Raw genomic sequence first — 115343 nt, forward strand, 5'->3', positions numbered from 1 at the left:
TCAAACGAAACTAAACAACCAATCACCGATACAATATCGGCAATTGGCTGTTTGAAGGTGTTTTGATCCCTGTCTCAATAACAGGGGTCAGTCCCCATTTTGTCAGTTGGTTTTTTCATATCCATTTTTGACGACGGTCAATTCACCAGTTGCCGGATCGATCACTAAAGCATGCACTGGTACTTGTTTTGGAAGCAATGGATGGTTCGCAATCAAGGAAGCACTGCTTGCTACAGATTCTTCGACACTGTTGAAGCCGTCGAACCATGTATTGGCAATATCTTCACTGGAAGATTGGCGCAAGTATGTCTCGACATCTCCGCCTTGCCTGCCGATTTGTTCGAGCAAGTCTGTACCATGAAGATGGTGCATGCCGCAGTCTTTGTGTCCAATAACAAAGACTTCTTCACCCTTCAAGGCATGGATGGCTACTAAAATACTTTTCATGGCACTATCAGAAGTGTCAACGAGCATTGCACCTGCATTCTGGATCATTTTTGCATCACCATTTTTGAGATTGAGTGCTTTGGGAAGCAGTTCAAGCAAACGGGCATCCATACATGTCAGGATGACAGCTTTCCTGGAAGGGAACTTGTCTGTTTCATATTGTGCATATTCTTTGTCTTCTACGAATTTTTGGTTATGAACCAAGATGTCATCTAATAACATAGACCGTGACACTCCTTTTTTTTGTTATCTTCTTTAGTTTATCATACCAGGGCAATTGTTTATCTATTGCCTATTAATCAAATTATTTGAAAATATCGTTGACCTTTTTTGACCGGTATGTATATACTTATTATGCATAAAATAACAATTGGAAGGAGGAACCCAAAATGAACAAGCGGACAATAGTTTTCAAGGCCAATTTCATAGTGGGCAGCTCCTCCTTTGTTCGGTACTTTTAGAAGTTTGACTTTTTCTGGACGGAGTCTGCCGCATATCGCTTGCTGCATACTTCCAAGAACGTGTACGTCTGCGGGCGTGCGCGTTTTTTTTATGCGCAAAATGAAAGGTTTGTTGATATTAGCCCCTGAATCCCGGGTTTTTATCATAACAAGAAAAAGGAGGAAGGGCTATGCTGAACGTACAGACAAGAAAATGGGAAGAAGATTGGAATGATGATGGTTAGCTGAACCGTATGGACAAATTCGTGAGAGAAGGTTGGGGACAGCATGTTTGATGTGTTAAAGAAATTGGATTGGTTTTTTCTTAAATACTGGAAGCGATATACGATTGCGATTATCGCCCTTATACTAGCCAGCTTGATCGGTCTGATTCCGCCAAAACTGATCGGTCTGACCATTGATGAGATCAATTATAACGCGCTGACTTCGGAAAGAATCTGGCAGGTTATCGGATTGTTCCTGTTGCTGATTGTTTTGCACTATGTCATTTCCTATGTGTGGGATTATACACTGTTCAGCGGATCCGCGATCCTGGAGAGATTAATGCGTTCCAAGCTGATGGGACATTTCTTCCGTATGACTCCTACATTCTTCGATAAGAAAAAAGTAGGGGACTTAATGGCGCAAGGCACAAATGATTTGAGGGCCATCTATCTGACGAGCGGGTTTGGGGTACTGACGTTGGTGGATTCAAGTATTTTTATGCTCATGATCATTGCCATTATGGGATTTTCGATTAGCTGGGAACTGACGCTGGTTGCCCTCATCCCGATGCCTATCATGGCCATTGTGATGCATAAATATGGAGGGGCAATCAATGAACGGTTTACAGAAGCCCAGGAAGCTTTCGGTAACTTGAATAATGAAGTGCTGGAATCCATCCGCGGAATCCGGGTAACACGGGCATTCGTTCAAGAAAAGCAAGATGAACAGCGATTTCAGGATATGACGGAAGATGTTTATCAGAAGAATATCAAGGTAGCGAAGATCGATGCGTTATTCGAACCGACAATGAAAGTGCTTGTCGGGCTTTCTTACACGATTGGAATCGGCTATGGCGCCTTGCTCGTCTTTCAAAATGAAATTACATTAGGGAATCTAGTATCGTTCAATATGTACCTTGGGATGCTTATTTGGCCGATGTTTGCTGTAGGTGAATTGATCAATGTCCTGCAGCGGGGGAATGCATCCTTGGATCGTGTCAATACGACGCTTGATTATCCAGCCGATGTAATCGACCCCAAACAGCCTGTGGATCAACAGCGGCCGGGAGATATTGTGTTTGATAGCGCAAGTTTCTCTTACCCAGGCAATGATACGGAGCGCCTCCATGACATCACCCTTGAAATCAAGCAGGGGACGACGCTTGGTGTCGTCGGGAAAACAGGAGCCGGCAAATCGACATTGTTCAAACAGCTGCTCCGTCAATATCCACCTGGGAAGGGGCGACTACAACTTGGAGGCACTCCGATTGACCGGTTCGCTTTGGAGAAGACGCGCAGCTGGATCGGTTATGTACCACAAGAACAAATTCTCTTTTCGAAAACGATTCGGGAGAACATACGATATGGGAAACAAGATGCATCCGATGAAGAAATTTTCCGTGTCATGGAGCTTGCCCATTTTCTTACGGATATCCAGAGCCTTCCTGAAGGTTTGGATACAAAAGTAGGGGAAAGCGGGGTAACGCTTTCTGGGGGACAAAAACAGCGTGTTGCTCTGGCGCGTGCTTTTATCAAGAACCCGGAAATATTGATTTTGGATGATTCCATGAGTGCAGTCGATGGAAAAACCGAAGCCAATATCATCGAACATTTGAAGCAAGAGCGCCAGGATAAAACGACTATCATCGCAGCCCATCGTCTTTCGGCTGTCAAGCATGCAGAACAAATCATCGTGCTTGAGGCTGGAAGCATCATAGAGCGCGGTACACACGAAGAGCTGCTTGCAGCAAATGGCTGGTATGCAAGCCAGTATCATTTGCAGCAGCTGGAGGATAAGGAGGTTATCTCCTCATGAAGAAAGATACGACGGAACGAAGATTATTCAAATATGCATTAAGTAATAAGAAGACGATCAATATCGGACTCGTCTGCCTGCTCATTGCAGTGGTGCTCGAGCTGGCAGGTCCGTTGATCGCTGCTCGAATAATCGACCATCACATCCTTGGAATCGAGTCCACTTGGTATGAGGTGGAAAACAAGTCCGACCATACAGTTGATTACGCGGGAAAGACTTATATCCGTTCGGATGAGCTTGTCTCGAAAGCAGATGCCATCTCAGAAGTAACCATCATGCAAATCGGCAGGTATTTTTATTTTGCAGATGGCGCTTTACCTTTGGAAGGTTCCAAATCCTATGGAGATGGCATGATAACGGTGGATGGTCCTCAAGGGATAGAAGAAGCAGCGGGAACGAGGCTTTCTGCTGGGGATTTATATGAATTTTTCAGGCCGCAATTCCAGCCGATCATCATCTTGCTGATCGTGTATGCAGCACTTTTGTTCATTGCGGCAATATTTCAGTTTTGGAAGACATTCCTGCTCCAGCAAGCATCCAATAAAATCGTACGAACAATGCGCAATGAAATTTTTGCTCATACGCAGCGTGTCCCGATCAATTATTATGTGGATCGCCCAGCGGGAACGATCGTTGCGAGGATCACCAACGATACAGAAGCAATCCGTGATTTATATGAACGGGTACTGGCAACATTTGTGACAAGTTTCGTTTATATGGGTGGTATCTTTGTCGCGATGTTCGTCCTGAATGCCAAACTCGCTGCCATTTGCTTACTCGTGATTCCGATTTTTTGGGCTTGGATGAAGGTATATAAGTATTTTGGTACGAAATACAATAAAGTCGTCCGGAAAACAGTCAGTGAGATTAACGGAAGTATTAACGAATCTATCCAGGGTATGCCGATCATCCAGGCGTTCAACCGAGAGCAAAAGACAAAAGAAGAATTCGAAGTGCTCAATACGCGGAACTTCATCTATCAGCGTAAGCTGATGAAATTAAGTGCCCTGACGTCCCATAACTTGGTGACAGTGCTGCGTAACCTAGCTTTTGTCGCGTTCATTTGGTATTTCGGAGGTGCTGCCGTGACCGGTGGTTCCATCGTTACCGTAGGTGTGCTTTACGCATTTGTCGATTACTTGAACCGTTTGTTCAATCCGATTACGGATGCAGTGAACCAGCTGCCGCTTCTGGAACAGGCGCGTGTCGCTGCTTCGCGGGTATTCCAGCTGCTCGATGAATCAGGGGAAGATGTGGATTCTCAAGCCAAGCGCGAAAAAAACCGAGGTGAAATAGCTTTCGAGCATGTCAGTTTCGCTTATAATGATAAAGATTATGTGCTGAAAGATTTAAGTTTTCAGGTGAAAAGCGGGCAGACGGCTGCATTCGTTGGTCATACTGGTTCTGGAAAAAGTTCCATCATGAATTTACTATTCCGGTTTTATGATCATCAAGAAGGCAAAATAACGATTGATGGTTTCGATACAAAAGAAATGTCGCGACAGCAAGTCCGCAGTAGTATGGGCATCGTGCTGCAGGATCCATTCCTTTTCACCGGAACGATCTTGACGAATGTGACGATGAACAATCCGGATATTTCTCGGGAAATGGCTATCGAGGCATTGAAAGCGGTCGGTGCGGAGCAATTTATTTCCAAACTGCCGAAACAATACGATGAACCAGTCAAAGAAGGCGGAGCCACGCTATCCATGGGAGAACGGCAGCTTGTATCCTTTGCGAGGGCATTGGCTTTTAATCCGTCCATTTTGATACTGGATGAAGCGACAGCCAATATCGATACGGAAACGGAGGCAATCATCCAGCGTGCATTGGACGTATTGAAACAAGGCAGGACAACATTGGTCATCGCACATCGACTTTCGACTATCATGCACGCTGACCAGATTTTTGTCCTGGATCAAGGGAAGATATTGGAACATGGCAATCATATGTCCCTATTGGAGAAGCAGGGACAATATTATCAGATGCATTTGATGCAGCAGAGCAGTATAAAGCGTTCAGCTGGTTGACGAAAAGCCGTCCTGAATATACAGGATGGCTTTTTCATGCGCTTTATTGTTGCAGAGATTTAATTTTTTTGTAATTATTTTGAGAAGCAGCTTTCTATCCGGGTGTTGTATGATAGGCATATTGGTGAAGTATTGGAGTAAGTCATATGTCATATATAAAAATCACAAATGAACTGATACGAAATTTACAAATGAATTTAACTCGTTACACCCGAAAATTACAATTATGTTACGAAAAATATAGAAGGCTGGAGGTGATAGGTCTTGTATCTACGCCAGTCTAATGATCCTAACCGCGGAAAATTAGAAGAACAGATCAAACAAGTGCAGGCCGGGAATACCGAGATGCAGAATGAGCTGATCGAGAGCTATCAGCCATTTATAGCGAAATCTGTTTCCGAGGTTTGCCGCAGATTTATCGATCCATCCAAGGATGAAGAATTCAGCATCGGCCTTTCTGCTTTCAATGAAGCGATGCTTGCTTATGCCGATGACAAAGGGAGCTCCTTCCTTTCATTTGCCAAGCTCGTAATCAAACGAAAGACGATTGACTATATCAGACGGGAGCAGATCCGTCTTCCCGCTGCTTCTTTGGATGAGTTGTATGAAGATGATAGTGAGAATCCACGTGAAGCGGAAGCAGCACAAACAGCTTATATTCAGGAAACGGAAACATGGTATCGCCGGGCTGAGATAGAGGAATATGATAGGAAATTGAAAGAGTTTAAACTTTCGTTTCAAGAGTTGATCCATGTCGCACCAAAGCACCGTGATGCCAGGGAATCGGCAATCGAAGCAGCAAAGATTCTTCATGCAGATTGTGAGATGCGGGATTATGTGAATAGAAAGAAGAAAATCCCCATTAAACAACTCGTCGAAAAGGTATCAGTAAGCAAGAAGACATTAGAAAGGAATAGGAAGTATATCCTCGCCATTTTCATCATTCTCAGCGAGGACTATATCTACCTGAAGGATTATATGAAGGGGGTGAGTTAGTGAAAAGAGGAGTCGTCGTCAAGCAAAGCCGCCGGAGCACCATCGTGCTTACCAGTGAAGGAACATTCCAGGAAATCAGTATGCAAGAACAGGCAGAGATCGGACAAGAAGTCGAATTCAGTGCACAGGAACTAGTCAGAAGAACAAGAATCAGACATTGGACGCCATCTATGAAGGATTTCATGCGCGTAGCCGTGTTGGTACTTGTATTTGTGCTGGCATTATTCCCTGTTTATTCCTGGTACAATGGCAACAAAGCATACGCATATGTCAGCCTCGATTTCAATCCGAGCATTGAATTGAAGGTCAATAATCGTATGGATGTTGTCTCTGTGGCTGCTTTGAATGAAGATGCGAAAAAGGTACTCGCTGCTCTGAATGATTGGCAGGGTGAACCTGTCGAAAAGGTTGCTGCCAGTATTTTGCGTAAATCGAGTGATTTAGGTCTTTTAACTGACTCGGAAAGTATTATCATAGGTGTCAATTATATAGATACCAAGCAGGAAGATAAGCAGTTGACCAGTATATTGGAAGGTTCGGTCAACACATTCAACAATACATTACATATCGCCTCCTTCCAGGTGCCCGATAAGGTACGCCAAACAGCTCAGGATGAGCATAAATCAATGAATGAAATCATGGCACAGACCATTCTTGAGGGGAATTCATCCCAGTCTGATTCAGCTCTTACACAATCGGATTCAGCCATTATAAAAGATTTCTATAAAGATGATGTGAAAGAACAAGGAGCAGAGCAAGATGAGACTTCCAAAAAGAAGAAGGATGACATGGATGCAAAGCCTGCCTCTGCTGTCGTGAAACAATCCGTGAAAGAGAGAGAAGATACGGATGTCGATTTGGCTGACGAACCTAGCGGAGAGCCTCAGGAGGCCAATCAATCCGAAGCAGCAAAAAAACAACTGAAAGAAGAAAAGAAACAGGCAAAAGAAACGGAAAAGCAGGCGAGAAAAGCGGAAAAAATGCAGGAGAAGGCGAATAGGAAATCAGCGGCCGCTGAAAAAGAAAGAAACGACATGAAGAGTCACAACAATTCGGATGAGAATAAACCTCGTGGTAAGGAAAAAGAGAAAACATATGGCCATGACAAGCAGGAACATAAAAAGAAACCCACGCCTCCCGGACATCAAGACAGAAGAAATGAAGATGATAAAGATAAAAAAGCTGTTTCCGAAAAAAACTGATATGACTGAATAGGCTTTTGTTCATAATAGGACTACTTGCATAATGGGAAGGGTAAGGATAATAAGGAACTTTTCCGATAGAGAGGGTAGCGGTTATGTCTGAACTTGATTTGTCACAGTTTGAGAAAAAAGTGGTTTTACGAAATATCACAGAGTCGGATATCGATCAAATCCTGGATATGCAGAAAGTATGTTTCCCTGGCATGGATCCATGGAAGAAGAGTCATCTGAAAAGCCATATCGATATATTTCCCGAAGGACAGTTCTGCGTGGAATTGGATGGCAAAATCATTGGCAGCTGTTCCAGCTTGATTGTCAATTTTAATGAGTACGATGATCGTCATACGTGGGATGACATTACAGATGAAGGTTATATTACCAACCACAATCCGGAGGGTTTCAATTTGTATGGCATCGAGGTCATGGTGCATCCGGAATACCAAGGAATGAAAATCGGGAAGCGCCTTTATGAAGCGCGTAAGGAATTGGCCGCAGAGATGAATCTGAAAAGCATCATCATTGGTGGAAGGATTCCGAATTATCACAAATACAGCCACGAACTGACACCGCGTCAGTATGTCGAGGAAGTGGAAGCACAGAACATCTATGATCCCGTACTGACCTTCCAAATGATGAATGGTTTCCGTGTTATGCGGATCAACCGCGATTATTTGCCTGATGACAAACAATCAGCAACTTTCGCAACATTGATGGAATGGAATAACATCGAATACCATGCGAAGTCCAAACGCCATTTCAAAACTGCTTATCCCGTTCGAGTCACGGTCATCCAATATATGATGAAGCAAATCGAATCGTTTGAGGAATTCGCGAGGCAAGTGGAGTATTATGTGGATGTTGCCTATGATTTCGGATCGGATTTCGCTGTCTTCCCGGAGATTTTCACGACGCAGCTCATGAGTTTCCTCGAAGAAAAGGTACCATCCAAAGCGGTTCGGAAATTATCTGAATTCACAGAGCAGTATATTGAACTATTCACAGATTTGGCAGTTCGCTACAATGTCAATATTGTCGGCGGCTCGCATTTTGTGGAAGAGGACGATCATATTTATAATATCGCTTATCTATTTCGCCGTGACGGCACGATCGAGAAGCAATATAAAATTCACGTCACACCAAATGAGAAAAAGTGGTGGGGAATTCAGCCTGGTGATACAGTGAAAGTATTTGATACGGATTGCGGGCGAATTGCAATCCAAATTTGTTATGACATCGAATTCCCGGAGCTGGCACGTCATGCTGTGGATCAGGGAGCGAATATCATTTTCGTTCCATTCTGTACAGATGACCGCCAAGGATATTTACGTGTTCGATATTGTGCGCAAGCCCGTGCTGTGGAGAATCAAGTTTATACAGTCATAGCAGGAACAGTCGGTAACTTGACGCAAGTGGAAAATATGGATATTCAATATGCGCAGTCAGGCATATTCACGCCTTCCGATTTTGAATTCGCGCGGGATGGAATTGTCGGGGAGTGTCCGCCGAATATCGAGACGGTCGTCGTCGGTGATGTCGATTTAGAGATTTTACAGCGCCAGAGAAAAACAGGTACGGTTCGACACCTGCACGATCGCCGTAAGGATTTATTCGAACTGCGATTCAAGAATTTAGAAAGTGAAACGCCGGAGGATCACTGAAGAAGACTCGAGCCATTGTGCTCGAGTCTTCTATTATACATCCAAGGCATATAAAGTTGTATGACCCAAGGCATGATCGATATATTGCAGCAGCTCTTCATGTGATTTGACGACTGCATGCTGTTCGGAGGGATAGTGGAATGCGTGCAGGAAAATCTCGATTCGCTTGGAAAGCAAATCATCATTTGTGCGTACCATAAGGACTAGCAGATCATCCCATTGGCCCCAAATTGTAAACAACAATGCTTTTTCATAATCCTGGACTTTCATTACGGTATCCCCTTCCTGTCAGGGTACGTTTAGTATCCCTCTATTCTGTGAGAACATTGCTGGCAGATATAAACACTTCTCCATCAACTTTGAATAGGGTGAAAAAATCCGTACATACTAAGCGCAGAATGGCAAATCAAAGGAGGATACACCAATGAAAAAATGGAAAATGATCAGTATGGCTGCCCTTGCTGCCATCACACTTACAGCTTGTCAGAACGACGATAACAATGATACCGGCATGGGCAGGAATGGCAATGTGGAACCAACACGGTACAATAATACAGATAATAATCTGGTACACCGCAATAGCGATAATACGACGGATGTCGATGATCGCCAGCACAACGGCGACGACCAGCAGCCGCGTTACCAGGTTGCAGATGATGCAGCGAAAAAAGTGGAAGAAGTCAAAGGTGTGGATAATGCTTATGTATTTACAACGGATAACAATGCTTTCGTAGCGGTGGATATGAAAAATGACGATGACAATACGGGCAACAATGGTATGGGTAACACAGCGACTGGCGACAACAACAATAATGATGTAACAGATCAGATGAAACGCGATGTGGAAAAAGCGGTGAAATCAGTCGATGAAGACATCGATAACGTATATGTGTCAGCGGATCCTGATTTTCTGGAAATGGCACAGGACTACAATGATAAAATCGATGAAGGAGAGCCGGTGAAAGGCTTCTTCCTGGAATTCGGCAATATGCTGAATCGCGTGTTCCCGAATAACGAAAGATAAATGAGAGAGGCCCCCTTAAAGGGAGCCTCTCTTTTAATTTGGCTGTTTTGTAAGGGAAGATGCAACAGCTAAAGCTTTTTTGATTGCGCCTTTGCCTACATCATAATGTGTGACAAAACGGACACTGGTTGGACCAAAAGCGTTAGCCAGTACTTGCTGCTCCTTCAGCAGCTGTACATAAGCGTCTGCTGTCATACCAGTACCTTTGACATCAGCCAATACGATATTCGTTTCCACTTTATTGAGGATCTCGATGCCGTCGATCTCGGCAAGCCCTTCAGCCAATAGCTTGGCGTTGTCATGGTCGTCTGCGAGGCGTTCTACATTCTCACGCAAGGCAACAAGGCCAGGCGCCGCTAAAATGCCGGCTTGACGCATGCCGCCTCCAAGGCGTTTTCTCCATTTGCGTGCCTTGTCGATGAATAAACCGGATCCGGCTAGGACAGAGCCTACAGGTGCACCCAATCCTTTGGAAAGACAAATCTGTACGGTATCGGTCAACTGTGCGTATTTCGCTGCGCTGATGTCGGTAGCAACGGAGGCGTTGAACAGTCGCGCACCATCCATGTGAATCGGAATCCGATGTTCGCGCGCTATTTGGGCTGTCACCATCATATTCTCGATCGGGATTGCTGCCCCGCCAGCTTTGTTATGGGTATTTTCCACACAAATCAAGCCTGTTTCGGGAAAATGAATATCATCTTTACGTATAGCCCCAGCCAAATCCTCCGGACAAAATGCACCGCGTTCCCCTTTCAATGTGCGAGTCTGCACGCCTGCAAAAATGGACGTAGCTGCGCCTTCATAAAGGAAGATATGCGATTCTTCTTCCAGGATAATTTCATTACCAGGGTTGCAATGAGAAAGTACTGCGATTTGATTCCCCTGAGTGCCGCTTGGCACGAATAAGGCGGCTTCCTTTCCAAGTAAATCGGCAACCGTTTCCTCTAACTCATTTACAGCTGGGTCCTCTCCATAGACATCATCTCCGACTTCTGCTTCATAAGCAGCCTTACGCATCGCTTCTGATGGCTTGGTGACCGTATCGCTACGCAGATCGATCATGGCGAACACTCCCCTCTCCACCTTATTATATAGTATGAATTTGTAACTTTTCCACTATTTTTATAGTTGTTGATCTGGTATTACTGAAAAGTGGAATTTATGACTGACATCGTATCTTTTCATTGAATAAAGTGAGGTACTATGGTATTCTGTCATAAACATAATAAATCTTATTAGTTTACTTGGATATTCAAGATATAACACTTGAGGTGATGATATGGGCCGCGAATTTATCGATATGTTCGATGAATGGGCAGAGACGTATGATGATACGGTCACTGGTCAGGATCCGCAATATAAAGAAGTATTTGATAAATATAATGAGATACTGCAGGCAGTCGCTGATGCTGCAGATGGATATACATTGGAATTCGGAGTCGGAACAGGCAATCTTTCCGAGAAGCTGTTAGCCAAAGGACTGGATGTGACGGGTATCGAGCCGTCTAAGGAGATGCGCGAGCATGCTTCCCGGAAATTCCCGCAGCTTCAACTGGTGGATGGCGATTTTCTTTCATTCCCAGTCCCTGGGCACGAGGTTTCTGCCATCGTCAGTACGTGGGCTTTCCACCATCTGACTGATGAGGAGAAGGAGCAGGCGATTTCTGCCTATGCGAAGCTTTTGTCCAAAGGTGGAAAGATTATCTTTGCTGATACGGTATTCTCCGGTGCAGAGGGACGCAGCAAGCTGATTCAGGAAGAGCAGGATAAGGGGCATGACAGGCTTGTCAAGGATTTGACGACAGAATATTATACGACGATGCAAGTCCTTCGCAACATTTTCCAAACACACGGATTTCATGTTACATTTAAGCAAATGAATCGCTTTGTCTACTTGATCACAGCAGAAAAAGCGTAAGGGGAGGAACTATGATGACAAAGAAAATGAACGTGGAAAGCTTCAACCTTGACCACACGAAAGTAGCGGCACCATATGTGCGTCTAGTCGGCATTACAGAAGGGACGCACGATAAAGTATACAAATACGATATCCGCTTCAAGCAGCCGAATAAAGAATTTATGGAAATGCCGGGACTGCATTCCTTGGAGCATTTGATGGCTGAAAATATTCGCAATCATATCGATAATATCCTTGATATCGGTCCGATGGGATGTCAAACAGGATTCTACGTATCCATCTTGAATAATGACAGCTATGATGAAATCCTCGAAGCTTTGGAAAAGACATTGCAGGATGTGCTGGATGCCACGGAAGTGCCGGCATGCAATGAAGTGCAATGCGGCTGGGCTGCCAACCACAGCCTTGAGGGTGCACAGGAGATTGCGAAAGAAATGCTTTCCAAAAAAGATGAATGGCGTCAAGTTTTCGCTGAATAGAGGGAGAAAATGGCTGTTTATAATTCAGTGCATGAATTGATAGGGAATACACCGATTGTGCAAATAACGAACTTTTCTCTGCCTGAGGGAGTTCGTTTATTTGCGAAGCTCGAGTTTTATAACCCTGGAGGAAGTGTGAAGGATCGGCTGGGAGTTAATTTGATCGATGAGGCATTCCTCTCAGGAGAGCTGAAGGAAAATGGGACGATCATCGAGCCTACCGCAGGCAATACCGGTATCGGGATTGCGCTGGCAGCCTTGAAGAGGAACGTTTCCGTCATCTTCTGTGTGCCGGAGAAATTCAGCCAGGAAAAACAAGAGCTGATGAGGGCGCTTGGGGCGAAAGTGATCAATACACCGACATCTGAAGGGATGACGGGCGCCATCAAAAAGGCCAAAGAGCTGCTGGATGAAATTCCTGGCAGCTATTGCCCACAGCAATTTGCCAATCCAGCCAATCCTGAAACTTATTATAAAACACTCGGTCCGGAGATCTGGCGCGACTTGGAGGGTAATGTGGATATATTTGTTGCCGGAGGCGGGACAGGTGGCACGTTCATGGGAACCGCACGTTATCTGAAGGATCAAAAGACTGATGTGAAGACGGTTATCGTTGAACCGGAGGGTTCCATCCTTAATGGGGGTGCTCCGGGATCGCATCGGACAGAAGGTATAGGTATGGAGTTTTTGCCTGGATATATGGACACTGCTTATTTTGATGCGATTCATACCATCACGGATGATGATGCATTTCATTACGTGAAAGAACTGGCTGTCAAAGAAGGGCTGCTTGTCGGCAGTTCTTCAGGATCTGCTTTTTGTGCAGCGCTCAAGGAAGCAGAAAAAGCGAAGCCGGGGACGACGATTGTGACCATCTTCCCGGACAGCAGCGAACGCTACCTTAGTCAACAGATCTACCAAGGAGGATTAAGATGAGACGGAAAACAAAAATGATTCACGGTGGAATTACATCGGACGAAAATACGGGCGCAGTCAGTGTGCCAATTTACCAAGTAAGTACGTATAAACAACCAGGACCTGGTGAACATACCGGTTATGAATATTCCCGTACTGGCAATCCGACGCGTCATGCATTGGAAGAAACAATTGCCGCATTGGAAAACGGGAAAAGAGGCTTTGCATTCAGTTCCGGCATGGCAGCCATCACTTCTGTCATGATGCTGTTTGAAGCAGGCAGCCATGTTGTCATGACGGATGATGTATACGGCGGCAGCTACCGTCTTGCGACTAAAGTGTTGACTCGTTATCAACTGGGGCATACATTTGTTGATACGAGTTCACCAGAAGCCGTTGAACAAGCCATTACCCCAGCGACGAAAGCCATTTATGTTGAAACACCGACCAATCCGTTATTGAAAATCACCGATATCAGAAAGATGGCGGAGATTGCCAAAAAGTATGATTTGCTGCTGATTGTCGATAATACTTTTGCAACACCTTATTGGCAAAATCCAATCGATCTAGGTGCGGATATCGTTCTGCACAGTGCGACCAAATATATCGGCGGCCATAGTGACGTCGTATCAGGGCTGGTTGTCGTGAAAGATGAAAAACTCGCTGAAGAGCTGCACTTCATCCAAAATTCAGCTGGTGCCGTACTTGGACCGCAGGACAGCTGGCTGCTTCTCCGCGGAATCAAGACACTTGGTATCCGCATGGAAGCAATCGAGAAGAATAGTGCCAAGCTGGTAGAATTCCTGCAAGCTCATCCAGGAGTGAGCACGATCTATTATCCGGGTCTTTCCGATCATAAGGGACATGATATTGCAGCAAGTCAAGCAGAGGGCTTTGGCGGTATGATCTCCTTCGATGTCGGCAGTGCCGAAAAAGCGGATCAAGTACTGCGCAAAACGAAATATTTCATTTTGGCAGAAAGCCTAGGAGCAGTGGAAAGTCTTATTTCCCTACCTGCGAAGATGACACATGCATCCATTCCGCAGGAGCGGAGAGCGGAATTGGGAATTACGGATGGTTTGATCCGAATCAGTGTCGGTATTGAAGATGGTGATGATTTGATCGAAGATTTGAAACAAGCGATGGAAGAATGATAAAAGCCAGCTCCGTTTTACGGAGCTGGCTTTCTTCTTAAGATCTGTTCTTCTTCGGGAATTCGCAGTACAGCACGGAAGGAGCGTGGATGCTCAGCAAATTCTTTTTGTTCGATTCGATTGATGACTGCTTTTGCAACTCCTTTGACACTTGCTGGATTCTGGCCAGTGATCAATCTGTCATCCGCTTCGACATGTCCTTTGAAGGGCATTTTTGCTTTACGGTACGTTAGAGCACGTATCTTAAGCTTCTCTTCCAAGCTATAAGGGATTTCATGTTTGTTAAGGCTGAATGCTTCTTCACGATCGGAATAACCAGTCACTGTCTTATCTTGTAATAAGTAAGCCCCGTCAGACAGTTTTACATGCAGCAATGCACTCGGACCGTGGCATACTGCGGCAACGATTCCCCTATTCTCATATATATCCCGCGTAAGCCTTTGCAGCTCCTTATTTTCAGGGAAATCCCACATCGTGCCGTGACCTCCGGTGAAATAAATGGCATCATAATCGGCTGCATTTACCTCCTGGGGCGATAGGCTGTTCGCAAGCAATCTCCTGAACCCGGGTGCCCGATAGTATTTCCGCAGCTTATGGCTTTTGAATAACCCAGTGAGACTGCGGTGATCTATCGGTATATTGCCACCCTTTGGACTGATGACTGTCATGACATGGCGTGTTTTTAACTTGTCGTAAAAATTCGTAAGCTCGCTGAACCAGAGTCCTGTTGTATGGGGCGTCTGTTTCAGGCTGTCGTGGTTCGTTGCAACAATCAATACTTTACCCATAGTTCTCCTCCTGATATCACGATGTATTTCTTGTTTAGTTTCCACCTGCAGGTACAACCTAAACAAGAATCAGCCGATTTATGCTACACTAGTAAGAAAAGGAAAGAGTGATGCATATGACGAATCAAGTTGTCGCTTACTTACAGGAGAATCGGGAGAAATTGCTGGAGAGGCTATACACATATCTTCGAATTCCAAGTATCAGCACAGACAGTACATATAAAGAAGACGTTGCAAAGACAGCCGCTTATACAGCTGACTATTTAAAAGAGATTGGATTCGATAAGGTGACAATCCAGGAGACGGAACGCCATCCGATCGTAACCGGTGAATGGCTCGGTGCAGGTCCTGACAAACCGACTGCACTTTTTTATGGTCATTATGATGTACAGCCTGCAGATCCGCTTCCGCTTTGGGATAGTGAACCATTCGAACCGACGGAAAGAAACGGTCGTATTTATGCTCGCGGTGTGAGTGATGACAAAGGTCAGGTATTCATGCATCTGGCAGTATTCGAAGCCTTCATGAAAACAGAAGGAGCTTTGCCGATCAATGTAAAAGTATGCATCGAGGGTGAGGAAGAAATCGGAAGTACGAATTTGCATGCGGTACTGCATGAGCAAACCGAGCAATTCCAGGCAGATTTTGCCATCATCAGCGATTCCGGGATGGTCGAAGCAGGGCAGCCAACCATGCTTTATGGTTTGAAAGGTGCAGCTGCACTTGAGTTCTCTGTGTACGGACCAGATCGCGATTTGCATTCCGGTATGTATGGCGGTGCTGTCCGTAATCCGCTCCAGGCATTGGCTCATATCCTAAGTTCTTTGAAGGATGAGGAAGAAGTTGTCCAAGTAGAAGGCTTCTATGATGGTGTGGAGGAATTGCCTGAAGAAGAACGCAAACTGATGGCCCAAGCACCGGGAGAAGACTTTGTCCAGACAGTCGGTGTACCAGAAGCAGTATCTGAAAAGGGATATACTGCCAAGGAGCATACAATGGCTCGTCCGACTTTGGAGATCAACGGTATGTACGGCGGTTACCAAGGAGAAGGTACGAAAACAATCATCCCGGCCGAGGCGACAGCGAAAATCACCAGCCGCCTTGTACCTGGTCAGGATCCGGTTGATATCGTGGAAAAAATCACGGCTCATATCAAGAAGCATGCCCCCGCTGGCGTGCGTGTCGAGGTAAGACCGGAGCCTTTCAAAGCCAAAGCATATAAAGTCGATCCGAATCACCCGCTGATTCAAAAAGCAGCGGCAAGCTTGACACAAGCCTTTGGCAAGGAGACAGTCTTCGTCCGTATGGGTGGTTCGATTCCAGTGGTGGAATGGATTGATACGGTTTACCAGATGCCAGTGGTTCTGCTTGGGTTTGGGACTCCGGAAGACCGGCTCCATTCCCCGAATGAAAGCTTCCCATTGGAAAGTTTCGATAAAGGGATGGAAACACTTGTCTATTATTATCAGAAAGTAAGTGAATAAAATTTAACGAATTCCAGCAGCGGGCGTAAATGGCGCATACTTTGGTCAGCTTCTTTTGCCCGCTGATTTGAAAAAGCATTAGAAATAAGCAGTCTTCCTTTCAGGAGGGCTGCTTGTTTTTTTTATGCCACCGAATGCCTGCTATTTCCTCCCTCAATCAGCTTTAAAAAGTAACGTAAGGAAGTATTAAGAAATTAGTAAGAGGAAAGAAATCTTTATTTTATAGAATGAAAATATAAAACGAAATCTACAAATTAGGAGGAAGAGGAATGAAAAAGGTTGTAACTACAGGCGTTGCATTTGTTGTAATTGGAGGGCTTGCTTTTGGTGCCTATAGCTATAATGCAGAGGGAAAGAGTTTTGAGAAGAATAAGTCTTATGACATAAATGATATTGAAACCTTAAAAGTAGATAGTGATTCGTGGGAGGTAAGACTTAACAAGAGTGATTCAAATGAATTGACCATTTTCGCTGAGGGAAAACAAATAAATGATGACCCTGTTACATTCAAAAGTGATGGGGAGGAATTAGTGATCAGACAAAACGAACAAGAACAAGGTGATTTTTTTGGAGGATTTACTTTTGGTAAGAAAGGTACTATTCATATTAATGTACCCGAAGCAGGCGTAAATAATATTGATTTGACTAGTAAAGATGGAAATATAGAAATGAGTGACATCTCAGCTGATACTATTGCTGTTGAAAATAATGCGGGTGATGGAAAAATTAAAGATGTTTCCGCTAGTTCAGGGAGGTTTGCATCGAAGGATGGAATGTTAAGTGTTGAAAATAGTTCGATCGAAAAATTACATATAACTTCTACAAGCGGCGACAACTATATGGAAGATGTAATTAGTTCTGAGGCAAAGGTTACCTCTGTAGATGGAGTGATTTCTATCAAGGATACAAAGGAAGGGAAATCTTTAGATGTGAATACGGCAGCGGGCGACATCGAAGTTTCTTATAAAAAGGCTCCAACTTCCTTATCTGTTACTGCCAAGAGTGAATCTTCCGATATAGCCCTGAATCTTAACGGACTTAAAAAAAATGAGGATACTGAAAATCTTAAGACGGGCAAGATAGGGCAGGGAATTAATAAGTTACGTCTATCAAGTGACGATGGGCTGATAAAGGTAACGGATTAATTCATAAGAAATAGCTCTGGAGAACATAAAATCAATCTCAATATCGAGATGATTACAGCACTTTCAGCTTCTGTACCAAAAATAGACCATGCTTTAGCCTTCTTACTGCTGCATTCAATTCAACAAGCGGACATCATATTGATGAATCCGCTTGTTTTTATGTATGTCGCTGCCGCTTGTTCAAGCAGTATTTACAACTTAAGGAAGAATTAAGGATTTAGTAAGGGAAAAGAAAACACTGAATTGTATAATGAATATAGAAACAAAGAGGAGAGATTGAAATGACATACATTTTGCAAACAAGTCAGCTTACCAAGTCTTACAATGGCAAAGAAGTCGCCTCCGGCGTTGATATGCATGTGAAACAAGGGGAAATCTATGGCTTTCTAGGACCGAATGGTGCAGGAAAGACAACAATTATGAAAATGATAACGAATCTTATAAAACCTACAAGCGGGGACATTGAAATCTTCGGAAGCAAGCTGACTGACACTTCGGTAGAAGTATTGAAAAGGATGGGCACTATCATCGAGTACCCTATTTTCTATGAGCGGCTGACTGCCAGGGAAAATCTATCGCTGCATTGTGAATACATGGGATACTACGATGATAAGGCAATTGAACAAGCCTTGGAGCTCGTCAAATTACACAATATCGACAATAAGAAAGTAAAAGAATTTTCGCTGGGAATGAAACAAAGATTAGGAATTGCGAGAGCAATCTCTACAAAACCTGAGCTGCTCGTATTGGATGAGCCGATCAATGGTCTCGACCCTGTAGGTATAAAAGATTTAAGGGAACTATTCAAATTGCTCTGCCGGGAGTATGGCGTCACATTGATTGTATCAAGTCACATCCTGGCTGAAATGGAACAGATGGCGGATACAATAGGTATCATCCAACATGGAAAATTGGTAAAAGAAGTGACGATGAAAAGTATCAATGGCGAACAAACCGAGTACATCGAGGTCATGATACTAGATGTTAAAAAGGCAGTTTATGTGCTTGAAGAAAAGCTGAAGGTTCGTAACTACAAGGTATTTGATGAGCGGACAATCAGGATTTACGATGTTGATTTGACACAGGCAGAACTGTCGAAAGCTTTTGTGATGCATGACATTGGAATAGAAAGTATCAATAAAAAACATAGTTCGCTTGAAGAGTATTTCCTGAACACGATGAATGAAAAGGAAATCCATATTTCATAAATGACATTCCAAGTCATTTACTAAGAACGGAGGAGACTGACCTTGTTTAAACTAATGAAATTAGAGTCTAAAAAACATAAATTAGCTGGTTATCTTCCAGCTGTCATGATTTGTATCGTATTGATATTTGCTGTAGTGGGGCTTATGGGATGGGGCTCAAGGAATGAAGTTGAAACCATGTTTCCGGATTACCAAGCATTCATGTCGTTAGCCGATATTTTCATCAGAACTGTTTTCTTGATTTTTGCAGGAGTAATCTTATCGCGTATTGTAATTGAAGAATATAGATCGGGCACGATTCAATTGTTATTCACTTATCCGATACAACGCAAAAAACTGATGAAAGCAAAGTTGATTATCGTGTTTGCTTTCTGCTTCTCAAGCATTGTATTTGCCACAGTTGTTACAAATATATTGGTTTATCTGGTAAGTCCGCATGTATATCTTTTCGAAGCGCCTGTTACATGGAATGACATGATGTCTGCTTTTCCAATGACGCTCGTAAACGCGTTGATGACCGCAGGGGTCAGCTTGATTCCGCTGTTTTTCGGCATGAGAAAGAAATCGACTGCTGCCACAATTACATGGGCTGTCCTCATAGGTGTCTTGATCAACGGGACAGTATCGAATGGAGACAGTACGACAAGCTTATTCCAATTCATATGGGTACCTATTGCTCTATGTATATTCGGTTTGGCTATTGCTTACTTTTCTTATCATCAAATCGATAAACGAGATATCGCCTGATAGAATCAGAACCAGAGAATGCTGTCCTTAGTTTGGGACGGCATTTTTTCTTGCCATAAATTATTTCTATATTCATATTGCTTCTGACAATAGTTGCAGCAGCCGATCATATGGTATAAAAAATATAGATTTCCTTATTTTTCTTATTTATGAGCTTAGGGGTGTATGTGGTGAATCAGAAAGTACTCATTGTGGAAGATGATATTTACATCAGCAAAATGGTAACAGAGAGTTTAACGAAAGAAGGCTATGAAGTTACAGCAGCATACGACGGAGAGGAAGCCTTGATCCGCTTCAGCATGCATGGATATGATGTTATTCTGCTCGATTTGATGCTGCCGAAAATAGACGGCATCGAATGTTTAAAAAAGATACGTGAGAAAAGCATGGTGCCTGTTTTGATTATGTCGGCTAAAGGCGAGGAAACGGATAAAGTGATCGGTTTGGGATTAGGAGCAGATGATTATATTGCCAAGCCATTCTCCGTCCTGGAGTTGACAGCCAGGGTCAAAGCAATCATACGAAGGGAAAAGCACTATCTAGCCGCGGCAGAGAGTAAAAAGCTGTTGCAGGTTGGTGATTTGACAATCGATGTCGATAACTATGCAATCAGGAAACTTGATAAAGATATCAATCTTACAGCAAAGGAATTCAGCATTCTGAAATTATTCATATTGAATCCTTCCAATGTTTATACGAAATCTCAGCTCTATCATTCCATTTGGCAGGAAGAGTATCATGGAGATGAGAATGTCATTAATGTGCATATCAGGCGTCTCAGGGAGAAGATTGAAGACGATCCTTCCAATCCGAAGTATATCAAAACGTTGTGGGGAATCGGATACAAATTAGGGGAGTTATGAAGATGGCAATTCTTTTTCTATTGTTATTTCTGCTATCGTTATTATGGAATATACTCCTTTTTAAAAATAACAGAAAAGTGCTGACAGATCTGACTTATATAGAAGACAAGCTGCACCATATCACGGATACAGGTGGCCAGGAACGGATATTGCTTCATACCAATACGAAACAAGTTCAAAGTCTTTTGATCAAATTGAATCATTTGCTCGACAGTAAGCATCAAGTGGCTGCTGATCATTCCAACATAGAGCGTTCCATGCGGAAGATGCTATCCAATATATCGCATGATCTGAAAACACCCCTTACGGTTATATTAGGTTATATCGAGATGGCGGAGAATGAAAAGGATCCGAGAAGAGAAAACCTATCAGATATGCTCGATATAGTGAAGCTCAAATCCGCAGAAGTCCTGGATTTGATTGAGCGTTTTTTTGAACTGGCGAAGCTGGAATCAGGAGATAAGGATATAGAACTCGGAAAGCTGGATATTAGTGAATTATGCCGAAAAGTCATCTTGGATTTTTCGAGTATTTTGCAAAAAGAAGAGTTCGATGTTGCGATTGATATACCGGAGTATCCGATCCATGTAATGGGAAATGAACAAGCAATCATCAGGATACTGAATAACCTTGTCTCAAACGCAATTGCCTATGGTTCCGATGGGAAATTCATCGGGCTAAAGCTAAGCAGAAAAGATAATACAGCTTTTATTGAAGTGTACGATAAGGGCAGAGGCATAAGTGAATCGCAGCAGGATCGAGTATTTGAAAGAATGTATACGATGGAGGACTCCAGGAATAAACATTATCAAGGGAGCGGATTAGGCTTGACCATTACTAAAAGATTGGTTGAACAAATGAATGGCTCCATTTCATTGCAAAGCACCCCGTATGTAAAGACAAGTTTCAAAATCGGCTTGAAATGGATAAATTAAGGGCTTTCGGCTTTACAAGGAGAGAGTCTTTTTTTGGCCTTCCCAGCATATATATGAGTACTATTACGTACAAAGGGGAGAAAGCCCGTGCTGCAATCCGAACATATCGAATTGGAAAGGGCTATTGGGGAAATTACGGAAATTGCGAAAGGCTTCGGTCTCGATTTCTACCCGATGCGCTACGAAATCTGTCCAGCTGACATTATTTATACATTCGGCGCTTATGGCATGCCGACGAGATTCACACATTGGAGCTTCGGGAAGCAATTTCATAAAATGAAGCTGCAATATGATCTCGGATTGAGTAAGATTTACGAGCTTGTGATCAATTCCAATCCTTGTTATGCCTTCTTGCTGAATTCGAACAGCCTTGTTCAGAACAAATTGATTGTCGCCCACGTGCTTGCTCACTGTGATTTTTTTAAAAACAATGTTCGCTTCCAAAATACCAATCGGAATATGGTCGATAGTATGGCGGCTACTGCCGAGCGAATTGCAGCATACGAAAAAGAATTCGGCAAGAAGGAAGTGGAGGATTTCCTGGATGCTGTCCTGGCAATTCAGGAGCATATCGACCCGTCATTGCTGCGGCCAAAGCTTGGGTGGGAAGCTGATGATGAAGAAATAGAAGAAAGTGTAGATAAGCGATTCGAATACGATGATTTATGGTTTGTGGATCGGGATGAGTCAAAAGCAAAGAAGGAAAGAAAAAAGAAAGCATTCCCGCCGCGACCTGAAAAGGATATCCTGTTGTTCATTGAAGAGTACAGCAGGACTTTGGAAGACTGGCAGCGTGACATCCTGACTATGATGCGTGAGGAAATGCTGTACTTTTGGCCGCAGCTTGAGACAAAGATCATGAATGAAGGCTGGGCTTCTTACTGGCATGCTCGTATTCTTCGGGAGCTGGATCTGACAAGTGATGAGGCAATCGAATTTGCTAAGCTTAACGCCGGCGTCGTCCAGCCTTCTCCGACACAGATCAATCCATATTATCTAGGCGTCAAGATATTTGAAGATATCGAAGAGCGGTTCGACAATCCGACGGAAGAAATGAAACGCTATGGTGTGAAGCCAGGTTCCGGCCGGGAGAAAATGTTCGAGGTACGGGAAATCGAGTCCGATATTTCGTTCTTGCGCAATTACCTGACAAAGGATCTCGTGCACCGGGAAGATATGTATTTGTTCCAGAAACAAGGAAATGAGTATAAAATCACCGACAAGGACTGGGAAGCAGTCCGTGATCAGTTGATTACGATGCGGGTGAATGGCGGATTCCCTTATTTGACCGTCACAGACGGCGACTATATGTCCAATGGCGAGTTATATTTGAAGCATCATTATGAAGGTGTCGAGCTGGATTTGACATATCTGGAGCGGACGCTGCCTTACCTTTATCAGCTTTGGGGAAGATTCATCCATTTGGAAACGTTTATCGAGGGCAAGAATGTCCTATTCAGCTACGAGGGAAAGCGTGTACTAAAAAAATATCTATAAAAAAACGGGCATTTGCCCGTTTTTATAATGCCTTCAATTCTCTTGTCCCGAACCAGTCATGGCGATTATCCGATACCCATTTGTACAAGGATTCCAAATACGGATCAAGAAATGGCAAATGCAAGATCCAGCCCAATACAGCCGTGATCGGAAGCAGGGTCAATATCTTTTTGACCGTTTCATGCCCTTTGTAGATATCCCCTTTGAAAGACATCATATGGATACGGTCATACACATCCCCTTTGGCAAGGAAACGGAACCGCTCATAATTCTCGATATTCTGTACCGGAATCCATTTCACGTTATCCAGCCAATCTAATTTTTGGATCACTTGCTTTGCAGTGGAACAAAGGGGGCAGCTTGCGTCGAAAAATACAATATGCTTCATCACACATTCTCCTCTCGTTTACTACATAGCCCATCCATCACGATGTTAAACAAAGAAGCACTACTAGACTATTTAGCTAAAGTCTATCATATTACCAAGCGATTATCCTAGCGACAGGAAGTTTGCTATACTGGTTGACAGATACTTCTGAATAAGGAGGGGAAGTGATGGAGCCCTTTACGCAGGAAGTGATACGCATCATCAAATCGATACCAGAAGGAAAAGTCATGACCTATGGCCAAATCGGGAAAGCGGCAGGAAAAGCGCGCGGTGCCAGACAAGTATCGAGGATACTGCATAGCATGAGCAAAAAACATGACCTGCCATGGCATCGTGTCATCAGTGCTGATGGACGGCTGAAGATAAAAGATGAAACGACGTTGCATGAACAGCTGGAAAGACTTTATGAAGAAGGATTGGAAATTTTCGATGGCCGTGTCGATTTGGAGGTATACCGGTATGAGCCGAGGTAATAGAGCCGCCACTTCCGGGGATTTTACCAAGAATGCAGTCAGTAGCTTACCGGAGCAATCAGGTTTGGACAAGCCCTTTTCTGCAAGGAAGCTGGATCGGTGGCTGAATGATTCATTACATAAAACAGCACGGGAATTAACAAAAAGGAAGCAGTAAAAAGCCGGCAGGCAGCAGACGCTGTTTCGATTGATTTCAAATCGGGCGAATATTTGTACAATTCCAAGCTAAGGAACTGCATTTAATAAATGGGGAAGAGAATATATGCTTAAAACAGAAGCCGATATATTAGAAGCGATCAGGCAAGACAAATGGATGATGAAAGTGCTGTGCACAGAGGCCATACTCGGGCTTCCTGATTCCTATATAAGTGCCGGATTTGTGAGGTCGAAGGTATGGGATATCCAGCATCGTTATAAAAATCGGATGCCTCTTGCGGATGTGGATGTCGTATATTTTGATGCATCAGATATAGATGAAGCGACAGAAAAAATGCATGAAAACGCATTGCGTAACATGATGCCCGCCGTGCCATGGTCAGTCAAAAATCAGGCAAGAATGCATAAAGTCAATCGGATGCCAGCTTTCCGGGATACGGAGCATGCGATTGCTTGTTATCCAGAAACAGCGACAAGCATTGGCGTGAAGCTTATAGCAGGCAAACTGTACTTGCTGTCACCACATGGGGTGGCTGATTTGCTCGCTTGCCGACTTGCGCCGACTCCCCTATATGTGAAGGGTACAGACTATCATTCTATCTTTGTGAAAAGAGTTAAGCAGAAGAATTGGCAGCGGCAATGGCCGCTAGTCCACATGGAGGTGGATGCTTTATGAACGATGTGACAATCAGGCCGCCAAGACTAGAAGACGGTCCTATTCTCTGGAAGCTGAAATATGGGGAACAGGAGCCGGAATGGAAGAAGTGGGACGCTCCTTATTTCCCTTTGGTACATCTGCCGGAGGAGGAATTTTTGGCGAGCTTTCGTTTCGGGGACGATTCACCCGAACAATGGGTAGTGGAAACAAATGGAAAGTTCATTGGAACTGTAGGGTATTATTGGGAACACAAGCCCTCCAGGTGGCTGGAAATGGGCATTACCATTTTTGATACAGTCTATTGGAACGGTGGTTATGGAACGGCAGCACTCAAGCAATGGATGGCGCATCTGTTCGACAGCATGCCGTTAGTGCGGGTAGGCTTTACGACTTGGTCCGGGAACAAACGGATGATTCGGCTCGGGGAGAAGCTCGGGATGACCATGGAGGCCAGGATGAGGAAATGCAGATATTATAATGGGGAGTATTATGATTCCATCCGGATGGGACTGCTTCGCGAAGAGTGGGAGCAAGTGAAGGAATGAACAATTTGTAGTAATTATTTCTTTACAATCTTTTTTGTAAATAACCCTTTCATCCTTGTCCAAACATGTTACACTATGCTTAGTAAATTCTTTGTAAATTAATTTACCGAAACTATGTAGAACACTCTATCCTGGGGGAATTGGCGCTGTGAGTATGACGTTACAAACTTATTGGAATAGTCGTTTTGAAGCAGGGGACATTTGGGGAACGGAAGCAACACCATCAGCTGTGATGGCTTATCCTTATTTTGCAGCGTATCAGGCAAAGCAGCTGTTCGTACCAGGCTGCGGATATGGGAGAAACAGTAACTTCTTCGGAGAATATTCCTTTGAAGTGACAGCTTGTGATATTTCAGAAGTTGCAATCGAGCGGGCCAGCAGCCATGCGAAGGCTGTTGGTTTGGCGAATGTGAAGCACTTTGTCGGGGATTATTTGAATTTGCCTTTTTCATCGACAGAGAGATTCGACGGCATTTATCTATCAAATATACTTCATATGTATACGGAAGAAGAAAGAGAACAATTACTTAGCCATTTCACATCATTACTGCGCAAAGATGGATTGCTGATTTTCTCTTGCCTCTCAGCAAGGGATGAAAAACTGTATGGCGCAGGAATCGAAATGGAAAAAGATACATTCCTCGTTCATGACCGGATTGCGCATTTCTTCCAGGAAGAAGAACTATATGCGCTGCTTGAAGAGAAGTTTCAAGTTGTCGAGATTACACTTCATAAACAACGGATAGATATCAAAGCAGGTGCAGAACAGGATGCACAGCTATGGTTCGTCGTGGCAAGAAAAAAATGATAGCACAGCCTCACGCGAGGCTGTGCTTTTTTATATCTTGGTATTTTTTTTCTTGGCACGCTGTTCCAGCTGGCTTTTTGGCTCCTGGTTGGCAGCATCCTCTGTCAATCCTTGTCTGTTTACGCTTACAGCTGCTTTTTCATTACGGCTTTTTTTTCTGCTCATTACCAATCACCTCCTGATTAGTATGGCGATAGTCCTGAATTTTTATTAAAAAATTTGATGTATATTGTCATGGTGAGCTGGGCTACTTTATAATTAGTATCATGAATTCAACTAGTTATCCAACAGGAGAGAAAATAAATGAAAAATAGATATGTCGTCATCGCAGCAAGTTTGGCTGCTTTGTCTCTTGTTTTGGCAATTATGACGTATCAGAATCGTTCCAATGATTTGCATGCGGAATCAGACATTTCAACGAGAAAAGAAGAAATTTCCCAAAAAGAAGGGGTACCTGAAACCTCTTTAGTAGAGGATGGTCCTTTGGATGTACCGCTCCTGAATCAGATGGACGCACCCCAGCTTTATAATGGGTGTGAAGTCACCAGCTTGGCGATGATTTTGCAGTATGCAGGATACGATGTGACGAAGAATGATTTGGCTGATCAGATTGCTTATGTCCCGCTGAATTATAGCAATGGACAGCATGGTGACCCCAATGAGGGATTTGTCGGGGATATGCCGAATGGACCAGGTCTTGGCGTTTATCACGGACCTATCATGGAGATTGCCAAGGAAATTGCAGGGGATAAAACGGTTGATGTGACAGGTAAATCTGTCGAAGAAGCAATCTACAATCCATTGGATGACGGCAAGCCGGTGTGGATCATCACGACGGCGAGTATGTCTCCGGTGAATGATATGGAAACTTGGGATACTCCGAATGGTAAGGTGGACGTAACGTACAGTGTCCATAGTGTGGCAGTAACTGGTTACACCGATGACACTGTCCTTGTCAATAATCCATACGGACAAAAGAATCAGGAAGTGGATCGCGAAAATTTCGAGCAAGCTTGGGAACAGCTTGGCAGCCAGGCGATTTATATAAATGACTGAGAAAAGCACAGTTTGCCTGTGCTTTTTTTGCGTCTTGGCAATGTGCAGGCTACAATGGTAACAGAGTGGAGGTGCAGAAATGGGTCTTGAACCGATACCGGATCATTTGGAAAAAGGACTGCGGCTTTTGTTCATCGGCTTCAATCCGAGTGTGCGTTCAGCCGAAACCGGTCATCACTACGCTAATCGGAATAATCGATTTTGGAATATATTGTATCAGGCAGGTATTACAGAACGGAAATTTGAACCATGTGAAGATCAGGATTTGCTGCAAAGGGGCATAGGTTTCACAAATATCGTAGCCAGACCTACCAAGGCGGCAGCCGATATCACGAAGGAAGAATACATAGAAGGGGCACAGCTGCTCCGTGATAAATTACAATACTATCGACCGAAAGTAGCTTGCTTTGTCGGCAAAGGTGTCTTTCAGCAATACAGCAAAGTGAAACAAACAGGCTGGGGTGTGCAGGCGTCTTCGGTAACGCAGCATGTAACAGAATTTGTAGCGCCTTCCTCAAGCGGGCTTGTACGAATGCCCATGAAGGAAATCGTCGAAATCTATGCAGAAATACCAGCTATCCTAAAGGAATTGGAGGAGAAAAGATGAAAACGGCAGTAGTGACAGGAGCTTCTCGAGGTCTGGGAGAGGCTATCGCGAAACAATTAATGGATAAAGGCATGCAAGTGATCGGAGTGGCAAGGAGAAATAGTGATGAACTTTCTTCCTATGAAGGGAAAGAAAATGCGGGTTATGCTTACCAATATGGTGACTTGCAAGATACCTCTGCCTGTGCGAGAGTTTTTGAGGAGATGGCGGCAAGTATTTTCTCCAAAGCCAGCGACACTGTCTACTTGATCAATAATGCCGGCGTGGTCGGTCCGATTGCTACAGCAGATTCCTATAGTCTGGAGGAGCTGGAAGCGCACATGGCAATCAACTTGACGTCGCCGATCCTTGCTTGTTCGATCTTTCTCAAATATGCCAAAAAATACGAAGTACCTCTCGTGATTGTCAATGTCACTTCAGGTGCTGCGGAACGTTCTGTGCATGGCTGGAGTGCTTACAGTACATCGAAAGCGGGGATCAATCGCTATACGGAAACGGTAGCACTTGAAGAAACAGAAGCTGGTTCTGGCAATATTGTCATTGCTTATAATCCTGGCATTATGGATACAGATATGCAAGCGGATATTCGTTCCAGTGCACCGGAGCAATTCCAGGATGTCCAGAAGTTCCGGGATTATGTGACGAATCAATCACTAAGGAATCCGATGTTTGTGGCAGGCGTGCTGGCTGACATCCTTACTGGAGAAAAAATCGAAAATGGTAAAAGGTATGCCGTGAAAGATTATGTTTAAGCCTGCCTGGATAGGTATTTGCCCTTTCCTTTCTGGGTTCTGTACATACAATGCATTATCCTGTAGGAAAAGGGGGAAGTAAGATGTCTAAAGAAAATGAAGGAGGCTTCGGCTTCGCATTTTTGGTTGTATTGTTCATCCTTTTGATCATTGTGGGTTCATCCTATGTAGGTGGCTACGATTATGGCTACGGCTATGGGCATGGCTACCACTATTAATTCATAAATGAAGAAGCTTTGCACATTCCTGTGCAAAGCTTCTTTTTATCTTGTCAGTGTTGTGCGGTCAGCTGACTTTAGTAATCGGCTGATTATGTATAGTAACAGAGCGATAAGGCCGCACATATACAAAACGGTGACGATTAGTGAAGCTAGCATCTGCAATTTAAGAGCGAATAAAAAAGCGATCAAAAAACTCATGGAGCCAGCGGATATGACAAGGGCGATAAGGCTGGCCAATCTGTTTTGGAATAGCTCGGTTTCTTCTGTCCAGCCAAGCTTCGGATACAAAAGATCGCTCAGCATGCCGACAATAGTCACAGCTGCATTGACTAGTAACGCAAGGAATAACCAAAGCAATGCTTCTCCGACATTCATCTGCAAAACAGGAATCGCTACCAGGAATAACACGATGATAGGCAGCAGATTGATCAAGAATGCAGCCTGTAATTTGGCCAAAACGATTTGCCTCATACGCAAGGGCAGGAACAGATGTGCTTCCCAGCTTTGACCATCTTTTGAGAAGCTGACAATACTTATCGGATTCAGGCCGATGGAAAAAATGTTTGTTGCCAGAATGACGACAAATAACATACTGCCGTCTATGTCCTTTACCAAATCTGCTGCAGTGCTGAAATCTCCCATGAAGAAAATGACAACCAATAATGCCGGCATCACAAGCGCCCCAGCAACACATTGCAAAAAGAACGTCGGCGTCCGGAATATGGTCTGGATTTCTTTCGTGCGATACGCATGGATGATGGACCGCTGTTTTTGGGATACCCCTTTGCCACTGAATATTTTACCGGAGCCCGTGTTCAGTCCTAATGCCCCTTTTAGATAGAATTTTTGGGCAGCCACATAGAAAAGCAGAGTCGCTAGAAACGCTGTCAATAATACAGCGACAAAGTAAAGCAAGGCTTGCCAAGAGGCGGAGAAGGTCAGTAAGTTCGTCATGAGCGCAGCAGGTGGATAATATAATGTCGCTACTTGCAGCAATCCGCCTTTTTCTGAGCTGGAGGCGAGAAGCTGGGCGATTTTCTCTGGATCTTGCTGCATACGCAAGACAACATTCAGTAAGATAAGCAGCAAAAAGCCGACAATCCCGCCGATTACTTTACTTCTATCCTTATTCTTCCCTTTGTTGATGAACTGCATCGCAAACATGACGATTACAGCTGCCAGCGAATAAGGAATGAGCGGAATCAGTAAAAAAAGCAGCAGAGCATAAAGAAAGTACATGGCACCTGCACCTGAAAGCAAGCCATAGTAAATACTGACCGGCAAATAGGCAGCAGCTGAAATCAAATATACATAAAGCAGCGGATTCAATGATTTGGCTACCAGCAGCTGAAAGGATTGCACCGGAAAATGAAGGAATGAAGTGATATCTTCCGTGAAATAAAAGGTGTTCATGATCAGCGCCAATGAAAAGATAAACACAATTAAAAAATGCATGAGGAATAGAGTTCCCAATATGATATTGGTATTCCCCGATGGTTCGAGCAATGTATACATCGCTTCGATGACCTGCAGCATGAATCCGCCGAAAATCAGGCCGAGAAAAAGTAAAGCAAATAACCCGGCTATTAGGCCGATTACGACGCTTGGCTTTTTGAATACATTGGCATATTGCATCTTCAGCTGAATGCGAATAAGGGCGCTGATCGGTTTATGCATCCTGTGTCAACTCCAGGAAAATATGCTCCAAGCTCTCATCGGATTGGAATCTTTCCCGCATCTTTGGCAATGTTCCTTGGAACAGCAGCTCGCCTTTTCGGATAATGGCCACCTCATCACAAAGCTGTTCGACAACCTCCAGTACATGCGAGGAGAAAAAGACGGTATTACCGTTCGCCGCATGCTGACGCATCAGCTCTTTCAACTGATAAGAGGATTTAGGATCCAATCCTGTCATCGGCTCATCTAGAATCCAGACAGAGGGCTGCTGGACGAGCATGCCGGTGATGAACAGCTTCTGTCGCATGCCGTGCGAGTATGTTTTGATTTGATCACCCAATGCTTCATAGATGCTGAACATTTTTGCGTATTGTTCGATTCTCTCTGTCCGGACATCTCGATCGATGCCATAGATATCACCAATAAAGTGGAGATAATCAAGGCCATTGAGACGCAGGAATAGATCTGGACTATCCGGGACATAGCCGAATTCTTGTTTTGCTGCAATGGTGTCCGACGCTATATCCTTACCATTGATGGTGATGGAGCCAGTATCAACCGGCAGGATGCCGGTTACCATTTTAATCGTGGTTGATTTACCAGCGCCATTTGGACCCAGGAATGCAAAAATCTTTCCGCTTGGGACTGTCAGGCTGATATCGTTCACAGCAATTTTATTTCCATATTGTTTATGTACATGGTCTATTTGTATCAATGCATAAACCTCCTTGTATGTTACTTCCATTCTGGTCGTTATTTGCCAAATATTCAAGGGGATTGTGTATAAAAAAAGCCAATATCCTTACCGCATATAACACGGGAACTTCCAATATATTTAAGACAAGCCTGGGAGGGATGCATATGCGTGATTTACAGAGAAAAACAGCGTTTATAGCTGTATTTCTCCAAACAGTACTTAATTTTACATTGACCATACTCGCGATGATACTCGTTGTTTTCCTATTGAAAAAAACAGTATTCATCTTTGATGTACTGTTGATTCAGAATGAAGAGGTTGGTTATTTTTATTTAGCTGAAGGAATCATCGTTTATTTCCTCTATTTTGAATTTATCAGTTTGATCATCAAGTACTTTACCCATAACTATCATTTTCCGCTGCGTTATTTTATCTATATCGGTATAACGGCAATTATTCGACTTATCATAATCGATCACGAACATCCGCACACCATTCTTCTGTATGCATTGGCAATTGTTTTGCTTGTGTTTGCCCTCTTGATAGCGAACCATTCCAATATGAAAGACGACGATCAATTGGATTGAATGAAATAGTCAGCGTAACAATTTAACCGGATTGGCATAATATGATACACTCTATAATGGAAAAGTAAGCTTTGCCGTTAGAAAGGAAGAGAAATGATGATCAATCGCAAAAGCGCGCGTGAAATAGAAATGATGCGAGCTGCTGGTGAGCTGCTCGCCAATATCCATAAAGAAATCCGCGGTATGATCAAGCCGGGCATCACTACAATGGAAATCGACCAGTTTGTGGAGGAGTACTTAGCCAAGCATGGTGCAACAGCAGAGCAGAAGGGTTACAATGGTTATGCTTATGCAACATGTGCCTCTATCAATGATGAAATCTGCCACGGATTCCCAAGAAATGAACCGCTGAAAAATGGAGACATCGTCACAATTGATATGGTTGTGAATCTGAATGGTGGATTAGCTGATTCTGCCTGGACTTATGGAGTGGGTGAAATCAGTGAAGCAGCACAGCGTTTGCTTGATGTAACGAAAGAATCTTTGTACAAAGGGATAGAAAAAGCACAGCCGGGCGCCCGCATAGGTGATATCGGCCATGCAATCCAACAATTCGCAGAAGCAGAAGGTTATTCTGTTGTACGTGATTTCACAGGGCACGGAATCGGCCCAACCATCCATGAGGATCCGCATATTCCTCACTTCGGATTGCCGAATAAAGGCCCTCGTTTGAAAGAGGGTATGGTCATTACAATCGAGCCTATGATCAATATCGGCGAATGGGGCAGTCAGATGGATGATAATAACTGGACAGCCCGCACGGTCGATGGTTCTTTGTCGGCTCAATATGAACATACTATCGTGATTACAAAAGATGGTCCTGTCATCCTGACAAACCAAGACGAAGAATGATGAGAAGCCTATACCATTTCATCGGTATAGGCTTTTTTCTATGGTTCAATATGGATGAGAGTGTGGAAGATATCGTGTTTTTTAATCAGCAGTTTTTCCAATCTTTCCGTGATGGCATGGCTTTCTTTCACATTGAGCGATGCATCGACCCGGATGATGACATCGACTAAGGATTGATTACCATGGAGCCTGGCTTTGATTTCGACGACTTCGAGCACGTCTTTGTCCTGTAAGATACTATGACGGATTTTCAATAGTCTATCTGCATCATACCCATCTGTCAGGGAATAAGTGGCGTCATAGAAAATATCCCATGCCGTTTTACATATCAATATCCCCACAATGAATCCTGCCAGCGGATCCAGCCAGTAATAGCCGAACTGGGCGCCGAAAATGCCGATGAAAGCACCTAAACTGACTATTCCGTCAGAACGATTATCCTGAGCAGCGGCCATCAGTGCCGGACTTTTAATACGATTGGCGAGGGCTGCATTGTAACGGTACACCGCCATCATGACAAAAAAGGCTCCTAAGGCCGTCCAGCCTGTCAGCATATCAGGCTGAACGTAATCTGGCTGCATCAACCGCTCAAATGTATCGAGTAAAACATGAAGTCCAACGGAAATCATGATGAAAGCTGCAACAAGCGATGCGACGGTCTCCGCTCGGAAATGTCCGTATTTATGTTCCAGATCAGGCGGTTTGCGCGATATACGCAGTCCCACCAGTACCGCAACAGAAGCTACAACATCGGTTGTATTATTAAGCCCGTCCGCAAGCAGCGCATCAGAATCCCCGATGTAGGCGACAAGCAGTTTGATAAAGGATAACAGCAAATAAGCTGTGATACTGAGCAAGGCTCCTTTCTCACCAGCTCGCAAATTATCATACTGGCTCATATGTAAAATTTCCTCCGATCTCATTCTGAAGCAGGAACGGTTAATGCATGTCCAGAATGGGTACAAGATAGTACATTATATTCTTCTGCTTGATCAATATACGAAGGGGTTGAAAAAAATGAGCCAGGAAAAGATCATCATTGAAGGCAGTTGTGAGGGGATGCGTTTTTACAAGGAGCTGGATATCGTGATCAGCCCAGAGGCCGAGACACCGGAGCAAGCGATCATCCGATTCTACGGAAGCGAAGCAGAGAATTTCGAGATGCTGGCCAGGGAACAAGGCTGGCGGAATTGTTATTGGACTTATGCAGACGATTCAGTCCTGCTGCCGCAGGCAAATTGATCCCAGATTTAGCTGGGATTTTTTATCTGGATAAAAACCTCGTGCCTTGCAGAAAATGAAAGTAGTTTGCGAAAGGCAGGAGACGACATATGGGTGAAACAAATAAAATAGCAAGTAAATCACCAAAGGATATGCGCTGGGCAATCGTGTCGCTGGCATCCATCCCGTTGATCATGACACTGGGGAATTCGATGCTGCTGCCAGTGCTCCCGTTGATGGAGGATGAACTGGACATAACGAAACTCCAGTCGAGTTTCATCATTACATTTTATTCTATTGTAGCCATCCTATTCATTCCTGTTGCTGGCTTTTTGTCTGATCGTTTCGGGCGAAAAGCAGTAATTCTGCCTTCACTGGTCATTGCCGGGGCAGGTGGACTCATAGCAGGAATCTTTTCCACCGGAAGTGAAAACCCGTATCTTTGGATTTTGATAGGCAGGGTCCTCCAAGGGATAGGCGTAGCCGGAGCAGCGCCAGTGGTCCTTCCGCTTGTCGGGGATATGTTCGAAAAAGAAGAGGATGTCAGCGCTACACTCGGTATTGTCGAAACCGCCAATACTTTCGGGAAAGTATTGAGCCCGGTGCTTGGGGCGTTGCTGGCAGGTTTCCTGTGGTATTTACCGTTTTATGCAATCCCCGTTTTTTGTGCCATTTCCTTTTTGCTGATTCTCTTCCTAATCAAAAAGCCAAAAGAAGATAAGAAAGGCAGTGACTTCAAAACGTTTATGAAGAATGCAAAGGCGACATTCCATGAACATGGCGGCTGGCTGACAGCAACCTTCCTTATCGGTGCCATTCTTATGTTCCTTCTTTTTGGCATCCTTTTTTATTTGAGCACAGTACTGGAAGAGAAGTACGGTATGCAAGGCATACTGAAAGGGGCGGTGTTGGCCATCCCATTGGCAGCTTTGTGCTTGGCTTCCTATTTGACCGGAAAATGGATCAAGAGCAACGGTAAACTGATGAAATGGATCACATTCACAGGTGTAGTCTGTACAGGAGTCGTAACGATTGCGCTCTATTTTTCAAAAGGAATCGTTTTTATGATGGCGGTATTCCTTGTGGCGGGTGTAGGCATCGGAGCGGGACTGCCTTGTTTGGATTCATTGGTTACGAGCAATATGGAAAAGGAAGTACGAGGAACGGTCACATCCTTGCTGAGCGCCATGCGTTATGTGGGTGTGGCAGCTGGTCCGCCGGTGGTTGCTATTTTGCTTAAGGCAGATCTTATCTGGTTGATTGTGACATTTGCCGGTGCAGCTCTCATTGCAGCTTTACTGACATTGAAATTCATCAAGCCGCCCGATCCTGAGGAGCAAAAACATCACCCTGTTCCGCATTTACATTAATTTAACCAACTAATCAGAAAATTGTTGCAAAATTAATGTTAATCCCGCATAATGGAAAAAAGGAACCAGGGGGAATCGTTCCATGAAAAAGCATAAAGTTGTCTATCGTCTGCAAAGAACGAAGAGGAAGCGTCCTTATGTTACGGCAAAACGGGAGATTTCGTTTGAAGTGAAGCTTGCCACGAGACTTATGCTGGATGAATTTTACTTTACCTGGAACAAGAACAGACTGGAAGCCCAAATTAATGCATGCATCGATAATAAAGATGAAGAACGATTTAGGGAATTGAGTGCAGCTTATCGCCCTTATGTTCTGGAATGATATCATATAATTACATGATCTGCGTTGTCATCGGACAAGGCAGGTCTTTTTACGTGCGATAAAATTTGATAGCTATGCTATAATAGCTTCAAAACTAGATGTACGAAGAGGAGATTTTAGAAATGAAGCGTGCGATGCTGTTTGCTGTGCTTAGCGCCGTATTAGTTGCAGCGGGATGTCAAAGCGAGCAAACTAGCCAGGGGCAAGATATGAATGAGAGCAAGACGGCTGAGAAGCAGACGGAAAATCAGCAAGCAGAGCAGGATCGGGAAAAAGACGGAGCCGAGGAGGAACAGGCCGCTATTGCAAAGCCTGATCAGCATCAGGTAGAAGCGGATGATGTTGTCGGGACCATCGAGAACCCAGTGACTGTGGATAATCCTGATAGTATCGAAGTTGTCGTGAATAAAACAAGGAAGTTCCCCGATGGCTGGGAACCGAAGGACTTAGTTGAGCCGGATGTACCGTTTTATTTCGATGAGCATCTGGAAAAACGCAAAATGCGCAAAGAAGCCGCCGAGGCACTGGAAGAGCTGTTTGCCGCTTCCCAGAAAGATGGAATGGAACTGGTAGCAGCAAGCGGTTACCGCTCAGAAGCAAGACAAAAGGAGATATATGAAAATAACGTCGCCACACAAGGGCAGAAAGAAACAGATAAAGTATCCTCCAGACCTGGGCGGAGTGAGCATCAAACAGGACTTGCCATCGATTTGACCTCTGCGGAGATGGCGCTTGCTTTGGAAGAAACATTTATCGACACGGATGAAGGAAAATGGCTCGCCGAGCATGCTCATGAATATGGTTTCATTATCCGCTATCTTCAAGGAAAATCCGATATTACCGGTTACAGCTATGAACCATGGCATATCCGCTATGTCGGGAAGGACCTCGCTAAACAAATATACGAAGAAGGAACCACATTGGAGGAGCATTTCCAAATGGAGTCCGATCTAAAGAGCTGAAAAAGAGCCACTGTCCAAATGGGCGGTGGCTCCAATTTATGTGATGGGAGGTCACATACATTATTAGCGGCATAACAGATATGCCAAAGACTTACTTGTCCAAATGTGCTTACGGTTGCTGCACAAAATATTGATTAATGATTTACTCACCTTGATTCTAACATATTGGAAAGAGGAAAGGTAGCCAAAAATATTAAATTTTTTAAAAAATGAAAACATAACCAACCATCCGAAGATGAGAGCCACAAAAAAGCTGATAATTTGTTACAATATAGGTGCCTTATCAAATGAACAATGAGGAGAGGGGAAGTAAAATGGAATTTCGCATGGAAAAAGATACAATCGGAGAAATCCAAGTACCTGCAGATAAGTTTTGGGGAGCACAAACACAGCGCAGCAAGGAGAATTTTCCGATAGGTACAGAAAGAATGCCGAAGGAAATTGTATACGCTTTCGCTTTGCTGAAAAAAAGTGCTGCAAAAGCAAATCATGACTTAGGTTTGCTTGAGAAAGATAAAAGTGACGCTATTGGCTATGCTGCAGACCGGATTGCAAGCGGTGAGCTGGATGAACATTTTCCGCTAGTTGTGTGGCAGACAGGCAGCGGTACGCAATCCAATATGAATGTGAACGAAGTCATTGCTTTTGTCGGAAACGAGTGGCTGAAAGAACAAGGGAAAGAAGTACGCCTGCATCCGAATGATGACGTCAATAAATCACAAAGCTCAAATGACACTTACCCGACAGCTCTACATATAGCTGCTGTGACACAGCTTGAAGATACAGTACTACCTGCCTTGAGTAAGCTTAAAACAACATTGAAAGGTAAATCAGACGCCTATCAAGATATCGTGAAAATCGGCCGCACCCATTTACAAGATGCAACTCCGCTTACACTTGGCCAGGAAATAAGCGGCTGGCATCGCATGTTGGAAAAATCAGAACAAATGATCAAGACAAGCCTTCCATATGTACAGGAATTGGCAATCGGCGGAACAGCAGTTGGAACAGGTCTGAATGCGCATCCTGATTTTTCCGAAAAGGTTTGCCGGGAATTATCACTTGCAACGGGTAAAGAATTCCGTTCAGCTGCGAATAAATTCCACGCCCTGACAAGTCATGATGAGATCGTGTTTGCACATGGAGCGCTGAAAGGCCTTGCTGCAGATATGATGAAAATTGCCAATGATGTACGCTGGCTCGCTAGCGGACCACGCTGCGGCATTGGTGAAATAGAAATACCTGCCAATGAACCTGGTAGCTCGATCATGCCAGGCAAAGTGAATCCTACTCAGAGCGAAGCCGTAACCATGGTAGCAGTACAGGTAATGGGGAATGATGCAGCCATCGGTTTTGCAGCCAGCCAAGGGAATTTTGAGCTGAATGTGTTCAAACCGGTCATTGCCTATAATTTCATTCAATCTGCCCAGCTTCTGGCGGATAGTATGATTTCTTTTAATGATCGCTGTGCAGTCGGCCTCGAACCAAACCGAGAAAAAATCGCAAAAAACCTTCAGGATTCGCTGATGTTAGTGACTGCTTTGAATCCGCATATCGGTTATGAAAATGCGGCGAAGATTGCCAAGAAAGCATTCGCTGAGAATTCAACCTTGAAAGAAGCTGCGGTTGCAAGCGGATTGCTTACAGAAGAACAGTTCGATTCCTATATCAAGCCGGAGGAAATGACTTATCCGAAATGACTGCCATGATTGACCAGGAGTTCCAATAAGTAATCCTGATAAAAAACACCTTCCTGCCCAAACTAAAGGCATAGGAGGTGAACAAACATGGCGAACAACAACTCTAACCAATTGGTAGTACCAGGCGTACAACAAGCAATCGACCAAATGAAATTCGAAATCGCACAAGAGTTCGGTGTAACTCTAGGCGGTAACGAAACTTCTCGTGCTAACGGTTCTGTTGGCGGAGAGATCACAAAACGTCTTGTAGCTTCTGCTCAGTCTCAGCTTAACGGCGGTCAATTCTAATTTCATATCGATGGCAAGAGAGGCACCCACAAGCGGTGCCTCTTTCTTTTATGGAAGACTATGGATCGCCAAGTATAGGGCAAAGGCATCTTGGAATTTTCGAATGTCCAGCCCTGTTTTTTCTGTCAGCTTATCCAAACGGTAATTCAAGCTATTGCGATGTATGTACAGCTTCTTAGCGGTTAAGGTCAGGTTCTGGTTGCAAGCAAAATACATACGGACAGTCCGCAGCAGTTCATTATCCTCATCCAACCCTTGCAAGATATGCTGTGCGATATGCTGCCGATCACTTTTTGACAGCAGCGAATGCATTAATTGGGGAACCGTATCCTTAAAATAAAGTACATGGTTGGAAGCATGGGATGGAATCCGCTGGTATGCTTTAAGCAGCCATTCATATTGCTTCGCTGCATCTTCCACCGAAGGCAGCCAAGGACTGATGAATAGGCGAATGGAAGCTGATAAATCATACATAAGCATGTCGACGACTTCTTCATAATGAATAGGTTCTTTCTGACGGCTTTCGATAATCAGGCCTGTATGTTTTGTGAACCAGATAAATGCAAGCGGATTTTCGGTCAGATTATCCATCGCCTCCCTGAAGGATTCTGCTTTCGCTTGCCCTTCTATGTCGAAGAAAATGAAGCGGCATCCGTCCGCATAAAGCGGATTTTGGATCAATCCATCTGTCTTGGCTTCTTCATGGAGCAGCTGATACCAAGCTGTATCGGTGCTGTTTCCATTCGGTAAGCTTACTGGTGAGGCGATATGATGGAGCAAAGCGAGCTCGCGTTCGTTCAGCTCATCCGCAGGCAAACCAATAAATTCCCCATCCTCCATGCGGAACCAATGGTATCCATCTGTATCAAAGCCCTCAAAACTGTTTGTCTTCACGATGCTAGAAAATAATTTCTCCAGTTCTTCAAGCATGTATATTTCTCCCATCCGAAAATTCTGTTTCTTTGTGATTGGTGTTATTTGTATTATACTAAAACCGAAGTAAACAGAAAGGTCGATAAAACATGAATAGTGGAGATTTCTGGTTAATTTTATCTATGGCGCTTGTGGGAGCAGTAATAGGCGGAATCACAAATTACTTGGCGATAAAGATGCTGTTCAAGCCTCACCGCGCCATTTATATAGGAAAATGGCGGCTTCCCTTTACGCCAGGGCTGATTCCCAAACGCAGAAATGATTTGGCTCGGTCGCTAGGGAAAACAGTAGTGGATCATTTGCTTACACCTAAAGGGATGCAAGCGAGATTGATTGATGAAGGCTTCCAGATGAAGGTGAATGCCTGGGCCAAGCGGGAAGTGTTTCGATTCATCAGATCCGATCGTACACTCAGGCAGCTGCTGTCTGATTTGAATGTAACTGTCGATGCAGATGTTCTCCATACGAAGGCAGCTGCACGAATGAGCAGGCAAATGGAGAAACAGGCTGATAAAGAAATTGGGAGCTTATTGCCGCTTGAATTGAAGGAAAAGACAGATGATGCAGCTGGGCGGGCAGCTTATCATATTCAGCAGATGCTGCTTGCTTATGTGGACAGCTATGATGGCCGGCGGAAGATACAGGAGCTGGTTCACAGCTTCCTGCAAGGCAGGGGGTTTCTCGGAAGCATGCTATCTTCCTTTATGGACCCTGACAGCGCTGTCGATAAAATCCAGCCGGTGATCATGGAATCTGTCGGTGCTGAGGGCACTCATCGCTGGCTGCATCAGCTGCTCGCTGATGAAATGGATAAACTAATGAAAAAGAAAGTAGGCGAAGTGACTGGAACAATCGGTCAGGATATGGTGGATGACGCAATCCGACAGGTGCTAAGGCAATCGATACCATTTGATGAACTGCTCGACACGCCGATTCACGTGTATATGGAAAATATAGAGGATAAAGTAGTAGAAGAAAAACTGACATTTTTGGTACAGCGGACCCTCCGGCGTCTTGCTGATCAGGTGCCTGTCATTATGGAGCAATTGGAGCTGGCCAAGATGGTCGAAAAAGAAGTGGCCGGTTTTCCGCTCGAACGAGTCGAAGAGCTGGTACTGGCTATTTCCAATAAGGAATTTAAGCTGATTACGTATCTCGGTTTCCTCTTGGGCGGAATCGTTGGTATTTTCCAAGGAATCATTGCACTTTTTATCTGATGGCTTGAACTATACAGCGCTCTATCGGTTTGTTATAGTGGAACTTGAGTAAAAATGAGGAGGTACGTACCCATGGCTAATATGTACGATCATGCGTATGACTTAGAAAAAGCAATTCGTGAAAGTGAAGAATTCAAAGGCTTGAAAGCCGCTTATGATACGGTTATGAACGATGAATCTTCCAAGCAGATGTTCGAGAACTTCCGTAACATCCAGCTTGAATTGCAGCAAAAGCAAATGCAAGGACAGGAAATCACCGAAGAAGAAGTACAAAAAGCACAAAGCGTAGTGCAAGTTGTGCAGCAAAATGAACAGATTGCAAAACTAATGGAGCAGGAACAGCGTCTGAACATTGCAATCAACGATATCAGCCGTATCATCACGAAACCTTTGGAAGAGCTTTACGGACAGTCTGATATGCAGTAAGCATCAACCTCTTTGCCAATTGGCAAAGAGGTTTTCTTTTGTTTCAAACCGAACGTGCATTCGCAAGTCCGGCGTGCTACTATAGAAAGAAAGCACACGAAAGGAAAATACATGCAGACAAAAATAACATTCATCCATGCTGCCGACCTGCATTTGGACAGTCAAATGGAAGGATTGACTGCTGCACATCCCACTATGAAAAGTCGTCTGCAGGAAAGCACATTCCAATCTTTGAAAAAGCTTGTACAAAGTGCAATTGATAATAAAGTTGATTTCATCCTGCTGGCAGGGGATATTTTTGATTCCAACAGACAATCCTTAAAAGCACTCGTTGCTTTGCGTGAAGCCTGTAGGGAGCTGCAAAAGCATCGGATTGAAGTGTATATACAGTATGGTAACCACGATTTTACAGGAAAGCAGCCGATAATGAGCTATCCGGATAATGTACATATTTTCAAGACTGAAAAAGTGGAAACCTTCCTATATAAAAAGAACGGAGAGCCAGCAGCTGCCATTCATGGATTCAGCTATACAACCAGGCATATCAAATCAAGAAAAGTACAGGATTATAAAGCAAAAGGCGCAGGCATATACCAGATTGGAATGCTCCATGGCAGCATTGCCACGGGCGGTGCTGCGGATATCTATGCACCTTTCAGCATTGATGAGCTGAAACGCGCAGGCTTTGATTATTGGGCATTGGGACACATCCACAAGCGCGAAACATTGTCGGAGCAGCCGCCCATTGTCTATCCGGGCAATATTCAAGGCAGACATCGTAAAGAGACAGGGGAGAAGGGCTGTTACTTGGTGGAATTAATGGGGCAATCCTGTTCCTTGACTTTTGTACCTTTACAGGATTTACGATTTGAAGAAGTGGCATTTGACATCGAAGAAGGCTCGGCACTATATGAAGTGGAAAAGACGCTAATGGATCTTTGCCATAAATGGGAGAAAGCGTTCGGAGCGGCAGTTCTGCATGTGACCTTCCAAGGATTGGCGCATCAGTTGATCGGGTGGGAGCAGGAGGATAGGCTGGAAGAGCTGCTTGATATCGTAAATGAGCAGCAGCACAGCCTTGGCAGCCAGCTCGTATTGGCAAGCTATTCTGTCCAATCATCCCTCGAAGTGAAGCCCGAACAACTCGTTGCGCGCAGCGACTTTACAGCTGCATTGCTTACCGCTGCCTATCACCCGGATGAAATGAGAAAAAGTTTGGATGAGCTGATGAGAAATCGTCAGTTCCGCAAAATCAAGCAGTCCTATTCGGATGTCGAATTGCAGGAGATGTTAGAGGAAGCGAAACAACTGCTGCTCCTATCTTTATTGGAGGTCGAGTGAACATGCATATCATCGATGGACATATATATGATTTTGGTAAGCTGCATGACTATACCTTCGATTTCCAAGACAAATCGCTGATCATCATTCAAGGAGAAAATGAAGCTGGTAAATCGACTCTGAAATCATTTATCATTTATATATTATTCGGTATGCGCACACGTGAATTGGAGTCCTTTATACCGAGGACTGGCGGTATGCCGGGCGGAAGGCTCACACTTGGGTTTGCGGATGGAGAGGTCATCGTAGAGCGGATCCAGGATCGGCATAATGGACAGGCAGTATGCTATGTTGGAATGGAACAAAAGGATCAGCAATGGCTGGATGAGCGGCTTGGTGGCATGGATCCTTCGGTATTTCGTCAAGTATTCTTGCTGGATACAGAAATGCTTGTTTCCTTGCAGATGACAGACAAAGAGCAAATCGGTCAAGTTTTGCTCGATGCAGGTCAGACAGGTGCAGCTGCTATCCAAAAGTTAAAGAAGCAGCTGCAGCAGGATTTACAGCAGCTGTTTCGTCCTCAAGGAAGAAAGCCGAAAATAAACAGCATGCTGCATATGCTTCATGAACAAGAGCGTCTGGTACAAGAGCTGCAGCAAAAAGAGGCAGCTTATCTTCCAGATAAAGAAAAATTACAGGAGATACATGAAAAGATTGCTGCCTTGCAAACAAAGAAGGCGGCGCTTCGCGGCAAGATCAGCGTTCAAAACCAGCTACTGCAAGCCATTCCTTGGCAAAAGAAAGCAGCTTTTGCACAGGAGCAACTGCAGCAGATGGAATCTGTGGCAGTCTTCCCTGGCGAAGGTCTTGAACGGATGCAGGAAATCCAGCATCAGCTGCAGCCGCTGGAGGCACAATATCACGTTCACGAAAAGGAAATTGCTTCCATTCGACAAGAGCTGGAATCAACAGAAAAGCAGCTGATGAAAGAAGATGTGTACAAAGAGTTGTATGACCTAACTGTCAGAACGGACTGGACAGGCAGCGAGAAACGAATGCAGCAATTGAAGGAGGAATCCGTAAAACTGCGGAATCAAACAGCCAGCATTCGTTTAAGCTATCCTTATCCAGAAGATTTCTTTTTTGACGCTTATATGTCGGAAGCTGCTGAGGAATGGCGTCCGATGCAGGAAGAGATGATGATACTGCAAGCGGATAGTGAACGGACTCATCAAGCCATTGCTTCTAAGAGACAGGAGATAGAAAAAATCGATCATCTTCAGGAGCGTATCCAGCAGAGCTTGCTGTCAGAAAAAGAGTACCGGGAACTTCATACTCAACAAGATAAAAAGCATACAGCAAACGATTTTCGAATGGGAATTCTATCACCTATCAGCTTCTTGTTTGTTTTTGCATTGCTTTTGGGTGGTATTGGTATTGTAATGCTAAATTGGGTCTTGGTTGGCAGCGGAGTTTTTCTGATAGGTGGAGCGGCATTGTTTTGGATCCTCGGCCATACATCCTCGGGTTCCTCTTCTTACGCAGGGGAGAAGTTGACGGAACAGCAGGATTTAAGGGTCCGATGGCGGCAGTTGGAGGAGCAGCGACATCCATTGGAAATACAGCTTGTGGAAATACAGCAGGAACAGGCAACGCAGCTAAAGCAAAGAGAGAATTTACAGCGGATTGCAAATATATGGATGGAACGATTCCCTTGCTTGCAAGATATTCCGCTCGTCGATTGGCTGAAAGCAACTCAGGAATGGAAAACAAGAGAGCAGCTGGAACGTATGCTTGAAAGGACGGAGCAAGAGCTGGAAGAACAGCGGCATCATGATGAAAATGCTATTCATCAGCTCCAGGGAATCATAGGGCTGCCTTGCGATTTCTCTCAAAAGGAAACGATTGGACGGGCGGAATACGTACTCGAGACACAGCAAAAGCTAAGGCATGTATTGGAGCAGCTGTCAGTTCGGCAACGAGATATCGAGCATCACCTATTTGAACTTGACAAGCAGATAAAACCTTTACAGCAACAGAAGGAGCAATTGTATGCATTTGCGGGGGCCCAGAATGACAGTCAGTTTCTGCAGCTAGCTGAGCTGGACCGAAAAAAGAAGCAGCTTGTAGAAGAATTGGAGCACTATCGAATTCAGATCAAAGCCATTATGCCTGACGGGCGATCATTGGAAGAGGATATCGAATGCGAGCAGGAAATGGTGGAACAGCGGATTGCTAACTTTGAAATGGAGCACGAGAGCGTGGAAGAAGAGCTGGATAGATATCGGCAGCAAGCTGCGACATTGCAGGTCAAGCAGGCTGACCTCGAATCGGATACAGAGGCTTCGATAGCTTATCATGAAATGCAGCGCCAAAAGCAAGTGCTGACAGCTGCTGGACGAAAGTGGGCTGTCCGGAAGCTGGCTTATGACATGCTGCTCCAAACGAAGCGAACCTTTCAGGAAGAGAACTTCCCTAAAGTATTGAGTGAAGCGAGCAGACTTTTCTGTCAAGTGGCAGATACGTACAATGCTCTTACATTGTCTGATGAGGGTAAGCTGATCGTAAAAGACAGTTATAACAGGGAGATCGAGGTCGGGCAACTTTCCAGAGGAACGATCGAACAGCTTTATCTTTGTCTTCGGCTTGCCCTGTCACGGCATCTTGGTGTCCGGGAGAGCTTCCCCTTATTGATTGATGATGCATTCAGTCACACGGATCATACCAGAAGGGGGCGTTTTTTGCCTATACTTCAAGCCGCTGCAAATGTCCAGCAAATCATTTTGTTTACGTGGGAAGAACCGTCGCCTGAATGGTCCCGGGAATTCAAAATGCTCCAACTCGGAAAAACGCAGAAAACTAGTTCCTGATAGCGCTTTTGCATTCGCAAAAAGGTGACAATAATGGTAAACTGATTAAGATAAAATTGGATTATTGTAAGCTGGAGGGTCGGGCAGTGCCGAGTAATGAAGAAAATTGGGCTAAATACGAGGAAACGATCGAAAAGTTCATACAGGTCATTGCCAAGAATATGAATTTATATGGGATCACCTCATCCGTCGGCCGACTATATGGTGCGCTATATTTTGCGGATCGGCCAATGACGCTGGATGATATGAGAGATGCTTTGGAAATGAGTAAAACGAGCATGTCCACGGGTGTCAGGGCGTTAGCGGAAATGAAAATGGTGGAGCCGGCATATAAAAAAGGTATGCGGAAGGATCTATATAAATCGGAGGAAGACTGGTACAAATCTTTTACGTCACTCTTCGGGAATAAATGGGAGAAAAGCACCCAATCGAATTTAGAGGAAGCGGAGGAGACAATTGAAGAGCTAAAGCAACTGAGGGATACAGTAGATGATCCAGCATTGGCCGGGAAGATTGATAAAGATATTGACCGCCTACTATACGCGCGTGATTATTATACATGGCTGCTGCAGTTCATCAATGTGGTCGAATCAGGAGAGATATTCAAATACGTTCCAAAGCCGCCAAAGAGATAATGGGCGTTGGAGCATGATGCCCTTGCTAGCATAGTAAGGGCTGTATTTATGAGGGAGGAGAAAAGCATGAAAAAAGGAATCGGATATTTCCAAGTAGGGGATAAATTTGATGGCTTTCTGCTGATCAAACAAGCAGATAAAGCGATTGCCAGTAATGGAAAAGCTTTTTTGACTTTGATTCTGGGAGATGATACCGGAGATATCGAAGCGAAGTTTTGGGATGCATCACCTGCGGATGAGCAGCGATACCAAGCAGATCAAGTGATCAAAGTCCAAGGGGAGGTAAACGCATTCCGCGGTCGTCTGCAGCTTAAAATTCAAGCTATCCGGCTGACGGAACCAACTGATGGCGTGCATGCGCATGATTTCGTCAAGCGGGCTCCGCTGTCCAAGGAGCAGCTGCTGGAAGAACTGACATCATTCATTTTTGAGATGGAAAATCCGAATCTGCAGCGAATAACGCGGTATTTTTTGTCCAATCATCAAGAACAGCTGCTCGCTTACCCCGCGGCAGTACGCAATCATCACGAGTTCGTCTCCGGTCTTGCTTTCCATGTCGTTTCGATGCTAAGGATAGCCCGGGAATTAAAGAATCTTTACCCCGAGATCAATAAGGATTTGCTATATGCAGGAATCATCCTTCATGATATCGGTAAATTACGGGAATTGTCCGGGGCTACCAATCCTACCTACACGGTGGAAGGGAAACTGCTCGGTCATATTTCCATCATGTCAGATGAAATTGCCCAGGCTGCGAGGGAGCTGCAAATCGAAGCGGAGGAAGTGATGATTCTGCAGCATATGATTCTAAGTCACCATGGCAAAGGGGAATGGGGCAGTCCGAAGCCGCCGCTTGTCCGGGAAGCAGAGCTTCTGCATATGATCGATTTGATCGATGCGAAGATGAATACACTGCAGCGCGTGATGGATAAGGTAGCGCCGGGAGATTTTTCTGAACGTGTCTTTTCCTTAGAAAATCGCAGTTTCTATAAACCTGCATTCGAGCAGGAGTGACTGTTAAAAAGAGAGAAAACAATAGAATAGAGGAAATTAAATGAGATGGAAGGATTGGGATCGCAACCTGAAGATCCGTCTGCTTGGGGAAGCGATGATGCACTTTTTGTTCTGGGCCTACTTCCCGTTCATGACAATTTTCTTTCAGGACGCTTTTGGAAAGGACAGAGCCGGCTGGCTACTAATGCTATCACAAGGGCTATCCGTTCTGGCAAGTCTGGTAGGAGGATATTGTGCTGACCGCTTCGGCAGGAGAAAGATGATGAGTATTGCTGTTGCCGGACAATCCATCACTTTCCTGGTGTTTGCTTTTGCGAATTCACCATGGCTGACATCATCCGTCCTGACATTCGTTGCGTTCAGCTTCCTCGGTATTTGGAGTGCGCTGTATTGGCCGGCATCACATGCAATGGTGGCCGATGTAGTTGAAGAGAAACATCGAGCTTCCGTTTTCGCCGTTTTTTACACAAGTTTGAATATCGCCGTTGTGGTTGGTCCGTTAATCGGAACGGTATTATTTTACTCTTACCGTTTCCAAATGCTGCTGGCTGGTTTCTTGCTTACGGCACTGTTGTTTGCTATCATGCGAATCTTCATTCGGGAAACAGTGCCAGATAAAAGACAAGAAAAAGCCGACCATGCCACATGGTACAAAGCTGTGTGGAAAGAGCTGCAGACGTATCGTGTCATTGCGAGAGACAGGACATTCCTGCTGTTCATCGTCGCCGGCGTATTGATAGCACAAACATTCATGCAGCTGGATATCCTGATTGCTGTGTATACAAGCGAAGTCATCTCGAATCAGACTGTATTTGTGCTGGGTGATTTCCGGATCGAGGTGGATGGCAAACAGGCATTTTCACTTATTCTTGCGTTGAATGGATTATTGGTGGCCATATTTACCGTATTCACGACCAAGTTTGTCACGAAGTTCCGGATAGCCCGTGTATTCGTGGCCTCCAGCATCGCCTATGCTGGGGGGATTTTTTTGTACGGATTGACGGAAAGCTTCTGGGTCTTTATGATTGCCATCACCCTTTTTACAATTGGAGAGCTTATGGTAGTCGGTTTACAGGAAAGTTTTGTAGCATCGCTGGCAGCAGAAGAAAACAGGGGACAATACTTTTCAGCTGCAAGTCTGCGCTTCACGCTTGGGAAGCTGCTTGCACCGCTAAGCCTTGTTCTTGTTAGTTATATGAGTTATCAGTTCACATTCACTATCCTTGCGCTGTTAGCTCTGGTAAGTGCCTTCGTTTATCACGTGATGTTCAAACGTTTTCACAACGAACAGCGACAAGCCTCCTGATCCAAGTCATGAAACCTTGTCCAACGGCATAGATATTACACAACAAGGACAAGGGGGTATTACAATGCCGGACATTCCATTGTGGGTCATGCTTGCGTTCCTCTGCATGATCGGCAGCGGCTTCATGGCATTCCGGACGCAGCGGCATGACTATCAGACAGAGCAGCAATTCATCGAGCGGGAAGGAAATGTATATATGGAGCGTATCGAGGAAGAAAAAGCAAGACGCGCTGATAAAAAATAATGTAAAAGACCGAAACGTTAATCGTTTCGGTCTTTTACCATGATCAGCCGGAAGTTTTTGATGTCGAAGTCATATTATCGACCAAGTCTTTGTATTGGTCGATTTTGATATCAAAGTCTGCATCTTTCAGGATTTTGTTGATTTTTTCTTGCTGTTCAGCGGAGTCAACTTTCTGGATAGCTAGCTCAGTCTTGATTTGGTCGCGTTCATCATCAAGGGAACCGACTTCTTGTTCTGTATCACGAGTATCATCCAAGCGGATAATATGCCAGCCGAAGCTGGATTCTACCGGATCACTGATTTCACCTTTTTTCAAATTGTAAGCTGCATCTTCAAAGGCGGAATCCATTGACCCTGCAGTGAACCAATCCAAGGAGCCTTTATTTTCCACTGTGCCGGTATCTGTGGAATATTCTTCTACAAGATCATCCCATTTTTCACCGTCATCCAGCTTTTTCTTCACTTCTTTAGCCGTATCTTCATCAGCAACAAGGATATGACTTGCATTAAGATCTGTCTTCATATGATCATAACGAGTTTGGATTTCCTCATCGGAAACGTCGACACCGTCTGCAATTGCCTGCTGCTGAAGAAGGCTTGTTTTTACGGATTCACGGAAAGTATCTTCATCCGCGTAACCAGCTTGCTGCAGGACGGATTCGAATGAATCACCGTATTGGTCTTTCAATTTATCGACTTGTTCGTCAATTTGTTCGTCTTTGACATCATATTTATCGTCAAGGGCTTTTTCCAGAAGCATTGTCTGAAGCACTTGGGAACCGTATTTGTCACTCAGCTCCTGATAATAATCTTCTTTGGAAATATCCCCAGCTTTTGATTCTACCACTGTCTCACCGGAACCACATGCTGATAGGGCGACAACGCTTGTCGCGAATACTGCAGCGATAGCCAATTTCTTCATAAAAACAAACACTCCTAATCCACTTGTAATTTGAATGGCGGCTTGTCCGCCGTTTCCCTTAAGACAATATATCACATAATAAAGGGGAAAAGACAATCAATAATTGTAATTCCACAGTTTTTCCATATGTAAAAACGCTCCGAAAATGGAGCGTCATTTAACCAGTATATCATAGCTTTCATCTGTCCCTGCAATGACGCATTTGCGCGGCGCCTGCAGTATATTGCTGAGATAGAAGCCATCAGAGAAGGTCATGGCTGCATTGACACTGATCGGCAGGATAAAATAGATAGGCATTACATCCACGAAAATGGCTGAAATCAGCAAAGGCAATGTAATCAAAATAGTCGGCATGAGCAAGGAAAGGAACGGAACGATCCGGCTTGTTTCGGTCCTGACCTTGAATTGCATGATCGGGATGAATTGTCCAACCCAACGCAGTTTGTATGCACAACGCTTCCCTGTCATCCAGAAAGGAATCAAATGTGTGATGCCATGGATGAATGGAAGCAAGTATACAGAAATCAATGATAGTAATAGACCTGTTTCTTCGATTTTTATTTTAGGGTGGATCAGCGTCAGCATCGGATATAGAATGATGAAAGTCAATAATCCGATCATTGCTGAGATCAGGCAAATACGATTGGTGCCGAGATCTTTCTTCGCATCGACACTTCTCCAGCAATTCATGTCCATAGCTCCCTTCTGTCAACATGAATTTAGGGTGAGCTTTTCTCACTTAAGAGATATTAGTACGTTTGATCGGGAAAATCAATAGCTTTCCTGGAAATTTTACTTTAAAATATAAGAACAAGTTCCGTTCTCATGAAACGGCTATTTTGAGAGACAAAGGAAGCGTTTTTATGGAGGAAGAAAAAAAGAGTACGCTGTCTTTTCATCTGCAATTGATTGCAGAGACTGGAGTGTTGGATAAATATCCTTTCCGTAAGCTCCTCATTGAACGGGATATAAATGAGGAGGAATATGCTGCTGTGCTGGAAATGCTTCAGCGACTTAATCGATCATACAAGGAACAAAAGGAAGAAGGTTTGCTGGATTACACGTCCCTGCTGCTGGAATTCGTCGGTATGCTTCCAGCGAAGCTTTATTATTGGGATGTCCTGCTGGCGCTTCGTGAAGAAAAGCAGGATGATACATATAAAGATCTGGTGAACGAATTGATATTGCTGGATATGAAAAACCGCTATTAGCTGAAGCTGATAGTGGTTATTTTTTTGAGTAGTCCTATCCTTTCAATGGACTTCCGAACTTCATAAGAAGAATGATGTCAAGCATCTTGATGGAGTGCTTGTCCGATATCGTGGACTTCAGCTGTCTAAATCGTCTGGCGGCGCTGCGGGATATCCCAGTTTGGATTTATCAAAAAATCCATTTCCCCTGATTGGAAATGGTGATTTGCAGGGGTGAAGAGATTTTTTGTCCTGATTAGCTTGACTATCTGATTCAGAGTGAGTGGACGATTTTCTACATATAATATGGCCAAGACAATCCTTCGGTTCTACATATAATATGGCCAAGACAATCCTTCGGTTCTGCATATCAATCTATACAATAAGATCCTGTCATCCACTGATCTAACGTCCTTCATTTCTTTCCATTCACCTTCGTATCAAACCTACATGAAAGATGTTTACAAAGGAAATACTCTATGTAATAGCATTTCGGAGTAATTAGGAGGAAATAGAAGTAATGTAAAGGATGGTTTGTACAGTATATTCTGTACGTACTATACATTCAGATATAACGATTCGTTTCGTTTGATTTGTTTTCTGTTTATGTTTAGTATTAATAGGGTCGAAACATCGTGGTAGTAAAATATTCCTGATTATTACAGTCAGGTTACAGAAGACTAGTGAAAAAGAGGTGAATACTGTGCCGATTATTAAAGTAGAAAATCTCTCCAAGGTGTTTGGGAAAAACACGAAAGCTGCACTGCAATTAGCAGAGGCAGGTAAGACAAAAGAGGAGATACTAAAAGAATCAGGAAGCACAGTTGGTGTCAATCGAGCATCATTTGAAGTGGAGGCAGGAGAGATCTTCGTTATCATGGGTCTTTCAGGCAGTGGGAAATCCACATTGGTACGTCTGATCAATCGCCTGATCGAACCGACGACGGGTAATATTTACATTGACGGGGAAAACCTAGCGAAAATGGATAAAAAAGAACTTCGACGGGTACGCCGGGAAAAGCTGAGCATGGTATTCCAGCGATTTGGATTATTCCCGAATAGGACGATTCTGCAGAATACAGAATACGGACTGGAAGTACAAGGAATCAGCAAACAGGAAAGAACGCAAAAAGCGAAGGAAGCCTTGGAACTTGTTGGTTTGGGAAGCTATCTCGATCAATATCCTGGTCAATTGTCTGGTGGTATGCAGCAACGTGTGGGTCTTGCGCGTGCACTTGCAAATGATCCAGAGGTACTACTGATGGATGAAGCTTTCTCGGCTCTTGATCCACTGATTCGTAAAGATATGCAGGACGAATTATTAGATCTGCAGGAAACAATGAAGAAGACTATTCTTTTCATCACACATGACTTGGATGAAGCGCTTCGCATCGGTGACCGAATCGCCTTGATGAAAGACGGAAAAATCGTCCAGATCGGGACACCTGAGGATATCCTTGTGAATCCGGCGAATAAGTTTGTCGAGAAGTTCGTGGAAGATGTCGATCGTGCAAAAGTACTTACTGCACAGCAAATCATGAAACGTCCGGAAACGGTAAACATCGAAAAGCATGGACCGCGTGTGGCCTTGGAACGAATGCGGGAAGCTGGTCTGTCCAGTATCCTGGTCGTGGATGGCAAAAGGACTCTGCAAGGCATCATAACGGCAGATGCAGCGAATGAAGCTAGAAAGAATGAAGTGAAGAACTTATCGGAAATCATACAGCGTGATGTACCGACAGTGGAAAAAGATACACCGCTCCATGACTTGTTTGCTGTCATCCATGATTCGCCGGTTCCGTTGGCAGTTACAGAAAACGGAAAGCTTTTGGGAATTATCGTCAGAGGTGCAGTTATCGGTGCACTTGCTGGTGAGGGTGAGGTGAACGAACATGCTTGATTTCATGGAAAACGTTAAAGAAATTCCAGTTGGGGATTGGATGACTGATTTTGTCGACTGGCTGACGAATACATTCGCTTTCTTGTTCGATCCGATCAAGGATGGGCTTGCTAGCTTTATGAGCATCATTACACAAGGGTTGGCTGCCATACCTCCTGTCATTTTCATTTTACTAGTCGCTATATTGGCCTTTTTCATGACAGGGAAGAAATTCGGTTTAGCGGTATTCAGCATAATCGGGTTACTATTTATCTGGAACCAAGGACTTTGGGATCATTTGATCGAGACATTCACACTCGTGCTGATAGCGAGCATCATTTGTATCATTATCGGTATCCCGATTGGTATCTTGATGGCGAAAAGCAAAGTTGCTGAAACGATCATTACCCCAATTCTAGACTTTATGCAAACGATGCCTGCATTCGTTTATTTGATTCCGGCGGTTGCCTTCTTCAGTATCGGTGTGGTTCCAGGTATCTTTGCATCCCTTATATTTGCTACACCGCCAACAGTCCGCTTTACGAATCTTGGTATTCGTCAAGTATCTGATGAGTTGGTGGAAGCAGCTGATGCATTTGGATCGACAGGACCGCAGAAGCTCTTCAAAGTGGAATTGCCAATGGCGAAATACACAATCATGGCTGGTGTCAATCAAACCGTCATGCTGGCTCTGTCAATGGTCGTCATTGCATCCATGATTGGTGCGCCTGGTCTTGGCCGTGAAGTATTGGCTTCCTTGCAGCGTGCACAAGTTGGCCCAGGTTTCGTTGCCGGGCTCTGTATCTTTGTACTGGCCATCATTATTGACCGTTTTACACAAAACATTTACAAAGATAAGTCCAAGTAATTGATAAAGCCTGTAACAGGCTTTCCGTATCATGCGGAAAAGGAGAGTTTGTTTGCATGAAAAAATGGAAAACAGTGGGTATGACTGCGGGTCTGGTATTGTCACTTGTTGCAGCAGGCTGCAGCAATGACAGTTCCAGCTCAGACAGTGTAAGTGAACAAGTGGATTACACGGTAACAGGTATCGAAGCAGGTGCCGGTGTCATGAAAGCGACGGAAAAAGCTTTTCAAGACTATCAGCTTGATGGCTGGTCAATCACGCCGTCCTCAAGCGGTGTAATGGCGATTGCTTTGGAAGATGCCATCGAGGACAAAGAGCCGATCGTCATCACAGGCTGGACCCCGCATTGGATGTTTGCCAAGTATGATCTTAAATATCTGGATGATCCGAAAAAATCATATGGCGAAGCTGAATCCCTTCATACGCTCACTCGCGAAGGTTTCGCAGATGATGTTCCTGGTGCGAATAAAGTCCTTGATCAGTTTAACTGGCAAGTAGAAGACATGGAGAAAGTCATGCTCGAAATTAATAAGGGCGCTGAACCAGCTGAAGCAGCCCGCACGTGGGTCGATGAGCACGCAGATCAAGTTGCTGAATGGACAAATGGTGCCCAAAAGGGTAATGGACAGGAAGTCAGTCTCGTTTACGTGGAATGGGATTCGGAAGTGGCGTCTACAAATGTCTTGAAAGTCGTTCTAGATGATCTTGGTTATAAAACCGAAATCACCCCGCTTGATAATGCCATCATGTGGCAAGCTGTCGCGCAAGGAGAAGCAGATGCAACAGCATCAGCATGGCTGCCGACGACACACGGGGATCTATATGAGCGATACAAGGATCAAGTTGTCGATTTGGGAGCAAGCCTGGAAGGTGCTAGGACAGGTATGGTCGTACCTAGTTATGTAGATGCAGATTCCATCGAAGATTTGGAGCCTAAAGGCTAATAGGAAAACCTCTTCCTGCGGGAAGGGGTTTTTTCTTTTGGATTAATTCTGCTGAATGAATGAAAAGTGCTGTCCGAGAGGAAAAGGAACGAATCAAAACCGCTATCAACTCTAGCTGATAGCGGTTATTTTTTTGAGTATGGCAGCTGCTTCTTCGTGAATCTGCAGACTGCTGGATAATTTCTCCTCCATGGGCTGCCATTCTGGATCATCTTCCGAGATGGCTTGTTTTAATTGCTCCATTGCCTCGATTTGCCGGATTGTCTGCGAATGCCATTGTTTAACTTGGAGCGCCATCAGCTTTTTATATACGGAGCTGACATTCGTATAGAAATCCTTTCTTGATCCTTTTACCCATACACGATCAACAAGTTCCAGATGGGATAGATTACGGATAGCTATATTGACAGCAGTTTTGCTTTTTCCAATCGATTTTGCCATTTGATCCAGGGTGAGTGAATGCTTTTCTACATATAGCACGGCGAGAAGCCGAGCTTCTGTTGCGGACAAACGGAACATCTCACCTGTCCTCGTCAGTTCCGCTATAAGCGCTTCGTATGATGACATCCTTTCATTCACTATATTTTCGACCTCCCCTTATCTATGCTTCTGTTTCAAGCTTACATGAAACGAAGGGGTAAAGGAACTTCGGTATAGTACAGTATTCGAGAGCATTTAGAAGGAAATAGGAGGAAAAGAGGCGTTATGTCGTGTACAGTATATTCTGTACAAACTTTATGTACAGAAACAACATTTTATGAGGTTTGTGTTGTATGAACTTTTTGTTTAACATAAATTGAGTCGATACATTGTTACGGGAAGTTATCCTGAAGATGACAATAATGTTACAGAAAAAGAGGTGAATGCTGTGCCAATTATAAAAGTGGAAAATCTCTCTAAAGTTTTTGGTAAGAACACGAAAGCTGCGCTGGAATTAGCGGAAGCTGGTAAAACGAAGGAAGAGATTCTGAAAGAAACAGGAAGCACAGTTGGTGTCAATCGTGCATCGTTTGAAGTAGAACCAGGTGAGATATTCGTTATCATGGGTCTCTCAGGAAGTGGTAAATCCACATTGGTACGTCTGATCAACCGCTTGATCGAACCAACGACTGGCGATGTTTACATCGATGGGGAAAACTTGGCAAAGATGGATAAGAAGGAGCTTCGCCGAGTACGCAGGGAAAAACTGAGTATGGTTTTCCAGCGATTCGGGCTGTTCCCGAACAGGACGATTCTGCAAAACGCGGAATATGGACTGGAAGTACAAGGAATCAGCAAAGAGGAAAGAACGAAGAAAGCAACGAAATCGTTGGAACTTGTTGGTTTGGGCAGTTATTTAGATCAATATCCAGGGCAATTGTCTGGTGGTATGCAGCAGCGTGTCGGTTTGGCAAGGGCTCTTGCAAACGATCCGGAAGTCATGCTCATGGATGAAGCTTTTTCAGCACTCGATCCGCTTATCCGGAAAGATATGCAGGATGAATTGTTGGACCTACAGGAAACGATGAAGAAAACAATCTTGTTCATCACCCATGATTTGGACGAAGCATTGCGAATCGGTGACCGTATCGCTTTGATGAAAGACGGGAATATCGTTCAAATCGGTACGCCTGAGGAAATCCTCATGAATCCGGCCAATAGTTATGTCGAGAAATTCGTTGAGGATGTCGATCGAGCAAAAGTACTTACTGCTCAGCAGATTATGAAACGACCGGAAACAATCAACATAGATAAGCACGGTCCTCGTGTGGCATTGGAACGTATGCGGGAAGCGGGTCTGTCCAGTATCCTGGTTGTAGACAGCAAACGTGTACTCCAAGGTATCGTAACGGCAGATGAAGCGAATGAAGCTCGAAAAAATGAAGTGAAGAATCTATCGGAAATCATACAGCGTGATGTACCGACAGTGGAAAAAGATACACCGCTCCATGACTTGTTCGCTGTCATCCATGATTCGCCGGTTCCGTTGGCAGTTACAGAAAACGGAAAACTATTGGGGATTATCGTCAGAGGTGCGGTTATTGGTGCACTTGCTGGTGAGGGTGAGGTGAACGAACATGCTTAATTTCATGGAAAACATAGAAGCACTGCCAGTCGCAGATTGGACATCTAATTTCGTCGATATGCTGACAGATACATTCGCGTTCTTATTCGATCCGATCAAGGATGGTTTAGGTGATGTGATGGACTTGATTACATCAGGTCTTGATGCTATTCCTCCTGTCATTTTTATTTTGCTGGTTGCTATATTAGCTTTCTTCATGACAGGCAAGAAATTCGGTTTGGCAGTATTCAGTATTATTGGTTTACTGTTCATTTGGAACCAAGGTTTATGGGACCAGCTGATTGATACGTTCACACTGGTGCTGACTTCCAGTATTTTGTGTATTATCATCGGTGTCCCTATCGGTATTCTGATGTCCAAAAGTAAAATTGCACAATCCATCATCACGCCCATTCTTGATTTTATGCAGACGATGCCTGCCTTCGTTTATTTGATTCCGGCAGTTGCTTTCTTCAGTATCGGCGTGGTGCCAGGTATTTTCGCATCATTGATTTTTGCGACACCGCCTACTGTACGTTTTACGAATCTGGGTATCCGCCAAGTTTCTGAGGAACTGGTGGAAGCGGCAGATGCCTTCGGTTCTACTGGAGCACAAAAGCTATTCAAAGTGGAGTTGCCAATGGCGAAGTACACTATAATGGCAGGTATTAACCAAACAGTCATGCTCGCGCTTTCCATGGTCGTCATTGCATCCATGATCGGTGCGCCTGGTCTTGGCCGTGAAGTATTGTCTTCCTTGCAGCGAGCACAGGTCGGCCCTGGTTTCGTTGCTGGTCTCAGCATTGTAGTACTTGCAATCATCATTGACCGTTTTACCCAAAATATTTACAAAGATAAATCCAAGTAAATGAATGCAGCCTGAAATAGGCGCTTTCAATAAATAGAAGGGGAGTTCGATTACATGAAAAAGTGGAAAACATTAGGTGTGGCAGCTGGCCTGGCAATGACATTGGTAGCAGCAGGGTGCGGGAATGACAGCTCCAGCTCTGACAGCTTCAGTGAGCAAGTGGATTACAAGATTACTGGTATCGAAGCTGGTGCTGGTGTCATGAGCGCCGCCGAAAAGGCAATTGAAGATTATGATCAGCTGAACGGCTGGACATTGCAACCGTCTTCCAGCGGTGCAATGGCGACAACTCTAGGTGAAGCGATCAAAGACGAAGAGCCAATCATCATCACAGGCTGGACACCTCATTGGATGTTCAGTAAATATGATCTGAAGTATCTGGAAGATCCAAAAGGTTCATTTGGAGAAGAAGAAACGATTAATACCATGACTCGCCAAGGGTTTGCTGACGATGTACCGGGTGCTAATAAAGTACTTGATCAATTCAACTGGACTACAGACGATATGGGAGAAGTCATGTTGGAAGTAAGTGAAGGTGCAGACCCAGCCGAAGCTGCACGCAACTGGGTGGACAGCCACGAGGATCAAGTAGCTGAGTGGACGAAAGGTGCCGAGGAAGGTAACGGTCAGGAAGTCAGCCTGACTTATGTCGAGTGGGATTCCGAAGTTGCTTCTACGAATGTTATGAAAGCTGTACTTGATGACTTGGGATACAATACAAAGATTACACCACTTGATAATGCAGTCATGTGGCAATCAGTTGCCAATGGAGAAGCTGATGCCATGGTAGCAGCTTGGCTGCCGACTACACATGGTGACTTGTATGAGCAATACAAAGATAAGCTTGTGGATTTAGGACCAAACTTGGAAGGTGCGAAAACCGGTCTGGTTGTACCTGACTATGTGGATGCGAATTCCATTGAGGATTTGGAAGCGAAATAATGCTGTAATCGGAAAAACCTCTTCCTGTTGGAAGGGGTTTTTGGTTTGTGATTCTATGAAAGTCAAATGAAAAATGCTCTCCATGACGGAGAGCATTTTTCATTGATTGTTTTTCTGATTCGCTTTTTCTTCCAGTTCTTTCAGGCTTTTCTCGATTTGAGCCAAGCTTTTCTGGATATTTTTCTGATGCGGCTCGACTGTGCGTTTCCAGCTGTCGATGGAAGTTTTGACATCAGCTGATAATTCTTTGAACATAGCAGCGCCTTCTTTGGACGTTCTGGTGATTTGTTCTTTCAGCTGTGTGCCTTCATTTTTCAAGTTGTTGAATGTTACCTTCCACTCATCACTGCGCTGTTTTGCGTCTGCGCGCAGTTCTTTGCCGGAAGATGGCGCTGTCAGCAATGTAATTGCAGCGCTGACTGTGCTGCCTACGAGTATACCTAAAGCGATTGATTTGCTACTTGCCATCATCTTCACTCCTTCCTATTCCATTATACTATTTTCTCTTCTTATGTAGCAGTGAAACATAAGTGGTGAGCTTACTTGATTTTACTGCTGATTGCTTCTGCCAATTCACCAAGATGATCGCTGGCAATATTGTCATGCTGCTTGAAAGTGGCGTGGAAGCCATCATCTTTTCCATACCTAGGTATCAGATGCACATGCAGATGGAAAACCGTCTGTCCTGCGGCAGCTTCTGTGTTGCTCAAGACGTTCAGTCCAGCCGGCTGAAACGCTTCTTTGATCGCATTCGCAATCTGTGGCACACGCGCAAATACTTCCTGTGCCACTTCAGGCGGTGTTTCGTATATATTCTTCGTATGGGTTTTCGGGATGATGAGGGTATGTCCCTTTGTCACCTGGCCGATATCCATAAAAGCAAGTACTTGGTCATCTTCATAAACTTTTGCTGAAGGCAGTTCACCAGCGGCGATTTTACAGAAGATACAATCCTTTTCGTGCATACGATCACTCCTTTGACATGTATACATATTGTATAAAGGAATGGACATGCTTGTAAAGTATGTCGAATAAAATAGGCAGACATCCCGTAACGGCCGGAATGTTGGAATTCTTCGCGTTTTGGGAGTGTCTGCCTCAGAAGCAAGGTTGCCAAGAGTAAAACCATTTCGAACTGTACAGCGGCTTACGGAGTTTGCGCCAGTACACTTTCAGCTTGCTTACAGTTGTAAATCAGCTTACTTTCGGACGTAGCGGTTTGTATCTCCTACCAACACCTCATTTTTTTAGGAATGGGTCCTGCTTTCGGAAACCTCTTGGCAACTTCATTGCTTCGAAAATAGTATGTGCAGGTTGTGTGAGGTTATAACCGTTTTATTTTGGCAAATCCGCCGTGCTTTGGTAAACTTTTAGCAAGAGTGCCTTAGAAAGGGGAAAAGGTAATGCAGCCTTTATTACATATAGATTCACTTACAGGCGGATATACACATAAAAATGTCCTGCATGAAGTATCATTCCAAGTAGATGCGGGGGAAATTGTCGGGCTCATTGGCCTGAACGGAGCTGGTAAGAGTACGACAATCAAGCATATCATCGGACTCATGCAGCCCAAGGGCGGCAGTATCCAGATCAATGGCCATACATTTGCTGCTTCACCGGAGACGTATCGGAGCAATTTCTCGTACATACCGGAAATGCCAGTGCTTTATGATGAACTGACGTTATATGATCACTTGCGTCTCACTGCACAGGCTTATGATTTGTCGAAGGAGGAATTTGATAAACGTCTTCCTCCCTTGCTGAAGGAATTCCGTCTCGAAAAGAAACTGAAGATGTTCCCGGTTCATTTTTCAAAGGGGATGCGCCAAAAAGTGATGATCATGTGCTCTTTCCTTGTGGAACCAGATCTATATATCGTGGATGAACCATTCGTAGGACTTGATCCGCTAGGTATTCAGTCGTATTTGCAGCTGATGAACCAGGCAAAGGAGAATGGAGCTGGCGTACTGATGTCCACACATATTCTTGCTACTGCGGAACGTTACTGTGACCGTATCGTCATCCTGCATGATGGAAAGCTGCGGGCGGCTGGCACCATGGAGGAACTGCGCAATGAATTCGACATGCGGGATGCCACACTGGACGATCTATATGTCCAGCTGACAAAGGAAGAAGACAGCCATGTTTAATGCGGATACGTTTTTCAAACAGCGGCTTTCCGAGCACATGAAGGAAATGAACCGCTATCTGCGTTATATATTCAATCAGCATCTTATGATAGCCATGCTGTTTTTGATTTCGGGGCTTGCCTATTATTATCAGCAGTGGCTTGAGACATTGGATCCGGGTTTTCCTGCACCGCTTTTGATTGGTGTTGTATTTGGTCTTTTGGCAAGCTACAGCCCGGTCCGGACTTTATTGAAGGAAGCCGATATCGTGTTTCTGCTTCCACTTGAGCCAAAGCTGCACCGTTATTTCAAGTTAACGATCGGCTACAGCTTCTTCACACAGCTTTACCTGCTCATTTTGGCGGCAGCGGCGCTTGCGCCTTTGTTTTTCGCAGCGGGGCTGGGGGATGGCTTTGCTTCCTATTTGCTTGTCTTTTTCGTCCTGCTTGTATTTAAGCTGTGGAACCTCCATATGAATTGGTGGATGTTGAAGATTCGGAATGTCAATATAAGAAGAGGCGAGCAGACACTGCGTGTAGTGTTGAATATCGGATGTTTTTGGCTCTTTTTACGCGGTGATCTGATGGCAGCGGCGGTTTTGACAGTTCTATTTGTTGCGCTGCTTATTGCAGACTTCAGCATCAGCAGAAAACAAGGGGGACTTGCATGGGACTTGCTGATTGAAAAGGATCAGGCGCGAATGCAGGCGTTTTACCGGATTGCGAACCAGTTTGCCGATGTACCGCATTTGAAGACGAAAGTCCATAAGCGGCAATCTGTCGTCAATCTATTTACTAGCCGTGTTCCTTTCGAGCAGAAGGATACATATGATTATCTGTTCCGAGTTACCTTTGTCAGAGGCGGGGACTATTTCGGGCTCTTTCTGCGGTTGACGATCTTGGCTGGAGTCATCATCTACTTTATTCCCAATCTTTGGGTCCAGCTGGCATTTGCTTTATTGTTCCTTTATTTGACCGGTTTCCAACTGATCGGTTTATGGAAGCATCATCGAACCATAGCTTGGATGGATCTATATCCGGTTCCAGACGACACCCGCAAACATGCTTTGCTAGCTCTCCTGCAGCAATTAGCTATCATACAGGCGGTATTGCTGAGCCTGGTGTTCCTGTTCCGAGCCGATGTACTAGGTTTCGGTTTGGCGCTAATTGTCGGACTGGTCTTCGGAGTCGGATTCGTCCGTATGTATGTGCCAAAACGGTTGAAATAGGAAGGAGTCGGATGGTGGAAGATTATTATAAGGAAAGAAAACTGAAGGAAGCGATGTTCTATTATCATTCCCTGCAAAGACGCGGCGGCAGGTTCCAGCGGTTTTCCAAAGGTGCCCAGGATACAATCACCGATAAGATTCCAGCAGCAGTGCACAGCGCAATCACGGCAGCGATCCGCCAGATGATCGAGCTGAGCCTGACGTCTTCCAATTATATTTATCCAATTCAAGTCGAAAAGAACTGGAGTTTCGAACAAAGGGAAAAAGAAGTGCGGAAAGTGATCAATCGTTATAAAACGACAGCAAGATTGGAAGGAGCCGGCACTGGAGCTGGAGGCATTCTTTTAGGGATGGCTGATTTCCCGCTACTGCTCAGCATCAAGATGAAATGTCTATTCGATATTGGCAGGATTTATGGCTTCGATGTGACAGCATTCAGTGAAAGAGTATTTCTCCTGCAAATATTCAGTGCCACGTTCTCAAGCGGCGAAACAAGGGTAAAGCTTTGGGAAGCTATCCGTCATTGGAATGAAGTTTCCGGTGCCATCGAGGATGTCAATTGGCGAGTGCTGCAGCAGGAATATCGGGATCATATCGATTTAATCAAGATGGTCCAGCTGTTGCCTGGTGTCGGTGCTTTTGTCGGCGCCGTCATCAATGGCAAATTCCTTGAACAATTAGGCACAGCAGCCATGCATGCTTACCGAATACGCATGTTAACATAAGAAAGGATCAGCGTGAACGTCACGCTGATCCTTTTTGTTTATTGGTATGCAAGACAAGTGCTGAGCAAGGTTTTAGCAGCGATGACCATCGCTCGTTCGTCGAAATCGAATTTCGGATGGTGGTGCGGGTAATAATGATCTTCTTTCTTAGCTCCTGTGAAGAAGAATGCACCTGGTTTGTCGTGCAAATAATAAGAGAAATCCTCGCCAGTCATGGTTGGCAGCACCTTATTGGCTTCTTGCACCTCTGCCACTTCTTTAGAAGCATCCAGAACCAACTGAGCTTCGGCAGGGTGGTTGATGACAGGCGGGTATCCTTCGATATATTCATACGTATAGCTTGCGCCGTTAGCTGTTGTAATACCCTTCAGCACATTTTCTATTTCCATTTTGATCTGTTCCTGTACAGCAGTGTCGAAAGTGCGGACGGTACCAGTCAGCTTGGCGGAGTCGGCAATGACGTTAAAGGCGGCTCCTGCTTCGAATGTACCGACAGTGATGACAGCTGTATGCAGTGGATCCAAGCGGCGGCTGATAATTTGCTGGAGTGCTGTTACGACTTGAGAACCAATCAAGACGGCATCTTTGGTCTGATGCGGTTGGGCACCATGTCCGCCTTTGCCGATGATCTCGATTTCAAAGCGATCTGCTCCGGCCATGAATTCTTTATCCGCCGTCTCGATAGTGCCAAGCGGCGTGTCCGACCATAGATGTGTTCCAAAGACGGCATCTACATCATCCAGGATACCAGTCTCAATGATTGGTTTCGCTCCGCCTGGTGCATATTCTTCTGCGTGCTGGTGAACGAATACCAGTGTGCCTGGTATTTGATCTTGTAAGGATCTTGCTGCTTTGGCAATACCTAGCAATGTAGCTGTATGTCCATCGTGACCGCACGCATGCATGACATTTGGTACTGTCGATTTATAAGGGACATCGTTTTCTTCCTGAATCGGCAAAGCATCGAAATCTGCCCGAAGAGCGATTTTTTTACCGGGCTTACCGCCTTTCAGGGTGGCAACTACACCATTTCCTCCGACATTCTTTTCATAGGGGATGCCAAGCTCCTCGTATGTATTCGCGATATAGGCAGCTGTCTTTTCTTCTTTAAAGGATAGTTCTGGATGCTGATGAAGGTATCTTCTTGTGGCAACCATATCCTCATAAAGCTCATCCATTTTGCTGAATAAATCCGCTAGCATGCTGCACCAGCCTCCTTCATTTGTATGAAATAAGACCAGTATAGCACATTTATTATCAATAATTATTGATTTATTCAGAAAATGCATGAGAAAACCCATAACCAATTGGTTACGGGTTTGGTATATCAGGACAGATGAGAGTCCTTCAAAAGCCGGTTCAGTTCGTCGCGGTGGTTCGTTTCGTCGGCAATCAGATCTTCCAGCTTGGTAACAAGCTCCGTCATGTTAAGATCCTCAGCCTGCTGTTTGCGTTTCTCATAACGTTCGATTGTATCCTGTTCCGAATCACGGGCTTCCGTCAGCATTTTTGTTACATCTGTGTGATAGGGTACTTCTGCCGGAACAGTAGTAGGCGTACCACCGAGGGTGACGATCTTATCTGCCAAATATTTTGCGTGTCCGATTTCATCCGTGATCTCATCCTCGAAGAATGGTTTCAAAAATGCACGGTAAAGGCCGGAAACTGCTGAGCTGTATGTGGTATACATGATGGATGCGGCATATTCATTCGCCAAGTCTACGTTCAAGCCATCGATAAGTTCCTGTAATTGGGAGTTCTCCTTGATTTTTCTCACATTGTCTGCCATGTTTATCATCCTTTCTGATTGGCTATCTGTAGAATATATTCCCCATGCATTTGTTTTCTAAACCAACACCGTAGTACAATCGATCAGAGGTGACGATATGGATCTTCCACACAAAAAAAGGTATATCCTGCTCTTTACGATTTCAATTATCATAGCTGCTGCGTTCACGATCGATGTCGCGTTTCATCCAGATCCGCTGCTGGACCAGTGGACAGCGCCGTTTGCTCAATCCTTGCAGGGAACAATTTGGTTCGATGTCTCCCGCTGGATCACGGAGTTTGGTTCCAGTACCGTTTTATCTATCCTTGCTTTTTTATTCGGTCTTTTCTTGGGTTTGAAAAAAAGGGATTTAATCGGGGCAGGTATTGTATTTACCGCTACCGCTTTAGGCTATCAATTCAATTTTGTCATTAAAAGAATTGTGGAAAGGCAACGCCCGTCTATTCTGGCATTGGTTGATGGCGAAGGTTTCAGTTTCCCATCAGGCCATTCCATGGTGTCTTTCATCACATATGGCATCATCCTTTATTTCCTGTGGCATTATCTGAAAAACAGCCAGCGATATACCGCTGCTTTCCTGGCAGCACTGATCGTCTTGCTGGTTGGCTTCAGCCGGTATGTACTACGGGTGCATTACTTGACGGATGTGCTCGCTGGGTATGCTTATGGAATGGTTTTTCTGCTGATTTGGATTTTATTTTACAAATGGATGCAGCATAAGCTTGGGAGACGGGAAAAAGCTCGATCATATTGAATAACAAAAGCCTGTCCAACTATATGGACAGGCTTTTGTTATGCTTCATTGTCGATAAAATAAGTGGTGACATATGCGGGGCCGGCACTGAATGGCGGACGCTTCGGCTGTCCGGCATCTTTTTTATGGGCATGCTGGAACGATTCGGATGCCTTCCAATCTTCAAAGTGCTGTTTGTCTTCCCAAGCCGTCAGTACAAGATACGTGTTGCCTGATCGCGGTCTGAGCACTCGGAGTGCTTTAAACCCAGGTGTTTGATCGATTTTGCCGGCTCTCTTTTTGAATACATCCTCAAATATCGGACGCCCTTCATCTGTGACGGGGATGTTGTTGATCGCGATATATCCTTCATCGGGGATGTCTCCGGTACCTGTTACACGCTCATATGTACGCGGTGTAGTGAATCTTGCAGCGTTTGGTTCCTCGGTATAGGCAAGAGCACCCTCGGCGCCTTCGAACACCCAAATCTTGGCTTGTTCTTTTTCCTTCAGCTGGCGAAGGAATTCTGTCGTACCATTGGTGAAATGTACCATCATTCGTATTCAACCTCCTGGCAGTATGTTAGAGTCAGTGTAGCAATTTCACAATGCGTAATGCAAGCTAGGACCCCATTCGATAGGAAAGATGGGTAAATGGCATTTTTTGTCGTATAATAAAGGTTATAGAACGATCATGGGGATACGTAAGAGGTGAAGGAACGTTATGAAACGATCAGAACATAAGCAGCATAAACGGATGCGGCGGAAGACTCTATATCTTCTTGGAGCTGGTATCATATTGGCGGGCATTACTGCTGCCTATATCCTGTTATTTTTCGGGGGAAGACTCGTTATTGATAAAGATGATCTGACGTTGAAGGCCGCTTCAACAGTAGAGAACCAGGATGGGGAAGTCATTGCGGAATTCTATGAAGAAAACCGGGAGCCTGTCAAATTCGATGAGATTTCCGAACATGTGAAAAATGCTTTTGTTTCCATAGAAGATGCCAGGTTCTACAAGCATCATGGTATCGATATCCGTGCGACCGCCAGAGCCTTGTACCGCGATATCATCGCGATGAGCAAGGTGGAAGGCGGAAGTACGATCACACAGCAGACAGCGAAGAACCTTTTCTTCAAAAATGATAAGACGTTTACTCGTAAGGCTAAAGAAGCTATGGCGGCTATCTACTTGGAGAGACATTACACGAAGAAGCAGATTCTGGAGTATTATCTGAATGAAATCTATTTTGCGCACGGTCTTTATGGAATCGAGTCAGCTGCCAATTATTATTTCAATAAAAGCGCCAGTGACTTGACTCTTTCGGAGAGTGCGATGCTGGGAGCCTTGTCCAAAGCGCCTAATACGTACTCACCGAATAATAATCCTGATTTAGCGAAGGAAAGACGCAATTTGGTGCTTGATGAGATGGAGGAGCAGGGTTACATCACAACGGAAGAAAAAGAAGCTGCCCAAGCAGAAGACCTCGGCGTGACAGAGCCTGAAGAAGAGAAAGAACGGCCTTGGATTGAGAGCTATATTGATTTGGTGGCGGATGAAGCGCAGGAGAAATATGATTTATCTTTGGAAGACTTGCGTACGGGCGGTTACCGGATTGTCGTGAATGTGGATGAAGATATTCAGCGTACAGCTTATAAGACAATGCAGGACGATACGTATTTTGACGGCTCGACAGATGGCATTGAAGGCGCCTTTGTCATGCTTGACCAAAATTCCGGTAAGATTGTCGCAGCTGTCGGAGCACGTGAGTTCCAATACGGCGACATTAACCGTGTGACCGTGCAGAGACAGCCAGGATCGGTCATGAAGCCTCTCGCAGTCTATGGACCAGCGTTGGATACAGGAGATTATAATGCTTACAGTGAGCTGCCGGATGAGAAAAAGACTTACGACGATGACTACACGGTTTCCAACCACGATGATCAGTATGAGGGCGATATCACGATGTATGAAGCCCTGCAGGAATCCAAGAATACGACGGCTGTTTGGCTGCTTGATCAGATCGGCATCAAAACCAGCAAGTCTTACTTGGAAAAGATGCATATCGATTTGCCGGATAAAGGTCTGTCTATCGCCCTTGGCGGCTTGGAGGAAGGCTTGACACCGCTGCAGATAGCGGAAGGCTTCCGGACATTCGCCCATGAAGGACAGTGGATCGAATCCCAGTCCATCAACGCGATCTATGACAGAAACGGGGAAGCGGCCTTCAAAGCAGAACCGCAAACAGAAGATGTATTCTCCGAACAGACGGCCTGGGATATGACGCGTATGCTGCAAGGTGTCATCACCGGCGGTACCGGAACGGCTGGTACTTATTATGGGGCACTGGCTGGGAAGACAGGTACGACGCAGCACCCGAAAGTGGATGGTGCAGATAAGGATGCTTGGTTTGCCGGTTACACGCCTGAATATGTCGCGGTAAGCTGGATGGGGTATGACAAAACAAACGATGAAAACTATCTGGAGAGCGGCAGTTCGATGCCTACTGCTCTGACGAAATCGATTTTGCGCCAAGTTTCCCAATATCGGACAATGTCCACGAGCTTCGAAAAGCCGGAAAATGCAGAGGATATCGGCGGTCCGGTCGAATTACCGACGATCACGGATGCATCGATTTCCTATGGTTTCGGAGGTCTGAGAATCGTCAATGCCGACTTGACGTGGACAGCGAGCGATGACAAGCGGATCATCTATCACATTTACAAAGAAACCGACGATGGTGCTGAGAAAATAGGGGAAGTACAAGGTAAGGGATCCTTTACAGTAGATAAAGTCAATCTGCTGAAAGATACTTCCTACTATGTGGTTCCATTCAATCCGCTGACGGATGAAAGCGGGGCGGAATCCAACCATACGGTCCTTTCTGGTTTCGGATTCTGATAAATTTCACGAGTCTGACACAAATCATCAAAAAATAGCGTTTTTATGAGTCAAATGGATGCAAACGTACATGAAATTTCGTATAGTTGGAAACGGATAACGAGTAGACGAAGGAGAACAAATATGTCTAAGATCAAAAACGATACAATACTGCGTGCATTCCGGGGAGAAGCAACGGATTACACACCAGTATGGTACATGCGTCAAGCAGGAAGGTCGCAGAAAGAGTACCGCGAGCTGAAAGAGAAGTATTCCTTGTTTGAAATCACGCATCAGCCCGAGCTGGCAGCTTATGTCACAAAACTGCCGGTCGAACAGTATGATGTCGATGCGGCAATTTTATATAAGGATATTATGACGCCACTGCCTGGCATTGGCGTGGATGTCGATATCAAGTCAGGCATCGGTCCGGTGATTGCCAATCCGATCCGCAGCATTCAAGATGTGGAGAAACTTGGCACCTTGAATCCTGAACGGGACATCCCTTACATACTGGATACGATCAAGCTCCTGACAGAAGAGCAGCTGGAAGTGCCGTTGATCGGTTTTTCCGGGGCTCCGTTTACATTGGCAAGCTACATGGTCGAAGGAGGACCGTCAAAAAACTATCATAAGACGAAAACGCTTATGTATAGTGACCCTGCTGCATGGTTCGCCTTGATGGATAAATTGGCGGAGGTGTCCATCACTTATGCGAAAGCACAAGTGAAGGCAGGTGCGTCTGCCATCCAGATTTTTGATTCCTGGGTAGGGGCTTTGAATGCTGCGGATTACCGTATGTATATCAAACCGACAATGGAGCGCATTTTCAGTGAATTGCGTGAAACAAATGTCCCGCTTATCCTATTCGGTGTAGGAGCGAGCCATCTGATATTGGAATGGAACGATCTGCCGGTGAATGTCATAGGTCTTGACTGGAGACTATCCATCAGGGAAGCAAGAGAGAAGGGCATTACGAAGACACTTCAAGGCAATCTCGACCCAGCATTCCTGACAAGCGATTGGAAGGTGCTGGAGGAGCGGGCAAAAGCGATCCTGGATCAAGGCCGAGAGGCTGGTCCGCATGTATTCAACCTTGGCCACGGCGTGACGCCGGAAATACAGCCAAGTGTGCTGAAGAAGCTGACTACCTTCATCCATTCGTATTCCGCAAAACAAAATTCTATACTTTAACCCGAGGTGTAAGACATGACAAAGAAAAAAGTTGGTTTACTCGTAATGGCGTATGGCACGCCTTATAAAGAAGAAGATATCGAGCGTTACTATACAGATATCCGGCATGGACATAAACCGACACCGGAAATGCTGGAAGATCTGACAAGCCGTTATAAAGCGATCGGCGGTATTTCCCCGCTTGCCCGTATCACGCAGGAACAAGCTGATGCACTTGAAACAGCTTTGAACAACGCGCAGGATGCTATCGAATTCAAAGCTTACCTTGGCCTGAAACATATCGAGCCTTGGATCGAAGACGGTGTTGCGGAAATGGCGAAAGATGGCATCACAGAAGCGATTTCCATTGTATTGGCTCCACATTACAGCACATTCAGTGTTAAATCCTATAACGAGCGTGCACAAAAAGCTGCGGCAGAAGCTGGCAACCTTCAGATCACTTCTGTGGAGAGCTGGTACGATGAGCCAGGCTTCATCAAACATTGGTCAGATAAGATTTCTGAAATTTTCAGTGGCATGGACGAGGAAGAGCGTGCCAAGGCCGCACTGATTGTTTCTGCTCACAGCCTTCCGGAGAAAATCCTTCAGCATGGCGATCCATACCCTGATCAATTGAGGCGTACGGCTGAGTTGATCCAGGAGCAGACTGGCATCAAGAATGTGGAGCTTGGCTGGCAGAGTGAAGGAAATACACCTGATCCGTGGCTTGGACCGGATGTGCAGGATCTAACTCGCGAGCTCTACGAGAAAAAAGGCTACCGTTCATTCGTGTATGCTCCAGTTGGATTCATCGCGGATCATTTGGAAGTACTATACGATAATGACTACGAATGTAAGGTCGTGTGTGACGAATTAGGTGCAAAATACTATCGTCCGGCAATGCCGAATACAGACCAGCAATTCATCGATACATTGGCGAAGGTGGTATTGGATCAGCGGGCACGAGTTGAGCGCCATGGCTGAAAAAAAACAGATAGCGATCGTCGGAGGCGGCATTGCCGGTCTGACGACCGCTTACTACCTGCAGAAGCAAATCCGCGCTTATCGTCTGGACTATGAGGTCAAGCTGTTTGAGGCTTCCAGCCACCTTGGCGGGAAGATCGAGACGTTGAAAAAAGATGGGTTCATGATTGAACGTGGTCCGGATTCCTTTTTGGCACGAAAGGAATCAGCATCGCGCTTGATTTACGATATCGGCATGGAGAAAGATCTGGTCCGGAATAATACGGGGCAATCTTATATCCTGGCGGGTAAGAAGCTGCATAAAATGCCGAAACGAGCTTTCATGGGTGTGCCGACAGAATTAAAACCATTCTATCAATCACGGCTGCTCTCTACGAAGGCAAAAGCGCGAATCAGTGTCGAACCGATGCTGCCGAAAGGAAAAGAAGCACAGGATCAATCCATGGGATTGTTTTTCCGCCGCCGCTTTGGCGATGAGCTGGTAGAGAATGTGCTCGAGCCACTGCTATCGGGTGTATATGCGGGGGATATCGATGAACTGAGTCTGATGGCTACCTATCCTAAGTTCTATGAGGTAGAACAGCAATATGGAAGTGTCATCAAAGGACTGCAGGCAACGATGCCAAAGCCTCCGAAACAGAAAAAAGGTGTGAAGCCCCCAGGCGCATTCCTTTCCCTGAAGAATGGGCTTGAGTCCCTGGTGGAGGGTTTGGAAGCGAAGCTAGATCCAGGCACTGTCCAGCTGGAAACAAGTGTAGATCATATCGAGCGCAAAGCAGATCATTATCACTTGCTGCTCGGCAACGGAGAGGTATTCCGAGCGGACGCCGCGGTGCTTGCATCTCCTTTCTTTGCTGTCCAGCGCATGCTGAGTCAGTATGATTTCATGGAACAGTTGAAAGAAATGAAGGCTACCTCCGTTGCTACGGTAGCGATGACATTTGATGCTTCGGCAATCAAGAAGGATATCGATGGCACAGGCTTCGTCATCTCCCGTAACAGTAAATATCGGATTACGGCTTGTACGTGGACGCATAAAAAGTGGGAAGATACTACTCCTGAAGGCAAAGTCATGCTCCGCTGCTACGTTGGCAGACCCGATGACAGCGGTGTGGTGGACTTATCGGATGAGGAAATCGTCCAAATCGCCTTGAAAGATTTGAACAAAATCATGAAAATTAAAAGCAAGCCGCTGTTTTCCGTTGTCAGCCGCTGGAAAAAAGCGATGCCGCAATACGTTGTCGGTCATCTGAAGCGCGTTGCCGACGTACGCGCCAATATGGCCATCCACCTTCCAGGTGTATTCCTTGCCGGTGGTTCTTACGATGGAATCGGTATTCCAGACTGTATCGACAGCGGTGAACAAGCCGTCCAGAACGTACTTGCTTACTTGCGTGAAAAAAGCTTCTCCTGAGAGAGAAGCTTTTTTTGTTATTATGCATGCTAATCTCGACAGCCTTCGGAAAGTTGCCGAAGCATTACGTCGTAACTGTTTTTTGAGTAAGTATCATTTCCAGTTTTGAACATATCGAAGCTGCCATAAATCAACTTTCGCCATCTTCTTCGGTTAGCTTACTTATGGCTTAGCATAACTTCACAGGGTGAAATATCATCATTCAAACATCAATCCTGACCAGGGTGATGCTGTCAGGAACTATGGGAATAAGGCCTGCTTTTTTTCTCATTCCAAGCTTCGATCGCTTCAGCGCGTGTTTTTCCTTTGTTTTTAGGATTTGCGAAAAATTCACGAATGAAACGGTTATACTCGAATTGGGGAGCGATGTCCTTTTTATAAGCATCTTTCTTGCGGGCTTCTTCTTCATGCCATGCTATGATGGCATCTTCATATGTTTTCCCGACGTTTTCCCGGAAATAGTTTTGTATGTAAGTCGAAAAATGAAAATGTTCGCCGATTTCCTTTTTGAAGAATTCACGCACATTCTGGCTGCAACGATGATTTTCTGTGATGATGGTGGCACGACTGAGTGGTTCGGCAGTCTTTTTTCTTTTGCGTGATTTTTTTTGTTCCGGTTTTTCAATGATACCATCCCGCAAGAAGCTTTCGATCCTGGCGGTGATTTCCATTTTGGAACCAGAGGCAGGCAGTCCGTTTTCCTGGCAGAAATGGACGAGCTCATTCTTAAGCCAATAATAATCCAAGAAATCATCTGCTTTTGTCATTCGCGTCAATTCCGGTCTCACCAAATATCCCCCCATATGCGCTTTTTCTGTTTTTGTTATATTATGTCATATAAGTATAATGTAGACCAGCCCCTAAAGGGAGAACTCCTGACAAATGAGGGTTAATATCAAGGGAATTCGGTAATGGTATCAGTAGAAGGAGAGGTGCAGAGAATATGAAATTGACAGTGATAGGATTTTGGGGAGCATACCCTGGCAGGGAGAGTGCCAGCTCTTGTTATTTAGTAGAGAAGGATGGTTATTCCCTGCTTTTGGATTGCGGAAGCGGTGCACTATCCCGAATGCAAGCTATCGTTGATCCGAAGGGATTGGATGCAGTTGTCATCAGCCATTATCATCCTGACCATATTGCGGACATCGGGGCATTGCAGCATGTTTGGCAAGTACAGAACAGCTTGAAAGGAACAGAGGATGTACTGCCGATATATGGTCATGAAGAGGACGAAGCAGGCTTCAAGAACTTGAACCATAAATTCACTGAAGCGATTGCCTATAAGCCGGATGAAATTTTGAGCATCGGTCCCTTTGCCATTACGTTCATGAAAACGAAGCATCCCGTACCTTGCTACGGCATGCGGATATCGGATGGTGTATCGGATATCGTTTATACAGCCGACTCTAGTTATTTGGAGGAATGGGTGGAATTCAGCAAAGATGCGGATCTGCTCATTACCGATTGTAATTTTTATCAGCATCAGGACGGGGAAGCCGCAGGTCATATGAACAGCCTGCAGGTTGGCGGTATTGCGGAACAGGCAGGTGTGAAGACTCTATTCCTGAGTCATCTGCCGCATTTCGGCGAACATCGGCAGCTGCTGGAGGAAGCAAGCAACATATTCAGCGGTGAAGTGAAGCTGGCATATGAAGGATTGAAATGGGAAGGGTGACACCTTCCCATTTTGTCTGGATTGATAATAGGCTTATGATTCGGTAGAATATTACTAGGATAAACAATTTTTGACTGACACTGGGGGTCTTTATTTTGCGTTTTATCGATAATGAAGGAATCACAGATCCAAGGATCAACCTTGCGATTGAGGAATATGTGTTGAAAAACTTCGGCAAGGACGATACATACCTGCTTTTCTATATCAATGAACCGTCCATCATCATCGGCCGTAATCAGAATACAATCGAAGAAATCAATACGAAGTACGTGGATGATAATGGTATCAAGGTCGTGCGCCGTCTTTCTGGCGGAGGAGCTGTATACCATGATTTGGGGAACTTGAATTTCAGCTTCATCACACAGGATGACGGCAATAGCTTCCAGGATTTTGCGAAATTCACAAAGCCTGTGACGGATGCGTTGAATAAGCTGGGCGTGCCTGCCGAATTGAAGGGACGCAATGATTTACTGGTCGGCGAACGAAAAATTTCGGGGAATGCACAATTCTCCACACGCGGGCTGATGTTCAGCCATGGTACCTTGATGTACGATTCGGAAATCGAGCATGTTGTTTCTGCCTTGAAGGTGAAGAAAGAGAAAATCGAATCCAAAGGGATCAAATCCATCCGTAGCCGGGTAGCGAATATCTCTGAGTTCATGGATAACAAGATTCCTATGGACGAATTCAAAGAAATCCTGCTTCGTTATATCTTCGATGTCGAGGATACGAAAGATGTACCGCGTTACAAGCTGACTGAAGAGGATTGGAAAGCAATTCACAAAATCAGTGAAGAGCGCTATCAAAAATGGGAATGGAACTACGGCAAATCGCCAAGCTTCAATATTCAGCAGACACATAAATTCCCATCGGGCAATGTCGATATCCGCTTGAATGTGAAAAACGGCATCATCGAACAAATCCGTATTTTCGGCGATTATTTCGGTGTCGGCGAAGTTGGTGAGCTCGAGGAAAAACTAAAAGGTGTCCGTTATGAACGCGAGTCCATCCAACAGGCACTGACGGATGTGAATGTGAGCCACTATCTAGGTAAGATCGACAAAGACGATTTCATTGATCTTATGTATTGATTATGTAAGAGACGACCAGCGGGGCCGTCTCTTTTTTTTACAGGAGGAATCGGATGAAAAAAGTATTGTTTGCTTATGCCGTCTATCTCTTGGCAATCTGGATGTTTTTTCCGTTCGTCTATCCGAATTTAAATCAAGATGTCAGTACATATGCCAGTATCGGCCATGCAGTTTATTTTTCTCGGCTGCCGTTATTGCCTGTTTTCCTTTTTGCAGTGTGGAAGAACGGCAAGCTGCAGGAAATCGCTGCTTCCACGGAACAGCGGCTGCCTAGATTGTTCGCAACAGCAGTATTCATGCTCCTTTTAGTTGGATTGTATGGTCTTGTGCAGCTGCCATTCCGTTTGGCAGGATTTTGGAATGCCCGGCAAGCACAAATCAGTGTCCAGCCAATTGGAGATTGGGCAGGGGAATACTTGCTGAGCCTGTTTTTCTTTTATTTGGCCGTCACGGTAGTAGTCTTTGTATCGCAGCTCCTGATGAAAAGATTCCATAAAAACTGGTGGATCGTGTTGTGGATCTTGCTCGTCCCTAGTGCGATTTTCGTCGTCTATGTACAGCCACTGTGGATCGACCCGCTCTATGAAGATTTCCATGACCTTCCTGCAGGTGCATTACGAACGGATATAGAGCAGTTGACCGATGCTGCCGGTATTCCCGATGCGACACTCCTGGAGGTCGATAAGAGCGCCAAGACGATAACATATAATGCATATGTGAACGGTTTGTTCGGCAGTGCCCGGGTCGTACTGTATGATACGACGATTGATGGTTTGGCAGAAGATGAGGTGCTGTTCATCGTCGCCCACGAAATCGGTCATTATGTGCTGCACCATATGTATTGGGGGACAGCTGGTTTTCTCGTACTTGGCTTCTTTCTCCTCTGGGTGACCAAAAGGGTTTCAGATAAGTTTTTAGCCAAAAAGCAAATAAATGCATATCAGCTGCGGGCTGTGCCGCTATTTCTCTTGATTTTGAGCTTCCTGCAGTTTGCAAGTTCGCCCGTTTCCCTCTATGTATCACGTGAGATGGAGCGTCAGGCGGATGCTTATGCGCTGGAGTATGCACCTGATACAGAAGCAGGCATCCGCATGTTTGAGAATATGCAGGAGATTTCCAAAAGCGATCCAGATCCTTGGCCGGTTTTTGAATGGCTGCGTTCCACTCATCCTTCCATTCAGGATCGCATTGAAGCAGTTGAAGACTATGAAGAAAACAGGTAGAGATTTTATATCTCTATCTGTTTTTGTAAGGATTCCATTAAGAAAATAAAATTCTCCTGTATTTCTGTCCCGATTTTGCTATTGTAGAGACAACCTTCTTTTCCTGTAATCAGAAAGGATTGTTTAGATGCAGCAAATAGAACAAAGCCCGACTGTGGCTGAACTTACTCCCCTTACAATGGCAATACTGCCGAAGCTCCTCGAAAACGGACAGCCCGGCTGCGAGGTGCTCGAGACAGAAAACAGCTCCACTTTCCGCACTTCCCCAAGCAAATTCATCGATTTGGCCTGCAAGTTCTATGGCAGCAGCTTGAAAGGCAGACAAGCTGGGGTGAAGGAAATCTGCGGCATCACGCATAAAGCTCCGATATCCATCGACCCCGTCAGCGGTATGTACTTCTTTCCTACATCTTCTCCTCTTGCCCATACATGCTCCTGGATTTCACATTCCCACATCAAGCGGATTGAAGCCGCAGCCCATCAGTGCACAAACCTTACCTTCAAAAATGGCGACACACTTACCTTGGACGTGTCGTATGGATCGATGATGAATCAGGTGCAGCGTACTGCGCAATACCGTTTCCTGCTGGATAAGCGGATCAGGCATTTGTGGAAGTATGGCGGGGATCAGATTGCGGAGCCTTTTGTGTGAGCTCCATCAGGATAGCCTCGACTTTCTTCCGTATAGCCGGGTTGAAATAGTTGCGCTTCTCCTCACATTCCTTCGTGATGAACAAAAAGGTAGTGAACGCGTCGTTTTTCTCTGCGGTCACAATCTGCATGTTGCGCCGGCGTAGCTGGTGGCGAAGCTGGCGACGCTCCTCCAGTGCGGCTTTTTCCATTGCTTGTAAGTGATGCAAAAGATACGCTTTTATCTTGTGCTTTCCTTCTTCCACAATTCGGATATCCTGCTGCAGGACAACAATGGCCATGGATAGAAACAGGAACCGGGATCCCAGCTTATATTCCGACTCACTAAGACAACGCATATGCCTTTCCTCCTAATACGAACGTATGTTCCATTATACCCTATTGCTATGCGAAGTGAAAACAGGATAGAACAGGTAATTTATAAATCACTAACCAAATGCAGGAAAAGAAGGGATAATCCTGTCGGACTTTGCAGGCTCGGGCTTTTTTGTTTAAAATGGTAAAAAGATGTTTTAGCTGGGAATAGGAGAATGGTTAGATGGTCTTAGGTTTTGGATGGAACGATTTGCTGGAAATGTTCCGCAATGGAACATGGGACGATTACGTTAAGTCCCTGCTTGATCGATATGAAAATCTGGGTCCTATACCCGGCATATTGCTTCCTTACTTGGAAGCTTTCCTGCCGTTTCTGCCGCTTGTTGTATTCGTACTTACGAATACAGTGGCTTATGGCCTACTATGGGGTTTCCTTTATTCATGGGTGGGTACGTCACTTGGGGCAATCACGGTCTTTTGGCTGATCCGAAGGTACCGCCACACACGCATGATCAATTGGCTGCGTCATAACAAGCAAGTAAAGAGAATAACAGAATGGCTGGATCGTCATGGTTTTGGTCCGCTATTCATTTTGTTATGCTTCCCATTTTCCCCATCGGCTATCATCAACGTCGTCGCTGGGCTATCGAAAATCAGTCTGCAGCAATTTGCGCTCGCTGTTTTCTTAGGGAAGGCACTGATGATTTTCTCGATAGCTTTTGTAGGGGACAGCCTGACATCATTTGCGGAAAACCCGATTAAGACTGTCATTGTGGCTGTGGCAATCATCCTGTTTTGGATGATAGGAAAGTACGTTGAGGGAAGGTTGAAAAAGAAAAACGGGAAGATGGAGCAGTCGGATAAGGATTAGAGCTGTCCAAGCCGGGGTAAAGGTGTTGCTAAACACCTACAACCGGAGGAAAGCACAGATGAAAAACAAAATACGCTGGAAGTTTGTTTTCCTGCTTGTCGGCATCGTACTTGTGCTCTTTTGTTCCAAAGAATTGATTTTTGCGGATTACAGAGTGGAAGGAGAGTCGATGGAGCCAACTTTGCAGGATGGCAATTTTTTGATGGTGAACAAGTTCATGGATGATGCAAGCAGTATGCAGCGTTTCGATGTCATTGTGTTCCACGCTACAGAAGATGAAGATTATGTGAAACGCATCATCGGAATGCCAGGCGATTCACTGGAGGTCAGAAATGACAGGCTGTTTGTAAATGGGGAATACAGGCCGGAACATTATTTGGAAGACTATCGCGATGATGTCGAAGGCCAATTGACATGTGATTTTACATTGGAAGATGTCACCGGCCGGACAACAGTACCGGAAGGAATGCTGTTTGTCATGGGTGATAATCGCAGGGAAAGTCTGGACAGTCGCTCATTTGGTTTCATTCCGATTAAGCGGGTGGTCGGGAAGGTTGGTGCCCGATTCTGGCCGATGTCGGCAACTGGACTTGGTGCTTAGCTCCTTATCTTGGATAAGGGGCTTTTCCAGTATATGCAAGCGAACAAACGTGCGCGTCTGTTTTCCTTTCAACCGCGGAACATGATAAAATAAGATTACTAGTTTGGGAGACAGGAGTGAAGTTTAACATGGGGGTACGTTTTATCATCGGTCGGTCCGGCGCTGGGAAAAGCCGGGCTTGCCTGGATGAGATAGCATCCAAATTGAAGGATGATCCAATGGGACCGAATATTTTTTATCTCGTTCCGGATCAGATGACGTTCCAGCAAGAACAGGCGCTGATCAGGCAAACCGGTGTGGAAGGCAGCATCCGTGCACAGGTTTATAGCCTGTCGCGGCTGGCTTGGTATATTTTGCAGGAGACAGGCGGTGCGACCAAGCAGTTCATTACCTCGACCGGTGTCCAGATGATGCTCCGGAAAATTACCGAGGAACGTAAATCCGACTGGAATGTCTTCCAAAAGGCAATCGAGAAGAATGGTTTTATGGGGCAGCTGGAAAGCATGATAACTGAGCTGAAGCGATATCGTGTTACACCGGAGCTTCTACATGCCCAGATACAGGAAATGGAGCAGTTTCAACAGCAGCATTCCCCTGAACGTACGCTTCGGGATAAGCTGGAGGATATCAGTTATATTTACGATCGCCTGACTGCGCTTTTACGGGACAAATATATTGACAGCGAGGACCAGCTACATGTATTGGCAACCAAAATCCCGCTGTCGCGTTCTGTCAAAGGATCGGAGATCTATCTGGATGGTTTTCATCAATTCACGCCCCAGGAGCTGGAGGTTATCGGTGCACTGATGACAGAAGCGGACCAAGTGACAGTGACGCTTACTTTGGATGGGGCAAACCGCCAGGATGTCGATGAGCTAGATTTGTTTGCACGCACACATGACACCTTTCTTCAAATCAAACAGACAGCACAGGAGCGAAATGTGCCAATCACCTCTATCGAGCAGCTGAGTCCCAAGGATGGGCGTTTCGGTCATAATCCTGCTTTCTTGCATTTGGAGAAGCATTTGGAAACGCGCCCGGCACCATCATTGAAAGGGGACGTGCCGATCACGCTGGCGCAGGCAGTCCACCCAAGGGCGGAGGTTGAAGGTGTGGCACAGGAAATCGTCGCGCTTGTACGGGAGAAAGGCTACCGTTATCAGGACATCGCGCTGCTTTTAAGACAGGCTGATGTGTACCACGAGCTGATCGAAACTGTGTTCGCCGATTATCATATTCCGGTGTTCATCGATCAGAAAAAGCCGATGATCCACCATCCGCTGCTGGAACTCATCCGTTCGGGAATGGAAGTCGTCGATGGGAATTGGCGTTATGAGGCAGTGTTCCGCGTATTGAAAACCGGCTTCATCCCATCAAATGATGAAGTCTATCCGCTGACGGAAGAAGCGATAGATGAATTGGAGAATTATTGCCTGGAATACGGCATCCGCTCCAGGGATCGCTGGCTGCAAAAAGAGGATTGGATCTTCCAGCGGTTCCGCGGCTTTGAATCGACGCGGCAGACGGATAAGGAACTGGAGACGCAAAAACGGATCAATCATTACCGCCGTCAAGTAGCTGAGGCGATGAAGAAATTCGATCGGAAGCTGCGGGAAGGCAAGACATTCCGTGAACGCTCGATTGCAGTCTATGATTGGCTGGAACAGCTGAAAGTTCCGCAGCGACTTGAGGAGATGCAAGTCATTTTCGACGAGCGCGGTGAATTGGAAAGAGCAAGGGAACAAGATCAGGTCTGGGACGCAGTGCTTCAGCTGTTGGATGAAGCCGTGGAGATAGTCGGACAAGAACGCGTCTCCCTGCAAGTTTTCCGTCACACGATGGAGACCGGATTCGAATCGCTGGAATTTGCCCATATTCCGCCAAGTCTGGATCAGGTGATCGTCGGTACAATTGATCACAGCAAGGTAAGCGGGTTGAAATGTGCATTCCTGCTAGGAGTCAATGAAGGTGTGTGGCCGATGAAGCCGAAGCCTGATGGGCTCATCAGTGAAGAAGATCGGGAAGTGCTGGCAGTATATGGCTTGCAGCTTGCAGCTGGGGGAAAACGTCAGCTGCTGGATGAAAGCTTTTATATGTACCTTGCTTTTACGGCGGCAAGTGAGCGGCTTTGGGTAAGCTATCCGATCAGTGATCAGGAAGGAAAGGCGAAAATGGCGTCTTCCCTTGTGCAGCGCATGAAGGATCTATTCGATTGGTGCTGTGACGAGCGTATGCTCCAGGATCCAGAAGATAGTCTAGAAACTGCACGTTTTGTGGCAACGATTGATCAGAGCCGATCGGCGCTTACGACGCAGCTTGCGCGTAAAATGCGCTATCCTGTCCATCCGATTTGGGATAGCGTGCTTAACTGGTTCATTCGCCATGAAAGCAATGAGGAACTGACAGGAAGGATTCTTCAAAGTCTTTTTTATCGAAATGAGACAGAAGACTTGGCGGAAGAGACAAAGGAGCAACTTTTCCCGAAAAAAGTGAAAGCAAGTGTATCTCGCTTGGAAACGTACTACCGATGTTCGTATCAGCATTTTGCCAAATACAGTCTCGGGTTGGAAAACAGGCGGACTTACAAACTGGATGCCCCCGATATCGGGCAGCTCTTCCATGAGGCATTGAAGCAAATCACCGATTGGGTGCAGCTGGAAGGCAGGAATTATGCACAGATCAACCGGGATGACGCGGCAGGTTACGCGAAACGGGCTATGGGAAATCTTGCCCCTGTGCTGCAGAACCAGATTCTCCATAGTTCCAACCGGTTCAAGTATATCCAGCAAAAGCTGCAAGAGATCATCGCTCGTGCTGCCTATACACTGAGTGAGCAAGCAAGGCAAAGCAAGTTCTCCCCGGTCGGACTTGAACTCGATTTCGGTGAGGACAAAACACTTCCTCCGATTGAAATCACACTGCCGAATGGCTACGATGTGCAATTGAGGGGACGGATCGACCGGGTTGACAAGGCGATCAATCAAGAAGAGCTGTTCCTTCGTATAATCGACTATAAATCCAGCAGCAAAGCGCTGAATCTGACAGAGGTTTACTATGGCCTGGCTCTCCAGATGCTCGCTTATCTGGACGTTGTCCTGTCGCATTCGGAAGAGTGGCTTGGTCTCAAGGCTACTCCCGCGGGGGTGCTGTATTTCCATGTGCATAACCCGCTGATCTCTCAATCAAGCAGATCACAAGTGGATATCGAGGAAGAGATTTTCAAGAAATTCAAAATGCAAGGCATGCTTCTCGAACAGGAATCAGTTGCCCGGATGATGGATACGTCACTCGAATCGGGTATGAGCAAAATCATCCCGGCAGGTTTGAAAAAAGACGGAGGCTTCCGGGCAGGTTCCCAGACAGCGGATCAACATACCTTCCGCGCCCTGCAGCAGCATACTAGATTTTTGATGGAACAAGCGGGACTGGATATCACCAATGGCGGTGTGCATTTGAATCCCTATCGGCACCATGATCGAAGTGCTTGCACGTTCTGCGATTTCAAGGCCGTTTGTCAATTCGATGCCTCGCTTGCCGGCAATGAATACCGCGCAATTAAAGATATGAAGGATGAAGAAGTATTGAACAGCATCAAGAAGGAGGTGGAACGACATGGTGAAATGGACTGAGGAACAGCAGCTGGCGATCGATGCCAAAGGACATGATATCTTGGTGGCAGCAGCAGCGGGATCGGGTAAGACGGCTGTCCTCGTTGAACGGATCATCCAGAAGCTTGTGAATCAAGAGGATCCGGTGGACATCGATCAGCTGCTTGTCGTGACGTTTACGAATGCAGCAGCACAGGAGATGCGCAGCAGGATCGGGTCGGCTCTTGAAAAAGCATTGGAGGAAAACCCGTCTTCCCAGCACCTTCGCAAGCAGCTGTCCTTGTTGCAGCATGCATCCATTTCCACGCTGCACTCGTTCTGCCTGGATGTCGTGCGCAAATATGCATATTTACTGGATTTGGATCCTGGTTTCCGAATCGCAGATGATCTGGAAGCAGATTTGATTCGCCAGGAAGTTATAGGCGAACTGCTTGAAGAATGGTATGGCAAGGAAGGTGATGAGCAAGCGGCATTCTTTGGTGTAGTCGATCGCTTCAGCAATGACCGCAATGACTTGGAAGTAGAAGACCTGATTCTGAAATTATATGATTTTGCTACCCAGAATCCCTATCCGGAGACATGGCTGGATGAAATGGCGGAGCTGTATAACGTTTCTGCTGTGAAGGATGAAAATGATCTTCCTTGGCTGCAAGTATTAAAGCGGGAAGCAAACGATCAGCTGCAAGCCATGCTGCAGGAAGCCAATCAGGCACTCGCACTGACACGCGAGCCGGATGGACCGTATCATTATGCAGAAACTTTCGAAGCGGAAAGGAATTTCATTGCTGAAGCACAGAGTCTTGTAGGAGGCAGCTGGAATGAGGCTGTAAATTTCATTAAAGAGCAATCATTCGGCAGACTTTCGGGTAAAAAGATCGAATGTGACGATACGAAAAAGGCACAGGCGAAAGCACTGCGAGATTCCTATAAAAAGAGATGGGGGAAGCTTGCCGGGGACTGGTTTGCCCGGAAGCTGGAGGTCTATTTGGCAGATATGCTCGAGCTTTATCCGTCGATCCAGCAGCTGGCTTTGCTCGTCAAACAATTCCGCAGCCGTTATCAATTGGAAAAACGTGAACGAGCATTGGTTGATTTCTCTGATTTGGAGCATTTTTGTTTGGAAGTATTGATCGATGAGGACAGCACACCAGATAAAATGATTCCGTCAAGCATTGCGGAGAGTTATCAAAGCCGGTTCAAAGAATTGCTTTTGGACGAATACCAGGATACGAACCTTGTGCAGGAAACGCTTGTCACACTGCTTTCCGATCGCAAGGGAAGCGGGAATATGTTCATGGTCGGGGATGTCAAACAAAGTATCTACCGCTTTCGTCATGCTGAACCAACATTGTTTTTGAATAAGTACAAGGCATTTTCCGATCCAGAAAATGCGGGCATGCGCATTGATTTGGCGAGCAACTTCCGCAGCCGCCAGCAAGTGCTGGATGGCGCAAACTATATCTTCCGTCAGCTGTTCTCCGAAGATGTCGGAGAAATGCAGTATGAGAAGGAAGCAGAGCTTATTTACGCAAACAAAATGTATGATGAACTGAAGCAAAATGATACGGATGTAGAGCTGGTCATCATCAATCGTGATGGTACGGAGGAAGCAGAAGAAGCCGATACTGATACGGAAACGGTGGAGGACCTGGAAAAAGCCCAGCTGGAAGGACGTGCCTATGCTAGGATGATTCAGCAATGGATCGGCCATGAAGGCCGCGGTGCGATGCAAGTTGTCGATAAATCTACACAGCAGCAGCGCGATATCCAATACCGGGATATTGTCATCCTCCTGCGTTCCATGACTTGGGCGCCAAGTATCATGGAGGAACTGAAGCAGCAAGGCATCCCGGTTTATGCCGAGCTTACGACAGGTTATCTTGACGCTATCGAAATCAAAGTCATGATGAGTGTGCTGAAGATCATCGATAATCCGTTGCAGGATATACCGTTCGCTGCTGTTTTGCGTTCCCCCATCATCGGTCTGAAAGAAGATGATCTGGCCAAAATAAGATTGGCAGATCAGCGGAGCAGCTATTATGAAGCAGCCAGGTCGTATGCCAAGAATGCCAATGATACGATATCCGTAAAAATTGAACGACTGCTGGAGTGGCTGCGCTCTTGGAGGATGGAAGCAAGACAAGGAGCATTGTCGGCGTTGATTTGGTCCATCATGCGCGAGACGGGATATTATGATTTTGTTGGCGGCATACCAGGCGGAAGGCAACGTCAAGCGAATCTGCGTGCCCTTTATGATCGGGCGCGTAATTATGAGAACACATCATTCCGCGGACTTTTCCGTTTCGTGAAGTTTATTGAGCGTATGGAAGAACGCGGAGATGATCTGGGAGCTGCGAAGGCATTGGGTGAACAGGAAGATGTTGTTCGAATCATGACAATCCATAAAAGTAAAGGACTCGAGTTTCCTGTTGTCATTACGGGTGCAATGGATAAAACATTCAATCAGCAAGATCTCAGGGAACGCTATTTGCTGCATAAAGATCTAGGGTTTGGCAGTAAATACATCGATCCAGTGAAGCGGCTCATGTATCCTACCTTGATTTATCATGCATTGAAAGCAGAGAAACAACGAGAATCACTAGCCGAAGAAATGCGGGTCCTTTATGTTGCGTTGACTCGTGCCAAGGAAAAACTGGTCATGGTCGGTAATGTCGCATCTTTGGAGAAGAAGCTTCAGAAATGGCAGCAAGTTGCCGATCATCCATCCTGGGTATTGCCTTCGCATTTCCGATTGGAAGCAACCTCCTATATGGATTGGGTTGCACCGGCCCTGCTGCGGCATGAACAAGCGATAGAACTCAGGGCAGCGGAACTTTCTGTGCAGCTGCCGGCTGAAATTACAGCTGACCGCTCGAAATGGAGGATCCGTCTCCAAGAAAGCAGAGATTATCTTAGCTCAAATGGGCAAGCAGAAGAAGCCAATCAAGAGCTGCTTCAGCGTATCACGGATTGGAAATCTGGTAATGAGGATGCAGATTGGAAAACAGAAGTAGAGAACCGTCTGGCCTATCAATATCCGCATTCCGAGGCAACAAGATTCCGAGCGAAACAGACGGTGACGGAAATCAAGCGGCAGCGGGAAGTACGGGACAGCTACAGTGATATTCGAGTAGTGAACCGGATCCAGCAAAGAGCACCGATAGCTAGCAGGCCCCGTTTCCTGCAGGAAGCAAAAGAACTCACACCAGCCGAACGGGGCAGTGCAGTTCATGCTGTCATGCAGCAGCTAGATATCCGGAAAGAATGGGATAAGCAGGAGCTCGAGGAGTACCTGCAAGAACTGGTCGATAAGGAATTCTTGCAGCAAGAGGCAGTCGCGTCAATCGATGTAGAGCGAGTCCTTGATTTCCTCGATTCCCCAATAGCGGATCGTCTGCGACGTGCTGAGCACTTCTATCGGGAGACGCCTTTCACACTGGCACTGCCGGCAAATGAACTATACAATGACTGGACCGGCGCGGCTTCTGATAAGGTTGTCGTGCAAGGGGTAGTCGATCAGATTATTGTGGAGGAAGACGGACTTGTGCTGCTGGATTACAAGACTGATACACTATATGGTGATGATCCAGTCAGAAGAGCTGAGATTCTGACAGAGAAATACCGAGTGCAGATCGAATTGTATGCTCTGGCAATCGAACGGATCTGGAAGAAACCAGTCAAAGAAAAGTATCTCTATTTCTTTGACAAAGGTCTTTTGCAGCAAGTATAAGATGAGATCTAAGACAGAAGCGTTTTAGCCAAATGAAAACCCGAACTATTGACGTGAATCTTGAAACAAAGATACGCGCAAGTTCGGGTTTTTGACGTTAACCTATACCAGCGTAGGCAGAATACGGAGACTCCAACGGGAACAGCACGAGCTGAAAACCCCGCAGTGGTGATCTTTCCACGAGGAGGCTGAGGCCGTGCCCGTGGAAAGCGGAGTATTTTGCCGAAGCGGCACTTATGAGCAATGTTCACTTTTAAGCAATGGTATTTTAGTTATGTCCCAGCATCTTCTCAATTTGGTCGCAGGTGCCTTTCCAGTTCATAATAATCCATTCCGTGCCCAGTGACATCCGCCAGCTGCTTCAAATAATCGAGTAACTGAATCCGGTCAGCGCGGTAGAATGCAGTTTGCGGAATGTGCAGGATAGTATCCTGGGCAAATTCCCAGATGGTGGAATAGTTTTTTTCGGAAATGGAATCAGCCATTCGGATGAAAATTTGAATCATTTCCACAATCAAGAGATAATCCTTTTGCGTATAATGCCGAATGCGGCCAAAACCTTCATGCAGGTATGTGGAAAAAGTAACCGTATTATAAACAACGCGGGTCTGCTTATCTTCATCCTGCAAATAAGGATGCAATGTGGTCGATGCATCCATATTGATCATCAAATCGGCCATTTGATGAAAAGTATTGATAGCAGAAGTAGGATCATCATTTCCGATGGATTTGATGGCAATCTCACTTAACTTGTTCATGCTCATATCCACGTCCTGGATTTCTGAACGTTTATGTCCGATTTGGATCATGCTATTATATTTTTCGATTTTCAGATCTTGGGCACCTGGTCCGCGATAACTGAACAAACGGTTTCCTTTCAAGACGTAATCCCCGGCCTTTGCATCCAGCCTGACGACAACATCGTCTTCCTTGGCTTGCTTGATCATGTCGACGAAATTGATTAGCTGGATATAACCTGAAACGGAGGCCTTATAAGTATAGCCTGAATAATCTTCATAAGTATAACCGGGCTCATCGCTGCGGTATGGCTCCAATTCATCTATCAAAGTGGATTGAATGATCCTTTCCGACTCGTTCTTCATCGCATCCACTACATTATGAATCTGCATCCAAGTTGTCGTATGGTTGACAAAAATAGCAAAGGCGATGACAGCTGCCAAGGTGACAAGTGTACAAGAAATCGGTACAGCGGTGAAATAATCCCTGGAGCTGTTCGTTACGAATAAGAATGAGATTAGCATGAAGACAAAGCTCCCGTAAAAGAGACCAAGAATATGCTGTGTTGTCCGATCCGAAATGAAGTTGAAGAGCATGCGTGGCGAATACTCGGAACTGAAGCTCGTCAAAGCGACCAATATAGAGTTCAATGTATAGGCAGCCAGCAGCAATGTACCGCTGACAAGTGCACTTACCAGGGTACCGGTATTGGATGCAGATGCATTGAAGAAACCAGTAGTCTTGGTAGGCAGATCAAAATACAGATCCAATAATAACGGAATGGCTACCAGAACAAGGGTTCCTGTTATATAGAGGGCCGGCATCATCCAGAGATTGAGCTGCACCTCGTGTTTGCGCTGCCTGCTTGTCATATGCAGATATTTTCTGATAGGTCGAGGGAGAAGTTTGATAAACATAAAGGACGCCTCTCTTTTGGGTTTGATCATAAGATTGTACCCTATATTCAAAAACGGCAAACACTTGTCGGTTAAATGAATACCTGGCTCTTTGAGCGGGTAAAGTAAGCGTAGGAAGGAGTGGGACGATGGCTGCTATCAAACAGGAAAAAGGGCGATTTTATCTTGGCGATAGTGAACTGCCCGATGCAGAGGTGACATTCAGGGAAACAGATAATATTGTCATTGAACATACGATGGTAGTCGAAGATAAACAAGGTTCAGGGATCGGCACGGATTTGATCGATCACGTAGTGGCGTATGCGAAGGAACAAGGAAAGCAAATTGTTCCGGTTTGTACTTTTGCACAGGAAGTTCTAAGCTCGGATAAGAAATATGATGGAGTATGGGAAGGACCATTATAAGAAAGAGTGACTCGCAGCATACGAGTCACTCTTTCTTTAATTATTGATATATTTTTCGTATACGGAACCGAAATCATGTGCATGATACTTAGCTTTTGTCGAGGATAACCATTCAAAGCCGAATTCTGTCAGTTTTCGGTATGTGTCATCCAATGTGCCGTCCGTGTACCGGGACTGCTGCAGGATGGCGGCTGCTTTATCCAAGCTCGTATGGGCCATGTCTGTGTATAAATTGTTTTCATAGTTGATTTCCGCAATACGCAGCAGCGCTTTATAAAGGTCTTTCAGCTGATCGATTTGGTCCTTCTTCACATCGATGCTGATCACCTGGTTATCGATGGAGAACTTAATCTCTATATCGAGATCAACTTTTCCCGCCGTTTCCAAGTAGACATTGCTGATGCGATGCTGCAAATATGGGTAGCGGCGGAGTGTGCGCTTGGATGACACGGCACTTTCACCGTCGACATGAATGATGGCAAGGTTCGTGAAGCAGTATTCGTCTTGTTTCGTTTTGATCAGGAAGTATATCTTTTCATTATCTTCGTTCATCACATAATCATCGGCATCTGTCTTATCATAGTCACGTGGGGAAATGATCGTACCAATGTCGGAAAGACCTAAAGCATCGGAAGCCAGTTTTTTAAACATAAATTAACCCTTTCTGCTATGTAGCGTGTGATATACTAATTTTAGCAATTCTGACAGATGTCATCCATATTGTTTTGGTAAATGATTCATCTGTACTAACGAAAGGCGGAATGAAATGAAAGATAAAATCAGACCTATGCCGCAGACAAAGCGGCTCCACTGGATTGATGCTGCAAGAGGTGCAGCGATTTTGGGAATTTTCATGGTGAATGCTCCCTCATTCGGATCTCCGTATTATATGCCAGGCTTTGATTCCCCTGAATGGGATTCGCAGCTGGATAGCTTTTTATTGGGCGGCATCGATATTTTCTTCCAAGCAAGCTTTTATACGTTATTCTCCATCCTGTTTGGTTTCGGGATGCAGCTTATATTCGACAGCCGAAAACGCGACGGCATCAAGCCTGGTTGGTTTCTAAGCAGAAGGATGCTGATTCTGCTTGGGTTTGGAGCAATACATGCATTCTTGATTTGGCATGGGGATATTCTTTTTACATATGCAATACTTGGCTTATTGCTGATTCCTTTTCTTTACACACCGAAATGGGTATTGTTGATGATGATCCCGATCCTGCTTATTCCTTCCATCCTATTAAGCACTTTGTCCGTTTGGAGTGCTTCGCTGCTTGGAATTGATGTGGAAGAAATGATGTTCACTATGATGGATATCGAAAATAAACTTGCAGTGTACGGGAATGGTACTTACACAGAAGTTCTGCAACAGAACATGGTTGACTGGCTGACAGCTAATGGGGTTGGCGGAATCATAAGCAGTGCGTTCATGCTGCTGCCCCTAATGATGCTCGGTGCCTATCTTGCCCGTGTGAAGCTATTCCATGACCCAGTGGCGAACCGCCGCAAGCTCATATGGTTTACTGTAATTACCGGATTTCTTTTCCTTGTATTCAAAGCGGGTCCTTATTTGATCGGTACACCGCTTTGGCTGACCATTATCCAGGATTCGATTGGAGGACCAGCGTGTGCGTTGTTTTATCTTTCTGTCATAACGCTTGTTGCAAATCTTCCGGTATTCAGCTGGATTGCTCAGCAGCTGAGCTACGTCGGACGTATGTCCATGTCTAATTATCTATTCCAATCCGTTTTGATGTTCTTATTGTTCTATGGAGTTGGTTTTGGTTTATATGGACAATTTTCTTTGCTTGGTTTTGTTGGCTTTGTTGTCGGTGTATTTGTAATCCAAGTGATCATAAGCCGTATTTGGTTCCGATTCTTCACTTTCGGACCGATTGAATGGCTGTGGCGCATACTGACATATGGCAAGATCCAGCCGCTGCGGAAGAAAAATATGCAACGTGTGTCTTGATGCCGAAATAATGGGAATCATGGTATGATGGACGAGTACTTATCAAAAGGAGGCACACCCAATGGACGACGGAATGATACTTACACATATAATCGGCTGGGGGCTGGGACTCTTACTCTTCTTTATCGCACTGGTTCTATACAGTGAGAAAAAGAAGAAACAAGCAACAATCCCGCATATGATCCTTCGGCTGGATTATCTGCTTATCCTGTATACCGGATTTGTTTTATTATGGAGATATTTCGACGAGGATGGTTCTTCCTTTACCGTTCAAGCGATCATCAAGGGCATTGCTGGCCTTATCGTCATCGTTTGCATGGAGATGATCCTTGTGAAATTAAAGAAAGAGAAGTCTGCAAAAGCTTGGTGGATCATCTTTTTCATTGCATTGGTCATCACATTACTTCTTGGCTTCGGTATCCTTCCGATGGGATTCCTGCCATAAACCTGCCTATTAAGGCAGGTTTTTTCTTTTGCTCACGTTTACCGCAACTTTTCATATGTTGTAGAAGTAACGGCTTAATATATGACATAGGCGAGAAAAGGAGTAGAGCGGGCATATGTGCGGTATTACCGGGTGGGTTAATTTCAAACGGAATTTGGTGCAGGAGCAACCTGTCATCCAAAGAATGGCTCAGACATTATCGAAACGGGGTCCGGATGAGTATAACGATTGGGGCGCATCACATGTCCTGTTCGGTCACCGGCGACTGATTGTAGTGGATGCAGCAGGAGGCAAACAGCCGATGCAGCATACTGACGAGCGCGGGACTTATACATTGGTTTACAATGGGGAACTGTACAACACAGAAGATATCCGGAAGGAATTGAAGCAGCGGGGATGGTCCTTTCACGGACATTCCGACACGGAAGTGCTGCTGAAGAGTTATATCGAATGGAAAGAAGCGTGCGTTGAAAAATTCAATGGCATCTTCGCATTCGCCATTTGGCATGATAAAACAGAAACACTCTTTTTTGCAAGAGACAGATTGGGTGTAAAACCGCTTTTCTATATGGAGCAGGATGGCGGTCTGCTGATCGGTTCGGAATTGAAAGCGATCCTGGCTCATCCGGAAGTGGAGGCAATCCTTGATAAAGAAGGAGTTTCAGAGGTATTATCATTAGGTCCTTCGCGGACACCCGGTCATGGCGTTTTTAAAGGTATCAAAGAATTGCGGGCGGCTCATATCGGGAAATTCGATCGAAATGGCTTGAAACTGACTCGTTATTGGAATGTAGAAAGTAAAGAACATACAGATAATATAGAAGAAACTGCTGCAAGAGTAAGAGAACTGCTGACAGATGCAGTTATCCGGCAGCTCGTTTCGGATGTGCCGCTTGGCACCTTTTTATCAGGCGGAGTAGACTCCAGCGCGATAACGGCGATTGCTGCGAATCACTATAAGGAAACAGGCAAAGGCCAGCTTTCTACATTTTCGATTGATTTCGATGGGAACGATACATTTTTCAAGAAAAGCGATTTTCAGCCGGCGAGTGACCAGACGTTCGTCGAGAAAATGCAAAAAGCTTTCGGCACGAATCATAAAACATATGTGATGGATAACCTGCTTCTTGCCCAATCGCTCAAGGAAGCGGCCATCCTCCGGGATTTGCCTGGTATGGCAGATGTAGATGCTTCTTTGTTTTGGTTCTGTGGACGGATTAAAGAAAATGTGACAGTAGCCCTTTCAGGGGAATGCGCAGACGAAATATTCGGCGGGTACCCATGGTTTTATCGGGAGGATGACTTGAACAGGGAAGGTTTTCCTTGGATTCGTTCCGCTGAAGTACGTAGCGGCCTGTTGAAGAAAGAATGGCAGCAAACACTGGATTTGCATGGCTATATGCTGGATAGGTATCAAAAAACAATCGATGAAACGCCATTGCTGCCAGGAGAGGAAGCAGAGGCAGCAAAACGGCGACAAATGTTTTACTTGAACATGCACTGGTTCATGCCGACTTTGCTGGACAGAAAGGACCGGATGAGCATGGGTGCAAGTTTTGAGGCTCGTGTCCCGTTTAGTGATCACCGATTAGTGGAATACGTATGGAATATCCCGTGGGAAGTAAAGACATATGGAAACAAGGAAAAAGGTATACTCCGTAAAGCACTCGAAGGTATCCTGCCGGATGAAGTGCTCTACCGGAAGAAGAGTCCATACCCTAAAACGCATAATCCAGTCTATACTGCAGCGGTCGTCGAGTGGATGGAAGGAATCCTCCAAGATGATGATGCACGGTTATTTGACTTGTTCGATCGTCAAGCAATCACAGCATTAGTGAAAAGCAAAGGGCAGGATGTAACGGCCCCTTGGTTCGGTCAATTGATGACAGGGCCACAGCTGCTTGCACACTTGGGGCAAATCGATTTTTGGCTGCGGCATCATGATGTGAAGATTCGTGTCTGACTCTGGGAGCTATATATGCTCCTTACATAGTAAAACTATTTTCTTTCCGCCGGATTTCGGCTATAATAATCGCGGGCTTTTGCGCAGGAATAGCTTTCGGGCGTTCTGCGCAAGCTTTTTAATGGATGGGACTTATAAGGAGGTACATAATTGTTCTATTTTGAAGTAAAACGTTTCGTGGTCGTCATATTCGGTGCTTTACTCAATGCGGTTGCGCTGAACTTCTTCCTGATACCAGCAAGTGTATACGGCAGCGGATTTACTGGTGCTGCACAGCTTTTATTCGATTTCTTCTCACAAGTGCTTGGCGTCACCTCGATCGGTACAGGAATATGGCTGTTCCTTTTGAATGTTCCGGTGGCAATCTTAGGCTGGATGAAGGTGGGCAAAGGATTTACGATATATAGTCTATTTTCGGTAGCTTGCATGACCGTCTTGCTGGAGGTACTCCCGATTCATGCTTTATCGGATGATATCATCCTGAATGCGGTCTTCGGGGGTGTCATAGCCGGAGTCGGTGTCGGTCTGACGCTGAAATGGGGAGCTTCCACCGGCGGGATGGATATTGTCGTCATGATTTTATCCCGTCTCAAAGATAGACCAGTCGGCACATACTTCCTGCTATTGAATGGAATCATCATAATTCTTGCGGGTGTCCTTAATGAACCAGCGAATGCTCTGTATACTTTAGTCACCCTGTATGTCTCCACCCGGGTGATCGATGCGATTCATACGCGCTATGAGAAAGTGACGGCCATGATTGTCACTACCAAAGCGGACGGGCTGTCCAAAGCCATCTATAACAAGATGGTGCGCGGTATTACGATTATTCCCGTCAAAGGCGGGTACACACAGCAAGATAAAAATATGCTCATGCTTGTCATTACCCGTTATGAATTATATGATTTGGAACACATCATCAAGGAAGTGGATCCATCCGCTTTCATGAATGTTGTCGAAACAGCAGGCATCTACGGATTCTTCCGTAAAGATAAGTAAAAGCTGAGGAGCCAGTATGCTCCTCAGCTTTTTTAATAGCCTGCTTCTTCCATGACGGCGACGACTTTAGCGGAAAGCTCGTCCCAATCTGCGTTCGGCAGTTTGTTGATGGTAATGAAGTTTTGGAAGCCGAATACATTATCGACACCTTCAACTGTCATCAGCTGATTCATGATGTCATATTCGCTTGTTTGTCCAGGCATGACGGATACACTGCCATTGCCTTCAAAGATAATTTTATCAGTAGTGAATTTCTTCGCATTCGGATTCGGGGTATTCTCAACTCTTACACTCATGCTATTGACCTCCTAGCGTCCATACTTACCCCTATCATAGCAGATAGAAGGGAAATAAAAAAGCGGGAAGTGACTCGGGTATCGGTTAAGAAGGAGAGAAGTGATGTATTCCGTGTAGTGATCATTGGCAGCAGATGATTGGCAATTAGGTTAAAACGTTATTGCTGAATGTCGATTTTGTCCCTAGATCAAGGAGGTTGAGTGGAATGGGTTCAGGCTGCACCTGATTATTTCCTGGGCAATTGTCCTTGTTTATCTGAGGCAAATAGCTATCCATTTATCTGTATTCGCCCAGCAGTCTGTGTGCCTGCTGTGGATGATTGGTGTGCACGCATAATCTGGTATGCTGGACATTTAATAGTAGTTTTTATTGATTTATTTTATTATAACAAATACGAAGAGATACGCAGATGCCATTTAGCGTTATGTTATAATCAACCTGCAATCTTAGCTATTACACCATGTTAAGTGCAATAAAGATAGAGGTGTGGAGATTGAAGAAATACCAGGATATTTTCAAAACAAAAATAAATGAAAGTTTTGTGATGTTCAAGCAGCAGGAGACGATCCGCAAAGGAGATCTGTATCAGCTTGTTCATCAAATCAAAGGCACAGGAGCATCCATCGGGCTGGATATCTTGTCTGAAGTTGCAGAGACGCAGCTGCTTTACATGACTGATATAGAAGGAGAGCGACTTTCCAAACATATATGGATGTCTATTATAGAAACGATCGAAGCAGCGCTGCAACAGCAGGCTGAACTTCCGCCTCTTCCCAGGGAACTGATCAGACAGGAACCGGTTCTCCTTATTTCGAGTAACAATGACTGGCTGATGCGAGCGAGGGAACGTATCAAAAGGAAGGGCTTCAAGTAATTGTAGCAGCTGATAAAGAACGCGCGATAGCGCATCTTTATGACGCCCACCCGCTCATCACACTGATAGATGGCAACTGGAGGAATCATATTACCAAGGAAGATACAGCTTACGTGCAGCAAAAGATGTTTTCATTCGTTATGTTCATTGGCGGCGGACTGGATGCTGAAGAAAAGCGGCGTTACTTGCGCAGCGGGATTGCAGATATCATTGATGATCCCGAAGTGGATGATTTGGCGATCGAGCTTATCTTCAATCGTCTTAGGCTACTGGATACAATGGAACAGCGAGTGGTTGTAGATCCTTTGACACAAGTTTATAATCGATCTTTCTTAGCAGGCTTCCCGACTGGTCGTGTGTCGGAATTGGCTTGTGCAGTGCTGGATATTGATAATTTTAAGCAAGTGAATGATACATATGGTCATGCCAGCGGGGATATTGTCCTGCGGAATTTTGCTGCTTATCTGAAAGATGCCGTGCGCGAGGAGGATTATGTGATCAGGTATGGAGGAGAAGAATTCCTTCTGCTCATGCCGGGTCTTTCAGAGGAGATTGCGGCGAGCCGTTTGCGGGAGATACTGGATGGATACATGCATCGACCGCAGGAGCTGAAGCAGACTGCCATTTACACATCCTTTACTGCAGGGGTGGCATCAATAGTAAATGATGAACGCTTTGTGATGGCTCGGTTGATTGAACAAGCAGATCAGGCATTGTATTACGGCAAGCGAAACGGAAAGCAGCAAGTGAATATATATGACTCCAGCCGCCATAATTTTGAAGAGGAACCCTACAAATCTCTTTATCTATCTGTAGTGGATGATGATGGAATCATTCGTTCCCTGCTCCAGGAAAGTCTGGAAGGGCTGCAGATGGATGGATACACGACTAAACTAAGAACCTTCGCAAACGGAGGCTCACTGCTTGACTCTGAGTGGATCAAGCAAGCGGGCAAGCATATTGTTCTCCTTGATGGTGTCATAGCGGATATGGATGGATTGGAAGTACTGGCAGCATTACGTCAATTCACGAATGAAAAGAATCTCTTCGTGATGATGCTGACGGGCAGACAGGATAATCAGGACGTAGTAAAAGCACTGGAGCTTGGAGCGGATGATTATATGACCAAACCATTTCACGTTGAAGAAGTTGCTGCCAGAATCAAGCGGCTGACGCTCCGCACCTAGGAGGTAGAGAAAATGGCAAGGATATTAGTAGCCGATGATGAAGAAGTATTGCGGATGCTTATAACGGATACATTGGAAGATGTAGGTCATGAGGTTGAAAACGCAGTTAATGGGAATGAAGCCTTACAAAAATTGCAATCTGAAGAATATAACCTGGTGATCCTGGATAATATGATGCCTGTTATGTCAGGTATCGAGGTAGCGCAGTCGCTGTCGGCAGCGCGGAAGCAGCATTGTCCGATTATCATGCTTACCGCGAAAACGAAGCAGTCCGATATCGAAGAAACGAAAAAGCGGGCATTTTACATTATATGGCTAAACCGTTTAGGCCGACTCAACTGATATTGCTTGTTGAGCGTATTCTTGATGCCTAAATCGGCAGTTTCTTTACATCCTTTTCTTTGTTCTGCTGGCGACAATGGATGGAATTTTGCTATCGCTCCTGTAGCATGACAATACAGCAAGCATAAAGGAGCAGATCCGTAATGGACCTGCTCCTTTATTGTTACTGGTCGAGCTTCTGCTGTAAGTCCTGCAATTGCTGCTTTTCTTCTGCAGTCGCATCGTTATATGCAGATTGAATGGCATCCTGCGTTGCTGCAGTGTCATCCTGGCTCGGCTTATTTGTCAAGCCCTGCACTTTTTGCTTGGCTCTTTCGAAGAAGTTTTCCATCCTAAAACCCTCCATTATGGCTTTCTGATTGCTGCTTCTTCACAGTGTCGCTGAAGCGTTCACGATAGACAAAAACATCGTCATGCTGCCTGACCGTTTGCGCTCCCTGACTTGTGAACCGTTTGGATTTACTTCTCTTACTCATTCGTTACCCCTCCGAACGTCTAAAGAAGTAAAAAGCATAACCGGTTTTACCCGATTACGCTTTTATTTTGCTCCTTGACAAAAGCAAATATGAGTTGTAAAAACTGTTAATTTGCCGGAACCTCCAACTTCAGATAAGCATGCAGGAAGGTAGCGATACCATCTTCCATATTTGACCCTGTTGTATAGTCAGCGATTTCTTTCAATGGGCCGATTGCATTGCCCATGGCAACCCCGGCTCCGGCATACTCGATCATTTCCAAGTCATTATCTTCGTCACCGAAGGCAATGATATTTTTTTGCGGGATATCATAATAATGGGAGATCTTTTGCAGGCCGACTGCTTTGCTCAGGCCTTTTCGGATGATTTCAATAATATGGTACGGTGCTCCCCAGCGCCGGTGTTCAATCACTTCCGCATGTTCTTTCTCCAGGGTCTCCCGTATGGATGCAACCTGGTTTTCGTGCGGGTAAATGAGCAGGGATGTCGGATCGTCCTGGAGCATCTGCGTCAAACTGCCGACTTTTATCGGATCTTCTTCTTCCTCTAAATGGAATAAATCCAATAAATACTGGTCAAAGCGGTCGATATACACATCATCCATCACTTCTGCGATAATATTTTTCACATCGAGTTTATGGCATGTGTCCACGATTTTCCTTGCAGTACGAATTGGCATCGGGGAGTGGACAGCGTCCCATTTCTTATCATCAGGATGATGAATGAGCGCACCATTGAAATTGACCATAGGGGTTGTAAGACCGAGTTCGCGATAATAAGCCAAAGAAGCGCGATGTGGTCTTCCTGTTGCAATTACGACAACATGACCAGCTCGAATAGCTGCCGCAATAGCTTGTTTATTCTTTTCGGAAATATGTTTGTCATCCGTCAAAAGTGTTCCATCCAAATCAAGTGCTATCAAATGTTTTTCCATTCATTATCACCTCTATATTGTACATTATAGTGTATCCTTCTCTGTCTCATCTGTAAAGAAATCGTCAAGACGAAGGAGTATCAATTTACAAAAGCAGGCTGGACATACTAAGATGAAGCAGTAGGGATGGAAAATGTTGAAGAGGATGAAGCAAATGATCGTCATTAAAGAAGAAGTCTGGAACGAGGTACCACTGCTTTGTGTGGAGCAGGCAGGCGCCGAGGATAAAGAACTTCCTGTATTTACATATTTCCATGGTTTTACCAGTTCCAGGGAGCATAACCTGCCAATCGCGTATATGCTAGCTGAAAGAGGCTATCGTGTGTTATTACCGGAGGCGCTTCACCATGGTATGCGGGAAGATAACATAAGCAGCGGCAAACGTCAGATGGAGTTCTTTGCCATCGTGAAAGAAAATCTGCATGATTTGCAGCAGATCTATCAGTACGCTTCCGATAAAGGTTTGATCCAGGATGATCGATTTGCAATCGGCGGTACGAGCATGGGCGGAATCACAACATGCGCAGCATTGACACAATTCGATTGGGTCCAAGCTGGCATGGTGATGATGGGATCGCCTAAAATTGCTGCATTCGCTCGCGGGATGGTGGAGGCTGTCAAACAATCCGGCATCGAAATGAATATATCGGAAGAAGAATTGGAACAGATGTATACGTCCCTTGAGAAGATCGATCTTTCCCTGCATCCGGAGGCAATCGGCAATCGCCCGCTGTTCTTCTGGCATGGTGACAAAGATCCGGTCGTTCCATACGTGCATTCGCGCAGTTTTTATGAAACAATCGAGAACAAAGCAGAAAAAACCGAACAGTTCACTTATATAACAGAAGAAGGATCTGGTCACAAAGTCTCCAGAAAAGCGATGCTTGCCGGAACGGCTTGGCTGGAGAAGGTACTGTAGCAGTTTATTTCTATTTTGGTGAAAGTATGTTTAAATAGATGCAGATGAACAGTTTTTAACTGGAATGAAGGAGGAGCAGGAATGGATCAGGCGTTGGAAGAAAATATGCTCGGGGCACTGGAGAATGTGATCGATCCCGAACTGGGAATCGATATCGTTAATCTAGGCCTTGTATACGGGGTAGACATAGATGAAGATGGTACTGGAATTGTCACCATGACATTGACTGCGATGGGATGCCCACTGGCTGGTCATATCGAACAGGATGTGAAACGTGTCCTTATGGATATTCCGGAAATCAAGGAAACGAAAGTGAATATCGTTTGGAGTCCGCCATGGTCCAAGGACCGTATGTCCCGCTATGCTAAAATTGCACTTGGAATTCCAGATTGATAGCTTGTCCTCCTGCTGAAGCAGGAGGGCTTTTTTTGCACGCTCGCCACTTCCCCGGCATAGGCTGATGTTGTAAAGGGGGAAGGTTCATCGTGACAAATTCATATGAACAAACATATCCGCAATCTCATCAAATGATGGATATGTGCAAAAGGCATAAAAATCAGTACGTTCTCGTTCAATTGATGGATGGGTACCAGCTCGATGGCATCATCTTGGATGTGGATGATGAATATGTCCATCTCGCAATACCAGCAGATGAACAGTATGATTTTGTAGAAGATGACGACGATCATCGTAATCCGTATGGATATCCAGGCTATGGCTACGGATACGGATATGGGTATCCGGGCGGCCGTTTCCGTCGACTCGTTTTACCGCTTGTCGGTTTGGCGGCCCTCAGCTTGATTCCATGGTAAAAAGAAAAAACCTTGCCGACTGGCAAGGTTTTATTCATGCTTTTGTCCTTTGGGAAGAACAGCTGATACAGCCCAGACACCTAGACTGAAGACAATAGTCATAACGTAAACGAGTGACATATCGTATGAATCACCGGACATGCTTGTCAAAACGAATGCTACGACAGCACTAAGGACAAACGCCCAAATAATGGTTACGATAAACCGCATTAGTATCACCTCTATCATTCACACATATACATCTATCATAGCAGGTTCCGGCTAAAAAGAAAACGATTCTTGTGCAAATCCTCACATGAATAGGAGAGGTGACTTTTATGCATTTTCTTGTAAGTCAATGTTATTCCTGGGAAGGATATCATCTCGTCCAGGCTCTGTTGGAAGATGGTCATGAAGTGTCAGGTTTGCATGGACCATCATTATCAGATAGAGAAGTGCATCTGAGTATGTATCTCGGTCGTCATGCCATGTTCAGCGAAGGTGTACAGAATAGGGATTATAAAGCGTATATCAGTTTTTTCGGTTCAGCGGAAACAGATATCGTATCGCATCGCCATGTGGATATCAGTTATGAAGCTGGAGACGCTCCCAAACGAGGGAATCAAATTTTGCTTCCTATATTATATGGGGAATGGATGCCTAGGGATGAGCATGCATTGAGCTGGAATGGGAATCAAATACCGTTTGAGGATGCGTATTTTTGCCGTCATGCGCTCCCTATCAAACCTGTGATGCAAACGATCAGCAAGCTCCTATCAGGAAACAGAGAGATAGAAAAATTTCAATTTTATACAAAAGAGGTATGCCCGGAGCAGGAGGATCGCACGGTAATTGCCCTCGCACGTAATTTGACGGATGATTTAGCTGTTTTGCACAGACACTATGCACAATACAGCCGTTTTTACAATTGATCCTGCCCGAGCCAGTTTTATTTTTTTGAAATGAATTTCATGGCATGGTTTTTCAGATGTTTAACATATGGAGAAAGCTGCTCGTAGGTTTCCATGATGGTGCCGGCGGTCTCCATTAAGTTGAATTCTTTGTTCGAGTCTTCTTTTTTCAGTTCTTCGGGTTCCTGTCGCGAATTTCTTCTTTTATCAAAAAGAAATTCATCCATTCGGGAATCATCTCTTCTCAACTTCGCACACCTCCATGGGATATAGTATGTGCAGTCAATGTATCTTGTCTATGTGTTTACCCTGGAATTTGGAAGGGAAGATATTTTGTTTAACTTAAGAGCTTACAGAACAAGAAAAATACGTTACAATATACTTCAGATTATGCTCTTAATATGGTCATTATCTATTTTTCGACCAGTCAGAACAGCTTCAGCGTGAATGATTGCTGAAGAAGGAGGAACAATTGTATGGAAAAGAAAAGAGTTGTTGTCACAGGTCTAGGCGCGGTGACACCAGTTGGAAATGACGCCGCTTCAATGTGGCAGAATCTCTTGGAAGGTAAATCGGGCATTGATGTTTTGACCCGAGTAAATAAAGATGATTACCCTGCGAAAGTGGCAGCAGAAGTAAAGGACTTCAATCCGGAAGCCTATATGGAAAAGAAAGATGCGAAACGCATGGATCTTTTTACGCAATATGCGGTAGCAGCGAGTAAGATGGCTGTTGAAGATGCGAAACTGGACATCACAGAAGAGAATGCAAATCGTATTGGCGTATGGATCGGTTCCGGCATTGGCGGAATGGGCACATATGAAGAACAATTCGAGAAATTGATGACAAAAGGTCCACGCCGAGTGAGCCCATTCTTTGTACCAATGATGATTCCGGATATGGCTTCCGGCCAAGTATCCATCCAGCTTGGTGCAAAAGGAATCAATTCCTGCTCCGTAACAGCGTGTGCATCCGGAGCTAACTCGATCGGGGATGCCTTCAAGGTTATTGAGCGCGGTGATGCTGACGCGATGATCACAGGCGGATCGGAAGCACCTTTGACAAAAATGGCATTTGCAGGCTTCGCAGCTGCCAAAGCACTTTCCTTTAATGAAGATCCGAAGACAGCCAGCCGTCCATTCGATGCCAACCGTGATGGTTTCGTAATGGGAGAAGGAGCAGGTATTTTAATCTTAGAATCACTTGATTCCGCTTTGGAACGCGGTGCAACAATTTATGCGGAGATCGTCGGCTACGGGGCATCTGGTGATGCCTATCATATTACTGCACCAGCACCAGAAGGGGAAGGTGCTGTACGCGCGATGCGTCAGGCAATGGAAGATGCTGGACTGCAAGCCGAGGATATCGACTATGTCAATGCACATGGGACAAGCACGGAACTTAACGATAAATTCGAAACAGCGGCTTTGAAACAGCTTTTGGGAGATCATGCTTACGAGACAGCTATCTCTTCCACAAAATCAATGACAGGCCATATGCTTGGTGCTGCTGGAGCAGTGGAAGCGATCATTTGTATCAAAGCAATCCAAGACGGAATCATTCCTCCAACGATCAATCAAACGGAGAAAGATCCTCTTTGTGATTTGGATTATGTACCGAATGTAAAGCGTGAGAAGAAAGTTCGCGCCGCTTTGAGTAATTCACTTGGATTCGGCGGCCATAACGCGGCCCTCGTATTCAAACAATATCAGTAAGCCCGAAAACCTCCTATTATATAGGAGGTTTTTTTCTGCCCTAATCATATAATACAAGAATAAATCTTTGCTGGTTGGTCATAATGTATCCTACTACAACCCACACGGACCACGCTCTTACACCCAATGAATAAAGCTGCATGCAAGCGTGTGCCGTCGTCGGAATAGCAGAATCGAAAAGCAAAGTGAGGGTTATCTATGTTATTTATGCATGATATTTGGGTGAATTGGTTTGAAGGCGAAGAAAATGGTTACAATGTATGTTCCTTTCATGAATGGCGAAAAGAAGACGGCATCGAACTACTCGATCAGGTACCATTGCTCTACATAGAAGATGCGCTATTCGCATACATCGAAAATGACTTGCGGGAACTCCCGAAGGCGATGCTGGATATGATTCATCGGAAAGCTTTCCTGCGTAAGAACCAAGAACGGATCGCCATCGATTATGCATGCATTGTAACGAACGGAAAAGCGATCCTTGCAATCGATACGATGGGATATATCACTCCGGTAAGGAAAAGCCGGCTGATTCCACGACAAGAAAGGCTTGTCTATCAAATGATCGAAGACATCCAGCCCGAAACATTCGAATGGAAAGCAGAAGGGGAAGAAAAGGAATATCATATCCTATCCCTGAAGCCGGACTTGATGGTTGGACTGACAAGGAAGGAGAGGCAGCTGAAACAGATCTTGATGATGACGATGGATCAGCTGGAAACGAGTGAGAATTTGGAGCAAGTCAGATATTGGCTGACTGAATGGAAGCCCGAAGAGTATCATGTGAATCGTTCACTGGCATTCCAGGAAGCATGGCAGAAGTTATATGACGGAGTATCGATCGGCTGGAGCAAAAAGCAAGAGGAACTATGTGAAAAAATGGTGAAAGGCCAGCCATTTTATGAAAAGCTTTGGGAGCTTGAGCAAAATGACCAGGCAAAAACCTCATAAAAAATAACCGGCAGTTTTAATCTGCCGGTTATTTTTTATTTTCCGCGACCTAATCCCATCGCTTTTTTCGCTTTGCGCAATGTCTTGTTAGCAACCGCTTGTGCGCGTTCTGCGCCCTTATCAAGCACTTCATCCAAAGCATCGCTTTCCATCCATTCATAGTAGCGTTCCTGGATCGGAGTCAGCATGGCAACGACAGCATCAGCTACTGCTTGTTTGAAATCACCATAACCACTGTCAGCGAATTCCTGCTCGCTTTCTGCAATCGTCTTATTCGTCGCTACCGAATAAATGGTGAGCAAGTTGCTGACGCCTGGTTTGTTTTCTTTATCATAGCGTACGACACCCTCGGAATCCGTAACAGCACTCTTGATTTTCTTCACGATCTGCTTCGGCTCATCCAAAATGAAAATGGAAGCTTTCAGATTTGCATCCGATTTACTCATCTTCTTCGTCGGTTCCTGCAAGGACATGATCCGGGCGCCAACCTTCGTGATCTGGATGTCAGGAACTGTGAAAATATCATTGTAGCGGTTATTGAAACGTTCTGCTACATTGCGTGTCAACTCCAAATGCTGCTTCTGGTCATCACCGACAGGGACGATATCGGTATTGTATAGAAGAATGTCGGCAGCCATGAGCGGCGGATATGTCAGTAAAGCAGCGGAAACGCCATCTTTTCCATCAGATTTATCCTTGAACTGCGTCATTCGCTCCAATTCACCGATGTAGCTGATGGATTGAATCATCCAGCCAAGCTGTGTATGCGCCGGTACTTCTGACTGAATGAAAAGAATCGATTTTTCCGGGTCGATCCCAGCAGCCAAATAAAGGGCTGCTAGTGAACGAATCTGCTGCTTCAGCTTTAATCTGTCCTGGGGTACGGTTATCGCATGCTCATCCACGATACAGAAGTAGCATTGATTGTCTTCCTGCAAAGCAGGGAATTGGCTCAAGGCGCCAATATAGTTGCCAAGCGTTAAGCTGCCGCTCGGCTGAATACCAGAAAAAATAGTTTTCATCTTACTCTTCCTCCCAAAAGGGCACAAAAAAATCCATTCGCTTGCCTGCTATTGCTGCAGGGACGAATAGATCGCGGTGCCACCCTAATTACCCTTCCAATACGAAGGATCACTTGATGCAGTTAACGCCTGCTAAAACGGCGGGAAACAGTCCCGCAGCTCCAAAAACCCAATTTCCGCTACTCATGGTGCTTGTTCTCACCAGCCACAAGCTCTCTTCAACCAGAGGAGTATCGTACTACATTTTCTTCGTCGCTTTTAATTCATTATATGCATGTTGCGACCGGTTTGCAAGCCGGTCAGATCAGATAAAAGAGTGCCAGAAGGATAAGCATAAGTCCGATCAGGACAGCAGCCTGGAATTGCATATAACTTAGGAATGAACGATTCACCCACTCGGAAGGGGCACCATTTTCTTCAAAGTCGAGCATCCCCTTGCTCATCACTTTACCGAATTTCCGGAAGCTTCTCGTAATTCCATCAAGGACCCTTCCTTTGATAACGAACAATAGCATAGCTACGATGAAGTAGAAGAAAGATACATAAAAGATAGAGTTTATCAGCGATAAGAGATTTTGCTGATCTGAAAGGAAGAAAAGCACAGCTGCAATCGCTAAATTAAACAATAGTAGAATCCAGTTCCATTTACCAAACAACATTTATTACCGCCTTCTAAAGATGATGAATAATTATAGCATAAAATAGTAGAGAACATTTATTCCTATGACAGAGAGACCTCCACAAGGGTCATTATACTTGGAATTGTGTAAAAAGCATAAAATAAATTGTAATATCAGCAAAACAAACTAGTTATATAGTCCTATCTTTTGTCATGAAGATGCAATGTTTTCGCACTTTTGTAAAATTGCTATAAATTTAGGGGTGCACAAATTGTGAGAAAACTTGTATAATTCTAATTGCGAACAAGTCGTTCGTGAGAAAGTTATAAAATTTCAGAATCTTTGGGGAGGTCATGTATTACATGAGAAAGACGAACTGGTTATTACTTGCACTTGTTTTAGTACTTAGTTCATTCCTTGCTGCATGTTCCGGTGGCTCTAGCGGATCAGGCGGAAGCGGCGGAGATGGTGGTAGCGGAGACAGCGCTGAAGGATCTGCTAATGGCGAGCAGGTATTCAACTTACTAATCGGAGATGAGATTCCGTCTATGGATTCCTCTCTTGCAAAAGACCAATATGGAATCCAATGGACTTCCGAAATCCAAGAAGGTCTTTACCGTTTGGCAGAAGATGGTTCCCTGGCGGAAGGTATCGCTACCGGTGATCCAGAAGTCAGTGAAGATGGAATGACTTGGACATTCACACTTCGCGACAATGCAGAATGGGAAAACGGAGACCCTGTTACAGCACATGACTTTGTTTATGCTTGGCAGCGCGCAATTAACCCTGATACAGGTTCTGAATACGGTCCTTATATGATGGGCGACGTAATCAAGAACGCAACTGCTATCAACCAAGGTGAAATGGATGTAGAAGAACTAGGTGTTAAAGCAGTAGATGATTATACATTGGAAGTAACTCTTGATCATCCAATTCCATACTTTGAGTCTTTAACTACTTTCCCTACTTTTATGCCTTTAAATCAGAAATTCGTTGAAGAACAAGGCGAAAATTATGCACTTGAAGCAGATAACCTGCTTTCAAACGGTCCATTCAAGATGACGGAATGGAAACACGGAAGCACAATGAAATTTGAAAAGAACGATACGTATTGGGATGCTGAGAATGTTCAACTTGAGGAAATTAATCTTCAAGTAAGTAAAGATATCGCTACTGGGGTAAACCTTTATGATACTGGTGAAGTTGATCGTGCTCCATTGACTGCAGAATTCGTTGATTCGCGCATCAATGACCCAGGTTATGTAGCCATTCCTGATATGGCTTCTTGGTACTTAAAACTTAACCAAAACCGTGTAGGTGAAGAAACACCTCTTGCTAACATCAATGCACGTAAAGCAGTTGCCCAAGCAATCGATAAAGAAGGACTAGTTAACGTTGTATTGAACGATGGATCCATTGTCTCCAACGGATTGATGCCAACTGATTTTGTTAAAGGTCCGGACGGGACTGACTTCCGTGAACAAAATGGCGATCTTCTTACTTATGACTTAGAAGCTGCCAAAGAATCTTGGACAAAAGCGAAAGAAGAACTTGGCCAAGATGAAATCACTTTGGAAATCTTGACTGGCGATACCGATAGCTCCACACAGATTGTTGACTATATCAAAGAACAGTTGGAAACAAACCTTGAAGGTTTAACTATTAAAACAATGCAAGTACCGTTCCAACAAAGACTTGATCTAGATACTGCTGGTGACTTCGATATCCAAGTTTCTGGATGGGGACCAGACTACATGGATCCTAACTCATTCATGAACTTGTTCGTTACAGACGGTGAAAACAACCGTATGGCATTCTCCAATAAGGAATATGATTCCTTGGTTGAACAGGCTGGCGGAGAAAATGCTACAAATCCTGAAGCGCGCTGGCAGAACTTCCTTGATGCAGAAAAAATCTTGCTTGAGGAAGCCGCGATTGCTCCACTATGGCAGGATGGTAATGCATTCTTATGGAGCCCTAAAGTAAAAGGCGTATTCCCTAACCCAGCTGGTAACGATTTCGAGTACAAATGGGCATATGCAGATAACGCCGCAGCAGAATCAGCAGAATAATAAGTTTGAAACATAAACTTATATGAAATGAATCAGGAGAAAGAGAGTATATCCCGACATGGCATATACTCTCTTTTCCATTGGGGGATATTATCGAATTATAGGGAATTTTTAGACAACTATCATAGGAGGTGCTCATATGGCACGGTATATAGGACAGCGGATCATCTATATGATCATTACGTTATTTTTAATCGCTACTATTTCGTTCGTGTTAATGAAGCTATTGCCAGGATCTCCGTTGGCAAATGCAAACAAATTAACAGAAGAGCAGCAAGAGGTAATCTACGAAAAATACGGTTTGAATGATCCAATTCCGGTTCAATATGCAAACTATCTTGGAGGACTTGTACAAGGAGATTTGGGTATTTCCTTCAAGTATGATAACCGCTCAGTATCTGATATTCTCGGAGATAGGATTGGGCCATCCGCACAATTAGGAATTCAAGCGTTAATTATCGGTACTGTGCTCGGCATTCTGCTAGGTTTAGTATCTGCCATTTATCATAATGGAATCACTGATTATCTTTCTACAATAATTGCTGTACTAGGTACGTCTATTCCATCCTTCGTTTTTGCTGGATTGCTGCAGTTCTTCGTAGCTGTAAAATGGGGTATCCTTCCTGTTGCGACATGGAATGGATTTGAATACTCCATTCTGCCGACGATAGCATTGGCTATCTTCCCGATGGCTACTTGTGCACGTTTCATGCGGACAGAAATGATTGAAGTGTTGAATGAGGATTATATCACAACTGCAAAAGCAAAAGGCCTAGCTGGTTCCGCGATTATCTTTAAACACGGTATACGAAATGCTTTGATTCCATTGATTACAATCCTAGGTCCATTGGCTGTCGGCTTGCTGACTGGTACGCTTGTAATCGAGCAAATCTTCTCCGTTCCGGGAATTGGGGAGCAATTCGTTACATCAGTCAACACGAATGATTTTCCAATCATCATGGGTACAACGATGTTCTTTGCTGTCGTATTCATTGTGATGATCCTGATCATCGATATCTTGTACGGATTGATCGATCCTAGAATTAGGCTTTCTGGAAAGGACTGAGAATATGGAAAACCAAAAACAACAGCTGGATAAAAATCTCTTTCGTCCTGCCGATCGCACACAAGAACAAGGTGATGTCATTGCGCGTAAGAGTTCCACATTACTTCAAGATGCAGTAAGAAGTTTGCGTAAAAACGTATTCTTCATGATTTCGCTGTTCCTTCTGATCGTTATCGTGCTAATGAGTATCTTTGCCCCAGTAGTCAGTGATTACACGTATAAAGAGCAGGATCTTAATCGATCTTTAATGGGTCCAAGAATCCCTGTTTTAGAGGATATTTCTTTCTTGGGGTTAAGTGGTAAAGAAACGAAAACTTTCTATGGTAATAATGTGCAGACAGCTGAGATGAAAGCTAATACACAATTTGATAATCAGTCAGATTTCATTACATTTGATGTTGTCAGCGAGGGAGATGGCAGTCCGAACTCTGCTGAGGTAAAAGCTACCTATGATAAGTATGCAGCCAAGGGGCTGGAAGATGAGTACTTTTACTTCGGTACCGACCGTTTGGGTCGTGATGTCTGGACACGTGTTTGGGATGGGACCCGTGTTTCCCTTCTGATCGCTGTCGCAGCGGCTTTGATTGACTTGGTAATTGGTGTTGCTTACGGTGGTATTGCTGCTTACTACGGCGGACGTGTCGATAACTTTATGATGCGTTTCCTAGAAGTCATCATAGGTATACCAAACTTGGTTGTTGTAATCTTGATGATCCTGATTCTTGACCCAGGTATATGGGCAATCATCATCGCACTCACGATAACAGGCTGGACGAGTATGGCTAGGATTGTACGTGGTGAGGTACTCAAACTCAAAGGGCATGAGTTCGTCCTTGCATCCCGTACATTGGGTGCACCTAATCGTAAAATCATTGCAAGACACTTGATTCCGAACGTTATGGGTCTGATCATTGTCAATACAATGTTCTCCATCCCATCGGCTATTTTCTTCGAAGCATTCCTAAGCTTCATCGGTCTAGGTCTGCCTTCACCAGCAGCATCACTTGGTACATTGATCAATGATGGATTCAAAACGTTATTGACTACACCATCGCTGCTTGTATTCCCTGCAGTCCTGATTTCAATCATTATGATCGTGTTCAACATCCTTGGAGATGGACTACGTGATGCATTCGATCCTAAGATAAGGAAATAAATAAAGGAGGCGACTACCTTGAAAAAAGACAATATTCTTGAGGTTGATAATCTCAAAGTTTCATTTAAAACCCACAGTGGTGAAGTACAGGCAGTAAGGGGCGTTTCCTTTGATCTGAAAAAAGGGGAGACACTTGCAATCGTAGGGGAATCAGGATCGGGGAAATCCGTTACGACGAAAGCGTTGATGGGGCTGCTTCCGAAACCGCATGGCTATATTAAAGAAGGTTCCATCATGTTTGATGATAAAGATATTACGAAATTGAAAGATAAAAATATGCAATCAATCCGCGGCAAAGAATTAGCGATGATCTTCCAAGATCCAATGACATCTCTTAACCCGACGATGAAAGTCGGGAAACAAATCATGGAAGGCTTGCTTAAACATCAAAAATTAGGCAAGGAAGAAGCGAAGAAAAAAGCAATTGAATTGATGAACTTGGTACAAATTCCGAATCCGGAAGCTCGTATGAAACAGTACCCGCACCAATTCTCGGGCGGTATGCGTCAGCGTGTCGTGATCGCAATGGCACTTGCTTGTAATCCGCGTATCTTGATTGCGGATGAGCCGACTACTGCCTTGGATGTTACGATTCAAGCGCAGATTTTAGAACTGATGAAAGATATTCAAAAGAAAGTGGAAACATCCATCATCTTCATTACCCATGATCTTGGTGTTGTTGCCAACGTGGCGGACCGGGTAGCGGTAATGTATGCCGGTAAAATTGTTGAAATCGGTACAGTTGATGAAGTGTTCTACAATCCGAAACATCCGTACACCTGGGGGTTGCTTGGTTCCATGCCGACACTTGAAAGTGACGAGGAGGAACTATTCGCGATTCCGGGTACACCACCTGATTTGATTGCACCTCCAAAAGGGGATGCCTTTGCAGCGCGTAATAAATTCGCGCTTGAGATCGACTTCGTCGAGGAGCCGCCGATGTTCAAAGTATCTGATACGCATTATGCAGCTACATGGCTGCTGCATGAAGATGCACCGAAGATCGAGCCACCTGAGTCAGTGAAGAAGCGGATTGAGTCAATGGACCATTCTGAGGAGGCGAAGCGATAATGGGTCAGGAAAAATTAGTTGAAATCAAGAATCTGAAGCAACATTTCAAACTTGGAAGAAACAACGTCGTCAAAGCAGTGGATGGATTGACGTTTGATATTTATAAAGGGGAAACATTCGGATTGGTAGGCGAGTCGGGTTGTGGTAAGTCCACAACTGGCCGCTCCATCATCCGTCTGTATAACTCCACAGATGGTGAAGTGCTTTTCAAAGGGGAAAACGTACAAGGGAAGAAAAATAAATCTGAGTTGAAGAAATTCAACCGTCAGATGCAAATGATCTTCCAGGATCCTTATTCTTCCTTGAACCCGCGTATGACGGTCATGGATATCATTGCAGAAGGAATCGATATTCACGGCTTGGCAAAAAATGCGGAAGAACGAAAAGCAAAAGTATATGAACTGCTGGAAACAGTCGGCTTGAACAAGGAGCATGCCAACCGTTACCCGCATGAATTCTCTGGTGGTCAGCGTCAGCGTCTTGGGATTGCGCGGGCCCTGGCTGTAGATCCAGAGTTCATCATTGCCGATGAGCCGATTTCTGCACTAGATGTATCCATTCAGGCACAGGTAGTCAACTTGATGAAGCAGCTTCAAAAGGAAAAGGGACTTACTTACCTGTTCATCGCCCATGACCTTTCCATGGTAAAATACATCAGTGACCGGATTGGCGTTATGTATTTCGGGAAGTTGGTGGAACTTGCGGATGCGGATGAACTGTATAAAAACCCAGTGCATCCTTATACACGTTCCCTTCTCTCTGCAATACCGCTTCCGGATCCCATTTACGAGCGTAATCGCAATCGTATCGTCTATGATCCAAGCCAGCATGATACGAGTGAAGAGCCGGAATTCCGTGAAATCAGCCCGAAACATTGGGTGCTTTGCACATCAAAAGAATTCGAGGCGTATAAAAAAGAACAGCAAAATTCAATTACAAACTGATTGGAGAACCGCAAGCTTCGGGCTTGCGGTTTTTGTATTCAAACAGGTTTGCTGAATTTAGGAATAGGTTAATAAAAGGTAGGGGAATAATCCGACAATAAATTGGTTAATTCGTCTTTAACCGGTTTCATCTGCCAAATATCTCCCTTATAATGAAACTAACACCACATAGGAGATTGATAGAATGGGAAAATTCAAAAAGATGATGTTGACAGCCGCTTTTTCCGTTACAGCTCTGCTGCCAACTGCCGCACTTGCTGCAAATGAAGGCGAACAACTGGAAGGAAAGCAGCTGAGCGCCCGAGCCGAAACTGTTCAGGCATACGAAGTGCCGCATGTCATGAAACGATTTACATATTCATCGGATCTGTCCTTTCGTTATCCTGATGCCGTCAGGGGAATTTACGTAACTGGACCTAGTGCTGGAGGTGCTAAATTCGACAGTTTAGTGAAGCTGGTGGATGATACGGATCTTAACGCAATGGTTATTGATATCAAAGATGATCATGGAAACATTACATACACTCCTGATAAAAAATCACCATATTATGACATAGCCCAAAACTATATAGATGACCCGCAGGAAATGCTTAAGGAATTGGAAAAACACAAAATATATCCAATTGCACGGATTGTCGTATTCAAAGATACATTATTAGCCGAGAAGAAACCGGAATTATCCTTTACCAATTCAGACGGAAGTGTCTGGAAGAACGGTCGTGGAGAAGCTTTCGTCAGTCCGTTCCAGCATGAAGTGTGGGAATACAATGTCGAGCTGGCAAAGGAAGCGGCCATGATGGGCTTCCAGGAGATTCAGTTTGATTATGTACGCTTCCCGGAAGGTTTTGAAACGAAAGATGATGAACTCCAATATGATCTTGGGGATTATACAGATGAGGATACGGACAATGTACAAAAGCGAGTGAACGCTGTAACGGATTTTGTTGCTTATGCAAAAGAGCAATTAGCTAATTATGATGTCCAAACGTCTGTTGATATTTTCGGTTATGCAGCGACGCTCGATGAAGCACCGGGAATCGGGCAGAATTTCTCCAAGATTTCATCGAATGTCGATGTCATTTCTTCGATGATCTATCCGAGCCACTGGACTTCTTATTTTGGATTGGATGTGCCGAATGATCATCCGTATGAGCTGACAGCTGAATACGCAAAAGTAGAGAACGAGGTCCTGGGCAAGCTTGCGAACAAACCGAAATCCAGACCATGGATACAAGACTTCGAAGCCCTATGGGTATCTTCCAAACAGTACGGTAAACAGGAAGTGGAAGATCAAATCCGTGCGCTAAATGAGAATGGCATCGATGAATTTCTCATTTGGAATGCAGCAAACAGCTATACAGAAGGTGTGGACTATACACCGTGATACAAAGACAGCCCCCCGATCAGGGAGGCTGTTTTGTTTATTGTAGGTAGCTGCGGGTATAATTATGCTATAACGATCACTGAAGGAGCTGCTTTATGAATTGGTATGAGAAGCTTAGTAAGTATTTCCCGATAGAGGAGATGAAGTCGAGGGAACATATGGAATTGCTGCTGAAGGAAAAAGCTGATGTATATTTTAAGGATGAGAGTGAGAATCATGTCCTGATGTACGCAGAATTCGACCATTTCCTGTTTATCGATTATTTATATGTTGCAGCGAATACCCGAGGACAAGGCGTCGGCGGTAAGCTTATTGATAGGATGAAGAAGAAGGGGAAGCCGATTCTTTTGGAAGTCGAACCGCTTCAATATGAGGACTCTGATTCAAAGAAGCGGCTTCGTTTCTATGAAAGGCAAGGTTTTCAGCATGCCCAGACAATTGGCTATAATCGCCGTTCCTTGGCGACGGATAAGGAGAATCCGATGGAAATCCTATACTGGACACCAAATGAAGAGTCGGAAAAAGAGATATTCGAAGCCATGCGGGATATGTATGAACAGATTCATACGTACAAAGACAGGCAGTTGTATGGGGAAGCTTATCAGACTTCGGATGAAGTGTTGACATTCTCAAAGGATAGAGCGAAGGATAGCATTTTTAATGCATTGGAAGATAAACAAAAATAATTTACTAAAATAGGTTTTAACCCCTGATGACAGGGAAAACAGGAACCATAACAACGATACAAACGTATATTTGTGTAAAAACTGTGGTATCTTTCAGGAAGTCTTTCAATAACTTGACCGCTGTAGTATACTTGTACATAGGGAGATTAAATTAAAATCATTTTAAATAAAATCTTTCCATGGGCAAAGAAATAGAAACATATTCTGTATTGAGGAGTGAAGTTAAATGGTAACACTTTATACCTCACCAAGTTGTACATCTTGCCGCAAAGCTAAAGCTTGGTTAGAAGAGCACGATATTCCGTTCACAGAGAGGAACATCTTCTCCGAGACATTATCACTTGAAGAAATCAAGGAAATCCTGCGTATGACAGAGGATGGTACGGACGAGATCATCTCTACACGCTCCAAGGTTTTCCAAAGCCTAAATATGAACTTAGATCAATTACCGTTGAAGAAGTTATATAGCTTGATTCAAGAAAATCCTGGCTTGCTGCGACGTCCGATCATTCTTGATGAGAAACGCTTGCAGGTCGGTTATAATGAAGACGAAATTCGCCGCTTCTTGCCAAGAACGGTGCGTACTTTCCAGCTGCGTGAAGCACAGCGCATGGTCAACTAATCATTTACAGATAAAGGGCGTGGATCCAAGAGGATCCACGTCTTTTTTCTTTCTGCAATCCGGGTGACAAATTATCTGAAATGCGCTACAATGGACAGAATCCGATGAGGTCATTCGCCTTTTTTCGGCAAGTACAAGCCTTTCTGTTTTCCATGCGGAAGGATTTATCATAAAATAGAAATAGACACAGAAAAAGTTAGATTGAGGGTAAGGGAATACGGGAAGTGTAAAGGCATGAGGGCGTTTTTCACCTGCCACTTTACTGGAGGGAGAGAAAACCATGGAAATAGAAAGAATTAATGAAAACACAATCAAATTTTATATATCTTATATAGATATTGAAGACCGCGGCTTCGATAAAGAAGATATTTGGTATAACCGCGAAAGAAGTGAGCAATTGTTCTGGCAGATGATGGATGAAGTCAATTACAAAGAAGACTTCAGTGTCGATGGACCGCTTTGGATCCAAGTCCAGGCGATGGATAAAGGGTTGGAAATCGTCGTGACGAAAGCACAGCTTTCCAAGGATGGAGAAAGCTTGGAGCTTAATGTGGATGATAAAGCCATTCCATCATCCGTAGAGGAGAAAGTCGATTCTGTTCTTGAAGAGAAATTCGGCTCCCATCATCAAGATACAGAAGAGGAGGACGAAGAGGAGCTGTCCTTCATCGTTCAATTCCGGGATTTCGAAGATGTGATTCAGCTAAGTCATTACTTTGAAAAAACTTATGGCATCGACAACAGACTATTCCATTATAAGGACAAATATATGCTGTATGTGGAATTCGATGATACAGTGCTTGGAGATGATGAACAGGAGGATATCCTGAGCCAAATTTTAGAGTTTGGCTATGATTCCCAAACAACGATTTACCGATTGGAAGAGTATGGCAAGGTGATCTTCGCCAATGACGCACTTACAAACGTGAAGCAATACTTCCCTCTTAAATAGACATTCGTTTTAAAGAATGTCTATTTTTTATGGCCAAAAATGCAATTTTAAAACTGTTTTTCCTTCTCACCTGCTTGATGAGTTATACTGAACTCAAGGAGGTGGAAGGTATGTTGCAGGCCGAGTTGGAGGATGGCAGACTAGTACTGCTCGCTGCATATCGAACAGAGCAAATCCATAAATTAAGGAAACATCGCTTTCTCTGTCCTGCTTGCAAAAAGGCTGTCATCATTCGTGCGGGGAAGAAAGTGATCCCTCATTTTGCTCATGAACAAATCCATGATTGCGAATTGAACCGAACCGGAGAAAGTCTCTATCATATGCGTGGCAAGCTGCAGCTCTTTCATTGGTTCAAACGGCAAGGGCTTACTGTCAGATTGGAGGAACGGATTGAGAAGTCGACTAGACGCCCCGATTTACTGCTCCATACCGCTGGCGGCAAAAGGCTGGCGATTGAATATCAATGTGCATCTATATCGGATGAAGAATTGTTCAGGCGTAACGAAGCGTATGAGCATGATGGAATTCGGCCCATATGGATACTGGGCGGTAATCGATTAAAGCGTACATCCACATTCATGCTCGATCTTTCAAAAAGGGATCAGCGTTTCCTCATGCAATACAAGCGGGATATGCCTTTACAGTTGCTGTACTATTGTTCGGATAGTGAAGCTTTTTGCAATGTCCAGCATATTCTTCTAACAGGTAAAAAACAAACTGTCGGTCAGTTTTATTTCCTTCCCCTTCAGCAGATACAATTCCCCGAGCTTTTTCATCCCCTTCCGAAAAACCATCAAAAAATCAAGCAGACGTGGATTGATTTTCAGTCGAGAATGGCAGCAAAGCCACTGACATATGCTCCTGGAAATATGAAACGATGGGTCCTGCAGTTATATGAGCGTGGGTTGACGCTTCAGGAAATACCTGTGACTATTTTATATCCCGTTGAAGCTCAGTATCATATGTCCGTTCCTCCATATATTTGGCAGACCGACTTATGGCTGGAGCAGCTGATTCCTTTGCCGGTTATGAACAGCATTTCTCTTGAGCGGTTGAAGCATGTAAGCAAAAGATGGGAAGTCCTGCATAAGCCGTATGCCATTTCGAGTGATATCCATCCGGTCGAATCATATATGAACCATCTGTGTCTGCATGGCTGGTTTGAACAGATGGGAACGGATGTTTACGTGAAGAAAAGGCGTTCTCCATTTTCAGAAATGATATAATCGTTTTCTTCGCATGAATCTGCTTCTTTTATATATAATATAAGAGAGAAAATGCTTATAATTGAAGGATTTTCCCTGTCATTATACGAAGTAATCTTGTAAGACAGAAAAAGGGAAGCAGCAATGGAGGAGGATGTTTGTGTCAAAATCAGCTAAGTCTTTACCGAAACGAAGCGAGGTACCAGTAGAAAGAACCTGGAACCTGGAGGATATATTCGCTACTGACGAACTATGGGAGGAAGAGCGCAAGGCGCTGGCCGCGGATGGAGATAAAATCTCAGCGTTCCAAGGCAAGCTTGGAGAGTCTGCAGATACATTGTATCAGATGTTCAAGATGCAGGATGAGCTATCCGAGCGTATCGGTAAACTTTATACATACGCACATATGCGTTATGATCAGGATACGACGAACGGGCATTATCAAGCATTGCAATCAAAAGCAGAGCTATTGATCACACAAATCTCTAGTAAAATGAGCTATATCGTTCCGGAATTGCTTGCAATTGATGAAAATCGCATACAGGCATTCCTGGCAGAAAGTGATGATCTCAAGTTGTACGAGCATACGTTGAGTGAAATCAGCCGCCAGCGGGCACATGTGCTGTCCGAAAAGGAAGAGACACTCCTTGCACAGGCATCCGAAGTGACCGATAATGGCTCCGCTACTTTTGGAATGCTCAATAACGCGGACTTGACGTTCCCGAGTATCAAGAATGAAGAAGGGGAAGAAGTGGATGTTACGCATGGCCGCTACGTCACATTCTTGGAATCGAAGGACCAGCGGGTGCGCCGGGATGCCTTCAAGTCCATGTATGATACATTCGGTCAGTTCCGGAATACATTCGCTTCCACTCTTTCAGGTACAGTGAAGAAGAATAACTTCTATGCAAAGGTAAGGAATTACGAGTCCGCCCGACAGTCGGCTTTGGATAATAATAATATCCCAGAGCAAGTATACGATAACCTTGTGG

The 115343-nt window shown here is 44.8% G+C and carries 120 protein-coding genes and 1 other annotated feature (1 of these 121 running past the window's edge); of the genes, 90 read left to right on the forward strand and 30 right to left on the reverse strand.

The window, feature by feature from the left end; translation table 11 throughout:
* Positions 1-102 precede the first annotated feature (102 nt).
* Positions 103-669 carry a beta-class carbonic anhydrase gene (locus BLQ53_RS08115; protein WP_093726811.1) on the reverse strand — a complete coding sequence of 189 codons (567 nt, stop codon included), beginning with the start codon at positions 667-669 and terminating at the stop codon, positions 103-105.
* 506 nt (positions 670-1175) lie between these two features.
* On the opposite strand from BLQ53_RS08115, the gene BLQ53_RS08120 reads away from it, so the two are divergent.
* The 5 genes from BLQ53_RS08120 to BLQ53_RS08140 all read left to right on the forward strand — a co-directional run bounded on the left by BLQ53_RS08120 (position 1176) and on the right by BLQ53_RS08140 (position 8813).
* Positions 1176-2927 carry an ABC transporter ATP-binding protein gene (locus BLQ53_RS08120; protein WP_093726812.1) on the forward strand — a complete coding sequence of 584 codons (1752 nt, stop codon included), beginning with the start codon at positions 1176-1178 and terminating at the stop codon, positions 2925-2927.
* A complete protein-coding gene (locus BLQ53_RS08125; RefSeq protein ID WP_093726813.1) occupies positions 2924-4957 on the forward strand; it encodes an ABC transporter ATP-binding protein in 2034 nt (677 codons plus the stop codon). The genes BLQ53_RS08120 and BLQ53_RS08125 overlap by 4 nt, the downstream gene beginning before the upstream one ends.
* 264 nt (positions 4958-5221) lie before the next feature.
* Positions 5222-5953, forward strand: coding sequence for an RNA polymerase sigma-I factor (gene sigI, locus BLQ53_RS08130; RefSeq protein WP_244499299.1), 732 nt, complete (start codon positions 5222-5224; stop codon positions 5951-5953).
* Complete coding sequence (locus tag BLQ53_RS08135) at positions 5953-7155, forward strand: anti-sigma factor domain-containing protein (protein WP_093726814.1); 1203 nt, start codon at positions 5953-5955, stop codon at positions 7153-7155. Before sigI ends, BLQ53_RS08135 begins: the two co-directional genes overlap by 1 nt.
* Positions 7156-7250: 95 nt before the next feature.
* Positions 7251-8813, forward strand: coding sequence for a bifunctional GNAT family N-acetyltransferase/carbon-nitrogen hydrolase family protein (locus tag BLQ53_RS08140; protein WP_093726815.1), 1563 nt, complete (start codon positions 7251-7253; stop codon positions 8811-8813).
* 33 nt (positions 8814-8846) lie between these two features.
* Here the strand turns inward: BLQ53_RS08140 and BLQ53_RS08145 are convergent, their stop codons facing one another.
* Positions 8847-9083, reverse strand: a complete 237-nt coding sequence (locus tag BLQ53_RS08145; RefSeq protein ID WP_093726816.1) for a YhdB family protein — start codon at positions 9081-9083, stop codon at positions 8847-8849.
* 154 nt (positions 9084-9237) lie between these two features.
* Here BLQ53_RS08145 and BLQ53_RS08150 point away from each other — a divergent pair, with 154 nt between their 5' ends.
* Positions 9238-9837, forward strand: a complete 600-nt coding sequence (locus tag BLQ53_RS08150; RefSeq protein WP_093726817.1) for a YhcN/YlaJ family sporulation lipoprotein — start codon at positions 9238-9240, stop codon at positions 9835-9837.
* 33 nt (positions 9838-9870) lie between these two features.
* Here BLQ53_RS08150 and ltaE read toward each other — a convergent pair whose 3' ends face one another.
* Entirely contained in the window at positions 9871-10902 is a 1032-nt protein-coding gene (ltaE, locus tag BLQ53_RS08155) for a low-specificity L-threonine aldolase (protein WP_093726818.1), read from the reverse strand.
* Between the two features lie 217 nt (positions 10903-11119).
* Between ltaE and BLQ53_RS08160 the strand changes: the two genes are divergently transcribed.
* From BLQ53_RS08160 to BLQ53_RS08175, 4 genes are read left to right on the forward strand one after another with little or no spacing between them, the layout of a single operon-like run.
* On the forward strand, positions 11120-11758 hold the full coding sequence (locus BLQ53_RS08160) for a class I SAM-dependent DNA methyltransferase (protein WP_093726819.1): 639 nt from the start codon (positions 11120-11122) through the stop codon (positions 11756-11758).
* A gap of 14 nt (positions 11759-11772) precedes the next feature.
* Positions 11773-12237: an S-ribosylhomocysteine lyase gene (locus BLQ53_RS08165; protein ID WP_093726820.1), complete on the forward strand. Its 465-nt coding sequence runs from the start codon at positions 11773-11775 to the stop codon at positions 12235-12237.
* Positions 12238-12246: 9 nt separating this feature from the next.
* Entirely contained in the window at positions 12247-13173 is a 927-nt protein-coding gene (locus BLQ53_RS08170) for a PLP-dependent cysteine synthase family protein (RefSeq protein ID WP_093726821.1), read from the forward strand.
* Positions 13170-14306, forward strand: a complete 1137-nt coding sequence (locus tag BLQ53_RS08175) for a bifunctional cystathionine gamma-lyase/homocysteine desulfhydrase (protein WP_093726822.1) — start codon at positions 13170-13172, stop codon at positions 14304-14306. The genes BLQ53_RS08170 and BLQ53_RS08175 overlap by 4 nt, the downstream gene beginning before the upstream one ends.
* Positions 14307-14323: 17 nt before the next feature.
* Here the strand turns inward: BLQ53_RS08175 and BLQ53_RS08180 are convergent, their stop codons facing one another.
* Positions 14324-15094: a type 1 glutamine amidotransferase domain-containing protein gene (locus BLQ53_RS08180; RefSeq protein ID WP_093726823.1), complete on the reverse strand. Its 771-nt coding sequence runs from the start codon at positions 15092-15094 to the stop codon at positions 14324-14326.
* Between the two features lie 116 nt (positions 15095-15210).
* On the opposite strand from BLQ53_RS08180, the gene BLQ53_RS08185 reads away from it, so the two are divergent.
* The 7 genes from BLQ53_RS08185 (at position 15211) to BLQ53_RS08215 (ending at position 22973) form a co-directional block, all read left to right on the forward strand.
* A complete protein-coding gene (locus tag BLQ53_RS08185; protein ID WP_093726824.1) occupies positions 15211-16578 on the forward strand; it encodes a dipeptidase in 1368 nt (455 codons plus the stop codon).
* A 269-nt stretch (positions 16579-16847) separates the two neighbouring features.
* Positions 16848-17723 carry a DUF4097 family beta strand repeat-containing protein gene (locus BLQ53_RS08190; protein WP_093726825.1) on the forward strand — a complete coding sequence of 292 codons (876 nt, stop codon included), beginning with the start codon at positions 16848-16850 and terminating at the stop codon, positions 17721-17723.
* Positions 17724-18004: 281 nt separating this feature from the next.
* Positions 18005-18931, forward strand: a complete 927-nt coding sequence (locus BLQ53_RS08195; RefSeq protein WP_093726826.1) for an ABC transporter ATP-binding protein — start codon at positions 18005-18007, stop codon at positions 18929-18931.
* Between the two features lie 42 nt (positions 18932-18973).
* Entirely contained in the window at positions 18974-19678 is a 705-nt protein-coding gene (locus tag BLQ53_RS08200) for an ABC transporter permease (RefSeq protein ID WP_093726827.1), read from the forward strand.
* A gap of 170 nt (positions 19679-19848) precedes the next feature.
* Positions 19849-20541, forward strand: coding sequence for a response regulator transcription factor (locus tag BLQ53_RS08205; RefSeq protein WP_093726828.1), 693 nt, complete (start codon positions 19849-19851; stop codon positions 20539-20541).
* A 2-nt stretch (positions 20542-20543) separates the two neighbouring features.
* Positions 20544-21476 (forward strand): sensor histidine kinase, encoded by a 933-nt coding sequence (locus BLQ53_RS08210; RefSeq protein WP_093726829.1) that lies wholly within the window; start codon positions 20544-20546, stop codon positions 21474-21476.
* 87 nt (positions 21477-21563) lie between these two features.
* Positions 21564-22973 carry a SpoVR family protein gene (locus tag BLQ53_RS08215; protein WP_093726830.1) on the forward strand — a complete coding sequence of 470 codons (1410 nt, stop codon included), beginning with the start codon at positions 21564-21566 and terminating at the stop codon, positions 22971-22973.
* 22 nt (positions 22974-22995) lie between these two features.
* Here the strand turns inward: BLQ53_RS08215 and BLQ53_RS08220 are convergent, their stop codons facing one another.
* Positions 22996-23361: a thiol-disulfide oxidoreductase DCC family protein gene (locus BLQ53_RS08220; RefSeq protein ID WP_093726831.1), complete on the reverse strand. Its 366-nt coding sequence runs from the start codon at positions 23359-23361 to the stop codon at positions 22996-22998.
* Positions 23362-23528: 167 nt separating this feature from the next.
* Between BLQ53_RS08220 and BLQ53_RS08225 the strand changes: the two genes are divergently transcribed.
* From BLQ53_RS08225 to BLQ53_RS08240, 5 genes are all read left to right on the forward strand, one after another.
* Positions 23529-23834, forward strand: coding sequence for an MGMT family protein (locus tag BLQ53_RS08225; protein WP_093726832.1), 306 nt, complete (start codon positions 23529-23531; stop codon positions 23832-23834).
* Positions 23821-23991, forward strand: a complete 171-nt coding sequence (locus BLQ53_RS18905) for a hypothetical protein (protein WP_170829621.1) — start codon at positions 23821-23823, stop codon at positions 23989-23991. Before BLQ53_RS08225 ends, BLQ53_RS18905 begins: the two co-directional genes overlap by 14 nt.
* Positions 23992-24096: 105 nt before the next feature.
* Positions 24097-24666: a nucleotidyltransferase family protein gene (locus BLQ53_RS08230; protein ID WP_093726833.1), complete on the forward strand. Its 570-nt coding sequence runs from the start codon at positions 24097-24099 to the stop codon at positions 24664-24666.
* Entirely contained in the window at positions 24663-25193 is a 531-nt protein-coding gene (locus BLQ53_RS08235) for a GNAT family N-acetyltransferase (RefSeq protein ID WP_093726834.1), read from the forward strand. The genes BLQ53_RS08230 and BLQ53_RS08235 overlap by 4 nt, the downstream gene beginning before the upstream one ends.
* Before the next feature lie 154 nt (positions 25194-25347).
* Complete coding sequence (locus BLQ53_RS08240; protein WP_244499314.1) at positions 25348-26001, forward strand: class I SAM-dependent methyltransferase; 654 nt, start codon at positions 25348-25350, stop codon at positions 25999-26001.
* Between the two features lie 30 nt (positions 26002-26031).
* Here the strand turns inward: BLQ53_RS08240 and BLQ53_RS18730 are convergent, their stop codons facing one another.
* A complete protein-coding gene (locus BLQ53_RS18730; protein WP_139180856.1) occupies positions 26032-26166 on the reverse strand; it encodes a small, acid-soluble spore protein L in 135 nt (44 codons plus the stop codon).
* A gap of 138 nt (positions 26167-26304) precedes the next feature.
* Here BLQ53_RS18730 and BLQ53_RS08245 point away from each other — a divergent pair, with 138 nt between their 5' ends.
* From BLQ53_RS08245 to BLQ53_RS08260, 4 genes are all read left to right on the forward strand, one after another.
* Positions 26305-27057 (forward strand): C39 family peptidase, encoded by a 753-nt coding sequence (locus BLQ53_RS08245; RefSeq protein WP_244499300.1) that lies wholly within the window; start codon positions 26305-26307, stop codon positions 27055-27057.
* A gap of 79 nt (positions 27058-27136) precedes the next feature.
* A complete protein-coding gene (locus BLQ53_RS08250) occupies positions 27137-27664 on the forward strand; it encodes a mismatch-specific DNA-glycosylase (protein WP_093726836.1) in 528 nt (175 codons plus the stop codon).
* A complete protein-coding gene (locus BLQ53_RS08255) occupies positions 27661-28416 on the forward strand; it encodes a (S)-benzoin forming benzil reductase (RefSeq protein ID WP_093726837.1) in 756 nt (251 codons plus the stop codon). The genes BLQ53_RS08250 and BLQ53_RS08255 overlap by 4 nt, the downstream gene beginning before the upstream one ends.
* An 83-nt stretch (positions 28417-28499) precedes the next feature.
* Positions 28500-28634 (forward strand): YjcZ family sporulation protein, encoded by a 135-nt coding sequence (locus BLQ53_RS08260; RefSeq protein ID WP_093726838.1) that lies wholly within the window; start codon positions 28500-28502, stop codon positions 28632-28634.
* Positions 28635-28679: 45 nt separating this feature from the next.
* Here the strand turns inward: BLQ53_RS08260 and BLQ53_RS08265 are convergent, their stop codons facing one another.
* Positions 28680-30314: a putative ABC transporter permease subunit gene (locus tag BLQ53_RS08265; protein ID WP_093726839.1), complete on the reverse strand. Its 1635-nt coding sequence runs from the start codon at positions 30312-30314 to the stop codon at positions 28680-28682.
* On the reverse strand, positions 30307-31029 hold the full coding sequence (locus BLQ53_RS08270; protein WP_093726840.1) for an ABC transporter ATP-binding protein: 723 nt from the start codon (positions 31027-31029) through the stop codon (positions 30307-30309). The genes BLQ53_RS08265 and BLQ53_RS08270 overlap by 8 nt, the downstream gene beginning before the upstream one ends.
* 146 nt (positions 31030-31175) lie before the next feature.
* On the opposite strand from BLQ53_RS08270, the gene psiE reads away from it, so the two are divergent.
* A complete protein-coding gene (psiE, locus tag BLQ53_RS08275) occupies positions 31176-31598 on the forward strand; it encodes a phosphate-starvation-inducible protein PsiE (protein ID WP_093726841.1) in 423 nt (140 codons plus the stop codon).
* Between the two features lie 96 nt (positions 31599-31694).
* Positions 31695-32450: a type I methionyl aminopeptidase gene (gene map, locus BLQ53_RS08280; RefSeq protein ID WP_093726842.1), complete on the forward strand. Its 756-nt coding sequence runs from the start codon at positions 31695-31697 to the stop codon at positions 32448-32450.
* Positions 32451-32488: 38 nt separating this feature from the next.
* Here the strand turns inward: map and BLQ53_RS08285 are convergent, their stop codons facing one another.
* Positions 32489-33349, reverse strand: coding sequence for a cation diffusion facilitator family transporter (locus BLQ53_RS08285; protein WP_093726843.1), 861 nt, complete (start codon positions 33347-33349; stop codon positions 32489-32491).
* Positions 33350-33467: 118 nt separating this feature from the next.
* Here BLQ53_RS08285 and BLQ53_RS08290 point away from each other — a divergent pair, with 118 nt between their 5' ends.
* The 6 genes from BLQ53_RS08290 (at position 33468) to BLQ53_RS08315 (ending at position 38313) form a co-directional block, all read left to right on the forward strand.
* Complete coding sequence (locus BLQ53_RS08290) at positions 33468-33692, forward strand: hypothetical protein (protein ID WP_139180857.1); 225 nt, start codon at positions 33468-33470, stop codon at positions 33690-33692.
* A gap of 89 nt (positions 33693-33781) precedes the next feature.
* Positions 33782-35041 carry an MFS transporter gene (locus tag BLQ53_RS08295; RefSeq protein ID WP_093726845.1) on the forward strand — a complete coding sequence of 420 codons (1260 nt, stop codon included), beginning with the start codon at positions 33782-33784 and terminating at the stop codon, positions 35039-35041.
* Positions 35042-35123: 82 nt separating this feature from the next.
* Positions 35124-35363, forward strand: coding sequence for an IDEAL domain-containing protein (locus BLQ53_RS08300; protein ID WP_093726846.1), 240 nt, complete (start codon positions 35124-35126; stop codon positions 35361-35363).
* Positions 35364-35485: 122 nt separating this feature from the next.
* Entirely contained in the window at positions 35486-36325 is an 840-nt protein-coding gene (locus BLQ53_RS08305) for a M15 family metallopeptidase (protein WP_093726847.1), read from the forward strand.
* Positions 36326-36639: 314 nt separating this feature from the next.
* Entirely contained in the window at positions 36640-38025 is a 1386-nt protein-coding gene (gene fumC / locus BLQ53_RS08310; protein ID WP_093726848.1) for a class II fumarate hydratase, read from the forward strand.
* An 87-nt stretch (positions 38026-38112) separates the two neighbouring features.
* On the forward strand, positions 38113-38313 hold the full coding sequence (locus BLQ53_RS08315; RefSeq protein WP_093726849.1) for an alpha/beta-type small acid-soluble spore protein: 201 nt from the start codon (positions 38113-38115) through the stop codon (positions 38311-38313).
* Between the two features lie 48 nt (positions 38314-38361).
* Here BLQ53_RS08315 and BLQ53_RS08320 read toward each other — a convergent pair whose 3' ends face one another.
* Positions 38362-39243, reverse strand: a complete 882-nt coding sequence (locus BLQ53_RS08320) for a PucR family transcriptional regulator (RefSeq protein ID WP_170829622.1) — start codon at positions 39241-39243, stop codon at positions 38362-38364.
* Positions 39244-39335: 92 nt separating this feature from the next.
* On the opposite strand from BLQ53_RS08320, the gene BLQ53_RS08325 reads away from it, so the two are divergent.
* The 8 genes from BLQ53_RS08325 (at position 39336) to BLQ53_RS08360 (ending at position 48239) form a co-directional block, all read left to right on the forward strand.
* A complete protein-coding gene (locus BLQ53_RS08325) occupies positions 39336-40463 on the forward strand; it encodes a DUF445 domain-containing protein (RefSeq protein ID WP_093726851.1) in 1128 nt (375 codons plus the stop codon).
* A gap of 72 nt (positions 40464-40535) precedes the next feature.
* Positions 40536-40889 (forward strand): YlbF/YmcA family competence regulator, encoded by a 354-nt coding sequence (locus tag BLQ53_RS08330; RefSeq protein ID WP_093726852.1) that lies wholly within the window; start codon positions 40536-40538, stop codon positions 40887-40889.
* 111 nt (positions 40890-41000) lie between these two features.
* On the forward strand, positions 41001-42230 hold the full coding sequence (locus tag BLQ53_RS08335; protein WP_093726853.1) for a metallophosphoesterase family protein: 1230 nt from the start codon (positions 41001-41003) through the stop codon (positions 42228-42230).
* Between the two features lie 2 nt (positions 42231-42232).
* Positions 42233-45040 (forward strand): ATP-binding protein, encoded by a 2808-nt coding sequence (locus tag BLQ53_RS08340; protein WP_093726854.1) that lies wholly within the window; start codon positions 42233-42235, stop codon positions 45038-45040.
* An 86-nt stretch (positions 45041-45126) separates the two neighbouring features.
* On the forward strand, positions 45127-45675 hold the full coding sequence (locus BLQ53_RS08345) for a GbsR/MarR family transcriptional regulator (protein WP_093726855.1): 549 nt from the start codon (positions 45127-45129) through the stop codon (positions 45673-45675).
* A gap of 66 nt (positions 45676-45741) precedes the next feature.
* A complete protein-coding gene (gene yhaM, locus BLQ53_RS08350) occupies positions 45742-46689 on the forward strand; it encodes a 3'-5' exoribonuclease YhaM (protein ID WP_093726856.1) in 948 nt (315 codons plus the stop codon).
* Between the two features lie 40 nt (positions 46690-46729).
* Entirely contained in the window at positions 46730-47995 is a 1266-nt protein-coding gene (locus BLQ53_RS08355) for an MDR family MFS transporter (protein ID WP_093726857.1), read from the forward strand.
* Between the two features lie 64 nt (positions 47996-48059).
* Positions 48060-48239, forward strand: coding sequence for a sporulation YhaL family protein (locus BLQ53_RS08360; RefSeq protein ID WP_170829623.1), 180 nt, complete (start codon positions 48060-48062; stop codon positions 48237-48239).
* Between the two features lie 43 nt (positions 48240-48282).
* Here BLQ53_RS08360 and BLQ53_RS08365 read toward each other — a convergent pair whose 3' ends face one another.
* Together BLQ53_RS08365 and BLQ53_RS08370 are read right to left on the reverse strand one after the other, a co-directional pair.
* Positions 48283-49161 carry a peptidylprolyl isomerase gene (locus BLQ53_RS08365; protein WP_093726858.1) on the reverse strand — a complete coding sequence of 293 codons (879 nt, stop codon included), beginning with the start codon at positions 49159-49161 and terminating at the stop codon, positions 48283-48285.
* 153 nt (positions 49162-49314) lie between these two features.
* Complete coding sequence (locus tag BLQ53_RS08370) at positions 49315-49851, reverse strand: DUF3267 domain-containing protein (RefSeq protein ID WP_170829624.1); 537 nt, start codon at positions 49849-49851, stop codon at positions 49315-49317.
* A 173-nt stretch (positions 49852-50024) separates the two neighbouring features.
* On the opposite strand from BLQ53_RS08370, the gene BLQ53_RS08375 reads away from it, so the two are divergent.
* From BLQ53_RS08375 to BLQ53_RS08390, 4 genes are all read left to right on the forward strand, one after another.
* Positions 50025-50372, forward strand: a complete 348-nt coding sequence (locus tag BLQ53_RS08375; protein ID WP_093726860.1) for a DUF1878 family protein — start codon at positions 50025-50027, stop codon at positions 50370-50372.
* A 682-nt stretch (positions 50373-51054) separates the two neighbouring features.
* Positions 51055-52251, forward strand: a complete 1197-nt coding sequence (locus BLQ53_RS08380) for a quaternary amine ABC transporter ATP-binding protein (protein ID WP_093726861.1) — start codon at positions 51055-51057, stop codon at positions 52249-52251.
* Complete coding sequence (locus tag BLQ53_RS08385) at positions 52244-53098, forward strand: ABC transporter permease (protein WP_093726862.1); 855 nt, start codon at positions 52244-52246, stop codon at positions 53096-53098. The genes BLQ53_RS08380 and BLQ53_RS08385 overlap by 8 nt, the downstream gene beginning before the upstream one ends.
* Positions 53099-53154: 56 nt before the next feature.
* Positions 53155-54042 carry a glycine betaine ABC transporter substrate-binding protein gene (locus BLQ53_RS08390; protein ID WP_093726863.1) on the forward strand — a complete coding sequence of 296 codons (888 nt, stop codon included), beginning with the start codon at positions 53155-53157 and terminating at the stop codon, positions 54040-54042.
* A 111-nt stretch (positions 54043-54153) separates the two neighbouring features.
* Here the strand turns inward: BLQ53_RS08390 and BLQ53_RS08395 are convergent, their stop codons facing one another.
* Positions 54154-54621: a GbsR/MarR family transcriptional regulator gene (locus BLQ53_RS08395; RefSeq protein ID WP_093726864.1), complete on the reverse strand. Its 468-nt coding sequence runs from the start codon at positions 54619-54621 to the stop codon at positions 54154-54156.
* Positions 54622-54910: 289 nt separating this feature from the next.
* On the opposite strand from BLQ53_RS08395, the gene BLQ53_RS08400 reads away from it, so the two are divergent.
* From BLQ53_RS08400 to BLQ53_RS08410, 3 genes are read left to right on the forward strand one after another with little or no spacing between them, the layout of a single operon-like run.
* Positions 54911-56107, forward strand: coding sequence for a quaternary amine ABC transporter ATP-binding protein (locus tag BLQ53_RS08400; RefSeq protein ID WP_093726865.1), 1197 nt, complete (start codon positions 54911-54913; stop codon positions 56105-56107).
* Positions 56100-56954 (forward strand): ABC transporter permease, encoded by an 855-nt coding sequence (locus BLQ53_RS08405; protein WP_093726866.1) that lies wholly within the window; start codon positions 56100-56102, stop codon positions 56952-56954. Before BLQ53_RS08400 ends, BLQ53_RS08405 begins: the two co-directional genes overlap by 8 nt.
* A gap of 54 nt (positions 56955-57008) precedes the next feature.
* A complete protein-coding gene (locus BLQ53_RS08410; protein WP_093726867.1) occupies positions 57009-57896 on the forward strand; it encodes a glycine betaine ABC transporter substrate-binding protein in 888 nt (295 codons plus the stop codon).
* A gap of 99 nt (positions 57897-57995) precedes the next feature.
* Here BLQ53_RS08410 and BLQ53_RS08415 read toward each other — a convergent pair whose 3' ends face one another.
* Together BLQ53_RS08415 and BLQ53_RS08420 are read right to left on the reverse strand one after the other, a co-directional pair.
* Positions 57996-58364, reverse strand: coding sequence for a YtxH domain-containing protein (locus BLQ53_RS08415; protein ID WP_093726868.1), 369 nt, complete (start codon positions 58362-58364; stop codon positions 57996-57998).
* A gap of 71 nt (positions 58365-58435) precedes the next feature.
* On the reverse strand, positions 58436-58861 hold the full coding sequence (locus tag BLQ53_RS08420) for an HIT family protein (protein WP_093726869.1): 426 nt from the start codon (positions 58859-58861) through the stop codon (positions 58436-58438).
* 438 nt (positions 58862-59299) lie between these two features.
* Between BLQ53_RS08420 and BLQ53_RS08425 the strand changes: the two genes are divergently transcribed.
* Genes BLQ53_RS08425 through BLQ53_RS08435 form a run of 3 tightly spaced genes read left to right on the forward strand, consistent with a single transcriptional unit; the run spans position 59300 to position 61978 of the window.
* Positions 59300-60046, forward strand: coding sequence for an ABC transporter ATP-binding protein (locus tag BLQ53_RS08425; RefSeq protein WP_093726870.1), 747 nt, complete (start codon positions 59300-59302; stop codon positions 60044-60046).
* Positions 60039-61253 (forward strand): ABC transporter permease, encoded by a 1215-nt coding sequence (locus BLQ53_RS08430; protein ID WP_093726871.1) that lies wholly within the window; start codon positions 60039-60041, stop codon positions 61251-61253. Before BLQ53_RS08425 ends, BLQ53_RS08430 begins: the two co-directional genes overlap by 8 nt.
* Positions 61254-61264: 11 nt before the next feature.
* Positions 61265-61978, forward strand: a complete 714-nt coding sequence (locus BLQ53_RS08435) for an EcsC family protein (RefSeq protein ID WP_093726872.1) — start codon at positions 61265-61267, stop codon at positions 61976-61978.
* 38 nt (positions 61979-62016) lie between these two features.
* Here the strand turns inward: BLQ53_RS08435 and BLQ53_RS08440 are convergent, their stop codons facing one another.
* Both BLQ53_RS08440 and BLQ53_RS08445 read right to left on the reverse strand, forming a co-directional pair.
* Positions 62017-63180, reverse strand: a complete 1164-nt coding sequence (locus BLQ53_RS08440) for a M20 family metallopeptidase (RefSeq protein ID WP_093726873.1) — start codon at positions 63178-63180, stop codon at positions 62017-62019.
* Between the two features lie 125 nt (positions 63181-63305).
* Positions 63306-63767 carry a ferritin-like domain-containing protein gene (locus tag BLQ53_RS08445; protein WP_093726874.1) on the reverse strand — a complete coding sequence of 154 codons (462 nt, stop codon included), beginning with the start codon at positions 63765-63767 and terminating at the stop codon, positions 63306-63308.
* A gap of 97 nt (positions 63768-63864) precedes the next feature.
* On the opposite strand from BLQ53_RS08445, the gene BLQ53_RS08450 reads away from it, so the two are divergent.
* Positions 63865-64521, forward strand: a complete 657-nt coding sequence (locus tag BLQ53_RS08450; protein ID WP_093726875.1) for a phosphatase PAP2 family protein — start codon at positions 63865-63867, stop codon at positions 64519-64521.
* 38 nt (positions 64522-64559) lie between these two features.
* Here BLQ53_RS08450 and BLQ53_RS19305 read toward each other — a convergent pair whose 3' ends face one another.
* The gene (locus BLQ53_RS19305; protein ID WP_093726876.1) at positions 64560-65057 is read right to left on the reverse strand and encodes an antibiotic biosynthesis monooxygenase family protein; all 498 of its coding nucleotides are present in this window, start codon (positions 65055-65057) and stop codon (positions 64560-64562) included.
* Positions 65058-65223: 166 nt separating this feature from the next.
* Between BLQ53_RS19305 and BLQ53_RS08460 the strand changes: the two genes are divergently transcribed.
* From BLQ53_RS08460 to hemY, 4 genes are all read left to right on the forward strand, one after another.
* On the forward strand, positions 65224-67401 hold the full coding sequence (locus BLQ53_RS08460) for a transglycosylase domain-containing protein (RefSeq protein WP_093726877.1): 2178 nt from the start codon (positions 65224-65226) through the stop codon (positions 67399-67401).
* A 123-nt stretch (positions 67402-67524) separates the two neighbouring features.
* The gene (gene hemE / locus BLQ53_RS08465; RefSeq protein ID WP_093726878.1) at positions 67525-68574 is read left to right on the forward strand and encodes a uroporphyrinogen decarboxylase; all 1050 of its coding nucleotides are present in this window, start codon (positions 67525-67527) and stop codon (positions 68572-68574) included.
* Positions 68575-68589: 15 nt separating this feature from the next.
* A complete protein-coding gene (gene hemH / locus BLQ53_RS08470; RefSeq protein WP_093726879.1) occupies positions 68590-69537 on the forward strand; it encodes a ferrochelatase in 948 nt (315 codons plus the stop codon).
* A complete protein-coding gene (gene hemY, locus BLQ53_RS08475; RefSeq protein WP_093726880.1) occupies positions 69530-70951 on the forward strand; it encodes a protoporphyrinogen oxidase in 1422 nt (473 codons plus the stop codon). The genes hemH and hemY overlap by 8 nt, the downstream gene beginning before the upstream one ends.
* A 233-nt stretch (positions 70952-71184) precedes the next feature.
* On the opposite strand, the gene BLQ53_RS08480 is transcribed toward hemY, so the two are convergent.
* Positions 71185-71739, reverse strand: coding sequence for a DUF6434 domain-containing protein (locus BLQ53_RS08480; RefSeq protein WP_093726881.1), 555 nt, complete (start codon positions 71737-71739; stop codon positions 71185-71187).
* A 155-nt stretch (positions 71740-71894) separates the two neighbouring features.
* Between BLQ53_RS08480 and BLQ53_RS08485 the strand changes: the two genes are divergently transcribed.
* The 4 genes from BLQ53_RS08485 to BLQ53_RS08500 all read left to right on the forward strand — a co-directional run bounded on the left by BLQ53_RS08485 (position 71895) and on the right by BLQ53_RS08500 (position 75592).
* A complete protein-coding gene (locus tag BLQ53_RS08485) occupies positions 71895-72626 on the forward strand; it encodes an MBL fold metallo-hydrolase (RefSeq protein ID WP_093726882.1) in 732 nt (243 codons plus the stop codon).
* Between the two features lie 95 nt (positions 72627-72721).
* Positions 72722-73717, forward strand: a complete 996-nt coding sequence (lplA, locus tag BLQ53_RS08490; RefSeq protein ID WP_093726883.1) for a lipoate--protein ligase — start codon at positions 72722-72724, stop codon at positions 73715-73717.
* A 53-nt stretch (positions 73718-73770) separates the two neighbouring features.
* Positions 73771-74940, forward strand: coding sequence for a M48 family metalloprotease (locus tag BLQ53_RS08495; RefSeq protein WP_093726884.1), 1170 nt, complete (start codon positions 73771-73773; stop codon positions 74938-74940).
* Between the two features lie 127 nt (positions 74941-75067).
* Positions 75068-75592, forward strand: coding sequence for a competence protein ComK (locus BLQ53_RS08500; protein WP_093726885.1), 525 nt, complete (start codon positions 75068-75070; stop codon positions 75590-75592).
* On the opposite strand, the gene BLQ53_RS08505 is transcribed toward BLQ53_RS08500, so the two are convergent.
* Positions 75540-75929: a YhjD family protein gene (locus tag BLQ53_RS08505; protein ID WP_093726886.1), complete on the reverse strand. Its 390-nt coding sequence runs from the start codon at positions 75927-75929 to the stop codon at positions 75540-75542. The two genes, BLQ53_RS08500 and BLQ53_RS08505, sit on opposite strands and share 53 nt — an antisense overlap.
* A gap of 200 nt (positions 75930-76129) precedes the next feature.
* On the opposite strand from BLQ53_RS08505, the gene BLQ53_RS08510 reads away from it, so the two are divergent.
* From BLQ53_RS08510 to addA, 4 genes are all read left to right on the forward strand, one after another.
* Positions 76130-76777, forward strand: coding sequence for a TVP38/TMEM64 family protein (locus BLQ53_RS08510; RefSeq protein WP_093726887.1), 648 nt, complete (start codon positions 76130-76132; stop codon positions 76775-76777).
* 58 nt (positions 76778-76835) lie between these two features.
* Positions 76836-77378 (forward strand): signal peptidase I, encoded by a 543-nt coding sequence (gene lepB, locus BLQ53_RS08515; protein WP_093726888.1) that lies wholly within the window; start codon positions 76836-76838, stop codon positions 77376-77378.
* 128 nt (positions 77379-77506) lie between these two features.
* Positions 77507-81007: a helicase-exonuclease AddAB subunit AddB gene (gene addB / locus BLQ53_RS08520; protein WP_093726889.1), complete on the forward strand. Its 3501-nt coding sequence runs from the start codon at positions 77507-77509 to the stop codon at positions 81005-81007.
* Positions 80991-84716 (forward strand): helicase-exonuclease AddAB subunit AddA, encoded by a 3726-nt coding sequence (gene addA, locus BLQ53_RS08525; RefSeq protein ID WP_093726890.1) that lies wholly within the window; start codon positions 80991-80993, stop codon positions 84714-84716. The genes addB and addA overlap by 17 nt, the downstream gene beginning before the upstream one ends.
* 290 nt (positions 84717-85006) lie before the next feature.
* Here the strand turns inward: addA and BLQ53_RS08530 are convergent, their stop codons facing one another.
* On the reverse strand, positions 85007-86371 hold the full coding sequence (locus tag BLQ53_RS08530) for a DUF2254 domain-containing protein (protein ID WP_170829625.1): 1365 nt from the start codon (positions 86369-86371) through the stop codon (positions 85007-85009).
* Between the two features lie 128 nt (positions 86372-86499).
* Between BLQ53_RS08530 and BLQ53_RS08535 the strand changes: the two genes are divergently transcribed.
* Positions 86500-86775: a GNAT family N-acetyltransferase gene (locus BLQ53_RS08535; protein ID WP_093726892.1), complete on the forward strand. Its 276-nt coding sequence runs from the start codon at positions 86500-86502 to the stop codon at positions 86773-86775.
* A gap of 36 nt (positions 86776-86811) precedes the next feature.
* Here the strand turns inward: BLQ53_RS08535 and BLQ53_RS08540 are convergent, their stop codons facing one another.
* Positions 86812-87426 (reverse strand): PH domain-containing protein, encoded by a 615-nt coding sequence (locus tag BLQ53_RS08540; RefSeq protein WP_093726893.1) that lies wholly within the window; start codon positions 87424-87426, stop codon positions 86812-86814.
* 115 nt (positions 87427-87541) lie between these two features.
* Here BLQ53_RS08540 and BLQ53_RS08545 point away from each other — a divergent pair, with 115 nt between their 5' ends.
* The 4 genes from BLQ53_RS08545 (at position 87542) to BLQ53_RS08560 (ending at position 92154) form a co-directional block, all read left to right on the forward strand.
* Entirely contained in the window at positions 87542-88747 is a 1206-nt protein-coding gene (locus BLQ53_RS08545) for a DUF418 domain-containing protein (protein ID WP_093726894.1), read from the forward strand.
* 61 nt (positions 88748-88808) lie between these two features.
* The gene (locus BLQ53_RS08550) at positions 88809-89192 is read left to right on the forward strand and encodes a YisL family protein (RefSeq protein WP_244499301.1); all 384 of its coding nucleotides are present in this window, start codon (positions 88809-88811) and stop codon (positions 89190-89192) included.
* Between the two features lie 115 nt (positions 89193-89307).
* Positions 89308-91155, forward strand: coding sequence for an asparagine synthase (glutamine-hydrolyzing) (gene asnB / locus BLQ53_RS08555; protein ID WP_093726895.1), 1848 nt, complete (start codon positions 89308-89310; stop codon positions 91153-91155).
* 150 nt (positions 91156-91305) lie between these two features.
* Positions 91306-92154, forward strand: a complete 849-nt coding sequence (locus tag BLQ53_RS08560; protein ID WP_093726896.1) for a YitT family protein — start codon at positions 91306-91308, stop codon at positions 92152-92154.
* A gap of 32 nt (positions 92155-92186) precedes the next feature.
* Here BLQ53_RS08560 and BLQ53_RS08565 read toward each other — a convergent pair whose 3' ends face one another.
* Positions 92187-92450, reverse strand: a complete 264-nt coding sequence (locus BLQ53_RS08565; protein ID WP_093726897.1) for a NifU N-terminal domain-containing protein — start codon at positions 92448-92450, stop codon at positions 92187-92189.
* A gap of 494 nt (positions 92451-92944) precedes the next feature.
* On the opposite strand from BLQ53_RS08565, the gene BLQ53_RS08570 reads away from it, so the two are divergent.
* The 3 genes from BLQ53_RS08570 (at position 92945) to BLQ53_RS08580 (ending at position 94854) form a co-directional block, all read left to right on the forward strand.
* Entirely contained in the window at positions 92945-93325 is a 381-nt protein-coding gene (locus BLQ53_RS08570; protein WP_093726898.1) for an Hpt domain-containing protein, read from the forward strand.
* A gap of 113 nt (positions 93326-93438) precedes the next feature.
* Positions 93439-94512, forward strand: a complete 1074-nt coding sequence (locus BLQ53_RS08575) for a GGDEF domain-containing response regulator (RefSeq protein WP_093726899.1) — start codon at positions 93439-93441, stop codon at positions 94510-94512.
* Positions 94513-94524: 12 nt separating this feature from the next.
* Complete coding sequence (locus tag BLQ53_RS08580) at positions 94525-94854, forward strand: response regulator transcription factor (RefSeq protein WP_244499302.1); 330 nt, start codon at positions 94525-94527, stop codon at positions 94852-94854.
* A gap of 163 nt (positions 94855-95017) precedes the next feature.
* On the opposite strand, the gene BLQ53_RS18735 is transcribed toward BLQ53_RS08580, so the two are convergent.
* From BLQ53_RS18735 to BLQ53_RS08585, 3 genes are all read right to left on the reverse strand, one after another.
* A complete protein-coding gene (locus tag BLQ53_RS18735; protein WP_139180858.1) occupies positions 95018-95185 on the reverse strand; it encodes a DUF3813 family protein in 168 nt (55 codons plus the stop codon).
* 1 nt (position 95186) lies between these two features.
* Positions 95187-95330, reverse strand: a complete 144-nt coding sequence (locus BLQ53_RS18910; protein ID WP_170829626.1) for a hypothetical protein — start codon at positions 95328-95330, stop codon at positions 95187-95189.
* Positions 95331-95436: 106 nt separating this feature from the next.
* Entirely contained in the window at positions 95437-96264 is an 828-nt protein-coding gene (locus BLQ53_RS08585; protein ID WP_093726900.1) for a Cof-type HAD-IIB family hydrolase, read from the reverse strand.
* 154 nt (positions 96265-96418) lie between these two features.
* Here BLQ53_RS08585 and BLQ53_RS08590 point away from each other — a divergent pair, with 154 nt between their 5' ends.
* The 3 genes from BLQ53_RS08590 (at position 96419) to BLQ53_RS08600 (ending at position 97995) form a co-directional block, all read left to right on the forward strand.
* On the forward strand, positions 96419-97183 hold the full coding sequence (locus BLQ53_RS08590) for a prolyl oligopeptidase family serine peptidase (RefSeq protein WP_093726901.1): 765 nt from the start codon (positions 96419-96421) through the stop codon (positions 97181-97183).
* 81 nt (positions 97184-97264) lie between these two features.
* On the forward strand, positions 97265-97576 hold the full coding sequence (locus BLQ53_RS08595) for a metal-sulfur cluster assembly factor (RefSeq protein ID WP_093726902.1): 312 nt from the start codon (positions 97265-97267) through the stop codon (positions 97574-97576).
* A 92-nt stretch (positions 97577-97668) separates the two neighbouring features.
* A complete protein-coding gene (locus tag BLQ53_RS08600; protein WP_244499303.1) occupies positions 97669-97995 on the forward strand; it encodes a hypothetical protein in 327 nt (108 codons plus the stop codon).
* Between the two features lie 30 nt (positions 97996-98025).
* Here the strand turns inward: BLQ53_RS08600 and BLQ53_RS08605 are convergent, their stop codons facing one another.
* A complete protein-coding gene (locus BLQ53_RS08605; RefSeq protein ID WP_139180859.1) occupies positions 98026-98205 on the reverse strand; it encodes a DUF2929 family protein in 180 nt (59 codons plus the stop codon).
* A 107-nt stretch (positions 98206-98312) separates the two neighbouring features.
* Here BLQ53_RS08605 and BLQ53_RS08610 point away from each other — a divergent pair, with 107 nt between their 5' ends.
* The gene (locus BLQ53_RS08610) at positions 98313-98906 is read left to right on the forward strand and encodes a hypothetical protein (RefSeq protein WP_093726904.1); all 594 of its coding nucleotides are present in this window, start codon (positions 98313-98315) and stop codon (positions 98904-98906) included.
* Between the two features lie 17 nt (positions 98907-98923).
* Here BLQ53_RS08610 and BLQ53_RS08615 read toward each other — a convergent pair whose 3' ends face one another.
* Positions 98924-99133 (reverse strand): hypothetical protein, encoded by a 210-nt coding sequence (locus tag BLQ53_RS08615; RefSeq protein ID WP_093726905.1) that lies wholly within the window; start codon positions 99131-99133, stop codon positions 98924-98926.
* Between the two features lie 228 nt (positions 99134-99361).
* Between BLQ53_RS08615 and fabF the strand changes: the two genes are divergently transcribed.
* Together fabF and BLQ53_RS08625 are read left to right on the forward strand one after the other, a co-directional pair.
* Positions 99362-100600, forward strand: a complete 1239-nt coding sequence (gene fabF / locus BLQ53_RS08620) for a beta-ketoacyl-ACP synthase II (protein ID WP_093726906.1) — start codon at positions 99362-99364, stop codon at positions 100598-100600.
* Between the two features lie 198 nt (positions 100601-100798).
* Positions 100799-101551: a YjbA family protein gene (locus BLQ53_RS08625; RefSeq protein ID WP_093726907.1), complete on the forward strand. Its 753-nt coding sequence runs from the start codon at positions 100799-100801 to the stop codon at positions 101549-101551.
* Positions 101552-101586: 35 nt separating this feature from the next.
* Here the strand turns inward: BLQ53_RS08625 and trpS are convergent, their stop codons facing one another.
* Together trpS and BLQ53_RS08635 are read right to left on the reverse strand one after the other, a co-directional pair.
* Positions 101587-102573: a tryptophan--tRNA ligase gene (gene trpS, locus BLQ53_RS08630; RefSeq protein ID WP_093726908.1), complete on the reverse strand. Its 987-nt coding sequence runs from the start codon at positions 102571-102573 to the stop codon at positions 101587-101589.
* Positions 102574-102628: 55 nt separating this feature from the next.
* Positions 102629-102835 (reverse strand) — a binding site (T-box leader).
* Positions 102836-102872: 37 nt separating this feature from the next.
* Complete coding sequence (locus tag BLQ53_RS08635) at positions 102873-103232, reverse strand: DUF3899 domain-containing protein (protein ID WP_093726909.1); 360 nt, start codon at positions 103230-103232, stop codon at positions 102873-102875.
* 323 nt (positions 103233-103555) lie between these two features.
* Here BLQ53_RS08635 and BLQ53_RS08640 point away from each other — a divergent pair, with 323 nt between their 5' ends.
* The 11 genes from BLQ53_RS08640 to pepF form a co-directional block, all read left to right on the forward strand.
* On the forward strand, positions 103556-105265 hold the full coding sequence (locus tag BLQ53_RS08640; protein ID WP_093726910.1) for a peptide ABC transporter substrate-binding protein: 1710 nt from the start codon (positions 103556-103558) through the stop codon (positions 105263-105265).
* Positions 105266-105404: 139 nt separating this feature from the next.
* Positions 105405-106331, forward strand: a complete 927-nt coding sequence (gene opp3b / locus BLQ53_RS08645) for an oligopeptide ABC transporter permease (protein WP_093726911.1) — start codon at positions 105405-105407, stop codon at positions 106329-106331.
* Positions 106332-106335: 4 nt separating this feature from the next.
* Positions 106336-107487, forward strand: a complete 1152-nt coding sequence (gene opp3C / locus BLQ53_RS08650) for an oligopeptide ABC transporter permease (protein ID WP_093726912.1) — start codon at positions 106336-106338, stop codon at positions 107485-107487.
* A gap of 18 nt (positions 107488-107505) precedes the next feature.
* Entirely contained in the window at positions 107506-108558 is a 1053-nt protein-coding gene (locus BLQ53_RS08655; RefSeq protein ID WP_093726913.1) for an ABC transporter ATP-binding protein, read from the forward strand.
* Positions 108558-109502 (forward strand): ABC transporter ATP-binding protein, encoded by a 945-nt coding sequence (locus tag BLQ53_RS08660; RefSeq protein WP_093726914.1) that lies wholly within the window; start codon positions 108558-108560, stop codon positions 109500-109502. The genes BLQ53_RS08655 and BLQ53_RS08660 overlap by 1 nt, the downstream gene beginning before the upstream one ends.
* Before the next feature lie 184 nt (positions 109503-109686).
* The gene (locus tag BLQ53_RS08665) at positions 109687-110886 is read left to right on the forward strand and encodes a putative glycoside hydrolase (RefSeq protein WP_093726915.1); all 1200 of its coding nucleotides are present in this window, start codon (positions 109687-109689) and stop codon (positions 110884-110886) included.
* A 95-nt stretch (positions 110887-110981) separates the two neighbouring features.
* Positions 110982-111572 carry a GNAT family N-acetyltransferase gene (locus tag BLQ53_RS08670; protein ID WP_093726916.1) on the forward strand — a complete coding sequence of 197 codons (591 nt, stop codon included), beginning with the start codon at positions 110982-110984 and terminating at the stop codon, positions 111570-111572.
* 226 nt (positions 111573-111798) lie between these two features.
* Positions 111799-112194 carry a transcriptional regulator SpxA gene (gene spxA, locus BLQ53_RS08675; RefSeq protein ID WP_093726917.1) on the forward strand — a complete coding sequence of 132 codons (396 nt, stop codon included), beginning with the start codon at positions 111799-111801 and terminating at the stop codon, positions 112192-112194.
* A gap of 280 nt (positions 112195-112474) precedes the next feature.
* Positions 112475-113146, forward strand: coding sequence for an adaptor protein MecA (mecA, locus tag BLQ53_RS08680; RefSeq protein WP_093726918.1), 672 nt, complete (start codon positions 112475-112477; stop codon positions 113144-113146).
* 110 nt (positions 113147-113256) lie between these two features.
* Positions 113257-114372, forward strand: a complete 1116-nt coding sequence (locus BLQ53_RS08685; protein ID WP_170829627.1) for a competence protein CoiA — start codon at positions 113257-113259, stop codon at positions 114370-114372.
* Between the two features lie 139 nt (positions 114373-114511).
* Positions 114512-115343, forward strand: partial view of an oligoendopeptidase F gene (gene pepF, locus BLQ53_RS08690; protein ID WP_425288290.1) — the start only. The gene runs 980 nt beyond the window's last position; 832 of the gene's 1812 nt are visible here — the first part of the coding sequence; its start codon is at positions 114512-114514; the stop codon falls past the right edge of the window.

The organism is Terribacillus halophilus, assembly GCF_900101385.1.
Classification (GTDB): Bacteria; Bacillota; Bacilli; order Bacillales; family Amphibacillaceae; genus Terribacillus; species Terribacillus halophilus.

Coding starts and splice junctions, on each gene's coding strand:
- BLQ53_RS08115 (WP_093726811.1), bottom strand. CDS start 669: ATGTTATTAGATGACATCTTGGTTCATAACCAAAAATTCGTAGAAGAC.
- BLQ53_RS08120 (WP_093726812.1), top strand. CDS start 1,176: ATGTTTGATGTGTTAAAGAAATTGGATTGGTTTTTTCTTAAATACTGG.
- BLQ53_RS08125 (WP_093726813.1), top strand. CDS start 2,924: ATGAAGAAAGATACGACGGAACGAAGATTATTCAAATATGCATTAAGT.
- BLQ53_RS08140 (WP_093726815.1), top strand. CDS start 7,251: ATGTCTGAACTTGATTTGTCACAGTTTGAGAAAAAAGTGGTTTTACGA.
- BLQ53_RS08145 (WP_093726816.1), bottom strand. CDS start 9,083: ATGAAAGTCCAGGATTATGAAAAAGCATTGTTGTTTACAATTTGGGGC.
- BLQ53_RS08150 (WP_093726817.1), top strand. CDS start 9,238: ATGAAAAAATGGAAAATGATCAGTATGGCTGCCCTTGCTGCCATCACA.
- ltaE (WP_093726818.1), bottom strand. CDS start 10,902: ATGATCGATCTGCGTAGCGATACGGTCACCAAGCCATCAGAAGCGATG.
- BLQ53_RS08160 (WP_093726819.1), top strand. CDS start 11,120: ATGGGCCGCGAATTTATCGATATGTTCGATGAATGGGCAGAGACGTAT.
- BLQ53_RS08165 (WP_093726820.1), top strand. CDS start 11,773: ATGACAAAGAAAATGAACGTGGAAAGCTTCAACCTTGACCACACGAAA.
- BLQ53_RS08170 (WP_093726821.1), top strand. CDS start 12,247: ATGGCTGTTTATAATTCAGTGCATGAATTGATAGGGAATACACCGATT.
- BLQ53_RS08175 (WP_093726822.1), top strand. CDS start 13,170: ATGAGACGGAAAACAAAAATGATTCACGGTGGAATTACATCGGACGAA.
- BLQ53_RS08180 (WP_093726823.1), bottom strand. CDS start 15,094: ATGGGTAAAGTATTGATTGTTGCAACGAACCACGACAGCCTGAAACAG.
- BLQ53_RS08185 (WP_093726824.1), top strand. CDS start 15,211: ATGACGAATCAAGTTGTCGCTTACTTACAGGAGAATCGGGAGAAATTG.
- BLQ53_RS08190 (WP_093726825.1), top strand. CDS start 16,848: ATGAAAAAGGTTGTAACTACAGGCGTTGCATTTGTTGTAATTGGAGGG.
- BLQ53_RS08195 (WP_093726826.1), top strand. CDS start 18,005: ATGACATACATTTTGCAAACAAGTCAGCTTACCAAGTCTTACAATGGC.
- BLQ53_RS08210 (WP_093726829.1), top strand. CDS start 20,544: ATGGCAATTCTTTTTCTATTGTTATTTCTGCTATCGTTATTATGGAAT.
- BLQ53_RS08220 (WP_093726831.1), bottom strand. CDS start 23,361: ATGAAGCATATTGTATTTTTCGACGCAAGCTGCCCCCTTTGTTCCACT.
- BLQ53_RS08225 (WP_093726832.1), top strand. CDS start 23,529: ATGGAGCCCTTTACGCAGGAAGTGATACGCATCATCAAATCGATACCA.
- BLQ53_RS18905 (WP_170829621.1), top strand. CDS start 23,821: ATGAGCCGAGGTAATAGAGCCGCCACTTCCGGGGATTTTACCAAGAAT.
- BLQ53_RS08230 (WP_093726833.1), top strand. CDS start 24,097: ATGCTTAAAACAGAAGCCGATATATTAGAAGCGATCAGGCAAGACAAA.
- BLQ53_RS08235 (WP_093726834.1), top strand. CDS start 24,663: ATGAACGATGTGACAATCAGGCCGCCAAGACTAGAAGACGGTCCTATT.
- BLQ53_RS08240 (WP_244499314.1), top strand. CDS start 25,348: ATGACGTTACAAACTTATTGGAATAGTCGTTTTGAAGCAGGGGACATT.
- BLQ53_RS18730 (WP_139180856.1), bottom strand. CDS start 26,166: ATGAGCAGAAAAAAAAGCCGTAATGAAAAAGCAGCTGTAAGCGTAAAC.
- BLQ53_RS08245 (WP_244499300.1), top strand. CDS start 26,305: ATGAAAAATAGATATGTCGTCATCGCAGCAAGTTTGGCTGCTTTGTCT.
- BLQ53_RS08250 (WP_093726836.1), top strand. CDS start 27,137: ATGGGTCTTGAACCGATACCGGATCATTTGGAAAAAGGACTGCGGCTT.
- BLQ53_RS08255 (WP_093726837.1), top strand. CDS start 27,661: ATGAAAACGGCAGTAGTGACAGGAGCTTCTCGAGGTCTGGGAGAGGCT.
- BLQ53_RS08260 (WP_093726838.1), top strand. CDS start 28,500: ATGTCTAAAGAAAATGAAGGAGGCTTCGGCTTCGCATTTTTGGTTGTA.
- BLQ53_RS08265 (WP_093726839.1), bottom strand. CDS start 30,314: ATGCATAAACCGATCAGCGCCCTTATTCGCATTCAGCTGAAGATGCAA.
- psiE (WP_093726841.1), top strand. CDS start 31,176: ATGCGTGATTTACAGAGAAAAACAGCGTTTATAGCTGTATTTCTCCAA.
- map (WP_093726842.1), top strand. CDS start 31,695: ATGATCAATCGCAAAAGCGCGCGTGAAATAGAAATGATGCGAGCTGCT.
- BLQ53_RS08285 (WP_093726843.1), bottom strand. CDS start 33,349: ATGAGCCAGTATGATAATTTGCGAGCTGGTGAGAAAGGAGCCTTGCTC.
- BLQ53_RS08290 (WP_139180857.1), top strand. CDS start 33,468: ATGAGCCAGGAAAAGATCATCATTGAAGGCAGTTGTGAGGGGATGCGT.
- BLQ53_RS08295 (WP_093726845.1), top strand. CDS start 33,782: ATGGGTGAAACAAATAAAATAGCAAGTAAATCACCAAAGGATATGCGC.
- BLQ53_RS08300 (WP_093726846.1), top strand. CDS start 35,124: ATGAAAAAGCATAAAGTTGTCTATCGTCTGCAAAGAACGAAGAGGAAG.
- BLQ53_RS08305 (WP_093726847.1), top strand. CDS start 35,486: ATGAAGCGTGCGATGCTGTTTGCTGTGCTTAGCGCCGTATTAGTTGCA.
- fumC (WP_093726848.1), top strand. CDS start 36,640: ATGGAATTTCGCATGGAAAAAGATACAATCGGAGAAATCCAAGTACCT.
- BLQ53_RS08315 (WP_093726849.1), top strand. CDS start 38,113: ATGGCGAACAACAACTCTAACCAATTGGTAGTACCAGGCGTACAACAA.
- BLQ53_RS08320 (WP_170829622.1), bottom strand. CDS start 39,243: ATGCTTGAAGAACTGGAGAAATTATTTTCTAGCATCGTGAAGACAAAC.
- BLQ53_RS08325 (WP_093726851.1), top strand. CDS start 39,336: ATGAATAGTGGAGATTTCTGGTTAATTTTATCTATGGCGCTTGTGGGA.
- BLQ53_RS08330 (WP_093726852.1), top strand. CDS start 40,536: ATGGCTAATATGTACGATCATGCGTATGACTTAGAAAAAGCAATTCGT.
- BLQ53_RS08335 (WP_093726853.1), top strand. CDS start 41,001: ATGCAGACAAAAATAACATTCATCCATGCTGCCGACCTGCATTTGGAC.
- BLQ53_RS08340 (WP_093726854.1), top strand. CDS start 42,233: ATGCATATCATCGATGGACATATATATGATTTTGGTAAGCTGCATGAC.
- yhaM (WP_093726856.1), top strand. CDS start 45,742: ATGAAAAAAGGAATCGGATATTTCCAAGTAGGGGATAAATTTGATGGC.
- BLQ53_RS08355 (WP_093726857.1), top strand. CDS start 46,730: ATGAGATGGAAGGATTGGGATCGCAACCTGAAGATCCGTCTGCTTGGG.
- BLQ53_RS08360 (WP_170829623.1), top strand. CDS start 48,060: ATGCCGGACATTCCATTGTGGGTCATGCTTGCGTTCCTCTGCATGATC.
- BLQ53_RS08365 (WP_093726858.1), bottom strand. CDS start 49,161: ATGAAGAAATTGGCTATCGCTGCAGTATTCGCGACAAGCGTTGTCGCC.
- BLQ53_RS08370 (WP_170829624.1), bottom strand. CDS start 49,851: ATGAATTGCTGGAGAAGTGTCGATGCGAAGAAAGATCTCGGCACCAAT.
- BLQ53_RS08375 (WP_093726860.1), top strand. CDS start 50,025: ATGGAGGAAGAAAAAAAGAGTACGCTGTCTTTTCATCTGCAATTGATT.
- BLQ53_RS08385 (WP_093726862.1), top strand. CDS start 52,244: ATGCTTGATTTCATGGAAAACGTTAAAGAAATTCCAGTTGGGGATTGG.
- BLQ53_RS08390 (WP_093726863.1), top strand. CDS start 53,155: ATGAAAAAATGGAAAACAGTGGGTATGACTGCGGGTCTGGTATTGTCA.
- BLQ53_RS08405 (WP_093726866.1), top strand. CDS start 56,100: ATGCTTAATTTCATGGAAAACATAGAAGCACTGCCAGTCGCAGATTGG.
- BLQ53_RS08410 (WP_093726867.1), top strand. CDS start 57,009: ATGAAAAAGTGGAAAACATTAGGTGTGGCAGCTGGCCTGGCAATGACA.
- BLQ53_RS08415 (WP_093726868.1), bottom strand. CDS start 58,364: ATGGCAAGTAGCAAATCAATCGCTTTAGGTATACTCGTAGGCAGCACA.
- BLQ53_RS08420 (WP_093726869.1), bottom strand. CDS start 58,861: ATGCACGAAAAGGATTGTATCTTCTGTAAAATCGCCGCTGGTGAACTG.
- BLQ53_RS08425 (WP_093726870.1), top strand. CDS start 59,300: ATGCAGCCTTTATTACATATAGATTCACTTACAGGCGGATATACACAT.
- BLQ53_RS08430 (WP_093726871.1), top strand. CDS start 60,039: ATGTTTAATGCGGATACGTTTTTCAAACAGCGGCTTTCCGAGCACATG.
- BLQ53_RS08435 (WP_093726872.1), top strand. CDS start 61,265: ATGGTGGAAGATTATTATAAGGAAAGAAAACTGAAGGAAGCGATGTTC.
- BLQ53_RS08440 (WP_093726873.1), bottom strand. CDS start 63,180: ATGCTAGCGGATTTATTCAGCAAAATGGATGAGCTTTATGAGGATATG.
- BLQ53_RS08445 (WP_093726874.1), bottom strand. CDS start 63,767: ATGGCAGACAATGTGAGAAAAATCAAGGAGAACTCCCAATTACAGGAA.
- BLQ53_RS08450 (WP_093726875.1), top strand. CDS start 63,865: ATGGATCTTCCACACAAAAAAAGGTATATCCTGCTCTTTACGATTTCA.
- BLQ53_RS19305 (WP_093726876.1), bottom strand. CDS start 65,057: ATGATGGTACATTTCACCAATGGTACGACAGAATTCCTTCGCCAGCTG.
- BLQ53_RS08460 (WP_093726877.1), top strand. CDS start 65,224: ATGAAACGATCAGAACATAAGCAGCATAAACGGATGCGGCGGAAGACT.
- hemE (WP_093726878.1), top strand. CDS start 67,525: ATGTCTAAGATCAAAAACGATACAATACTGCGTGCATTCCGGGGAGAA.
- hemH (WP_093726879.1), top strand. CDS start 68,590: ATGACAAAGAAAAAAGTTGGTTTACTCGTAATGGCGTATGGCACGCCT.
- hemY (WP_093726880.1), top strand. CDS start 69,530: ATGGCTGAAAAAAAACAGATAGCGATCGTCGGAGGCGGCATTGCCGGT.
- BLQ53_RS08485 (WP_093726882.1), top strand. CDS start 71,895: ATGAAATTGACAGTGATAGGATTTTGGGGAGCATACCCTGGCAGGGAG.
- BLQ53_RS08495 (WP_093726884.1), top strand. CDS start 73,771: ATGAAAAAAGTATTGTTTGCTTATGCCGTCTATCTCTTGGCAATCTGG.
- BLQ53_RS08500 (WP_093726885.1), top strand. CDS start 75,068: ATGCAGCAAATAGAACAAAGCCCGACTGTGGCTGAACTTACTCCCCTT.
- BLQ53_RS08505 (WP_093726886.1), bottom strand. CDS start 75,929: ATGCGTTGTCTTAGTGAGTCGGAATATAAGCTGGGATCCCGGTTCCTG.
- BLQ53_RS08510 (WP_093726887.1), top strand. CDS start 76,130: ATGGTCTTAGGTTTTGGATGGAACGATTTGCTGGAAATGTTCCGCAAT.
- lepB (WP_093726888.1), top strand. CDS start 76,836: ATGAAAAACAAAATACGCTGGAAGTTTGTTTTCCTGCTTGTCGGCATC.
- addB (WP_093726889.1), top strand. CDS start 77,507: ATGGGGGTACGTTTTATCATCGGTCGGTCCGGCGCTGGGAAAAGCCGG.
- addA (WP_093726890.1), top strand. CDS start 80,991: ATGGTGAAATGGACTGAGGAACAGCAGCTGGCGATCGATGCCAAAGGA.
- BLQ53_RS08530 (WP_170829625.1), bottom strand. CDS start 86,371: ATGTTTATCAAACTTCTCCCTCGACCTATCAGAAAATATCTGCATATG.
- BLQ53_RS08535 (WP_093726892.1), top strand. CDS start 86,500: ATGGCTGCTATCAAACAGGAAAAAGGGCGATTTTATCTTGGCGATAGT.
- BLQ53_RS08540 (WP_093726893.1), bottom strand. CDS start 87,426: ATGTTTAAAAAACTGGCTTCCGATGCTTTAGGTCTTTCCGACATTGGT.
- BLQ53_RS08545 (WP_093726894.1), top strand. CDS start 87,542: ATGAAAGATAAAATCAGACCTATGCCGCAGACAAAGCGGCTCCACTGG.
- BLQ53_RS08550 (WP_244499301.1), top strand. CDS start 88,809: ATGGACGACGGAATGATACTTACACATATAATCGGCTGGGGGCTGGGA.
- asnB (WP_093726895.1), top strand. CDS start 89,308: ATGTGCGGTATTACCGGGTGGGTTAATTTCAAACGGAATTTGGTGCAG.
- BLQ53_RS08565 (WP_093726897.1), bottom strand. CDS start 92,450: ATGAGTGTAAGAGTTGAGAATACCCCGAATCCGAATGCGAAGAAATTC.
- BLQ53_RS08580 (WP_244499302.1), top strand. CDS start 94,525: ATGGCAAGGATATTAGTAGCCGATGATGAAGAAGTATTGCGGATGCTT.
- BLQ53_RS18735 (WP_139180858.1), bottom strand. CDS start 95,185: ATGGAAAACTTCTTCGAAAGAGCCAAGCAAAAAGTGCAGGGCTTGACA.
- BLQ53_RS18910 (WP_170829626.1), bottom strand. CDS start 95,330: ATGAGTAAGAGAAGTAAATCCAAACGGTTCACAAGTCAGGGAGCGCAA.
- BLQ53_RS08585 (WP_093726900.1), bottom strand. CDS start 96,264: ATGGAAAAACATTTGATAGCACTTGATTTGGATGGAACACTTTTGACG.
- BLQ53_RS08590 (WP_093726901.1), top strand. CDS start 96,419: ATGATCGTCATTAAAGAAGAAGTCTGGAACGAGGTACCACTGCTTTGT.
- BLQ53_RS08595 (WP_093726902.1), top strand. CDS start 97,265: ATGGATCAGGCGTTGGAAGAAAATATGCTCGGGGCACTGGAGAATGTG.
- BLQ53_RS08605 (WP_139180859.1), bottom strand. CDS start 98,205: ATGCGGTTTATCGTAACCATTATTTGGGCGTTTGTCCTTAGTGCTGTC.
- BLQ53_RS08610 (WP_093726904.1), top strand. CDS start 98,313: ATGCATTTTCTTGTAAGTCAATGTTATTCCTGGGAAGGATATCATCTC.
- fabF (WP_093726906.1), top strand. CDS start 99,362: ATGGAAAAGAAAAGAGTTGTTGTCACAGGTCTAGGCGCGGTGACACCA.
- BLQ53_RS08625 (WP_093726907.1), top strand. CDS start 100,799: ATGTTATTTATGCATGATATTTGGGTGAATTGGTTTGAAGGCGAAGAA.
- trpS (WP_093726908.1), bottom strand. CDS start 102,573: ATGAAAACTATTTTTTCTGGTATTCAGCCGAGCGGCAGCTTAACGCTT.
- BLQ53_RS08635 (WP_093726909.1), bottom strand. CDS start 103,232: ATGTTGTTTGGTAAATGGAACTGGATTCTACTATTGTTTAATTTAGCG.
- BLQ53_RS08640 (WP_093726910.1), top strand. CDS start 103,556: ATGAGAAAGACGAACTGGTTATTACTTGCACTTGTTTTAGTACTTAGT.
- opp3b (WP_093726911.1), top strand. CDS start 105,405: ATGGCACGGTATATAGGACAGCGGATCATCTATATGATCATTACGTTA.
- opp3C (WP_093726912.1), top strand. CDS start 106,336: ATGGAAAACCAAAAACAACAGCTGGATAAAAATCTCTTTCGTCCTGCC.
- BLQ53_RS08660 (WP_093726914.1), top strand. CDS start 108,558: ATGGGTCAGGAAAAATTAGTTGAAATCAAGAATCTGAAGCAACATTTC.
- BLQ53_RS08665 (WP_093726915.1), top strand. CDS start 109,687: ATGGGAAAATTCAAAAAGATGATGTTGACAGCCGCTTTTTCCGTTACA.
- BLQ53_RS08670 (WP_093726916.1), top strand. CDS start 110,982: ATGAATTGGTATGAGAAGCTTAGTAAGTATTTCCCGATAGAGGAGATG.
- spxA (WP_093726917.1), top strand. CDS start 111,799: ATGGTAACACTTTATACCTCACCAAGTTGTACATCTTGCCGCAAAGCT.
- mecA (WP_093726918.1), top strand. CDS start 112,475: ATGGAAATAGAAAGAATTAATGAAAACACAATCAAATTTTATATATCT.
- BLQ53_RS08685 (WP_170829627.1), top strand. CDS start 113,257: ATGTTGCAGGCCGAGTTGGAGGATGGCAGACTAGTACTGCTCGCTGCA.